Origin of the sequence: Streptomyces thermocarboxydus, from assembly GCF_024760485.1 — a bacterium.
Taxonomy (GTDB): domain Bacteria; phylum Actinomycetota; class Actinomycetes; order Streptomycetales; family Streptomycetaceae; genus Streptomyces; species Streptomyces cellulosae.
In genome coordinates, this window is sequence record NZ_CP058273.1 from 5,985,027 (window position 1) to 6,099,845 (window position 114,819).

General features: G+C 72.8%; 102 protein-coding genes (2 of these 102 running past the window's edge). 61 read left to right on the forward strand and 41 right to left on the reverse strand.

The features are described from left to right. Positions 1-729, reverse strand: the 5' portion of a protein-coding gene (locus tag AY578_RS27425) for an ADP-ribosylglycohydrolase family protein (RefSeq protein WP_028961458.1). 357 nt of this gene lie to the left of the window's left edge; only the first 729 of its 1,086 coding nucleotides appear in the window; the start codon lies at positions 727-729; its stop codon lies beyond the left edge, outside the window. A 198-nt stretch (positions 730-927) separates the two neighbouring features. Here AY578_RS27425 and AY578_RS27430 point away from each other — a divergent pair, with 198 nt between their 5' ends. Then, positions 928-2,028 (forward strand): glycerate kinase, encoded by a 1,101-nt coding sequence (locus AY578_RS27430; RefSeq protein WP_136239127.1) that lies wholly within the window; start codon positions 928-930, stop codon positions 2,026-2,028. A gap of 354 nt (positions 2,029-2,382) precedes the next feature. Further along, positions 2,383-5,850 (forward strand): NACHT domain-containing protein, encoded by a 3,468-nt coding sequence (locus AY578_RS27435; protein WP_258905903.1) that lies wholly within the window; start codon positions 2,383-2,385, stop codon positions 5,848-5,850. A gap of 134 nt (positions 5,851-5,984) precedes the next feature. Here the strand turns inward: AY578_RS27435 and pssA are convergent, their stop codons facing one another. From pssA to AY578_RS27480, 9 genes are all read right to left on the reverse strand, one after another. Beyond that, positions 5,985-6,800, reverse strand: coding sequence for a CDP-diacylglycerol--serine O-phosphatidyltransferase (pssA, locus tag AY578_RS27440; RefSeq protein WP_026243358.1), 816 nt, complete (start codon positions 6,798-6,800; stop codon positions 5,985-5,987). A gap of 22 nt (positions 6,801-6,822) precedes the next feature. After that, positions 6,823-7,479, reverse strand: coding sequence for a phosphatidylserine decarboxylase (locus tag AY578_RS27445; protein WP_026243357.1), 657 nt, complete (start codon positions 7,477-7,479; stop codon positions 6,823-6,825). Between the two features lie 180 nt (positions 7,480-7,659). Then, a complete protein-coding gene (locus AY578_RS27450; protein ID WP_019521797.1) occupies positions 7,660-8,865 on the reverse strand; it encodes an acyl-CoA dehydrogenase family protein in 1,206 nt (401 codons plus the stop codon). Between the two features lie 3 nt (positions 8,866-8,868). Continuing rightward, a complete protein-coding gene (locus tag AY578_RS27455; protein WP_136239088.1) occupies positions 8,869-9,381 on the reverse strand; it encodes a MaoC family dehydratase in 513 nt (170 codons plus the stop codon). Positions 9,382-9,386: 5 nt separating this feature from the next. After that, a complete protein-coding gene (locus AY578_RS27460) occupies positions 9,387-10,349 on the reverse strand; it encodes an HpcH/HpaI aldolase/citrate lyase family protein (RefSeq protein ID WP_019521795.1) in 963 nt (320 codons plus the stop codon). After that, positions 10,346-12,373, reverse strand: a complete 2,028-nt coding sequence (locus tag AY578_RS27465; RefSeq protein ID WP_020699965.1) for an ethylmalonyl-CoA mutase — start codon at positions 12,371-12,373, stop codon at positions 10,346-10,348. The genes AY578_RS27460 and AY578_RS27465 overlap by 4 nt, the downstream gene beginning before the upstream one ends. A gap of 12 nt (positions 12,374-12,385) precedes the next feature. After that, a complete protein-coding gene (gene ccrA / locus AY578_RS27470) occupies positions 12,386-13,729 on the reverse strand; it encodes a crotonyl-CoA carboxylase/reductase (protein ID WP_028961455.1) in 1,344 nt (447 codons plus the stop codon). A gap of 380 nt (positions 13,730-14,109) precedes the next feature. Beyond that, positions 14,110-14,925, reverse strand: coding sequence for a TetR family transcriptional regulator (locus AY578_RS27475; RefSeq protein WP_026243356.1), 816 nt, complete (start codon positions 14,923-14,925; stop codon positions 14,110-14,112). A gap of 163 nt (positions 14,926-15,088) precedes the next feature. After that, on the reverse strand, positions 15,089-16,894 hold the full coding sequence (locus AY578_RS27480) for a 3-hydroxyacyl-CoA dehydrogenase family protein (RefSeq protein WP_258905906.1): 1,806 nt from the start codon (positions 16,892-16,894) through the stop codon (positions 15,089-15,091). A gap of 350 nt (positions 16,895-17,244) precedes the next feature. Between AY578_RS27480 and AY578_RS27485 the strand changes: the two genes are divergently transcribed. After that, positions 17,245-17,850, forward strand: coding sequence for an adenylosuccinate lyase (locus tag AY578_RS27485; RefSeq protein WP_258905907.1), 606 nt, complete (start codon positions 17,245-17,247; stop codon positions 17,848-17,850). Positions 17,851-17,864: 14 nt separating this feature from the next. On the opposite strand, the gene AY578_RS27490 is transcribed toward AY578_RS27485, so the two are convergent. The 3 genes from AY578_RS27490 to AY578_RS27500 form a co-directional block, all read right to left on the reverse strand. Beyond that, complete coding sequence (locus AY578_RS27490) at positions 17,865-18,419, reverse strand: GNAT family N-acetyltransferase (protein WP_051101567.1); 555 nt, start codon at positions 18,417-18,419, stop codon at positions 17,865-17,867. Between the two features lie 53 nt (positions 18,420-18,472). Next, the gene (locus AY578_RS27495) at positions 18,473-20,059 is read right to left on the reverse strand and encodes an alpha/beta hydrolase (protein WP_020699964.1); all 1,587 of its coding nucleotides are present in this window, start codon (positions 20,057-20,059) and stop codon (positions 18,473-18,475) included. 133 nt (positions 20,060-20,192) lie between these two features. Beyond that, positions 20,193-21,230, reverse strand: coding sequence for an Rv2578c family radical SAM protein (locus AY578_RS27500; protein WP_019521787.1), 1,038 nt, complete (start codon positions 21,228-21,230; stop codon positions 20,193-20,195). A gap of 160 nt (positions 21,231-21,390) precedes the next feature. Here AY578_RS27500 and AY578_RS27505 point away from each other — a divergent pair, with 160 nt between their 5' ends. Both AY578_RS27505 and AY578_RS27510 read left to right on the forward strand, forming a co-directional pair. Beyond that, positions 21,391-21,837 carry an SRPBCC family protein gene (locus tag AY578_RS27505; RefSeq protein ID WP_019521786.1) on the forward strand — a complete coding sequence of 149 codons (447 nt, stop codon included), beginning with the start codon at positions 21,391-21,393 and terminating at the stop codon, positions 21,835-21,837. A 174-nt stretch (positions 21,838-22,011) separates the two neighbouring features. Continuing rightward, entirely contained in the window at positions 22,012-24,444 is a 2,433-nt protein-coding gene (locus AY578_RS27510; RefSeq protein ID WP_019521785.1) for an MFS transporter, read from the forward strand. 59 nt (positions 24,445-24,503) lie between these two features. Here AY578_RS27510 and AY578_RS27515 read toward each other — a convergent pair whose 3' ends face one another. The 7 genes from AY578_RS27515 to AY578_RS27545 form a co-directional block, all read right to left on the reverse strand. Continuing rightward, positions 24,504-25,397: an alpha/beta hydrolase gene (locus tag AY578_RS27515; RefSeq protein ID WP_019521784.1), complete on the reverse strand. Its 894-nt coding sequence runs from the start codon at positions 25,395-25,397 to the stop codon at positions 24,504-24,506. Beyond that, positions 25,394-26,461 carry a branched-chain amino acid ABC transporter permease gene (locus AY578_RS27520; protein ID WP_019521783.1) on the reverse strand — a complete coding sequence of 356 codons (1,068 nt, stop codon included), beginning with the start codon at positions 26,459-26,461 and terminating at the stop codon, positions 25,394-25,396. Before AY578_RS27520 ends, AY578_RS27515 begins: the two co-directional genes overlap by 4 nt. Further along, positions 26,458-27,384, reverse strand: coding sequence for a branched-chain amino acid ABC transporter permease (locus AY578_RS27525; protein ID WP_028961452.1), 927 nt, complete (start codon positions 27,382-27,384; stop codon positions 26,458-26,460). The genes AY578_RS27520 and AY578_RS27525 overlap by 4 nt, the downstream gene beginning before the upstream one ends. Beyond that, the gene (locus AY578_RS27530; RefSeq protein ID WP_137209217.1) at positions 27,384-28,124 is read right to left on the reverse strand and encodes an ABC transporter ATP-binding protein; all 741 of its coding nucleotides are present in this window, start codon (positions 28,122-28,124) and stop codon (positions 27,384-27,386) included. The genes AY578_RS27525 and AY578_RS27530 overlap by 1 nt, the downstream gene beginning before the upstream one ends. Continuing rightward, a complete protein-coding gene (locus tag AY578_RS27535) occupies positions 28,121-28,861 on the reverse strand; it encodes an ABC transporter ATP-binding protein (protein WP_258905911.1) in 741 nt (246 codons plus the stop codon). The genes AY578_RS27530 and AY578_RS27535 overlap by 4 nt, the downstream gene beginning before the upstream one ends. Positions 28,862-28,863: 2 nt before the next feature. Beyond that, complete coding sequence (locus tag AY578_RS27540; protein WP_258905912.1) at positions 28,864-30,048, reverse strand: substrate-binding domain-containing protein; 1,185 nt, start codon at positions 30,046-30,048, stop codon at positions 28,864-28,866. Positions 30,049-30,247: 199 nt separating this feature from the next. After that, the gene (locus tag AY578_RS27545; protein WP_019521778.1) at positions 30,248-31,141 is read right to left on the reverse strand and encodes an SDR family oxidoreductase; all 894 of its coding nucleotides are present in this window, start codon (positions 31,139-31,141) and stop codon (positions 30,248-30,250) included. Positions 31,142-31,315: 174 nt separating this feature from the next. Between AY578_RS27545 and AY578_RS27550 the strand changes: the two genes are divergently transcribed. The 6 genes from AY578_RS27550 to AY578_RS27575 all read left to right on the forward strand — a co-directional run bounded on the left by AY578_RS27550 (position 31,316) and on the right by AY578_RS27575 (position 39,015). After that, positions 31,316-32,149, forward strand: coding sequence for a M55 family metallopeptidase (locus AY578_RS27550; RefSeq protein WP_019521777.1), 834 nt, complete (start codon positions 31,316-31,318; stop codon positions 32,147-32,149). Next, positions 32,142-33,446: a M20/M25/M40 family metallo-hydrolase gene (locus AY578_RS27555; protein ID WP_028961451.1), complete on the forward strand. Its 1,305-nt coding sequence runs from the start codon at positions 32,142-32,144 to the stop codon at positions 33,444-33,446. Before AY578_RS27550 ends, AY578_RS27555 begins: the two co-directional genes overlap by 8 nt. Before the next feature lie 17 nt (positions 33,447-33,463). Beyond that, positions 33,464-35,416: an LpqB family beta-propeller domain-containing protein gene (locus AY578_RS27560; RefSeq protein WP_258905915.1), complete on the forward strand. Its 1,953-nt coding sequence runs from the start codon at positions 33,464-33,466 to the stop codon at positions 35,414-35,416. Between the two features lie 14 nt (positions 35,417-35,430). Then, the gene (locus tag AY578_RS27565) at positions 35,431-36,354 is read left to right on the forward strand and encodes a S66 peptidase family protein (RefSeq protein WP_086020082.1); all 924 of its coding nucleotides are present in this window, start codon (positions 35,431-35,433) and stop codon (positions 36,352-36,354) included. An 82-nt stretch (positions 36,355-36,436) separates the two neighbouring features. Next, positions 36,437-36,994, forward strand: coding sequence for a GNAT family N-acetyltransferase (locus AY578_RS27570; RefSeq protein WP_019521773.1), 558 nt, complete (start codon positions 36,437-36,439; stop codon positions 36,992-36,994). A gap of 62 nt (positions 36,995-37,056) precedes the next feature. Next, positions 37,057-39,015, forward strand: a complete 1,959-nt coding sequence (locus AY578_RS27575; RefSeq protein WP_258905917.1) for a DUF5107 domain-containing protein — start codon at positions 37,057-37,059, stop codon at positions 39,013-39,015. Positions 39,016-39,022: 7 nt separating this feature from the next. Here the strand turns inward: AY578_RS27575 and AY578_RS27580 are convergent, their stop codons facing one another. After that, complete coding sequence (locus AY578_RS27580) at positions 39,023-39,373, reverse strand: VOC family protein (RefSeq protein ID WP_019521771.1); 351 nt, start codon at positions 39,371-39,373, stop codon at positions 39,023-39,025. Between the two features lie 121 nt (positions 39,374-39,494). Between AY578_RS27580 and AY578_RS27585 the strand changes: the two genes are divergently transcribed. The 13 genes from AY578_RS27585 to AY578_RS33910 all read left to right on the forward strand — a co-directional run bounded on the left by AY578_RS27585 (position 39,495) and on the right by AY578_RS33910 (position 50,017). After that, positions 39,495-41,456 carry an NAD(P)/FAD-dependent oxidoreductase gene (locus tag AY578_RS27585; RefSeq protein ID WP_475360439.1) on the forward strand — a complete coding sequence of 654 codons (1,962 nt, stop codon included), beginning with the start codon at positions 39,495-39,497 and terminating at the stop codon, positions 41,454-41,456. Beyond that, entirely contained in the window at positions 41,453-43,300 is a 1,848-nt protein-coding gene (locus AY578_RS27590) for a transketolase (protein ID WP_136239100.1), read from the forward strand. Before AY578_RS27585 ends, AY578_RS27590 begins: the two co-directional genes overlap by 4 nt. Continuing rightward, entirely contained in the window at positions 43,297-44,223 is a 927-nt protein-coding gene (ligD, locus tag AY578_RS27595) for a non-homologous end-joining DNA ligase (RefSeq protein WP_136239101.1), read from the forward strand. The genes AY578_RS27590 and ligD overlap by 4 nt, the downstream gene beginning before the upstream one ends. Before the next feature lie 122 nt (positions 44,224-44,345). After that, a complete protein-coding gene (gvpO, locus tag AY578_RS27600; protein WP_258905923.1) occupies positions 44,346-44,780 on the forward strand; it encodes a gas vesicle protein GvpO in 435 nt (144 codons plus the stop codon). A gap of 80 nt (positions 44,781-44,860) precedes the next feature. Further along, on the forward strand, positions 44,861-45,280 hold the full coding sequence (locus tag AY578_RS27605) for a gas vesicle structural protein GvpA (RefSeq protein ID WP_026243353.1): 420 nt from the start codon (positions 44,861-44,863) through the stop codon (positions 45,278-45,280). Continuing rightward, on the forward strand, positions 45,277-46,047 hold the full coding sequence (locus AY578_RS27610; protein WP_136239103.1) for a GvpL/GvpF family gas vesicle protein: 771 nt from the start codon (positions 45,277-45,279) through the stop codon (positions 46,045-46,047). Before AY578_RS27605 ends, AY578_RS27610 begins: the two co-directional genes overlap by 4 nt. Before the next feature lie 4 nt (positions 46,048-46,051). Continuing rightward, a complete protein-coding gene (locus tag AY578_RS27615) occupies positions 46,052-46,318 on the forward strand; it encodes a gas vesicle protein GvpG (protein WP_019521763.1) in 267 nt (88 codons plus the stop codon). Beyond that, a complete protein-coding gene (locus tag AY578_RS27620) occupies positions 46,315-46,956 on the forward strand; it encodes a DNA primase (RefSeq protein WP_136239104.1) in 642 nt (213 codons plus the stop codon). Before AY578_RS27615 ends, AY578_RS27620 begins: the two co-directional genes overlap by 4 nt. After that, positions 46,956-48,248: an SRPBCC family protein gene (locus AY578_RS27625; protein WP_161232254.1), complete on the forward strand. Its 1,293-nt coding sequence runs from the start codon at positions 46,956-46,958 to the stop codon at positions 48,246-48,248. The genes AY578_RS27620 and AY578_RS27625 overlap by 1 nt, the downstream gene beginning before the upstream one ends. Beyond that, complete coding sequence (locus AY578_RS27630) at positions 48,245-48,580, forward strand: gas vesicle protein (protein ID WP_019521760.1); 336 nt, start codon at positions 48,245-48,247, stop codon at positions 48,578-48,580. The genes AY578_RS27625 and AY578_RS27630 overlap by 4 nt, the downstream gene beginning before the upstream one ends. After that, a complete protein-coding gene (locus AY578_RS27635; protein ID WP_028961441.1) occupies positions 48,577-49,401 on the forward strand; it encodes a GvpL/GvpF family gas vesicle protein in 825 nt (274 codons plus the stop codon). The genes AY578_RS27630 and AY578_RS27635 overlap by 4 nt, the downstream gene beginning before the upstream one ends. Next, the gene (locus tag AY578_RS27640) at positions 49,398-49,586 is read left to right on the forward strand and encodes a gas vesicle protein (protein ID WP_006130875.1); all 189 of its coding nucleotides are present in this window, start codon (positions 49,398-49,400) and stop codon (positions 49,584-49,586) included. Before AY578_RS27635 ends, AY578_RS27640 begins: the two co-directional genes overlap by 4 nt. Positions 49,587-49,759: 173 nt before the next feature. Next, positions 49,760-50,017 carry a gas vesicle protein K gene (locus AY578_RS33910; protein ID WP_026243351.1) on the forward strand — a complete coding sequence of 86 codons (258 nt, stop codon included), beginning with the start codon at positions 49,760-49,762 and terminating at the stop codon, positions 50,015-50,017. Between the two features lie 27 nt (positions 50,018-50,044). Here the strand turns inward: AY578_RS33910 and AY578_RS27650 are convergent, their stop codons facing one another. Continuing rightward, a complete protein-coding gene (locus AY578_RS27650; protein WP_028961440.1) occupies positions 50,045-50,884 on the reverse strand; it encodes a methyltransferase domain-containing protein in 840 nt (279 codons plus the stop codon). Positions 50,885-51,043: 159 nt separating this feature from the next. Here AY578_RS27650 and AY578_RS27655 point away from each other — a divergent pair, with 159 nt between their 5' ends. Together AY578_RS27655 and AY578_RS27660 are read left to right on the forward strand one after the other, a co-directional pair. Beyond that, positions 51,044-52,696 carry an ABC-F family ATP-binding cassette domain-containing protein gene (locus tag AY578_RS27655; protein ID WP_028961439.1) on the forward strand — a complete coding sequence of 551 codons (1,653 nt, stop codon included), beginning with the start codon at positions 51,044-51,046 and terminating at the stop codon, positions 52,694-52,696. A gap of 39 nt (positions 52,697-52,735) precedes the next feature. After that, on the forward strand, positions 52,736-53,023 hold the full coding sequence (locus AY578_RS27660) for a DUF6158 family protein (protein WP_019521755.1): 288 nt from the start codon (positions 52,736-52,738) through the stop codon (positions 53,021-53,023). Between the two features lie 66 nt (positions 53,024-53,089). Here the strand turns inward: AY578_RS27660 and AY578_RS27665 are convergent, their stop codons facing one another. The 3 genes from AY578_RS27665 to AY578_RS27675 all read right to left on the reverse strand — a co-directional run bounded on the left by AY578_RS27665 (position 53,090) and on the right by AY578_RS27675 (position 54,543). Next, a complete protein-coding gene (locus AY578_RS27665) occupies positions 53,090-53,635 on the reverse strand; it encodes a type 1 glutamine amidotransferase domain-containing protein (protein ID WP_136239106.1) in 546 nt (181 codons plus the stop codon). 67 nt (positions 53,636-53,702) lie between these two features. Further along, positions 53,703-54,128 carry a CBS domain-containing protein gene (locus AY578_RS27670; RefSeq protein ID WP_258905928.1) on the reverse strand — a complete coding sequence of 142 codons (426 nt, stop codon included), beginning with the start codon at positions 54,126-54,128 and terminating at the stop codon, positions 53,703-53,705. 22 nt (positions 54,129-54,150) lie between these two features. Next, on the reverse strand, positions 54,151-54,543 hold the full coding sequence (locus tag AY578_RS27675) for a DUF2795 domain-containing protein (protein ID WP_019521752.1): 393 nt from the start codon (positions 54,541-54,543) through the stop codon (positions 54,151-54,153). 192 nt (positions 54,544-54,735) lie between these two features. Here AY578_RS27675 and AY578_RS27680 point away from each other — a divergent pair, with 192 nt between their 5' ends. The 5 genes from AY578_RS27680 (at position 54,736) to AY578_RS27700 (ending at position 59,286) form a co-directional block, all read left to right on the forward strand. Beyond that, the gene (locus AY578_RS27680) at positions 54,736-54,870 is read left to right on the forward strand and encodes a hypothetical protein (protein WP_258905929.1); all 135 of its coding nucleotides are present in this window, start codon (positions 54,736-54,738) and stop codon (positions 54,868-54,870) included. Between the two features lie 147 nt (positions 54,871-55,017). Beyond that, entirely contained in the window at positions 55,018-55,818 is an 801-nt protein-coding gene (locus AY578_RS27685; protein ID WP_136239108.1) for an RNA polymerase sigma factor SigF, read from the forward strand. 147 nt (positions 55,819-55,965) lie between these two features. Continuing rightward, positions 55,966-56,886 carry a hypothetical protein gene (locus AY578_RS27690; protein ID WP_258905930.1) on the forward strand — a complete coding sequence of 307 codons (921 nt, stop codon included), beginning with the start codon at positions 55,966-55,968 and terminating at the stop codon, positions 56,884-56,886. Between the two features lie 871 nt (positions 56,887-57,757). Beyond that, the gene (locus AY578_RS33915; RefSeq protein ID WP_337663099.1) at positions 57,758-58,240 is read left to right on the forward strand and encodes a hypothetical protein; all 483 of its coding nucleotides are present in this window, start codon (positions 57,758-57,760) and stop codon (positions 58,238-58,240) included. Then, positions 58,237-59,286 (forward strand): MBL fold metallo-hydrolase, encoded by a 1,050-nt coding sequence (locus AY578_RS27700; RefSeq protein ID WP_161233147.1) that lies wholly within the window; start codon positions 58,237-58,239, stop codon positions 59,284-59,286. The genes AY578_RS33915 and AY578_RS27700 overlap by 4 nt, the downstream gene beginning before the upstream one ends. Before the next feature lie 15 nt (positions 59,287-59,301). Here AY578_RS27700 and AY578_RS27705 read toward each other — a convergent pair whose 3' ends face one another. After that, positions 59,302-59,934 (reverse strand): DedA family protein, encoded by a 633-nt coding sequence (locus AY578_RS27705; protein ID WP_052183387.1) that lies wholly within the window; start codon positions 59,932-59,934, stop codon positions 59,302-59,304. 17 nt (positions 59,935-59,951) lie between these two features. Next, entirely contained in the window at positions 59,952-60,725 is a 774-nt protein-coding gene (locus AY578_RS27710) for an MBL fold metallo-hydrolase (protein WP_028961432.1), read from the reverse strand. Positions 60,726-60,819: 94 nt separating this feature from the next. On the opposite strand from AY578_RS27710, the gene AY578_RS27715 reads away from it, so the two are divergent. The 5 genes from AY578_RS27715 to dnaK all read left to right on the forward strand — a co-directional run bounded on the left by AY578_RS27715 (position 60,820) and on the right by dnaK (position 66,823). Continuing rightward, on the forward strand, positions 60,820-61,221 hold the full coding sequence (locus AY578_RS27715; protein ID WP_028961431.1) for a hypothetical protein: 402 nt from the start codon (positions 60,820-60,822) through the stop codon (positions 61,219-61,221). Between the two features lie 103 nt (positions 61,222-61,324). After that, positions 61,325-63,406 carry a phage holin family protein gene (locus tag AY578_RS27720; RefSeq protein WP_019521743.1) on the forward strand — a complete coding sequence of 694 codons (2,082 nt, stop codon included), beginning with the start codon at positions 61,325-61,327 and terminating at the stop codon, positions 63,404-63,406. A 171-nt stretch (positions 63,407-63,577) separates the two neighbouring features. Beyond that, positions 63,578-64,006, forward strand: coding sequence for an OsmC family protein (locus AY578_RS27725; RefSeq protein ID WP_006130857.1), 429 nt, complete (start codon positions 63,578-63,580; stop codon positions 64,004-64,006). Positions 64,007-64,090: 84 nt separating this feature from the next. Further along, positions 64,091-64,834, forward strand: coding sequence for a glycerophosphodiester phosphodiesterase family protein (locus AY578_RS27730; protein WP_161107306.1), 744 nt, complete (start codon positions 64,091-64,093; stop codon positions 64,832-64,834). 96 nt (positions 64,835-64,930) lie between these two features. Then, positions 64,931-66,823 carry a molecular chaperone DnaK gene (dnaK, locus tag AY578_RS27735; protein ID WP_028961430.1) on the forward strand — a complete coding sequence of 631 codons (1,893 nt, stop codon included), beginning with the start codon at positions 64,931-64,933 and terminating at the stop codon, positions 66,821-66,823. Positions 66,824-66,836: 13 nt separating this feature from the next. Here the strand turns inward: dnaK and AY578_RS27740 are convergent, their stop codons facing one another. Beyond that, entirely contained in the window at positions 66,837-67,700 is an 864-nt protein-coding gene (locus tag AY578_RS27740; protein WP_026243348.1) for a Sco1979 family transcriptional regulator, read from the reverse strand. 205 nt (positions 67,701-67,905) lie between these two features. Here AY578_RS27740 and AY578_RS27745 point away from each other — a divergent pair, with 205 nt between their 5' ends. Beyond that, positions 67,906-68,322, forward strand: a complete 417-nt coding sequence (locus AY578_RS27745; protein ID WP_258905937.1) for a hypothetical protein — start codon at positions 67,906-67,908, stop codon at positions 68,320-68,322. Here AY578_RS27745 and AY578_RS27750 read toward each other — a convergent pair. Next, a complete protein-coding gene (locus tag AY578_RS27750; protein ID WP_258905939.1) occupies positions 68,304-69,122 on the reverse strand; it encodes a helix-turn-helix domain-containing protein in 819 nt (272 codons plus the stop codon). The genes AY578_RS27745 and AY578_RS27750 overlap by 19 nt on opposite strands. A gap of 125 nt (positions 69,123-69,247) precedes the next feature. On the opposite strand from AY578_RS27750, the gene AY578_RS27755 reads away from it, so the two are divergent. Both AY578_RS27755 and AY578_RS27760 read left to right on the forward strand, forming a co-directional pair. Continuing rightward, positions 69,248-69,553, forward strand: coding sequence for a 4a-hydroxytetrahydrobiopterin dehydratase (locus AY578_RS27755; RefSeq protein WP_019521736.1), 306 nt, complete (start codon positions 69,248-69,250; stop codon positions 69,551-69,553). Between the two features lie 5 nt (positions 69,554-69,558). Continuing rightward, entirely contained in the window at positions 69,559-70,302 is a 744-nt protein-coding gene (locus AY578_RS27760) for a class I SAM-dependent methyltransferase (RefSeq protein WP_019521735.1), read from the forward strand. Between the two features lie 2 nt (positions 70,303-70,304). Here the strand turns inward: AY578_RS27760 and AY578_RS27765 are convergent, their stop codons facing one another. The 4 genes from AY578_RS27765 to AY578_RS27780 form a co-directional block, all read right to left on the reverse strand. After that, positions 70,305-71,006 carry a Type 1 glutamine amidotransferase-like domain-containing protein gene (locus AY578_RS27765; protein WP_258905941.1) on the reverse strand — a complete coding sequence of 234 codons (702 nt, stop codon included), beginning with the start codon at positions 71,004-71,006 and terminating at the stop codon, positions 70,305-70,307. After that, positions 71,006-71,560, reverse strand: coding sequence for a chloramphenicol phosphotransferase CPT family protein (locus tag AY578_RS27770; RefSeq protein WP_258905942.1), 555 nt, complete (start codon positions 71,558-71,560; stop codon positions 71,006-71,008). The genes AY578_RS27765 and AY578_RS27770 overlap by 1 nt, the downstream gene beginning before the upstream one ends. A gap of 56 nt (positions 71,561-71,616) precedes the next feature. Then, positions 71,617-74,268, reverse strand: coding sequence for a cellulose binding domain-containing protein (locus tag AY578_RS27775; protein ID WP_258905946.1), 2,652 nt, complete (start codon positions 74,266-74,268; stop codon positions 71,617-71,619). Positions 74,269-74,407: 139 nt separating this feature from the next. Continuing rightward, positions 74,408-77,323 (reverse strand): glycoside hydrolase family 48 protein, encoded by a 2,916-nt coding sequence (locus AY578_RS27780; protein WP_136239116.1) that lies wholly within the window; start codon positions 77,321-77,323, stop codon positions 74,408-74,410. Between the two features lie 495 nt (positions 77,324-77,818). Here AY578_RS27780 and AY578_RS27785 point away from each other — a divergent pair, with 495 nt between their 5' ends. From AY578_RS27785 to AY578_RS27795, 3 genes are all read left to right on the forward strand, one after another. Further along, positions 77,819-79,546 carry a glycoside hydrolase family 6 protein gene (locus tag AY578_RS27785; protein ID WP_136239117.1) on the forward strand — a complete coding sequence of 576 codons (1,728 nt, stop codon included), beginning with the start codon at positions 77,819-77,821 and terminating at the stop codon, positions 79,544-79,546. Between the two features lie 146 nt (positions 79,547-79,692). After that, positions 79,693-80,607, forward strand: coding sequence for a class I SAM-dependent methyltransferase (locus AY578_RS27790; RefSeq protein WP_136239118.1), 915 nt, complete (start codon positions 79,693-79,695; stop codon positions 80,605-80,607). 69 nt (positions 80,608-80,676) lie between these two features. Further along, positions 80,677-81,381, forward strand: a complete 705-nt coding sequence (locus AY578_RS27795; RefSeq protein WP_019521728.1) for an SDR family oxidoreductase — start codon at positions 80,677-80,679, stop codon at positions 81,379-81,381. A gap of 66 nt (positions 81,382-81,447) precedes the next feature. Here AY578_RS27795 and AY578_RS27800 read toward each other — a convergent pair whose 3' ends face one another. The 3 genes from AY578_RS27800 to AY578_RS27810 all read right to left on the reverse strand — a co-directional run bounded on the left by AY578_RS27800 (position 81,448) and on the right by AY578_RS27810 (position 85,385). After that, entirely contained in the window at positions 81,448-82,239 is a 792-nt protein-coding gene (locus AY578_RS27800) for an aldo/keto reductase (protein ID WP_051101566.1), read from the reverse strand. Between the two features lie 124 nt (positions 82,240-82,363). Continuing rightward, positions 82,364-84,190 (reverse strand): AMP-dependent synthetase/ligase, encoded by a 1,827-nt coding sequence (locus AY578_RS27805; RefSeq protein WP_136239119.1) that lies wholly within the window; start codon positions 84,188-84,190, stop codon positions 82,364-82,366. Between the two features lie 313 nt (positions 84,191-84,503). Continuing rightward, entirely contained in the window at positions 84,504-85,385 is an 882-nt protein-coding gene (locus AY578_RS27810; RefSeq protein ID WP_136239120.1) for a LysR family transcriptional regulator, read from the reverse strand. A 203-nt stretch (positions 85,386-85,588) separates the two neighbouring features. On the opposite strand from AY578_RS27810, the gene AY578_RS27815 reads away from it, so the two are divergent. After that, complete coding sequence (locus AY578_RS27815; protein ID WP_026243344.1) at positions 85,589-86,629, forward strand: bile acid:sodium symporter family protein; 1,041 nt, start codon at positions 85,589-85,591, stop codon at positions 86,627-86,629. A 96-nt stretch (positions 86,630-86,725) separates the two neighbouring features. Here the strand turns inward: AY578_RS27815 and fdhD are convergent, their stop codons facing one another. Genes fdhD through AY578_RS27840 form a run of 5 tightly spaced genes read right to left on the reverse strand, consistent with a single transcriptional unit; the run spans position 86,726 to position 93,205 of the window. After that, complete coding sequence (fdhD, locus tag AY578_RS27820; protein ID WP_136239121.1) at positions 86,726-87,574, reverse strand: formate dehydrogenase accessory sulfurtransferase FdhD; 849 nt, start codon at positions 87,572-87,574, stop codon at positions 86,726-86,728. Between the two features lie 17 nt (positions 87,575-87,591). Continuing rightward, entirely contained in the window at positions 87,592-88,452 is an 861-nt protein-coding gene (locus AY578_RS27825) for a 2Fe-2S iron-sulfur cluster-binding protein (protein WP_019521722.1), read from the reverse strand. Continuing rightward, positions 88,449-90,305: an NAD(P)H-dependent oxidoreductase subunit E gene (locus tag AY578_RS27830; RefSeq protein ID WP_019521721.1), complete on the reverse strand. Its 1,857-nt coding sequence runs from the start codon at positions 90,303-90,305 to the stop codon at positions 88,449-88,451. The genes AY578_RS27825 and AY578_RS27830 overlap by 4 nt, the downstream gene beginning before the upstream one ends. A gap of 6 nt (positions 90,306-90,311) precedes the next feature. Further along, positions 90,312-92,237 carry a molybdopterin oxidoreductase family protein gene (locus tag AY578_RS27835; protein ID WP_019521720.1) on the reverse strand — a complete coding sequence of 642 codons (1,926 nt, stop codon included), beginning with the start codon at positions 92,235-92,237 and terminating at the stop codon, positions 90,312-90,314. Continuing rightward, positions 92,234-93,205, reverse strand: coding sequence for a 2-dehydropantoate 2-reductase (locus AY578_RS27840; protein ID WP_019521719.1), 972 nt, complete (start codon positions 93,203-93,205; stop codon positions 92,234-92,236). The genes AY578_RS27835 and AY578_RS27840 overlap by 4 nt, the downstream gene beginning before the upstream one ends. A 179-nt stretch (positions 93,206-93,384) precedes the next feature. Between AY578_RS27840 and AY578_RS27845 the strand changes: the two genes are divergently transcribed. From AY578_RS27845 to eboE, 18 genes are all read left to right on the forward strand, one after another. Continuing rightward, complete coding sequence (locus tag AY578_RS27845; RefSeq protein WP_028961418.1) at positions 93,385-94,737, forward strand: OFA family MFS transporter; 1,353 nt, start codon at positions 93,385-93,387, stop codon at positions 94,735-94,737. Continuing rightward, complete coding sequence (locus AY578_RS27850; RefSeq protein ID WP_019521717.1) at positions 94,706-94,846, forward strand: MFS transporter small subunit; 141 nt, start codon at positions 94,706-94,708, stop codon at positions 94,844-94,846. Before AY578_RS27845 ends, AY578_RS27850 begins: the two co-directional genes overlap by 32 nt. Before the next feature lie 192 nt (positions 94,847-95,038). After that, positions 95,039-95,986, forward strand: a complete 948-nt coding sequence (locus tag AY578_RS27855) for a beta-ketoacyl-ACP synthase III (RefSeq protein ID WP_136239123.1) — start codon at positions 95,039-95,041, stop codon at positions 95,984-95,986. A 151-nt stretch (positions 95,987-96,137) separates the two neighbouring features. Next, on the forward strand, positions 96,138-96,815 hold the full coding sequence (locus AY578_RS27860; RefSeq protein ID WP_028961416.1) for a GntR family transcriptional regulator: 678 nt from the start codon (positions 96,138-96,140) through the stop codon (positions 96,813-96,815). Positions 96,816-97,020: 205 nt separating this feature from the next. Beyond that, positions 97,021-98,202, forward strand: coding sequence for an ROK family protein (locus AY578_RS27865; protein WP_028961415.1), 1,182 nt, complete (start codon positions 97,021-97,023; stop codon positions 98,200-98,202). Between the two features lie 552 nt (positions 98,203-98,754). Continuing rightward, complete coding sequence (locus AY578_RS27870) at positions 98,755-100,278, forward strand: sugar ABC transporter ATP-binding protein (RefSeq protein WP_026243341.1); 1,524 nt, start codon at positions 98,755-98,757, stop codon at positions 100,276-100,278. Then, entirely contained in the window at positions 100,275-101,294 is a 1,020-nt protein-coding gene (locus tag AY578_RS27875) for an ABC transporter permease (RefSeq protein WP_019521712.1), read from the forward strand. Before AY578_RS27870 ends, AY578_RS27875 begins: the two co-directional genes overlap by 4 nt. A 17-nt stretch (positions 101,295-101,311) precedes the next feature. Continuing rightward, the gene (locus AY578_RS27880) at positions 101,312-102,361 is read left to right on the forward strand and encodes a substrate-binding domain-containing protein (protein WP_019521711.1); all 1,050 of its coding nucleotides are present in this window, start codon (positions 101,312-101,314) and stop codon (positions 102,359-102,361) included. A 79-nt stretch (positions 102,362-102,440) separates the two neighbouring features. Next, entirely contained in the window at positions 102,441-103,649 is a 1,209-nt protein-coding gene (locus AY578_RS27885; protein WP_026243340.1) for a Gfo/Idh/MocA family protein, read from the forward strand. Between the two features lie 15 nt (positions 103,650-103,664). Continuing rightward, positions 103,665-104,663 (forward strand): sugar phosphate isomerase/epimerase family protein, encoded by a 999-nt coding sequence (locus AY578_RS27890; protein WP_019521709.1) that lies wholly within the window; start codon positions 103,665-103,667, stop codon positions 104,661-104,663. 575 nt (positions 104,664-105,238) lie between these two features. Then, a complete protein-coding gene (locus AY578_RS27895) occupies positions 105,239-108,955 on the forward strand; it encodes a ThuA domain-containing protein (RefSeq protein ID WP_258905954.1) in 3,717 nt (1,238 codons plus the stop codon). Between the two features lie 249 nt (positions 108,956-109,204). Next, complete coding sequence (locus AY578_RS27900) at positions 109,205-110,386, forward strand: inositol-3-phosphate synthase (RefSeq protein ID WP_258905955.1); 1,182 nt, start codon at positions 109,205-109,207, stop codon at positions 110,384-110,386. After that, the gene (locus tag AY578_RS33920; protein WP_337663100.1) at positions 110,383-111,039 is read left to right on the forward strand and encodes a UbiA family prenyltransferase; all 657 of its coding nucleotides are present in this window, start codon (positions 110,383-110,385) and stop codon (positions 111,037-111,039) included. Before AY578_RS27900 ends, AY578_RS33920 begins: the two co-directional genes overlap by 4 nt. Positions 111,040-111,058: 19 nt before the next feature. Further along, positions 111,059-111,385 (forward strand): UbiA prenyltransferase family protein, encoded by a 327-nt coding sequence (locus AY578_RS33925; RefSeq protein WP_337663101.1) that lies wholly within the window; start codon positions 111,059-111,061, stop codon positions 111,383-111,385. After that, positions 111,382-112,329: a sugar phosphate isomerase/epimerase family protein gene (locus tag AY578_RS27910; protein ID WP_258905956.1), complete on the forward strand. Its 948-nt coding sequence runs from the start codon at positions 111,382-111,384 to the stop codon at positions 112,327-112,329. The genes AY578_RS33925 and AY578_RS27910 overlap by 4 nt, the downstream gene beginning before the upstream one ends. After that, positions 112,326-113,063 (forward strand): EboA domain-containing protein, encoded by a 738-nt coding sequence (locus tag AY578_RS27915; protein ID WP_258905957.1) that lies wholly within the window; start codon positions 112,326-112,328, stop codon positions 113,061-113,063. Before AY578_RS27910 ends, AY578_RS27915 begins: the two co-directional genes overlap by 4 nt. Beyond that, on the forward strand, positions 113,063-113,953 hold the full coding sequence (locus AY578_RS27920) for a TatD family hydrolase (protein ID WP_028961414.1): 891 nt from the start codon (positions 113,063-113,065) through the stop codon (positions 113,951-113,953). Before AY578_RS27915 ends, AY578_RS27920 begins: the two co-directional genes overlap by 1 nt. 3 nt (positions 113,954-113,956) lie before the next feature. Then, positions 113,957-114,819 carry the 5' portion of a metabolite traffic protein EboE gene (gene eboE, locus AY578_RS27925; RefSeq protein WP_019521702.1) on the forward strand. It continues 307 nt past the right edge of the window, so only the first 863 of its 1,170 coding nucleotides appear in the window; its start codon is at positions 113,957-113,959; its stop codon lies off the right edge, out of view.

Below are 114,819 nucleotides of genomic sequence, written 5' to 3' on the forward strand. Positions count from 1 at the left end.
CGACGCCACCCGGCGCACCGTCCGCGCCAGCCTGCTGCTCGCCGGGATCACCGCCAGTGCCTCCTCCACCGCCTCCCGCGCCGTCGTCGCCGTGAACGCGGCGGCGACCAGCGCCGCCGCCCACATCGCGCCGTACACGCCGTTGCCCGTATGGGACAGCACCGCGTCCTTGCGGGCCAGCGCGGCGGCCCGGCGCGGGGCGCCCGGCGACACCCAGCCGTGCACGTCGGCGCGGATCAGCGCGCCGATCCACTCCTGGTACGGGTTCTCGTACGTCGCCGTCAGCGGCGGCCGTAGCCCGTTGGCGAGGTTCCGGTACGCCGCCCGCTCCGCGGTGAACGTCTGGAAGTACGGCAGCCGCAGCAGCCACAGGTCGCCGACCTGCTCGGTGCTGAAGCCGAAGCCGTGCGTCTCCAGCAGGTGCAGGCCGAGGACCGCGTAGTCGACGTCGTCGTCCCGGCAGCTGCCGTGCACCCTGCCCCGGACGCAGTACCGCCACTCCGGGCGCAACGCCCGCTCCTCGTCCTCCGTCGGCGGTCCCGGCAGGTAGTCGGTCAGCGGCAGCGCGTCCGTCGCCCGCAGGTAGCGGTCGATACGGTCCCGTGTCCACACTTCGCCCTGCTCCACCGGCTTGCCCAGCATGTTGCCGGCGATACGGCCCAGCCAGCCGCCGAGGATGCGGTCGGCGAGCCCGGTCACGGTGGCGGTCACTCCGGTCGTGGCGGTCATGGGACCGGTCTACCCGTTACCCGGCGGTTCCGTACCGGTCCACGGGCCGGTCGGGGCATGACGGGCACGCGGCCCGGCGGTTAGGGTCGCAGCGGCGCGACAGGCCCCGGCACGCGCGCGGGGCCCGATGATCGAGGGGAAAGCCAAGTGGCGGACGCTGCAGGAAGCGGTACGCGTAGGACGCCGTCGGCCCAGCGGGTGCTGGTCGCCGCGGACAAGTTCAAGGGGTCGCTGACGGCCGTGGAGGTCGCCGAGCGGGTCACCGCCGGACTCCGCGCGGTCCGGCCGGACCTCCAGGTCGAGGCGCTGCCCGTGGCCGACGGCGGCGACGGCACCGTCGCGGCGGCCGTCGCGGCCGGGTTCGAACGGCACGAGGTGGCGGTCTCCGGGCCGCTCGGCGACGAGGTGACCGCCGCCTACGCGCTGCGGGACGGCACCGCCGTCGTGGAGATGGCGGAGGCCAGCGGGCTGCAGCGGCTGCCGGAGGGCGTCTTCGCACCGCTCACCGCGTCGACGTACGGCTCCGGGGAGCTGCTGCGGGCCGCGCTGGACGCGGGTGCGCGGAGCATCGTCTTCGGCGTCGGCGGCAGCGCGACGACGGACGGCGGGGCGGGGATGCTCGCCGCGCTGGGCGCGCGGTTCCTGACGGCGTCGGGTGAGCCGGCCGGGCCGGGCGGCGCCGCGCTGGCGGAGGTGGCGACCGCCGACCTGTCCGGTCTCGACCCGCGGCTGCGGTTGGTGGAGTTCGTGCTCGCGAGCGACGTCGACAACCCGCTGACCGGCCCGAAGGGCGCGGCGGCGGTGTACGGGCCGCAGAAGGGCGCCTCGCCGGAGGACGTGGAGCGGCTGGACGCGGCGCTGGGGCACTTCGTGAAGGTGCTGGACGCGGCCGAGGTCGCGGCGTCGCCGGGGGCGGGGGCCGCGGGCGGTATCGGGTTCGGGGCGCTGCTCTTGGGGGCGCGGTTCCGTCCCGGCATCGAGGTGATGCTGGACGTGCTGGGGTTCGCCTCCGCGCTGGAGCGGGCGGACCTGGTGATCACGGGGGAGGGGTCGCTGGACGAGCAGACGCTGCACGGGAAGGCCCCGGCGGGGGTCGCCGCGGCCGCGCGCGCCGCCGGGAAGGACGTGGTCGCCGTGTGCGGGCGGCTGGCGCTGGCGCCGGAGGTGCTGGGGCGGGCCGGGATCCGGCGGGCGTACGCCCTGACGGACGTGGAGCCGGACGTGGCGGTGTGCATCGCGGAGGCGGGGCCGATCCTGGAGCGGACGGCGGAGCGCATCGCGCGGGACTACCTCACCTGAGCCGGGCCGTGTCAGGTCCCCCCGACGGGACCTGACACCGTCTCACCACGGGCCGGTGCGGCGGTCTCGGCGCCCCCCGCGCGACCGTGTTGCGATCCCCCTCATCAGTGGTTCCATGGACATGAAGGCACCTTCGCAGGTAGGGGCGTCCCCGACGTCCTTGCCTGCGTAAGCGGCGGCGTCACCCGGCCGCTGTGCCTTCCGGCGCTCCGTGACATGGCGCCGGAGGGCGCAGCACGGAGGGAACGACGTCATGCCCACCAAGGTCATCCGCAGCCCGGAGGGCAAGCAGCGGCCGCGTGACGCCGCCTCACGCTGTACCCGAGACGCTGGACACTCCGGGCCGCGCGAGCGGTGGGGCGGCGCTGGCGGACCTACCGGACCGGCCGGGAGGCCCGCCGGAGCATCGTCCCCAACCGCAGGTGGCACCCCTGGCGGGTCTCGCTCGGCCGGCTGCTGCGTGTGTTCGCCTTCGTCGGAACCGCGCTGCTGCTCGGCTGGATCGCGCTCGCGGCGTACGACTCCTCGCAGCAGGCGCGCTCGTGGTACGACGAACTGAAGAACGACGCCTGGTTCAGCACCGTGCTGTCCTTCATGAGCCCCGTGCTGACCGGCGCCCTCCTCCTCGCGGTCTTCCTCCTGTACTGGTACCACAAGGCCAAGAGGCCGCTGGTGAGGAAGGCGCGCACCCGCCCGCACGAACTGGTCCCCACGGCCGGGACGCTCGTCGACCGGATCGTCGGGCGCCGCCAACTGGCCCAGGTGATGGCCCAGACGCTCCGCAACCGCAAGACGCGCCGTCCCTATCTGCTGGTCGGCGGCGTGGGCGTCGGCAAGACCGCCGTCCTCGTGGAGCTGACCCGCATGCTCGCGCAGCAGTCCGCCGTACCGGTGCCCCTGCGCCTGCGCGACATGGACGGGGAGTTCGACTTCGAGCAGATGGCACGGCGCCGCTTCGCCGAGGAGGCCGACCAGGGCGTCTTCGCCGCCGGGAACATCGACAAGGCATGGCGGCAACTGCGGCTCGACGACAAGGCCGTGGTCATCGCCGACGGTCTGGAGGAGGCCCTCCTCGACGAGCGGTACCGGGAGGACCGCGACAACATCATCCGGCGGGCCATCGACCGGGCGGACCGTCAGCAGCTGCCCCTCGTCATCGCCTCGCGTCCGCACGCGCCGCTGGAAGGCACCAGGGCCGCCATCGCCGACCTGGAACCGCTCAGCGAGGAGGCGGCCCTGGAGTACCTGGTCCGGGAACCCGGCGAGGGGGACGAACGCCGGCTGGACTGGGTGGTGGAGACCGCCGAGGTCTCCGACTCGCCGATCTACCTGCGCATCGCACGCGCCCTGCAACAGCGCGGACTGCTGGAGCACCTGACGCTCCGCGAGAACGACGGGCGGCTGAACACCCGCAGCAACGACTGCTCCACGATCAGGCTGTGGCTGCTCGACAGCTACCGCCGGGCCATGGAGGACGGGCTCATCCGCGACAAGCTGGTGATGGACCGCAGGGAACGCAGGGAGACCCTGTGGGTCGTGTCGGCCCTGGCCTGTTTCGGCCTGCTGCAGGACAGCCTGGAGGTGTCGTTCGACGACTTCGTCGGCGCCTACCTGGACGACCTGCGGGAGCGCCGCCGCTCCGGGGCCCTGCCCGAGGAACCGCCGGCCGGATCGTGGCGGGAGGCGGTCCGTCCCTCCGTCTCGCCGGTCCAGCGCGAGGCGGTCTGGAACGTGCTGGCCCGCACGGTCGGCGAGTCGTCGTCCTGGATCAACCCGCTGGACGCCCCCACCGAGTGCTACGCCGAGCTCGCCCGGTACGCCGCCAACGGACAGCACCTGGGGCTCGTGCGGGGCTCCGAGAACAAGGTCCGCTTCCCCCACAGCATCGTCCAGGCCTACCTGGGGCACCGGCTGCTGACCGAGGTGCCCGCCGACGAGATGGCCGCAGTCGTCGGACCCGCCCTGCGCGGCCCCGGCCCGTCCCGGGAACTCCTCATCGCCCTGGTGCTGCTTTCCCGCCACCGGGCCACCACCGCCGCGCCCCGCCCGTCAGGGCCGCGCGACGGCAGGAGGGCCCCGAGGACGAGCGAACTGCTCCGCGACGCCGCCGCGAACCGGCACGACGCGAAGTACTTCGACCTGTACGCCGCCGCCCTGGAGATCGACAGCATCGACCCGGAGCCGATCCAGGACGAGCTGGCCCGCAGCCTCGACGAACAGTGGGAGGGGCTGGTCATCAGGTCCGACCAGCGCACCGTGGAGGACGCCAAGCTCGGGCTGGTGCGGCGCTTCGGCGCGGCGCTGCGCGAACGGGAGAGGCGCGGGAACGAGGCCGGGCCGCCTCCGGGGGCGGCCGCGGCGCCGCCTCCCCTGCCGTACGAGCGGCTGCTCAGTATCGGCACGCACGAGCCCTCCCACGCCGTCCGGACCGCGATCGCCCACCAGATCGCCGCCGGCGGGGACGCCGCCTTCCGCGCCCTGCGGGAACTGTTCCCCCTCGACACCGATCCGGTGCGGCAGTACCTGCATCAGACGCGGGAGGCCAAACGGAAGCTCAACGAGGACTACACCGCCTGGCTCGAGGACACGGAGTCGGGCCGGCCCGCCGACCCGGGGACGGCGCAGCGCAGGGAGCAGCGGTACGCCCGGTTCGTACGGGAGCACGAGCGGCGCCGTACCGAACAGTGGCGTCACTTCGCCCTGCGGGCCTGGCTGGTCCCCATGTTCCTCGGGTCCGTCTCCGCGAGGTACCGCGACGAGGCCGAGGAACGCCTCGATCTCTGGCTGCGGCACCTCACCGTCCCGGGCGGCCGGAACGGCGCTCCGGCGCCGTCCACGGGACCGCCGGAGCCCGACCTGCCGCTGTCCCTGGAGATCGCCATGACCCAGGGCTTCAAGAACGCCGCGAACCGGCGCAGGCGTCATCCGGACGTGTACGAGGAGAGCCGGTCGTTCCTGACCAGGCACGCCGAGCGGATGCTCGCCTCCAGCCGCTCCTGGTACGCGCAGCTGAGTCTGCTGCACGCCCTGTGCCTGTGGGAACTGCCCGACACGGCCGGGCGGCAGGACGCCCCCGCCGGGAAGGGCGCGTCCGTCGAGCCCGTGCGCGCGGTCGCCCGCTGGCTCGCCATCGCGGGGAGCGCGCGCCGTGGCGGGGGAGACGGAGGCGGGCCGCGCGCGATGCTCCACCCGTTCGTCGCCGAGGCCGCGGACCTGGTGACCCTGGCCCTGGAGACGGGGCATCCCGAGCAGTTCCTCTGGATCGACGAGCACGGCGCCGTCAACAGCGTCGGGTCCATCCCGGCGGACCCGGAGCGCTATCGCAAGCACAATCTGTGGATCGCCCCGTCGTCCGGGTGGACCAGTCTGCATCCCCGGGCGCAGCGGCTCCTCGCCGACGTCCTGATCATGCTGAACCTCACGGAGCGGGACGGCAGCCCGGACGCCATCGAGGAACGCCTGGAGCTCACCGACCGCAGCGACCTCCCGCCCTGCGTCACCCACGACCGCACCCCGCTCCACCCCGAGCGGAGCGTGGGGCGCGACGACCGCGACGAGCCGGGCTCCACCTGCCTGCCGACCTGCACGTTCCGTCTGTGCCCCTATCCGCCCAAGGCCGCGAGGACGCAGAAGGAGATCGAGGAGCCGTTCTGCCGGCAGCAGCAGGCTCTCCTGCACAGCCACCGTCGCTGGCACCTGCCGGCCCTCACCCGGCGCACGGCCTCCTGGGTGAGCATCCCCGTACGGGAGCTGCACGCCTTCTGGGAGGTGATGGCGCACCGGAAGCGCAAGACGCCCGAGGAGGACGAGCAGGTCCTGTGAGGCGCACGCACGAAGGCGCCGCACGCACGAAGGACCCGCACGCACGAAGGACCCGCACGCACGAGGGCCCCGCACGCACGAGGGCCCCGGAACCCTTCCCGGGTCCGGGGCCCACACCACAGCCTGCGGCGGCGCTACGGCAACTGCGCCGCCCGCGCCTCACGCCGGTTGTCGCGGAAGTTGTTCACCCTCCGCGCCGTCGCGAACAGCGGAATCACCGCCCCCATCACCAGCTGCAGCGCACACCCCGTCTGCAGCAGCAGCTGTCCGCTCGGCGCGTCGAAGGCCCATGCCGCCAGCAGCCCCATCGACAGCACGATCCACGACAGCATCGCCACGGCGAGGCGCCCCCGCGGCTTCGGGTACTCGACGCGGCTCACCATCAGCCACGCCGTGCCGATGATCGCCAGCAGCGTCGCCACGAAGGGCAGCTCCAGCAGCACGATCGACACGACCGTCAGGGCCCCGAAGGGCGACGGCATGCCCTGGAAGGTGCCGTCCTTCACCGTGACGCAGGAGAACCGCGCCAGTCTCAGCACCACCGCCAGCAGCACCACGATCGCCCCGACCGCGGCCACCCTCTGGTGCGCGTCGTCCGCGACCATGCCGTAGACCAGGACGAAGTACGCTGGCGCAAGACCGAAGCTGATCAGGTCCGAGAGGTTGTCCAGCTCCGCGCCCATCGGCGAGGAACGCAGCTTGCGCGCCACCAGGCCGTCGAAGAGGTCGAAGACCGCCGCGCACAGCATCAGGATGACCGCGGTGGCCGCGCTGTGGCGGGCCATGCCGGACTCCTGGCTGCCCTGCAGATGCGGGATCAGGATGCCGGTGGTGGTGAAGTACACCGCCATGAAGCCGCACGTGGCGTTGCCCAGCGTGAGGGTGTCCGCTATCGACAGACGCAGCGACAGAGGCATCTCCTCGTCGTCGTCCTCGTCGGCCTCCGGCACCCAGCCGGCCTGTGTGTCGGGATCAACCACGGTCAATGCGAGTCACCCCAGCCACGGTCTTCTGGCCCACTTCGACATCGACCTCCACGCCCTCGGGCAGGTAGATGTCGACGCGCGAGCCGAAGCGGATGAGGCCGATGCGCTCGCCCTGCTCGACCTTGGTGCCCTGCGGCACGTAGGGGACGATGCGGCGGGCCACCGCGCCGGCGATCTGGACCATCTCGATGTCGCCGAGCTCGGTGTCGAAGTGCCACACCACGCGCTCGTTGTTCTCGCTCTCCTTGTTGAAGGCGGGAACGAAGCCACCGGGGATGTGCTCGACCGACGTCACGGTGCCGGCCAGGGGGGCGCGGTTCACGTGGACGTTCAGCGGGCTCATGAAGATCGCGACGCGGGTGCGTCCGTCCTTCCAGGGCATGATGCTCTGCACCACACCGTCGGCGGGCGAGATGACCCGGCCCTGGGCGATCTCGCGCTCGGGGTCGCGGAAGAACCACAGCATCCCCGCCGCGAGAGCGGTGGCGGGGACGGCGACGGCCTTGGCGGCGCCCGAGCGGCGGGCGCGGAGCAGACTCACGGCTGCGGTGGCGACGGTCGGCAGAAGCCACGGCGATGCTCCGCGCGCGAGGCGTACGCCGGCGAGGCTGTCGCGGTGTGCAGAGGTTTGGCTGTGGGGCATGGATGACCTTCGTAGCGGATGATGCCGCGCAACTGCGGGGGACGGCGGCTTTCCGGCGATCGTAGCGGCTCCCGGCCGCAACTGGGTAAGCCAGGCAACCAAGTCGGCGGCCGAAGAACGCATACGGGGTGTGATCCTCATCCTCAAGAAAACACCCCGTATCCGGACATCTGGCCCCGCTCAGCCCTGGAATCGATACTCTTCGAGCAGACGACGGCCGATGATCATTTTCTGGATCTCGGCGGTGCCCTCACCGATCAGCAGCATCGGGGCCTCGCGGTAGAGGCGCTCGATCTCGTACTCCTTCGAGAAGCCGTAGCCGCCGTGGATCCGGAAGGCGTCCTCCACGACCTCCTTGCAGTACTCGGAGGCGAGGTACTTCGCCATCCCTGCCTCGAGGTCGTTTCGCTCCCCGGAGTCCTTTTTGCGCGCTGCGTTGACCATCATGGCATGCGCGGCCTCCACCTTGGTAGCCATCTCGGCCAGCTTGAACTGGATGGCCTGGTGCTGGGCGATCGGCTTGCCGAAAGTGTGACGCTGCTGGGCGTACTGGACGCCCAGTTCGAAGGCACGCTGCGCGACGCCGCAGCCACGCGCCGCGACGTTCACACGGCCGACCTCGACGCCGTCCATCATTTGGTAAAAACCTCGGCCGGTGACCCCGCCGAGCACCCGATCGGCCGGAACGCGCAGGCCGTCCATGATGAGCTCGGTCGTGTCGACGCCCTTGTAGCCCATCTTGTCGATCTTGCCGGGGATGGTGAGTCCCGGGCGGACCTCGCCGAAGCCGGGCTCCTTCTCCACGAGGAACGTCGTCATCGACTTGTGGGGAGCGGTGCCCTCAGGGTGTCCTTCGTCACTTCGGACCAGAACGGCCACCAGAGACGACGTCCCGCCGTTCGTCAGCCACATCTTCTGGCCGTTGAGGACGTACTCGTCGCCGTCCTTGACCGCCTTGGACGTGATGGCCGACACGTCCGAGCCGAGGCCCGGCTCCGACATCGAGAAGGCGCCGCGGACGTCGCCGGCCGCCATCCGCGGAAGGAAGTGCTCCTTCTGCTCCCGCGTGCCGTGCTGCTTGAGCATGTACGCCACGATGAAGTGCGTGTTGATGATGCCGGACACGGACATCCAGCCGCGGGCGATCTCCTCCACGCACAGCGCGTACGTGAGAAGGGACTCGCCCAGGCCGCCGTACTCCTCGGGGATCATCAGGCCGAAGAGGCCCAGTTCCTTCAGCCCGTCGACGATCTGCTGCGGGTACTCGTCGCGGTGCTCCAGCTCGGTCGCGACCGGGATGATCTCCTTGTCCACGAAGTCCCGGACGGTGGAGAGGATCTCCTGCTGGACGTCGGTCAGACCGGCGGTCTGGGCGAGACGGGCCATCGCTTACTTCCCCTGTTCGTTCAGCTCGGGGCGGCCGGGCTGCTCGCCGCCGCGCTCCTTGGTGTACGTCTCGGTCGGGACCATCACCTTGCGGCGGAACACGCAGACCAGCGTGCCGTCCTGCTTGTAGCCCTTGGTCTCGACGTACACGATGCCGCGGTCGCTCTTCGACTTCGACGGCCACTTGTCCAGGACGGTCGTCTGCCCGTAGATCGTGTCGCCGTGGAAGGTCGGCGCCACGTGCTTGAGCGACTCGATCTCCAGGTTGGCGATCGCCTTGCCGGAGATGTCCGGCACGCTCATGCCGAGCAGCAGCGAGTAGATGTAGTTCCCGACGACGACGTTCTTGCCGAAGTCCGTCGTCTTCTCCGCATAGTTGACGTCCATGTGGAGCGGGTGGTGGTTCATGGTGAGGAGACAGAACAGGTGGTCGTCGTACTCCGTGACCGTCTTGCCCGGCCAGTGCTTGTACGTCGCGCCGACCTCGAACTCCTCGTAGGTGCGTCCGAACTGCATGACGGTCAGGCCTCCGGGATCTCGAACTTCGACGTGCGCCGCATACCGGCCGCGCGTCCCTTGCCCGCGATGACCAGGGCCATCTTGCGGCTGGCCTCGTCGATCATCTCGTCGCCGAGCATCGCGGAGCCCTTCTTGCCGCCCGCCTCGGACGTGTAGTAGTCGTACGCGTCCAGGATCAGCTCGGCGTGGTCGTAGTCCTCCTGCGAGGGGGAGAAGACCTCGTTGGCGGCGTCGACCTGGCCGGGGTGCAGCACCCACTTGCCGTCGAAACCGAGCGCGGCGGCGCGGCCGGCCACCTCGCGGAAGCCGTCCACGTTGCGGATCTGCAGGTAGGGACCGTCGATCGCCTGGAGGTTGTTGGCGCGGGCGGCCATCAGGATCTTCATCAGGATGTAGTGGTAGGCGTCCGCCGGGTAGCCGGGCGGCTGCTCGCCCACGACCAGCGACTTCATGTTGATGGACGCCATGAAGTCGGCCGGGCCGAAGATGATGGTCTCGATGCGCGGGGAGGCCTGCGCGATCTCGTTGACGTTGTTGAGGCCCTGCGCGTTCTCGATCTGCGCCTCGATGCCGATCCGGCCGACCTCGAAGCCCATCGTCTTCTCGATCTGCGTGAGCAGCAGGTCCAGGGCGACGATCTGCTGGGCGTCCTGCACCTTCGGCAGCATGATGCAGTCGAGGTTCGGGCCCGCGCCCTCGACGACCGTCACGACGTCCCGGTACGTCCACTCCGTGGTCCAGTCGTTGACGCGCACCACGCGCGTCTTGCCGGTCCAGTCGCCCTCGTTGAGGAACTTCACGATGGTGTGGCGCGCCTCGGGCTTGGCGAGCGGGGCGCAGGCGTCCTCGAGGTCCAGGAAGACCTGGTCGGCGGGGAGGCCCTGCGCCTTCTCCAGGAAGCGCGGGTTGCTTCCCGGGACCGCCAGACAGGAGCGGCGGGGGCGAAGGCGGTTGACGGTCGTCATGCGGGGACCTCCAGGGGGTCGAGCTTGTTCGCGTTGCGGATCTCGTCGACGATGCGGCCGATGATCCCGGTGATGTCGAAGTCCTTCGGCGTGAAGACCGCGGCGACTCCCGCGGCCCGCAGCTCTTCGGCGTCACCGCTGGGGATGATGCCACCGGCGATCACGGGAATGTCCGTGGCGCCGGCCACACGGAGCCGTTCGAGCACGTCCGGCACCAGCTGGGCGTGCGATCCGGAGAGGATCGACAGTCCCACCGCGTGGACGTCCTCCGCCAGCGCGGCGTCCACGATCTGCTCCGGGGTGAGCCGGATGCCCTGGTAGACCACCTCGAACCCGGCGTCGCGGGCCCGCACGGCGATCTGCTCGGCGCCGTTGGAGTGGCCGTCCAGGCCCGGCTTGCCGACCAGGAAGCGCAGCTTGCCGACGCCGAGGTCCTTCGCCGTGAGTTCCACCTTCCGGCGGACCTCCGAGAGGGCGGAGCCCTCCTCGGCGGGGACCGCGACGGGGGCCGAGGACACCCCGGTCGGCGCCCGGAACTCGCCGAACACCTCGCGCAGCGCGCCGGCCCACTCGCCGGTGGTGACGCCGGCCCGGGCGCACTCCAGGGTGGCCTCCATCAGGTTGTCGGTGCCGCGCGCGGCCTCCTTCAGCTTCTCCAGCGCCTTGCACGGGCGCGGATGGTTGAAGGGCGGCTGGTAGCGGGTGTCGCGCCAGTTCTGCAGCGCGGCGATCACCCGGGCCTCCACCGCGGGGTCGACGGTCTGGATGGCGGTGTCCAGGTCGGCGGTGAGCGGGTTGGGCTCGGTCGACTCGAAGGCGTTGACCCCGATGATCTTCTCCTCGCCGGACTCGATCCGGGCGCGGCGCTCGGCGTGCGAGGAGACGAGCTGGGACTTGAGGTAGCCGGACTCCACGGCGGCCATCGCGCCGCCCATCTCCTGGATCCGCTCGATCTCGGCGGTCGCCTCGGCGACCAGCTCCTCGACCTTGGCCTCGATCACCTTCGAGCCCTCGAAGATGTCCTCGTACTCCAGCAGGTCGCTCTCGTAGGCGAGGACCTGCTGGATGCGCAGGGACCACTGCTGGTCCCAGGGACGGGGCAGGCCGAGCGCCTCGTTCCAGGCGGGCAGCTGCACGGCACGCGCGCGGGCGTCCTTGGAGAGGGTGACGGCCAGCATCTCCAGCACGATCCGCTGGACGTTGTTCTCCGGCTGCGCCTCGGTCAGTCCGAGGGAGTTGACCTGGACGCCGTAGCGGAAGCGGCGGTGCTTGGGGTTCTCGATGCCGTACCGCTCGCGGGTGAGGGTGTCCCAGATCCGGCCGAAGGCGCGCATCTTGCACATCTCCTCGACGAAGCGGACGCCCGCGTTCACGAAGAAGGAGATACGGCCGACGACGTCGCCCATGCGCTCCTGCGGCACCTGGCCGCTGTCGCGCACCGCGTCGAGCACGGCGATCGCGGTGGACATCGCGTACGCGATCTCCTGCACCGGCGTGGCTCCGGCCTCCTGCAGGTGGTAGCTGCAGATGTTGATCGGGTTCCACTTCGGGATGTGGGAGACCGTGTACGCGATCATGTCGGTCGTCAGGCGGAGCGACGGCCCGGGCGGGAAGACGTGCGTCCCGCGGGACAGGTACTCCTTGACGATGTCGTTCTGTGTCGTGCCCTGGAGCTTGGTGATGTCCGCGCCCTGCTCCTCGGCGACGACCTGGTAGAGCGCCAGCAGCCACATGGCGGTGGCGTTGATCGTCATCGAGGTGTTCATCTGCTCCAGGGGGATGTCCTGGAACAGCCGGCGCATGTCACCGAGGTGCGAGACGGGCACCCCGACCCGGCCGACCTCGCCGCGGGCGAGGACGTGGTCGGGGTCGTAGCCGGTCTGGGTCGGCAGGTCGAACGCGACCGACAGCCCGGTCTGGCCCTTGGCGAGGTTGCGCCGGTACAGCTCGTTGGACGCCTCCGCCGTCGAGTGGCCGGCGTACGTCCGCATGAGCCACGGACGGTCCTTCTGACGCTCTGTCATGTCCGCCCTGCCTCAGATGTTCCGGAAGCGGTTGATGGCGTCGATGTGCTTGGCCCGCTTCTCGTGGTCGCGCACGCCGAGGCCCTCCTCGGGGGCGAGGCACAGCACGCCGACCTTGCCCTGGTGGAGGTTGCGGTGCACGTCGTAGGCGGCCTGGCCGGTGTCCTCCAGGGCGTAGGTCTTCGAGAGGGTGGGGTGGATCTTGCCCTTGGCGATGAGGCGGTTGGCCTCCCAGGCCTCGCGGTAGTTGGCGAAGTGGGAGCCGATGATGCGCTTCAGGGACATCCACAGATAGCGGTTGTCGTACTGGTGCATGTAGCCCGAGGTCGAGGCGCACGTGGTGATGGTGCCGCCCTTGCGGGTGACGAAGACCGAGGCGCCGAAGGTCTCGCGGCCGGGGTGCTCGAAGACGATGTCGATGTCCTCGCCGCCGGTGAGTTCGCGGATGCGCTTGCCGAAGCGCTTCCACTCCTTGGGGTCCTGGGTGTTCTCGTCCTTCCAGAACTTGTAGCCCTCGGCGTTGCGGTCGATGATCGCCTCGGCGCCCATCTTCCGGCAGATCTCCGCCTTCTGGTCGCTGGAGACGACGCAGATCGGGTTGGCGCCGCCGGCCAGCGCGAACTGGGTGGCGTAGGAGCCGAGACCGCCGCTGGCGCCCCAGATGAGGACGTTGTCGCCCTGCTTCATGCCGGCGCCGTTGCGGGAGACCAGCTGGCGGTAGGCGGTGGAGTTGACCAGGCCGGGGGCCGCGGCCTCCTCCCAGCTGAGGTGGTCCGGCTTCGGCATGAGCTGGTTGGACTTCACGAGCGCGATCTCGGCGAGGCCGCCGAAGTTGGTCTCGAAGCCCCAGATGCGCTGCTCGGGGTCGAGCATCGTGTCGTTGTGGCCGTCGGAGGACTCCAGCTCGACGGACAGACAGTGCGCGACGACCTCGTCGCCGGGCTTCCAGGAGTTGACGCCGGGACCGGTGCGCAGCACGACGCCCGCGAGGTCGGAGCCGATGATGTGGTACGGCAGGTCATGGCGCTTGGCCAGCTCGCTGGTGCGGCCGTAGCGCTCGAGGAACCCGAAGGTGGACAGCGGCTCGAAGATCGAGGTCCACACCGAGTTGTAGTTGACCGAGGAGGCCATCACGGCGACCAGGGCCTCGCCGGGGCCCAGTTCGGGCAGCGGCACGTCGTCCAGGTGGAGCGACTTGCGGGGGTCCTTGTCGCGGGTGGCGAGGCCCGCGAACATCTCCGTCTCGTCCTTGTGCACGGTGATCGCGCGGTACGACTCGGGGAGCGGCAGGGCGGCGAAGTCCTCCGACGTGGAGTCGGGCGACTGGATCGCGGCCAGGATGTCCTTGACGGTCACGGTGTTGCCTCCGGCGATGGGCGCCCTGAGGGAGGGGCGCTGAGGGTTACGTCGGTGTGCTGCTGAGGGTTGAGGGGTGCCGTCGGTTCGGCGGGGTGGTGCTTCGGCAGCGCGTGGTTGCGCGGGAGGGTGCCTGTGACGCAGGCGCCGGACGTGCGGGTGGTGGACCCGCCGGGACTCGCCCGGACTCCTTCAACGTATGGCACGCCGTGTCAGTCGGCAAGGCACTGCGTGCCAGAACTTCGGCTCAGGTGAAATCTTTACGCATCAGATGAGCGATGATCGATCGAAACGCCTCGGAAACGGGGGTGAAAAGGGCCCCTGACATGGCAAAACGGCCACCCCGAAGGGTGGCCGTCATCACAGCGTCGAAAGGCGGTTCAGCGCTCCTTGAGGGCCCGCTCGATGGCCTCCATGACCTCCTCCAGCGGGGCGTCGGTACGGGCGACCGTCACCAGCACCTCGCCGTGCGCGGACGCCGTGGCCGCCTGCGGCCGCTGCGGGGCGGCCGTGCGCCGGCCCGCCATGATCCCCGTGCCGAACGTCTTCCGCACGATCGCGAAGGCGTGGTCCAGCTGCGCCTCCACGTCGCCCTGGCCGCCCGCCCGCAGCCAGCGCCGCAGCACATGGTTGTGCGCCGTGACCACGGCGGACGCGGCGACCTCCGCCAGCAGCGGGTCGTCGTTGGCGTCGTCGTCGTGCGCGTGCTCGTCGAAGTGGCCCAGCAGATAGCGGGTGAACAGCCGCTCGTAGCGGGCCACCGAGGCGATCTCCGCCTCCCGCAGGGTCGGCACCTCACGGGTCAGCTTGTAGCGGGCGACCGAGATGTCCGGCCGCGCCGCGTACATCTTCATGACCTCTTTGATCCCCCGGCACACCGTGTCGAGCGGGTGCTCGTGCGCGGGCGCGGCGTTGAGCACCGCCTCGGCCCGCACCAGGGTGTCGTCGTGGTCGGGGAAGATCGCCTCTTCCTTGGAGCGGAAGTGGCGGAAGAACGTGCGGCGGGCCACCCCGGCGGCGGCCGCGATCTCGTCGACGGTGGTCGCCTCGTACCCCTTGGTCGCGAACAGCTCCATCGCGGCGGCCGCAAGTTCCCGGCGCATTTTGAGCCGCTGGGCGGCGGCACGCGAGCCGGCGGTGGACTCCGGCGGCTCGGTCGTGGCTGGCGTACGTGCGGACTTGGCGGGCTGGGACATGCCCTGAACGTACTGCATGCGCGCGGCACGGTGCGCGTGACCGGGGGTTCCCCCGCCCTCGGGGGGCGGGGGAGGGGCGGTGCGGGCGGGCGGCGGGAACCGGTCGGGGTCCAGCAGCCCGCCCCATTCGGCACCGCCCGGGAGCGGCTCGCCGGGGTGGTGCTCAGCGCTTGGCATATTCGCGGAAGCCGCGGCCGGTCTTACGGCCGAGGCAGCCCGCGGCCACCAGGTGCTCCAGCAGGGGCGCCGGGGCCAGACCCGGGTCGCGGAACTCGCGGTGCAGCACCTTCTCGATGGCCAGCGAGACGTCGAGGCCGACGACGTCCAGCAGCTCGAACGGACCCATCGGGTAGCCGCCGCCCAGCTTCATCGCGGCGTCGATGTCGTCCAGCGTGGCGTAGTGCTCCTGCACCATCTTCACCGCGTTGTTCAGGTACGGGAACAGCAGCGCGTTGACGATGAACCCGGCCCGGTCGCCGCAGTCCACGGCGTGCTTGCGGATCTTCGCGCAGACCTCGCGCACGGTGGCGTGGACGTCGTCGGCGGTCAGGACCGTACGCACCACCTCGACCAGCTTCATCGCCGGCGCCGGGTTGAAGAAGTGCATGCCGATCACGTCCTGCGGGCGCGACGTGGCGCGGGCGCAGGCGACGACGGGGAGGGACGACGTGGTGGTGGCGAGCACCGCGCCCGGCTCGCAGACCTTGTCCAGCGTGGCGAACAGCTGCCGCTTGACCTCCAGGTCCTCGGCGACCGCCTCGACCGCGAGGTCCACGTCGGCGAAGTCGTCGTAGGTGCCCGTCGGACGGATCAGGTCCAGCGTGCCCGCGGCCGCCTCGGCGGTCATCCGGCCCCGGTCGACCGACCGGGACAGCGACTTGCCGATACGGGCCTTCGCGGCCTGCGCCTTCTCCTCGCTGCGGGCGGCCAGCACGACCTCGAAGCCCGCCTTGGCGAACACCTCGGCGATCCCGGACGCCATCGTGCCCGAGCCGGCCACGCCGACCGAGCGCACCGGGCGTCCGGCGACGGAGGCGCCGTCCGCACGCGGGGTGAGGGCGTCCTCCACCACCGTGCCGCTGCCGGGCGTCTCGTACGTGTAGAAGCCGCGGCCCGCCTTGCGGCCGGTCAGGCCCGCCTCGCTGAGCTGCTTGAGGATCGGCGCGGGGGCGTGCAGCCGGTCGCGGGAGGCGGCGTACATGGCGTCCAGGACCGTGCGGGCGGTGTCGATGCCGATCAGGTCGAGCAGCGCCAGCGGGCCCATCGGCAGGCCGCAGCCCAGCCGCATCGCGGCGTCGATGTCCTCACGGGAGGCGTACCGGGCCTCGTACATCGCGGCGGCCTGGTTCAGGTAGCCGAACAGCAGCCCGTCGGCGACGAACCCGGGCCGGTCGCCCACCGCCACCGGCTCCTTGCCCAGGTCCAGGGCGAGGCCGGTGACGGCGCTGACGGCGGCGGGCGCGGTCAGCACGCTGGAGACCACCTCGACCAGCTTCATCGCCGGCGCCGGGTTGAAGAAGTGCATGCCCAGCACGCGCTCCGGGTGCGCGGAGTCGGCGGCGAGCCGGGTCACCGACAGCGCGTTGGTGCCGGTGGCCAACACGGTCTCCGGCCGCACGATGCCGTCCAGCTCCCGGAAGATCTGCTGCTTGATCTCGTACGACTCCGGGGCGACCTCGATCACCAGGTCGGCGCCGGCCGCGGCCGAGAGGTCGGTACCCGTGGTGACGCGGGCGAGGAGCTCCGCGCGCTGCTGCTCGGTCAGCCGGCCGCGCCCGACGGCACGGGCGGTGGAGGCCTCCAGGGCGGCGACGCACTTCGCGGCCTGGGCCTCGCTGACGTCGATGCCGATCACGTCGCGGCCGGCGGCGGCCAGGACCTCGGCGATGCCGGTGCCCATGGTGCCGAGGCCGACCACGGCGACGGTCCGGAGCGGGGACAAGGGGGTGTCGGACTGGGGAGTGGCCATCGCGGGACTCCAGGAATGAGGGTGACGACGGAAGCAGCGCCCGGGTGCGCCGAGGGGCGCACCGGGTGCGTGCGTGAATGCGGGTGTTGGCCGGGCTGCGAGCGCACACGCCCGGACCGCCGGAGATCCGGCGGCGGATCCGACCGGCCCTGTCCCGGGGCCGAGCCGTACTGCGGTACACGCGTACCGAACCGACTGCGACTCACTGCGGCCGCGTCACCAGACCGCCGTGAGGAGGGTGCGAGTGGGTAACTCGCTCGTCTGAGCTTAACTCGCCGGTAACGAGCGCGCCAGCCCCCGGATTTGTGAGGTGGGTCCCGCGCCCGGTGTGATCCGCCTAACCTCGTCGCATGGACGAAGAGTTGCGAACGCTCACGGAGCGCTTACGGGCCGAGTCCGGCGGCACGGCCGCGTTCGAGCGGCTGGCCGCCACGGACGACCACGACGTCCTGGCCGGCGTCCTCACCGCACCCGGACAGCCGCTGTGGGCGCGTGAACTGGCCGCGTACCGGCTCGGGACGGCGGGCGACCGGCGGGCCTTCGAGGCGCTGGTGCTCCTCCTCAACCACCGCGACCCGCCCCGCTGCGCCGCCGCCGCGCAGGCCCTGGCCCGCCTCGGCGACCCGCGCACCGCCCGCGCCGCGGCCGCCCTCGCCACCAACGAACTCCGCGTCGCCTACGCCCTGCACCCGGTCCGCCTGCTCGCCGAGCTGCGCGCGCCCGAGGCGGTTCCGGCCCTGATCACCACCCTCCGCCGCCGGCTGCGCCCGCACGACCCCTACCGCCGGGTCGCGCTCGCCTGCGTGGAAGGTCTGGGCGAACTCGGAGACCCTCGCGCGCAGTCCGTGCTGAACGAGGCGCTCGCCCACCCCGCGCTCGCGGAGGCGGCGGTGCACGCCCTGGCCCGCATCCCGCACCAGGGCAGCGCCCGCGGGCGGATCCCGGGGCAGCGCTGACGTGTGACGGGCCGTCACCTCGGGCCGTGCACGTACCGCACCTCGGGGACCTGGACCCCGGCCACCTCGAACGGCTCCTCCGTGCCGTCCGGCGTGAAGCCCGCCGCCTCGTAGAAGCGGCGGGCGCGCGCGTTGCTCTCGAACACCCACAGGAAGACCCGCGGATACCCGGCCGCCGCGCAGCGCTCCTTCACCTCGGCCATCAGGGCACGACCCACCCCTTGCCCGATCCGCTCGGGTGTCAGGTACAGCGCGTACAGCTCACCGTCGTCGGTGCGCGTCCCGCCGTCCCGGTACGGTCCGTACGCGGCCCATCCGGCGAGCGTGCCGTCCGCCGCCTCGGCGACCAGGTTCACCAGGCTGCCGTCCCCGGCGGCGAGGCGCGCCCGCTGCTTCTCCGCCTCCGCCGCGACGTCCATCGAGTCCAGATACGCCTGCGGGATCGTCCCCCGGTACGCGAACCGCCACCCCCGGACCCGTATCGCGGCGACCGCGTCGCCGTCGTCGGGGGTCATGGGGCGGATGCGGACGGACTCGGGGGCGGACGCGCGGGTCAGGTGGGTGGTCATGAGGGGCATCATGACCCACCGTGCCGCGCGTCCGCCCCCGAGTTTCCGCCGGGTCAGCTACGGGAGCCGAGCAGGCCGTGGAGGACCGAGCCGCGGGCCGTGCCCGGTGCCGCCTTCGACGTCAGCGGCTTGGGGTCGGGCAGCGCCTCGCAGACCGCGTCGGCGTCGCCGTGGCTGCCGCGCGGCACCGTGCCGTCGGCCAGATAGGCCGCCAGATGCCGGTCCAGGCAGGCGTTCCCGCTCAGCGTGATGCCGTGGTTGCCGCCGCCCGACTCGACCACCAGGCCGGACCGCTCCAGCCTGCGGTGCACGGTGACGGCGCCCTGGTACGGGGTGGCCGCGTCGTCCGTGGCCTGGAACAGCAGCGCGGGCGGCACCTGACTCGTGGTGTTGATCCGCTCCGGCCGGGCCGCCTCGACCGGCCAGTACGCGCACGGGGCGTTGTACCAGGCGTTGTTCCAGGACATGAACGGGGCCCGCTCGTACATCTCCCAGTTGTCCTTGCGCCACTGCGCCCAGTCCCGCGGCCAGGCCGCGTCCCGGCACTCGATCGCCGTGTAGACGCTGTAGCCGTTGTCCCCGGCGACGTCGGTCGCGCCGAAGTTCTCGTACGCCTCGACCAGCGGCCCGTCGTCCTTGTCGTTGACGTACGCGGCGAACGCCTCGGCCAGGTAGGGCCAGTAGCCGTTGTAGTAGCCGCCCGGCATGTAGGTGTCCTCCAGCTCGGCCGGGCCGACCTTCCCGCCGGCCGGCTTCTCCTTGAGCGCGGACCGCATCGCGTACCAGGCGGTCTCGGTCTTCTCCGCGTCGGTGCCGAGGTGGTAGGTCGCGTCGTTCTTGGCGACCCAGTCCATGAAGGCCCGGTGGCGGGCGTTGAACGCCTGGTTCTGGTCGAGGTTGGAGTCGTACCAGACGCCCGTGGGGTCGACCACGGAGTCCAGCACCAGACGCCGCACCCGCTGCGGGAACAGCTTGGCGTACACGGTGCCGAGGTAGGTGCCGTAGGAGTAGCCGAAGTAGTTGATCCGCTCCGCGCCCAGCGCCTGGCGGATCACGTCCAGGTCGCGCGCGGCGGCCGTGGTGGTCATGTGCGGCAGCAGGTCCCCGTACTTGCGGCCGCACGCCTCGGCGAAGGACTTCGCGCGGTCCAGGTTGGCCTGCTCCACCTCGGGCGAGGTGGGGACCGAGTCGGGGCGGACGGCGTCGAAGTGGCCCGGCGCGCAGTCGAGCGCGGGGCGGCTGTCGCCCACGCCGCGCGGGTCGAAGCCGATGACGTCGTACTCGGCGGCGACCTCCTTCGGCAGTGACGCGGCGACGAACCCGGCGAGCGTCAGTCCGCTGCCGCCCGGCCCGCCCGGGTTCACCAGCAGGGGGCCCTGGTACTTCTTCGCGGTGTGCGGGATGCGCGACAGCGCCAGCGTGATCGTGCGCCCGGAGGGGTCGGCGTGGTCCAGCGGCACCTCGACGGACGCGCACTGCAGCGTCGGGTAGCCGTCGGTGCCGCACTTCTTCCAGGCGGGCGCGGTGGCGCGGAACGTCGCTGGGGCGTGCGGGGCGCCTGCCTCGGCGGGCACGGCCGTGAGGCCCGAGGCGACGACGACGGCGGCGGCGCCGCACAGCACGGCTGCGCGTTTTTTCATGGTTCTCCCAGGACGAGATGTCGCGGACCGTGCACAACACGGTTCACGCGGCATCGTCCCGGAGCGGCGCCCCGCCTGAACGCGCTGCGCCGGTACGTGACCCGATCGGGCCGCCGGATGCGCCCGGATGCCCTCAGAGCAGCGTCAGCTGGGTCGGCAGCTCCGTCTCCGGCTCCTGCGGCGCCGCGGCCGGGATGCGGCGCGGGGTGCCCGCACGCGCGGGGCCGATGCCGTACTCCCGGGCCAGGTCGTGCACCTGACGTGTGATCCGGCGCTGGTACCAGCGGGGCGCGTAGGCGCCCTCCGCGTACAGCCGCTCGTAGCGGGCGACCAGGTGCGGGTGGTGCCGGGCCAGCCAGGACATGAACCACTCGCGGGCGCCGGGCCGCAGATGCAGCACCAGCGGTGTGACCGAGGTGGCCCCCGAGGCGGCGATGGCCCGCACGGTCGCCCTCAGCTGGTCGGGCCGGTCGCCCAGGAACGGGATCACCGGCGCCATCAGCACCCCGCAGCCGATGCCGGCGTCGGTGAACGCGCGCACCACGTCCAGCCGCCGCTCGGGCGCCGGGGTGCCCGGCTCGACCGTGCGCCACAGCTGCTCGTCGGTGAAGCCCACCGACACCGAGACGCCGACGTCGGTCACGTCAGCGGCCTGCCGCAGCAGGGGCAGGTCGCGCAGGATCAGCGTGCCCTTGGTGAGGATCGAGAAGGGGTTCGCGTGGTCGCGCAGCGCCTCGATGATCCCGGGCATCAGCCGGTAGCGGCCCTCCGCCCGCTGGTAGCAGTCGACGTTGGTGCCCATGGCTATGTGCTCGCCGTGCCAGGAGCGGGAGGCGAGCCGGTGGCGCAGCAGCTCGGGCGCGTTCACCTTGACCACGATCTGGCTGTCGAAGCCGAGCCCCGTGTCGAGGTCGAGGTAGCTGTGGGTCTTGCGGGCGAAGCAGTAGACGCAGGCGTGGGAGCAGCCCCGGTAGGGGTTCACCGTCCATTCGAACGGCATGCGGGAGGCGCCCGGCACCCGGTTGACGATGGAGCGGGCCCGGATCTCGTGGAACGTGATGCCGCGGAATTCGGGTGTGTCGAAGGTACGGGTCGTGACCGCGTCCGCGCCGAACAGCGCGGTGTCGGCACGGCCGTGTTCGGAGTCCGGTGAGAGGTTCTCCCAGCGCATGACGCCTCCTCGGTGTCGCTGTCGCACAGAATAGAACACATGTTCCCTTGATCGTGCGAGCGACATCTTCGGTCAGTTCCGGAACCCCGATTTGGGCGGCGGACGCGGGGGGTGGTTGGCTGTGCCCCGACCCTGGAGAACCCAGCCCTGGAGGATTGCGATGGCGCAGGTCGAGGCCACTACGGAGCGGATCGTCGCGGCGGACGCGGACACGGTGTTCGACGCCCTCGCCGACTACAGCGGCACCCGCGCCAAGCTGCTGCCCGAGCAGTTCAGCGAGTACGAGGTCCGCGAGGGCGGCGACGGTGAGGGCACCCTCGTGCACTGGAAGCTCCAGGCCACCAGCAAGCGCGTGCGCGACTGCCTCCTGGAGGTCACCGAGCCCACCGACGGCGAACTGGTCGAGAAGGACCGCAACTCCTCCATGGTCACCACCTGGCGGGTCACCCCCGCCGGCGAGGGCCGCGCCCGGGTCGTCGTGACCAGCGTGTGGAACGGCGCGGGCGGCATCGGCGGCTTCTTCGAGCGCACCTTCGCCCCCAAGGGCCTCGCCCGCATCTACGACGCGGTGCTGGCCCGGCTGGACGCCGAGGTCGGGAAGCAGTAGTCCCGGTCACACCGCCTTCGTCCAACTCCGTTCATCTGAAGAGGAGTTGGCGCTTCCGTCACCGGTTCGGGTGATCTCTCGACGGACCGACTCTGTGCCGTAACTCGTCGTGCTTGCTCGTAGTTGTCGCTTTTACGCGGGAATTGTTCAGCAGTGCGACGAGGGGAGCGGCACGTGGGCGGGATCACTCTGACGCAGGACGAGCCGGTCACGGCTCCATCGGCCGGGGGGCCGCGGCCCCCCGCGCCACCGGCCGGGGACCCTCCGTCCCCGGCCGCGGAGAGCGGGCCGGCCCTGAGCCCCGCCCGGGTCCGGCTCGTCTTCCTCGCGCTGATGCTGGCGCTACTGCTCGCCGCGCTCGAGCAGATGATCGTCGCCACGGCCCTGCCCAGGATCGTCGGCGAGCTGCACGGCCTGGACAAGATGTCCTGGGCGATCACCGCCTATCTGCTCACCGCCACCGTCGGACTGCCGGTCTACGGCAAACTCGGCGACCAGCTCGGCCGCAAGGGCGTCTTCCAGTTCGCCATCCTGGTCTTCGTCGTCGGCTCCGCGCTGGCCGGCCGCGCCACGACGATGGACCAGCTCATCGCCTACCGCGCGGTGCAGGGCGTCGGCGCGGGCGGCCTGATGATCGGCGTCCAGGCGATCATCGCGGACATCGTGCCCGCCCGGCAGCGCGGCCGCTTCATGGGCCTCATCGGCGCCGCCTTCGGACTCGCGTCCGTCGCAGGACCGCTGCTCGGCGGCTACTTCACCGACCATCTGACCTGGCGCTGGTGCTTCTACGTCAACGTGCCCTTCGGCCTGCTCACCATGGTCGTCGTCGCCCTGGTGCTGAAGCTGCCCAAGCCGACGGGCAGGCGCCGCTTCGACGTGCTCGGCACACTGCTGCTGACCGCCGCCTCCACCTGCCTGGTCCTGCTCACCAGCTGGGGCGGCACCGAGTACGCCTGGGACTCCCGCGTCGTGCTGGGCCTCGGCGCGGGCGCCGTCGCGGCCACCGCCGCCTTCCTGGTCGTCGAGCGGTTCGCCGTCGAACCGCTCATCCCGCTGCGGCTGTTCCGTGACTCCGTCTTCAACGTCACCGGTCTGGTGGGCCTCGTCGTCGGCGTCGCCCTGTTCGGCGCCGCCAGCTACCTGCCCACCTACCTCCAAATGGTCGACGGCGCCTCGGCGACAGAGTCCGGGCTGCTGATGCTGCCCATGATGGGCGGCATCGTCGGCACGTCCGTCGTCTCCGGGCAGATGATCAGCCGCTCCGGCCACTACCGCCGCCACCCCATCGTCGGCTCCGCCCTGTCCGTGCTCGGCATGTGGCTGCTGTCCCGCCTGGAGACCGACACGCCCCGGCTGCACTACAGCGTCTGGATGTTCGTCCTCGGCGCCGGCATCGGCATGGTGATGCCGGTCCTCGTCCTCGCCGTGCAGAACTCGGTGCGCCCCGCCGACCTCGGCACCGCCACCAGCGCCAACAACTACTTCCGGCAGATCGGCGGCAGCGTCGGCGCCGCCGTCTTCGGCACGCTGTTCGCCGGCCGGCTCACCGACGCGCTCGCCGAGCGGCTCCCCGCCGGCGCGGCAGGGGCGCCGGCCGACGCCGAGTCGATCACCCCCCAGCTCGTGCACGCCCTGCCGCCCGAGCTGCGCGACGCCTACGTCCAGGCCTATGCGGACGCCATGCCGCGCATCTTCCTGTACCTCGTGCCGGTGCTCGTCCTCGGCCTGCTCATCGCCTTCTTCCTCAAGGAGAAACCACTGGTGTCCCACCACACCCCCACCGCCGACCCGGCCCGGGAAGCACCGCACTTCGAGGCGCGCGTACCGTCCGCGCGCAGCGCGCAGAGCGGCGGCATCCCCGTCTGCGGCACCGTCCAGCACCCCGACGGCACCCCCGTGCCCCGCGCGGCGCTCACCCTCATCGACGTCCAGGGGCAGCAGACCGGACGCGGCGCGAGCGGCGCCGACGGGCGGTACGCGCTGGCCACCCCGGGACCCGGCTCGTACGTCCTGATCGCCGCCGCGGGCGGGCACCAGCCGCAGGCGGTCTCCGTGACCGTCGGCGAGCGACCCGTCGAGCTCGACGTCGTCCTCGGCGGCGCGGGCCGGCTCGCGGGCAGCGTCGTCACCGCCGACGGCACGCCCGTACGGGACGCCGCCGTCACCCTCACCAACGTGCACGGCGAGGTCGTCGCCAGCACCCGCAGCGGTCGCGAGGGCGGCTACGTCATCACCGAACTCGTCGCCGGGGAGTACACCCTCGCGGCCAGCGCGCCCGCGTTCCGCCCGGCGGCCCTCCCGGTCACCGTGCAGGCCGCGCGGGAGACCCGTCAGGACGTCGAGCTGGCGGGCGGCGCGGTGCTCCGCGGCACCGTGCGGGCCGGCGGCGGACGGCCGGTGGAGGACGCGCGGGTCACGCTGCTCGACGCGGCGGGCAACGTCGTCGACACCCTCACCACCGGACCCGACGGCACCTTCCGGTTCGTCGACCTGTCCTCCGGCGAGTACACGGTCATCGCCGCCGGCTATCCGCCGGTCGCCACCGTGCTCCAGGTGGCCGGCGGGGGACGCACCGAACGCGACCTCCAGCTCGGGCACGAGGACTGAACGCACCCCGTGCCGGTGGACCGGAGCCGCCCCCCCTCCGCGGCTCCGGTCCACGCCTGTCACCCCAGGGCCGTCAGCGCGTCCCGTACGGCCGAGGCGATCTCCTCCACGGCCGGCGGGAAGAGGATCGAGTAGTGGTTCGTGCCGTCGATCCGGCGGGCCGGCAGCCGCGCCGGGTCCAGGGCCGCCGCGGCGACCCGCCCGGCGTCGTACAGCGCCTGCGGCTCGTCGAGCAACCCCCGCTCCGCCCACAGCAGTTCGCCCCGCACCTGGGGCTGGTGCACCGCCGCCAGCGTCTCCGTGTCGCGGAGCACGTCCGCGCCGTCCGCGCGCACCGCGTCCAGCACGCAGCTGCTGCGCAGCTCGGGCGCCGTGCCCGTCAGGTCCCGCGTCACATAACCCGTCACGTGCGGGCCCCAGTGCGGGCCGAGCGCCGGGTGGGCGCGGAAGAACGCCAGATAGTCCTCCGCGCTCGCGAACGTCATCGACAGCCGGTCCATCGCCGGGCCGATCACCGCCTTCAGCAGCGCGTCGATGTCGGCGCCCTCGGGCGGCGGGAAGCCGAGACCGCCGTCGACCAGCACCACGCGCGGGAAGCGGTCGGGGTGCCGGGCGGCGGCCAGCGCGGCCACGAACGCGCCCATCGAGTGGCCCACCAGCACCACCCGTTCGAGCCCCAGGCGGTCGAGCAGCGCCACCGTGTCGTCCACGTGCGCGCCCAGCCCGTACGGCCCCGGCAGTCCCGCGCTCCCGGCCCGGCCCCGCAGGTCCGGGGCGTAGAGGTCGGCGCCGGGCAGGGCGTCGGCGAGGGCGGCGAAGGCGAGCGAGTTGGCGGTGATGCCGTGCAGGGCGACGACGGGCGGTCCTTCGCCCGGCCAGTGGGTGACGGCGAGCCGGCCGCCCCGGACGGGGGCGGTGAGGTCCCGCGCGAGGGCGGACCCGGAGGTGGTCATGCGTTTCTCCTTCGGCCGAGGGCGGTGATGCCGCCGGGGGCCAGATAGACGGCCAGGACGAAGAGGCTGCCCAGGATCAGCATCGGTTCCACCCCCAGGTCCCAGCCGCCGAGCCGCTGGTCGAGATACGTGAACAGCACCCCGCCGACGACCGGCCCCCAGCGGGTGCCGCTGCCGCCCAGCACCACCATCACCAGCAGGGTCAGGGTGAACTCGGGCGTCGAGGTGTGCGGGGTGGCGCCCGCGGTCACCAGCAGGTGCAGCACACCGCCGAGCACCGCCAGGGACGACGCCAGCACGAACGCGCCCAGCTTGTGCGCGAACGGGCTGCGGCCGAGCACCGCGACGCGCTGCTCGTTGTCCCGGATCGCCTGCCACACCCGGCCGGCCGGACGCGCGGTCACCGTCCACACCACGCCCGCCACCAGGACCAGATAGGCGAGCGCCAGCCAGTACACGTTCACGGTGTTCTGCACCCCGACCAGGGCGTCCGGCACCCCGTCGACGTACAGCGGCAGGCCCTCCTCGCCGCCGGTGAGCCCGCCCGGGTTGCGCTCCACGTAGATGGAGCCCGCCTGCGCGAAGGCAAGCGTGACCATCGCGAAGCCGACGCTGCCGAGGGCGAGGGTGCGCAGCGACACCGCGCCCAGGACGAACGCGGCCAGCGCCCCGAGCAGCAGGGTGAGCAGCGCGGCGGGCAGCAGGCCCAGGCCCAGCTCGGTCATCGCGAGCTGGGTGCCGTAGCTGCCGCCGGCGATGTAGAGGGCGTGCCCGAAGGACAGCAGCCCGGTGCGGCCGAACATCAGGTCGTAGCCGAGGGCGAGCGCGCCGAAGACCAGGCACAGGGCGAACAGCTGAAGCGAGCCGGGGGAGTTGACCGGCCCGTCGAGCAGCACCGGGATGTCCAGCGCCGAGTACGGCAGCAGCGCGAGGACCAGCAGCACCGCCACCGGGACGGTCGCCGGACGCAGCCGGCGCAGCAGCCCGTCCTCGGCGCCCGGCGCGTCCTTCACGGCCGGCGCCGGGGCGGCGGGGGTGGCCCGCGGGGTGCGGGTGGCGGTCATGCCGTGCCTCCTGCGGATCGGGTGCGGGGTGTGGTGAGCGCGCGGCGCAGCCGCGTCAGCGGCGACCCGGTCCCGGCGGCCGGCCGGGACAGCACCACCGCGGCCAGCAGGACCACGACGGCCAGGTCGCCGTAGCCGCCCGCGTAGTAGTTGGCGTACTGCTGCACCAGGCCCACGGTGAGCGCGGACAGCGCGACGCTGGTGATCGGGACGAGACCGCCGATGATCACCACGACGAACGCGAACACCAGCAGCGAGGTGCCCTGGTGCGGGGAGAGCGAGCCGAAGTAGAGGCCGCCGAGCACGCCGGCCAGGCCCGCGAGGGCGCCGCCGAGCGCGAACACCAGGGTGAACGCGCGGGTGACGTCGATGCCGAGCGCCGTGACCATCGCGCGGTCCTCCACCCCGGCGCGGACGATCAGCCCGTAACGGGTGCGGGACAGGAACAGGTGGATGCCGGCGAGCACCAGCAGCGCCACCGCGATCAGCAGGAACCGGTTCACCGGCACGCGCGCGCCGAGGACGCCCACGGTGCCGGAGAGCGCGTCGGGCACCGGGAAGGGCCGGGCGTCGGCGCCCCAGACCGTCTGCACGAGGGCGGGGACGGCGAGCGAGAGTCCGACGGTGACCAGGATCTGCTCCTTGACCCGGCCGTACAGCCGCCGGATGAGGACCAGTTCGACCACGGCCGCCAGCAGCAGCCCGGTGAGGGTGCCGACGACCGCCGCGAGCAGCAGCCCCGGCATCCCGCCGACCGTCTCGGCGGTGCGCCAGGCGGCGTAGACGGAGACGGTGAGGAACGCGCCGTGCGCGAAGTTCAGCACGTCCATCAGCCCGAAGATCAGGGCGAGTCCGGAGGCGATGAGGAAGTACAGGGCTCCCAGGCCGAGGCCGGTCAGGGTGAGCAGGACGAGGGTGTCCATCAGGCGGCTCCGTGGTCCGGGCGGCTGCCGACGCCCAGCAGCGCGGTCGTACGGGCGGTGTCGGCGAGCAGGTCGCGGGCGTCGCCGGTGTGCACCACCCGGCCGGCGTCCAGCACCACCGCGCTGCGCGCCAGCCGCCGTACCACGGCGAGGTTCTGCTCGACCAGCAGCAACGGCACGCGCTCGGCGGCCCGTTCGAGCACCTCGGCGGCCTCGGTGACCACGCGGGGCGCGAGGCCCTTGGTGGGTTCGTCGACGACGACGAGGGTGTTGTCGTTGAGCAGGGTCCGGGCGAGGGCGACCATCTGCTGCTGGCCGCCGGACAGGGTGCCGGCGCGCTGGTCGCGTCGGGCGGCGAGCTCAGGGAACAGGTCGTGCACCAGGTCGTAGCGGTGCTCGTGGCCGGGGCGTTCTGCCAGCGCGAGGTTCTCGGCGACGGTGAGCCCGGCGAACACCCCGCGGTCCTCGGGGGCGTAGCCGATGCCGCGCCGCACGGTGCGGTGGGTGGACTCGTGGGTGATGTCGTCGCCCGCGAAGGTGACACGGCCCGCGGTGACCCGGCCGCCGTCGGGCAGCAGGCCCAGCACCGCGCGGATCGTCGTCGTCTTGCCGACGCCGTTGCGGCCCAGCAGCGCGGTCACGCCGGAGGCGGGCACGTCGAAGGTGACGCCGGTGAGGATGCGGGACCCGGCGATGTCCACGTCGAGTCCCTCGACGCGCAGGATCGGTGGCGCGGTCACAGCTCGTCTCCCAGATAGGCCTGCTGGACGGTGGCGTCCGCCATGACCTCGGCGGGGCTCGCGGCGGCGAGCAGCCGCCCGTGGTGCATCACGGCCACCCGGTCGGCGAGGCCGAGGACCACGTCCATGTGATGCTCCACCAGCAGCACCGTGCGGCCCTCGTCGCGGTGCAACGACCGGATCAAATCGGTGAGTTCGGCGGTCTCCTCGGAGGCCACCCCGGCCATCGGCTCGTCCAGCAGCATCAGCCGCGCCCCGGCCGAGCCCGCGCCGAGGGTGGGCGCGAGCAGCATCGCCAGCTCCAGTTTGCGCTTGTCGCCGTGCGACAAGCCGGCCGCGAGATCCCCGGCGCGGTGCGCCAGCCGGACCCGCTCCAGCACGCCGGTGACGTCGGCCGCGCCGACCCGGCGCACCCCGGCGGACCGGGCGGCCAGGTCGACGTGCTCGGCGACCGTCATCGTGGGGAACACCGAGGACGACTGGAAGGTCCGCCCGATGCCCCGGCGCACCCGGCGGTGCGGGGGCAGGGCGGTGATGTCGTGGCCGTCGAGCAGGACGGCGCCGCCGGTCGGCCGGGTCAGCCCGGTGATCAGGTTGAACAGGGAGGTCTTGCCCGCCCCGTTCGGGCCGATCACGGCGAGGAGTTCACCCTCGCGCACGGCGAGCGACACCCCGTCGATGATGTCGGCGCCCCCCACCGACCAGCACAGCCGGTCCAGTTGCAGTACGGGTGTCATGCTCAGCCGATCCTCGTCTCGGCGGGCGCGACCTGCCCGGCCGTGAACGTCCGCGCCACCTCGGGCATGCCCGCGGTGGTGAACCGCGCCTGGAACGTGGGCTGAAGCAGCGCGTGGTCGGCGGCCCGCACGGTGTTCGGCCCCTTCACCCCGGAGAACGAGAAGCCCTCCAGCGCCTTCACCATGGCGTCCGTGTCGCCCTTCGCGCCGCCCGCGCGGACCGCCTCGACGACCATCTGCGCCGCGTTGAACCCGTCCGGGGTGAACAGGTCCTCCTCCCACTTCTTCGCCTTGAAGTACGACCGCATCGCCTTCGCCTCCGGCGTCTCGGCGGCGCCGGGCACATAGTGCGCGAGCAGCGTGACCTTCTCGCGCGCCTTGCCGAAGACCGGATAACTCGCCCTGCTGTCCAGGCCGGTGACGACGGTGGCGGCGTCGAGCACGCCCTGCTGGTCGAGGGTGGACCACATCGACCGGGCGGTGTCCCCGGCCCACGCGACGAACACCATGTCCGGCCGGGCCGCCTTCACCTTGCTCGCCACCGGGGTCAGGTCGGTGGCGGCGGGCGGCGCCAGCACCTCGCTGACGGTGGTGCCGCCGGTGCCGAGCACGGACTTCACCGCGGCGGCGTTGGCCTGCCCGAAGGCGTTGTCCTGGGCCAGCACCACGACCTTCTTGCCCTTGGAGGCGCCCAGGATGTTCTTCGCGGTCAGCACGTCCTGGTAGGTCTGCCGGCCGGAGCGGAAGGTGTAGCGGTTGGCGCCGGTCAGCGCGTCCGTGGCGGCGGGCCCGCTGATGTACAGCGTCTTGTTCTGCGCCGCGACGGGCGCGATCTGGGTGGCCACGCCGGAGACCGCGGAGCCCGCGATGATCGGCACCCCCTGCCCGATGTGCTTCTTGGCCAGGGAGACGCCCTTGGCCGGGTCGCCGCCGTCGTCGTCCTCGAGCAGGGTGATCTTCACGCCGTCGACGGCGCCGGTGCCGTCGGTCGCGTGGTCGAGTCCGGCCTCGAAACCGTGCAGGTACTGCTCGCCGTACGAGGCCAGCGGTCCGCTGGTGGAGGTGATGAGGGCGACCTTCACCTCCTCGGCGCCGGAGGCGGTACTGCTGCCGGGGCTGGAGCAGCCGGCGGCGAAGGCGGTGGCGAACAGGGCCACGGCGGCGGACAGGACAAGGGGTCTACGCATGACCGTACGGCTCCTCGGTGCGACGGCGGACGACGCCAGCGGCACGATCCGTCACGGGTGATCACTGTGCGCTGAGCGGTATCCGGCAGTGTGATCCGCGTCAGATCCGGCCACAATGTGGCCCGCACACATGCGACAGCGTTCAACCGTGGTGTCTACACATGTCGTTGAGGCGCGACTGATGAGGAGGTGGCGCTGTTCAGGAGGGCCGGCGGCTCCGGGCGGCGGCCTGGTCCGCGAGACCGCCCGCGCCCAGCAGCCCCGTCGCCTCGAACGGCTCGGCGGCGGCCAGCCGCGGCAGTTCACGCCGGGACAGCGCCGTCACCACCGGCGGCATGGCGCCCCGCACCAGCTGCGTCGCGCGCAGCCACCCGGGCACGTACACCGACGGACGGCGCCGCTCCACCGCGTCCACCAGCCGCCCCGCCACATGCTCCACCGGGTACACCTTCCGCGCGGGCGGCGGCATGTGGCCGCGCAGCTCGCGCAGCACCGCGTGCTCGTCCACCCCGCGGATCATGTCGGTGTCCGTCCAGTTGATGTAGGCGATACCCACGGCCACATGACGGTGCGCCATCTCCGCCCGCAGGGAGTGCGCGAACGCCTCGACGCCCGCCTTGGAGGCGCAGTACGCGCTCATCATCGGCGCCGAGCCGATCGACGCCAGCGACGCCACCTGGAGGAAGTAGCCGCCGGTGGCCATCAGGTCGCCGAGGAACGTGCGGGCGGTGGCCGCGCTGCCGACCAGGTTCACCTCGATCACCCGCCGCCACACCGCCGGATCCGACTCGGCGAACGGGCCACCCTCGGCGACCCCCGCGTTGGCGACCACGACCGACGGCGGCCCGAGACGCGCCCGGATGTCCGCGCCGGTCTCCGCGAGGCCCTCGTCGTCCGTGACGTCGGCCTCCCAGCAGCCGCCCTCACCGGGCAGCTCGTCCCGCACCTGCCGCAGCGTCCGCTCCTCCCGCCCGAGCAGCGCCACCTTCATGCCGCGCGCGGACAGCTCGCGGGCCAGCGCCGCGCCGAGGCCGCGGGCCGCGCCGGTGACGACGGCGGTCCTTCCGTCCAGCGGGTTCCGGGTCCGCGGCATACGACGCTCCTGTGCTCCGTGGCGGGCGTTCGTCCCGTTCACCGTAGGTCCGCCCGGGCATCCGCGCAGGTCGGGCGGTGCGGGCCGAGGCGACCGAGGGCGTCAGTGGTCTGGACCGGTGAGAGTTATCCACAGGGTGGCCGGAGCGATACGTGACGACGTAGCGTGTGCGCCATGAAGATCCTCATCAGCGCCGACATGGAGGGCGCCACCGGTGTCACCTGGCCCGCCGACGTCCTGCCGGGGACGCCCCAGTGGGAGCGGTGCCGGTCGATGTTCACCTCCGACGTGGACGCCGCCGTGCGCGGCTTCTTCGACGGCGGCGCCGACGAGGTGCTGATCAACGAGGCCCACTGGACCATGCGCAATCTGCTGCTCGAGCGGCTCGACGAGCGCGCCGAGATGCTCACCGGCCGGCACAAGGCGCTGTCCATGGTGGAGGGCGTGCAGCGCGGCGACGTCGACGGCATCGCCTTCGTCGGCTACCACGCGGGCGCCGGCATGGAGGGCGTCCTCGCGCACACCTTCCTCGCCAACTCCATCACGGGCGTCTGGCTCAACGACGTGCGCGCCAGCGAGGGCCTGCTCAACGCCCATGTGGCCGCCGAGTACGGAGTCCCGGTGATCCTCGTCACCGGCGACGACGTGGCCTGCGAGGACGCCCTGGGGTACGCGCCCGAGGCGCTGAAGGTCGCCGTGAAGGACCACGTGTCGCGGTACGCCGCCGTGTGCCGCACCCCGTCCCGGACGGCCGCCGACATCCACGCGGCGGCCAAGGAGGCCGCCGCGCTCGCGGTGCGCCGGGAGCCGGTCAGCGGCGGTCCCTTCACCGTGGCGGTGGAGTTCGACGCCGAGCACCTGGCCGGCGCCGTCACCGTCGTGCCGGGCGTCACCCGGGGCGGCGAACGCAAGGTGATCTACACCAGCGAGACCATGTACGACGCAATCCGCACCTTCAAGGCGGTCACCACGATCGCCTCGGCCGCGGTGGAGGAGCAGTATGGCTGACCAGCTCGCCCTGGACGAGGTCGTGACCTTCACGTCCGACCTCATCAGGATCGACACGACGAACCGGGGCGGGGGCGACTGCCAGGAGCGTCCCGCCGCCGAGTACGCGGCGGCGCGGCTCGCCGAGGCCGGCCTGGAGCCGGTCATGCTGGAGCGCACCCGGGGCCGGACCAACGTCGTGGCGCGGCTGGAGGGCACCGACCCGTCGGCCGACGCGCTGCTGCTCCACGGCCACCTGGACGTCGTCCCGGCCGAGCCCGCCGACTGGAGCGTGCACCCCTTCTCCGGGGAGATCCGCGACGGTGTGGTCTGGGGACGCGGCGCCGTCGACATGAAGAACATGGACGCGATGATCCTGTCCGTGGTGCGCTCCTGGGCCCGCGAGGGCGTCCGGCCGCGCCGGGACGTCGTCATCGCGTTCACCGCCGACGAGGAGGCCAGCGCCGCGGACGGCGCCGGGTTCCTCGCGGACCGGCACGCGCACCTCTTCGAGGGATGCACCGAGGGCGTCAGCGAGTCCGGCGCGTACACCTTCCACGACGGGCAGGGCCGGGAGTTCTACCCGATCGGGGCCGGCGAGCGCGGCACCGGCTGGATGAGGCTCACCGCCCGCGGCCGCGCCGGACACGGCTCCAAGGTCAACCGGGAGAACGCGGTCACCCGCCTCGCCGCCGCCGTCACCCGCATCGGCGAGCACGAGTGGCCGCTGCGCCTCACCCCGACGGTGCGCGCCGCGCTGACCGAGATCGCCGCCGTGTACGGCATCGAGACCGACCTGTCCGACGTGGACGCCCTGCTGGACAAGCTCGGCGGGGCGGCCAAGCTGGTCGAGGCCACCGTCCGCAACAGCAGCAACCCGACGATGCTCGACGCCGGCTACAAGGTCAACGTGATCCCCGGCGAGGCCGTCGCGCACGTCGACGGGCGGTTCCTGCCGGACACCGAGGACGAGTTCCGGGCCACCATGGACCGGCTCACCGGCCCCGACGTCGACTGGGAGTTCGCCCACCGGGAGATCGCCCTCCAGGCGCCGGTGGACTCGCCGACGTTCGCCGCGATGCGGGAGGCCGTGCAGGCCTTCGCGCCCGAGGCGCACACCGTGCCGTACTGCATGTCCGGCGGCACCGACGCCAAGCAGTTCGCCCGGCTCGGCATCACCGGGTACGGCTTCGCGCCGCTGAAGCTGCCCGAGGGCTTCGACTACCAGGCCCTCTTCCACGGCGTGGACGAGCGCGTGCCGGTCGAGGCGCTCCAGTTCGGTGTCCAGGTGCTCGACCGGTTCCTGCGGTCGGCGTGAAGCGAGTGGGGGAGACAGTGCAGACCCTGGCGTACGGCGAGTGGCCCTCGCCCGTCGACGCGGCCACGGCCGCGGCCCACGACGGCAGCCCCGAGTACGTGGGCTTCGTCGGCGACGAGGTGTGGTGGACCGAGCCCCGCCCCGCCGAGGCGGGCCGCCGCACCCTGGTGCGGCGGCACGCGGACGGCACCGAGGAGTCGGTCCTGCCCGCGCCGTGGAACGTCCGCAGCCGCGTCATCGAGTACGGCGGCCACCCCTGGGCGGGCGCGGTGCGCGACGGCGTGCCGCTGGTGGTGTTCGCGCACTTCCCCGACCAGCGCCTCTACCGCTGGGAGCCGGGCGCCGAACCGGTGCCGCTCACCCCGGTGTCGCCGGTCGGCCTGGGGCTGCGCTGGGCCGAGCCCGTCGTGCTGCCGGAGCGCGGCGAGGTGTGGTGCGTCCTGGAGGAGTTCACCGGCGACGGCCCGAGCGACGTGCGCCGCGTGCCGGCCGCCGTGCCCCTCGACGGGTCCGCGGCCGAGGACCGGGGCGCGGTCCGCGAGCTGACCGCGGAGAAGCACCGGTTCGTCACCGGACCGCGGCTCTCGCCCGACGGGACGCGCGCCGCCTGGATCGGCTGGGACCACCCCCGCATGCCGTGGGACGGCACCGAGCTGATCGTCGCCGACGTCGCCGCGGACGGCACCCTGACCGGCGCCCGCACCGTGGCCGGCGGACCCGAGGAGTCCGTCCCGCAGGCCGACTGGACCCACGACAACCGCCTGCTGTACGCCAGCGACCGCACCGGCTGGTGGAACCTCTACCGGGACGGCGAGCCTGTCTGCGCGCGCCCCGAGGAGTTCGCCGGGCCGCTGTGGAAGCTGGGCCAGCGCTGGTTCGCCCCGCTGGACGGCGGGCTGATCGCCGTCCTGCACGGCAAGGGCGCCCTGCGGCTCGGCGTGCTCGACCCGGAGACCTGCGAGCTCGTCGACGCCGCGGGACCGTGGAGCGAGTTCGGACCCACCGTCGCCGCGCTCGGTGAGCGGGTCGTCGCCGTCGGCGCCGGCCCGCACAGCTCCTACGAGGTCGTGGAGCTGGACACCCGCACCGGCAGGGCCCGTGTGATCGGCGCCGCCCACAGCGACGCCGTCGACCCCGCGTACTACCCCGAGCCCGAGGTCCGCACCTTCACGGGGCCCGACGGCCGGGAGATCCACGCCCAGGTGTACCCGCCGCGCAACCCCGGCAGCACCGGACCCGCCGGCGAGCTGCCCCCGTACGTGATCTGGGCGCACGGCGGCCCCACCGGCCGCTTCCCGCTGGTCCTCGACCTGGAGATCGCCTACTTCACCTCGCGCGGCATCGGCGTCGCCGAGGTCAACTACGGCGGCTCCACCGGGTACGGCCGGGAGTACCGCAACCGGCTGCGCGGACAGTGGGGCGTGGTCGACGTCGAGGACTGCGCCGCCGTCGCGCGGGCCCTCGCCGAGGAAGGCGTCGCCGACCCCCGGCGGCTCGCGGTCCGCGGCGGCAGCGCCGGCGGCTGGACCACCGCAGCCTCCCTCACCACCACCGACGTCTACGCCTGCGGCACGATCATCTACCCGGTGCTCGACCTCACCGGCTGGGGCACGGGGGAGACGCACGACTTCGAGTCGCAGTACCTGGAGACCCTGATCGGCCCGCGCGCCGAGGTGCCCGAGCGGTACGAGGAGCGCTCGCCGCTCACCCACGCCGACCGGCTGAGCGCGCCGTTCCTGCTGCTCCAGGGGCTGGACGACGTGATCTGCCCGCCCGTGCAGTGTGAGCGGTTCCTCGCCCGGCTGGCCGGCCGGGGCGTCCCGCACGCCTACCTCACCTTCGAGGGCGAAGGCCACGGCTTCCGCCGCGCGGAGACCATGGTGCGCGCCCTGGAGGCCGAGCTGTCCCTGTACGCGCAGGTGTTCGGGCTGAAGACGCCCGGCATCCCGGCCCTGGAGCTGACGCCGTGACCACGCCGACCCCGCTGAATCCGCTGCGGCGGCCGCACCGCCTCGCCCCCGGCGCCCGGGTGGCCGTGGTCGCACCCAGCGGGCCCATCCCCGAGGAACGGCTCGCCGCCGGGCTCGACGTGCTGCGCGGCTGGGGCCTCGACCCCGTCGCCGCCCCGCACGTCCTCGGCCGGCACACGGAGTTGAGCTACCTCGCGGCCGCCGACGCCGACCGGGCCGCCGATCTGCAGAACGCCTGGTGCGACCCGGCCGTCGACGCGGTGATCTGCGCCCGCGGCGGCTACGGCGCCCAGCGCATGGTCGACGCCCTCGACTGGGAGGTGATGCGGGCGGCGGGGCCGAAGGTGTTCGTCGGGTTCAGCGACATCACCACGCTGCACGAGGCGTTCGCGGTCCGGCTCGGCCTGGTCACCCTGCACGGGCCGATGGCCGCGGGCGCCGACTTCATCAAGAGCGCCCGCGCCCAGGAACACCTGCGGGCCACCCTGTTCGACCCCGAGTCGGTGCGCACGATCCGCTCCGACGGCACCGCGCTGGTCCCGGGACGCGCCCGCGGCGTGACCCTCGGCGGCTGCCTCTCCCTGATCGCCGGCGGCATCGGCACGCCGCACACCCGCGACTCCGCGCGCGGCGGACTGCTGTGCCTGGAGGACGTGGGGGAGGAGACCTACCGCCTCGACCGCTACCTCACCCAGCTGCTGCGCGCCGGGATGCTCGACGGCGTCGCCGGGCTGCTGCTGGGCTCCTGGGCGGAGTGCGACCCGTACGACACGGTGCGCGCCCTGCTCGTGGACCGGCTGGGCGGGCTCGGGGTGCCGGTGGCCGAGCAGTTCGGCTTCGGGCACTGCGACGACGCGCTGACGCTGCCGTTCGGCGTCGCGGCCGAACTGGACGCGGACGCGGGGACGCTGACACTGGAGGAACCGGCGCTGAGCTGAACACGGCGGGACCGGGCCGAGGACCGGGCCGAGCGCGCGCTGCCCGGTGTGCGTCCCCGGGCCGGCGTCGTAGGGTGACAGGGTGCCGCACACCGCTTCCCGTTACCTCACCGAAGGCCGCCGCGTGGGCCTGCGCCACTTCACCTACGACGACGCCGCCGAGTTCACCGCGCGGGCGAGGGAGAGCAAGGACCTGCACCACCCCTGGCTGTTCCCGCCGGACACCCCGGCCGCCTACACCGCCTACGCGCAGCGGCTGATCGAGGACCCCGCCAAGGCGGGGTTCCTGGTCTGCGAGAGGGAGGCGGACGGCGCCCTCGCCGGCTTCGTCAACATCAACAACATCGTCGAGGGCGGTTTCCTCTGCGGCGCCCTCGGCTACGGCGCCTTCGCCCACGCGGCCGGACGCGGGCTGATGCGCGAGGCGCTGGACCTCGTCGTGCGGTACGCGTTCGGGCCGATGCGGCTGCACCGGCTGGAGATCAACGTGCAGCCCGGCAACACCGCCTCCATCGCCCTCGCCCGCGCCTGCGGCTTCCGCAAGGAGGGCTTCTCCCCAAAGATGCTCTACATCGACGGCGCCTGGCGCGACCACGAACGCTGGGCGCTCACCACCGAGATGCTGACCGGGGACGACTGACCGGGCCCCGCGCGAAAGCCGCTCGTCACGGCCTCTGTTCAGGCGGGCGTCCGGCGGCTTCCATGGAGATCGTGACGACGATCCGACATGAGGTACTCACGCTGCCGGCCGCGCACCTCGGCCCCGACAACCCGCTGCCCGCCCTGCGCCCCCTCGACGAGATGCACCGCATCGAGGACCGCGACAAGAAGGACCTGCCGCGCGACATGGCCCGGCAGATCGGCTACGCCCCGCTGCACAGCCTGCTGCCGGTCCCCGTCCGCGACGGCTACGACCGGGACCGCGCGCCCCGCCCCCTCGACGCCCTCGTCATCGAGAACGACCGGCTGCGCGCCACCGTCCTGCCCGGCCTCGGCGGCCGGATCGCCTCCCTCGTCCACAAACCCACCGGCCGTGAACTGCTGTACGCGAACCCGGTGTTCCAGCCAGCCAACTTCGCGCTGAACGGCGCCTGGTTCTCCGGCGGCATCGAGTGGAACATCGGCGCGACCGGCCACACCACCCTGTCCTGCTCGCCCGTGCACGCGGCCCGCGTCCCCGCCCCCGACGGCGGGGAGATGCTGCGCCTGTGGGAGTGGGAGCGGCTGCGCGACCTGCCCTTCCAGGTCGACCTGTGGCTGCCGGACGGCTCCGACTTCCTCTACGTCGGCGCCCGGATCCGCAACCCGCACGAGAAGCAGGTGCCGACGTACTGGTGGTCCAACATCGCCGTCCCCGAGGACTGCCGCGTCCTCGCCCCGGCCGAGGAGGCCTACCACTTCGGCTACGAGCAGCGCCTGAGCCGTGTCCCCGTCCCCGCGTACGACGGCGTCGACCGCACCTACCCGCCCAACAGCACCTACGCCGCCGACTACTTCTACGAGGTCCCCGAGGAGCGCCGCCGCTGGATCGCCGCGCTCGACGGCGACGGGCACGGGCTCGTGCAGACCTCCACGGACACCCTGCGCGGCCGGAAGCTGTTCGTGTGGGGCCGCGGGCCCGGCGGACGGAGCTGGCAGCAGTGGCTCACCGAGCCCGGCACCGACGGCTACTGCGAGATCCAGGCGGGCCTCGCCCGCACCCAGCTGGAACACGTCCGCCTGGAGCCGGAGAGCGAGGTGTCCTGGCTGGAGGCGTACGGGCCCTTCGAGGCGCGGCGCGACGGAGACTGGGGCGCCGTCCTCGACGAGGCGGAGGCCGGACTGGAGGGAGTACTGCCGCGCGCGGACGTCGACGCGGCGTACGCGGCCTGGCTGCCGTACGCCGACACCGACCCCGGCGAGCGGCTGGCCGCCGGGTCCGGGTGGGGCGCGCTCGAGGTGCTGCGCGCCGGGTGGAAGCTGCCCGGCACGCCCTTCGACGAGAGCACCCTCGGCGAGGAGCAGGAACCCTGGCTGCACCTGCTGCGCGCCGGGTCCTTCCCCGAGCCGCCCGGCAGCCGGCCGCCCGGCGGGACGCTGGTCGCCCGGCACTGGCGGGACATGCTGGAGACGGCGCCCGCGACCGGGCTGACCGAGTACCACCTGGGCGTCGCCCAGTGGCACGGCGGCGACCGGGCGCAGGCGGTGCGCAGCTGGGAGCGGGGGCTGGCGCAGGACGGCCCGTCCTGGCCCGTCCTGCGCTGTCTCGCCGTCGCCGACCGGGAGGAGCGCCACCCGGAGCGCGCCGCCGACCGCTACACGCTGGCCTTCGACGACCTGTGCCGCGAGGCCGACAAGGCGGAGGGGGAGTGGACCGCCGCCGAGGCCGCCCTCGGGCGGGAGGCGATCGAGGCACTGCTCGCGGTGGGGCGCACGGCGGACGCCCGGTCGGTGTGGGAGCGTCTGGACCCCGGCACCCGGGCCCGCGGACGCTTCCGGCTGATCGAGGCGGGCCTGCTGCTCGCCGAGGGACGGAGCGAGGAGGCCCGCGCCGTGTTCGACGCGGGCTTCGAGGTCGCCGACCTGCGTGAGGGCGACGAGGTCATCGGGCGCCTGTGGGCGCGGCTCACGGACGAACCGCTGCCGGAGCGGTACGACTTCCGGATGCGGCCCACACCGTGACCTGACGTCAGGCGCCGCGGCGGTCCGCGTACTCGTAGACCGCCCCGTCCGGGTGGCGTGCGATCAGGTTGCGGCCGACGGGGGTGGGCAGCGGTCCGGCGAGGACGGCCGCGCCCATCTCCTCCAGCACCTGACGGGTCTCGTCGACGTCCTTGACCGCGATGGTCGCGGCGACCTTGCGCAGCACGTCCAGCTCGGCCTCGGGACCGCTCATCAGCAGGAAGCAGCCCACCGCGGCGACCTGGACGCCCTCCCGTTCGAAGCGGAGGGCGGTTCCGCCCGCCAGCCGCTCGTAGAAGGGGATGGCGGTCTCGATGTCGTCGACGCAGACGCGCAGTGTGGCACCCAGAATCTCCATGCGTCCGAGCGTAGTTGGACGCCCAGGCCGGCGGGCGGGGGCTTCCTGATCTCCACACCACTCCCTCCTGCGGTACGCCCGGGGCGAGTTACCGGGTCCCGGGCACGGGTACCCGGGCGCCATGCAGCGCTTGGAGCACATGCAGCACCTCGACAAGCACCTGGTGGACGAACTGGCCCAGGTGGCCCGGGAGTCCGTACGCGCCGAACTGCGGGAACAGACGCGGGGGCAGCGCCGCAAGGCGGCGTTGTACGCCGGCTCGGGCGCCGCCGCGCTGTACGCCGGCGCGGCGCTCGCCCTGGCGGTGGGCCTCGCCCTGGACCTGGTCCTCCCGGGCTGGGCGGCGGCGCTCGTCACGGCGGTGATCCTGGCGGCAGCGGCGGTCGCCCTGCGAGCGGCGGCCCGCCCGACACCGTCCGCCCCGGTACCCGCAACGGCTCCGCCCCCGTGCCCCCGGTGCCGTCCGCCCCGCCCACGGTCGGCACCGACCGCGCCCCGGGCGACGGCTGAGGCCGGGGCGGCACGGTGCGCGGCGGCAGCGGAAGGGCGCGGTTGTGCCCGCGTGAACCCCGCCCCGGTGTTTGACGGCCCCGCACAGGGGGACGCGGAAGTCTCCCGACGTACGCGACCGCGCCGGAGGCGAACCGTGAGTCGACCCCGCATTGTGATCGTCGGTGCCGGCTTCGCCGGGTACCGCACGGCCCAGATCCTGTCCCGTAAGGCCAAGGGCCGGGCCGAGATCGTCCTGCTCAACCCGACCGACTACTTCCTGTACCTGCCCCTGTTGCCCCAGGTCGCGGCCGGGATCCTCGAGCCGCGCCGGGTCACCGTGTCCCTCGCCGAGACGCTTCCGCAGGTCAGGCTGGTGCTGGGCGAGGCCGGCCGGATCGACCTCGACGCCCGCCAGGTGCACTACACCGGCCCCGAGGGCGAGAACGGCACCCTGCCCTACGACCGGCTGGTGCTCGCCGCCGGCAGCGTCAACAAGCTGCTGCCCATCCCGGGCGTCGCCGAGCACGCGCACGGCTTCCGCGGCCTGCCCGAGGCGCTGTACCTGCGCGATCACGTCACCCGCCAGGTGGAGCTGGCCGCCGCCACGGACGACCCGGAGCGCTGCTCCTCCCGGTGCACCTTCGTCGTCGTGGGCGCCGGCTACACCGGCACCGAGGTCGCCGCGCACGGCCAGCTCTTCACCGACGCGCACGTGGCGAAGCAGCCGCTGCGCACCGGCATGCGGCCGCGCTGGATCCTCCTCGACATCGCCGACCGGGTCCTGCCCGAACTGGACGAACGGCTCTCCCGCACCGCCGACAGCGTGCTGCGGGAGCGGGGCGTGGACGTGCGGATGGGCACCTCGGTGAAGGAGGCCACCTCCGACGGGGTGCTGCTCACGGACGGCGAGTTCGTGGGGACGCGCACCCTCGTCTGGTGCGTGGGCGTACGCCCCGACCCGCTCGTCCAGTCCCTGGAACTGCCCATGGAACGCGGCCGGCTGCTGGTCGACCCGCACCTCCAGGTTCCGGGCCGCCCGGAGGTCTTCGCCTGCGGTGACGCGGCCGCCGTGCCCGACCTGGAGAACCCCGGCTCGTACACCCCGATGACCGCTCAGCACGCCTGGCGGCAGGGCAAGGTCTGCGCGCACAACATCGCCGCGTCCTTCGGCGACGGCGAGCGGCGGGCGTACCGGCACAAGGACATGGGGTTCGTGGTGGACCTCGGCGGCGCCAAGGCCGCCGCCAACCCGCTCGGCGTCCACCTCTCCGGAGTGGCGGCCGGCGCGGTGACCCGGGGCTACCACCTCGCCGCGATGCCCGGCAACCGGGTGCGGGTGGCCGCCGACTGGCTGCTGGACGCCGTACTTCCGCGCCAGGCCGTCCAGTTGGGCCTCGTGACGTCCTGGTCGGTGCCGCTGGACACCGCGTCCCCCGAGGTCGCGCGCGTGCCGGGAGGACCGAAGGACGAGCAGCCGTCCGACCGGGCGGGAACCGACGTCACCCCGCCGCCCGACCAGCCGGAGCCCGGCCCCGACGTGGCCCCCGGCCCCGTCCGGCGTACCGACCGACCCGACGAAGGAGACGCATGAACACCGGTGAACTCGCCGAACTTGGACAGCAGTTGCGGGTGGACAGTGTCCGGGCGGCGGCCGCCGCAGGCTCCGGGCACCCCACGTCGTCGATGTCCGCGGCCGACCTCGTGGCCGTTCTCTTCGCCCGCCATCTGCGCTACGACTTCGACCGCCCCGACCACCCCGCCAACGACCGCTTCGTCCTCTCCAAGGGCCACGCCTCCCCGCTGCTGTACGCCACCTACAAGGCGGCCGGAGTCATCGGCGACGAGGAGCTGCTCACCTTCCGCGAGAACGGCAGCCGTCTCGAGGGCCACCCGACGCCCCGCAAGCTCCCCTGGGTGGAGACCGCGACCGGCTCCCTCGGGCAGGGCCTGCCCGTCGGCGTCGGCATCGCGCTCGCCGGGAAGCGGCTGGACCACACCGACTACCGGGTGTGGGTGCTGTGCGGCGACAGCGAAATGGCCGAGGGCTCGGTGTGGGAGGCGGCCGAGCAGGCCGCGTACGAGAACCTCGACAATCTCATCGCGATCGTGGACGTCAACCGGCTCGGCCAGCGCGGTCCCACCCGGCACGGCCACGACCTGGACGCCTACGCCCGCCGCTTCCAGGCGTTCGGCTGGCACACCGTCGAGGTGGACGGGCACGACGTGGACGCGGTGGACCGCGCCTACGGCGAGGCCCTGTCCACCCGGGGCCAGCCGACCGCGATCCTCGCCCGCACCCTCAAGGGCAAGGGTGTGGCGTCCGTGCAGGACCGGGAGGGGCTGCACGGCAAGCCGCTGCCGGAGGCGGAGGACGCGATCGCCGAACTGGGCGGCCCCCGCGACCTGCGCATCAGCGTCCATGCGCCGACCGCCGGCGGTGAGGCCCCCGCCCGGCGGATCACCACGCCCGAGCTGCCCCGCTGGGAGCGCGGCGAGGACGTCGCCACCCGCAATGCCTTCGGCGAGGCGCTGGCCGCCCTCGGCGCCGCGCGCGACGACGTCGTCGCCCTGGACGGCGAGGTCGGCGACTCCACGCGCCTGGAGTACTTCGCCAAGGAACACCCCGAGCGCTACATCGAGTGCTACATCGCCGAGCAGCAGATGGTCGCCGGCGCCGTCGGGGTCGCCGCGCGTGGCTGGCTGCCGTTCGCGTCCACCTTCGCGGCCTTCCTCACCCGCGCCCACGACTTCGTCCGCATGGCCGCGGTCAGCGGCTCCGGGCTCAATCTCGTCGGGTCGCACGCCGGCGTCGCCATCGGGCAGGACGGACCCAGCCAGATGGGTCTGGAGGATTTGGCGATGATGCGCGCGGTGCACGGCTCCACCGTGCTGTACCCGTGCGACGCCAACCAGACCGCCCGCCTGGTCGCCGCCATGGCCGGCCTGGAGGGCATCCGCTATCTGCGCACCTCGCGCGGCGAGAGCCCGGTGATCTACGGCCCCGACGAGGAGTTCCCCGTCGGCGGCAGCAAGGTGCTGCGCTCCTCGGGACAGGACCGGCTCACCCTGGTCGCCGCGGGTGTCACCGTGCCGGAGGCGCTGGCCGCCGCCGACACCCTCGCGGACGAGGGCGTCGCCGTACGGGTCGTCGACCTGTACTCCGTGAAGCCCGTCGACGTGGAGACGCTGCGCACCGCCGCCGAGGAGACCGGCTGTCTGATGACGGTCGAGGACCACCACCCCGAGGGCGGGCTCGGTGACGCGGTCGCCGAGGCGTTCGGCGACGGGCGTCCCGTGCCGCGGCTGGTGCGGCTCGCCGTGCGGAACATGCCGGGCTCGGCCGCCCCCGAGGAGCAGCTGCACGCCGCCGGGATCGACGCCGCGTCGATCGCCGCGGCCGGCAGGCTGCTGGTGGGGGAGGCGATCGTGTCGTGAGCGACGGCGGCTCGCGCACCGTACGGGCCGGCCGCCGGCGGGTGGAGATCCACCGTCCGGACAAGGTGCTCTTCCCGGGCGGAGACGGGGCCCGGGAGTACACCAAGGGCGACCTCGTCGACTACCACCGGGCGATCGCCCGGCACATGCTGCCGCACCTGAGGGGCCGGCCGCTGATGCTGGACCGGCGGCCCGACGGCATCGACGGCCCGGCGTTCATGCAGAAGAACACGCCCGACAGCTATCCGGACTGGATCACGCGGGTGGAGGTCGGCAAGGAGGGCGGCACCGTCACGCACACCGTGTGCGACGACACCGCCACCCTGCTGTACCTGGTCGACCAGGCGAGCATCACGCTGCACCGCTGGCTCTCCCGCGCCGACGATGTGGACCGCCCGGACCGGCTGGTCTTCGACCTCGACCCGTCCGGCGACGACTTCGGGGAGGTGCGGAAGGCCGCCCGGCTGCTGGGCGAGCTGCTGGACGAACTCGCCCTGCCCTCCGCCCTGATGACCACCGGGTCCCGGGGCCTGCACGTGGTCGTGCCGCTCGACGGCGGCCAGGACTTCGACACGGTCCGCCAGTTCGCCCGCCAGGTCGCCGACACGCTGGCCGACGCCCACCCGGACCGGCTCACCACCGCGGCCCGCAAGAAGGACCGCGGCGACCGGCTCTACCTCGACGTGCAGCGCAACGCCTACGCCCAGACCGCGGTCGCCCCCTGGACGGTGCGCGCCCTGCCGGGAGCGCCCGTCGCCGCCCCGGTCACCTGGGAGCAGCTCGACGACCCGGAGCTGCACGGCCGCCGCTGGACGGTCGGGAACGCCCTGGAGCAGGCCGAGGCGAAACCGTGGGCCGGGCTGTCCGGAAAGGGCCGCTCCCTCGCGCCGGCCCGCCGCAGGCTCGCCGCGCTGCGCGGCTGACCCGGCGGAACCGGTCGCCTCATATCCCCTTGCGACCAGGGGTGACAGCCGGACGTGGCGAACGGGTGAGTCCCCGGAGGTTTGGCGAACACGCTTGCGGCCACACGGAGGGGGAGGTGGCCATGTCGAACACGAAAAACACCGAAGAGTCACAAGATTCACAGGAATCTCCCGACTCCCGTGAGGGCCAGGACTCCCAGGAGACCCGGACCACACGCACACCCCGTAAACGCACCGCACCCCGCAGGCGGCCGGAGGACGACGGCGGGACGGCCGAGAGCACCACGGCACGGAAGAAGCCGAAGCCCATGGAGGTGCTGCGCCAGGCGCGCGAGCAGCTGGCGGAGCTCACCGGCATGGAGGCCGAGTCCGTGTCGTCCTTCGAGCAGACCTCACAGGGCTGGGTGCTGGAGGTCGAGGTCCTCGAGCTGGAGCGGGTGCCCGACACGATGAGCCTGATGGGGAGTTACCAGGTGGAGCTGGACCCCGACGGGGACCTCACCGGGTACCGGAGGGTCCGCCGCTACGAACGCGGACGCGCCGACGGGCGCAAGTAAGGCGGCCGGCAGGCCGCGCGACAGCACGGCAAGCACATCCCTACATCCCACATCCCCGACATCGAGGAGGAACGGCCGGCATGACAGTGGTACCGGCACAGCAGTCCGGCGGCGGAGGCGGCAGCAGCGGCCTCTACGACGTGCTTGAGCTTGTCCTGGACAGGGGGCTCGTCATCGACGCATTCGTGCGCGTGTCCCTGGTCGGCATCGAGATTCTCAAGATCGACGTCCGTGTCGTCGTCGCGAGCGTCGACACCTACCTCCGCTTCGCGGAGGCCTGCAACCGGCTGGACCTCGAGTCCGGCCCCAAGAAGAGCCCGGGCCTGCCCGAGATCGTCGGCGAGGTGACCGAGTCCGGCGCCCGCGGCAAGTCCAAGGGAGCCCTCTCCGGCGCCGCCGAGACCATCTCGGACGCCTTCAAGCAGGGCCGCGAGGGCGAGACCGAGTCGCGCCCCCGGGCCCGTAAGACCACCTCGCGGCGCAAGGAGGAGCAGGAGTGAGCACGTACGTCTACGGCATCACCGCCGCCTCGCACCCCTCCCTGCCCGAGGGCATGGGCGGCGTCGGCGACCCGGCGCGCCCGCTGCGGGTGCTGACCCAGGGGGAGCTGGCGGCCGTCGTCAGCGACGCCCCCGAGGGCCTGCGCCCCAAGCGGCGTGAGCTGCTCGCCCACCAGAACGTGCTCAGCGAGATCGGCGCGGGCGGCTGCGTCCTGCCCATGCGGTTCGGCAGCGTCGCCCCCGACGACGACACCGTCACCTCCGTCCTCGCCGAGCGCGCCGACCACTACCTGGAGCGGCTGCGCGCCCTCGACGGCCGGGTCGAGTACAACGTCAAGGCCAACCACGTGGAGGACGCCGTCCTCCATCACGTGATGGCCCTCAACCCGGAGATCCGCGCCCTCGCCGAATCCAACCGGCAGTCCGGCGGCGGCAGTTACGACGACAAGATCCGCCTCGGCGAGATGGTCGCCGAAGCCGTCAAGGCGCGGGAGGCCGAGGACGGCGCCACGCTGGAGAACGCGCTGCGCGGCATCGCCGACGCCGAGAGCGTGGGCCCCGAGTCCACCGGCTGGCTCGCCAACGTCTCGTACCTGGTGAAGCGCTCGACGGCGGAGGACTTCCTGGCCGCCGTGGAGAAGGCCCGCGCGGACATGCCCCACCTGGAGATACGACTGAACGGCCCGCTGCCGCCGTACAGCTTCGTCGAGCCCGGCCCTGCCGAGCCGGCGGGCACCACGGTCGCGGCGGACACCGGAGCGGAGTGACGACATGGGCCTGATCTCGGAAGTGCTCCTGCTGCCGCTCGCCCCGGCGCGTGGTGGCGCCTGGGCGATCCGGCAGGTCCTGCAGGAAGCGGAACGCATCTACTACGACCCCGCGACCATCCGTGCCGAACTGGCCCGGCTGGAGGAACAGCTGGAGGCCGGGGAGATCACCGAGGAGGAGTTCGACGAACAGGAGGACGCCCTCCTGGACCGGTTGGAGATCGCGACGCGCACAGGCGCGGGTCAAGGGGACGGGACGGCACAACGATGAATCGAACGGGACTGGGCCTCGCCATAGGGGCCGGATATCTCCTCGGACGGACCAAGAAGCTGAAGATGGCCCTGGCCGTCGGCGGACTGGTCGCGGGCAAGAAGCTCAACCTGAGCCCGCGGGCCGTCGCCGACCTGGTGGGGCAGCAGCTCCGCGACAACCCGCAGTTCAAGGAGCTGGGCGACCAGCTCCGCGGTGATCTGCGGGGCGCCGGCAAGGCCGCCTCGGGTGCTCTGGTCGAGCGGCAGCTCGGCTCGCTCGCCGACCGGCTGCACGGCCGCACCGCCGAGGTGCGCGGCCGGCTGGCCGGCGGCGGCGAGGACCGGGACGCGGAGGCGGAGGACACCGGCGAGGAGCCGTACGACGAGGAGACGGACGGCCACGAGCCGGACGACGCCGAGGACCGGGACGACGGCGGGCGTGAGCGCGGGCCGGACGCCGGGCGGGCGGCGCAGAAGGCCGCCAAGAAGGCCCCGGCGAAGAAGGGCCCCGCGGCGAAGAAGGCCGCACCGGCCAAGCGCGCCGCCGGCGGCCCGGCCCCCGCGAAGAAGGCGGCCGCCGCCAGGAAGACGGCCGCGAAGAAGACGGCCGCCTCGCGCGGCGCCCGCTCCCGGCCCGAGAAGGGAGGCGGTGAGTGATGACCGAGACCGTCGGGCGGGCCACGTCCGCCGCACGTGACGGCGCGGACGGCGCCACGAACCCGCTGTCCGAACTCGCCCACAGCGAGGCCGCGGACCGGCTCAAGGCCGAACTGCAGGACTACCTCACCGCCCAGGCCACCCGGCTGCTCTCCGGCGTCGGCCAGAAGCTGGGCGAGACCACCGGCAAGCTCAACGACATCGCCGAGGGCAACAGCCCCGGCTTCGCCAAGCTCGCCACCGACGGCGGCAAGAAGCTCGCCGAGGGCAAGGGCCCGCTGCGCACCGCCGTGGAACTCGGCGCCGGCCACGCCAAGGACAGCGTCAAGGGCGCCCTGAAGAACCTCGGCGGCGGCAAGGGCAAGCGCAAGAAGTCCTCCGGCAACAAGCCGACCGTCATCATCGAGCACATCGACGTGGGAGTGCCGCTGCGCACCGCGTACGACCAGTGGACGCAGTACCAGGACTTCAGCACCTTCGCCAAGGGCGTGAAGAGCGCCAACAAGGCCGACGACACCACGTCGGACTGGCAGGCGAAGATCTGGTGGTCGAACCGCAGCTGGAAGGCGACGACCAACGAGCAGGTGCCCGACGACCGCATCGCATGGTCGACGGAGGGCGCCAAAGGCACGATGAAGGGAGTCGTCTCCTTCCACAAGATCGCCGAGAACCTGACCAGGGTCCTGATGGTGATCGAGTACTACCCGTCCGGCTTCTTCGAGAAGACCGGCAACATCTGGCGCGCCCAGGGCCGCCGGGCACGGCTCGACCTGAAGAACTTCGCCCGCTTCATCACGATCAAGGGCGAGGCCGAGGACAGCTGGCGCGGTGAGATCCGCGACGGCGAGGTCGTCCGCAGCCACGAGGACGCCGTGGCCGAGGAGGAGGAGCAGCAGGAGGGCTCCGAGGGCTCCGAGGAAGCCGAGGGCGCCGAGGGCGCCGAGGACGAGGAGTACGGCGAGGAGGCCGAGGAGAACGGCGGCCCCGAGGACGCGTACGACGAGTCCGACGAGTCCGACGAGTCCGACGAGGACGGTGAGTACGAGGACGAGGAGGGCGCCGGGCCCGAGGACGCGTACCGGGACGAGGCCGGCGGCGCCGAGCCCGACGACCCGTACGAGGACGAGGACGAGGAAGCCGCGGGCGACGACGAGGACGACGACGAGGAGTACGAGGAGGACGTCCCCGAGGAGGAGTACGAGGACGAGGACGACGAGGACGACGAATACGAGGACGACGAGCCGGCCGACGAGGCCGCTCCTGAGGAACCCGAGGGCCGGAGCCGCCGATGACCACTCCCAGCCGACTCCCCGACCCGTACGGCCAGGGCGGCGGCGCCAATCTCGCCGACATCCTGGAAAGGGTGCTGGACAAGGGCGTGGTGATCGCGGGCGACATCAAGATCAACCTGCTCGACATCGAGCTGCTCACCATCAAGCTGCGCCTCGTCGTCGCCTCCGTGGACAAGGCCAAGGAGATGGGGATCGACTGGTGGGAGTCCGACCCGGCGCTGTCCTCACGCGCCCGGCGTGACGAACTGGCCCGTGAGAACGCCGAGTTGCGCGAGCGCCTGGCCCGGCTCGAGGAGCTGGAGCCGCGCCGCGCCGAGGAGGAGGCCCCGTGACGGGACTGCGCTACGTCTACGCGGTCTGCCGCCCCTTCGGCACACCGCTCCAGGCCCAGCTGACGGGGGTGGGCGGCGACCCGCCCCGGCTGGTGCCGCACCACGACCTGGTGGCCGTGGTCAGCCATGTGCCCGAGGCGGACTTCGCGGAGGAGCCGCTGCGGGCACATCTGGAGGACCTGGACTGGCTGACCACGGTCGCGCGGGCCCATCAGGGGGTGATCGACGCACTCACCACCGTCACCACCCCGCTGCCGCTGCGGCTCGGCACCGTCTTCCGCGACGACAGCGGCGTACGGACGATGATCGAGGCGCGCGAGGAGAACTTCCTGCGCCGGCTGGACCGGCTGGAGGGCCGCGTCGAGTGGGGCGTCAAGGTGTTCCTGGAAGCTGGGCCGGAGCAAGCCGCCGAGCAGGCCGCCGAGCGGCCCGCTCCGCAGCCAGCGGCGATGTCCGGCCGGGACTATCTGCGCCGGCGCCGGGAGCAGACGCGGTCGCGGGAGGAGCAGTGGCAGCGGGCCGAGACCTTCGCCACCGGGCTGCACCGCACCCTGACCGGTTTCGCCGAGGACTCCCGCCTGCACGCGCCGCAGAACCCGACCCTGTCCGGCCACAGCGGCCGCAACGTGCTCAACGCCGCCTACCTCGTGCCGCGCGGCGAGTCGGAGGCGTTCGTGGAGCAGGTGGAGCGCACGAAGGACGACTCCCCGGGGCTGCGGGTGGAACTCACCGGACCGTGGGCGGCCTACTCCTTCGCGGGGGAGGAAGCCGCGGGCGAGGAGGCCTCCGGTGAGAAGGCCGGCAGGGAGGGGACCGCGTGACCGTCGTCGAACGGCGTGAGATCGCCCTGGTGGACCTGCTCGACCGGCTGCTGGCCGGCGGTGTGGTGATCACGGGCGACATCACGCTGCGCATCGCCGACGTCGACCTGGTCCGCATCGACCTCAACGCGCTGATCAGCTCCGTCAACCAGAACGTCCCCTCGCCCTTCGAGGAGTCCCCGTGACCGACGACCCGCGGCACCGCACACCCGAGGCGGCGCCGGACCCCGTCACGGTGACCGACGCCGACCTCTTCGAGGGCCGCTCGCCCCTGGACCCCGAGGCGTCCTTCGACGCCAGGCCGGCGCCCGCCGCCCGCCCCGCCGAACCGCGCCCCAAGCCCCGCCGGCGCCTCGACCTGGAGCCCGACACGGTCGAGCGCGACCTGGTGAAGCTGGTCCTGACCGTGGTGGAACTGCTCCGTCAGCTCATGGAGCGGCAGGCGGTGCGCCGCTTCGACGAGGGCGACCTCACCGAGGAGCAGGAGGAGCGCGTCGGGCTGACCCTCATGCTGCTCGAGGACCGCATGGCCGAGCTGCGCAACCGCTACGGTCTGCGCCCCGAGGACCTCAACCTCGACCTCGGCCCGCTGGGGCCGCTGCTGCCCCGGGACTGAGATCCCTGGGGCACCGCGTGGACGTCGTCAGGCGTCCTGGGCATCCTTGGCGTCCACGCGGCAGAGGATCTCGCCGTGCAGCACGGCGAACCAGCCGTCCTCCCGGGCGCCCCACTCCCGCCACGCGGCGGCCACGGCCTGCAGCTCGGCGGGGGTGGTGTGCCCGCCTTCCACGGCCCGCTCCGCGTACGCCGACGCCACCGTGCGGTCCGCCCACAGCCCGCTCCACCAGGCGCGCTCCTCCGCCGTCGAGTACGTCCAGGTGCCCGACGTCGCGGTGATGTCCCCGAACCCCGCCTCCAGGGCCCACGCCTTCAGCCGCCGCCCCGCGTCCGGCTCGCCCCCGTTGGCCCGCGCCACGCGCCGGTACAGGTCCAGCCAGTCGTCGAGGCCCGCCGCCTCCGGATACCAGGTCATCGCCGCGTAGTCCGCGTCCCGGACGGCGACGTACCCGCCCGGCCGCGTCACCCGCCGCATCTCGCGCAGCGCGGCCACCGGGTCGCCCACGTGCTGGAGCACCTGATGGGCGTGGACCACGTCGAAGGTGTCGTCGGGGAAGGCCAGCGCGTGCACGTCCCCCGTCACGAAGTCCGCGTTCGCCAGACCTCGTTCCTCGGCCACCGCGCGCGCCCGCTCCAGGATGCCCGGCTCCCGGTCGAGACCGGTGACGTGCCCGTCGGGCACCAGGGCGGTCAGTCCCGCGGTGATGGTGCCGGGACCGCAGCCGATGTCCAGGATCCGCATGGAGGGCCTCAGCACCCGGAGGAGATACGCGGCCGAGTTCTCCGCGGTGCGCCAGGTGTGCGACCGCAGCACCGACTCGTGGTGCCCGTGCGTGTAGACGGCGGTTTCCCGTGCGTGCGGCATGGCGGGGCCACCCCTTCCAACTCGTCGTGAGGGGGGCCACGTTACGCGCGACGGCCGCATGATGAGATAGCTGTTTCAGATAGTGGGAAGCTGTCCGCGGGAGCGGGCGCCGTGAAACCCGTTTGCCAGACGTTCCGCGCGACCCGCAGAATCGCGCCCATGGGACACCTGGAAGCAGCGCACCTCGAGTACCACCTCCCCGACGGGAGGACACTCCTGGGCGACGTGTCGTTCCGGGTGGGGGAGGGGGCCGTCATGGCCCTCGTGGGACCCAACGGCGCCGGCAAGACGACCCTCCTGCGCATCCTCTCCGGCGAGCTCGCCCCGCACGGCGGCGGCGTCGCCGTCACCGGCGGCCTCGGCGTGATGCGCCAGTTCGTCGGCTCCGTACGGGACGACACCACCGTGCGCGACCTGCTGGTGTCCGTGGCGCAGCCGCGCATCCGCGAGGCCGCCCGCGCGGTGGACGCCGCCGAGCACGCCCTCATGACCTCCCCCAGTGCCTCAAGGGCCTGGGAGGTACCCCCATCCGACGAGGCCGCCCAGATGCGCTACGCGCAGGCCCTCTCCGACTGGGCCGAGGCGCAGGGCTACGAGGCCGAGACGCTGTGGGACATCTGCACCACGGCCGCGATGGGCGTCCCCTACGAGAAGGCCCAGTGGCGGCAGGTGAGCACGCTCTCCGGCGGCGAGCAGAAACGGCTGGTGCTGGAGGCGCTGCTGCGCGGCCCCGACGAGGTGCTGCTGCTCGACGAGCCCGACAACTACCTGGACGTGCCCGGCAAGCGCTGGCTGGAGGAGCGCCTCGCTCAGACCCGCAAGACGGTCCTGTTCGTCTCCCACGACCGGGAACTCCTCGCCCGCGCCGCCGAGAAGATCGTCTCCCTCGAACCCGGCCCGGCGGGCGCCGACGCCTGGGTGCACGGCGGCGGCTTCGCCACCTTCCACGAGGCGCGGCGCGAGCGCTTCGCCCGCTTCGAGGAGCTGCGCCGCCGCTGGGACGAGAAGCACGCCCAGCTGAAGAAGCTGGTGCTCAACCTGCGGCAGGCCGCCGAGAACAGCCCGGACATGGCCTCCCGCTACCGCGCCGCCCAGACCCGGCTGCGCAAGTTCGAGGAGGCGGGACCCCCGCCGGAGCCGCCGCGCGAGCAGGACATCCGGATGCGCCTCAAGGGCGGCCGCACCGGCGTCCGCGCCGTCACCTGCGAGCGGCTCGAGCTGACCGGCCTGATGAAACCCTTCGACCTGGAGGTGTTCTACGGCGAGCGGGTCGCGGTCCTCGGCTCCAACGGCTCCGGCAAGTCGCACTTCCTGCGCCTGCTCGCCGGCGACGACGTCGCGCACACCGGCGCCTGGCGGCTCGGCGCGCGGGTCGTGCCGGGACACTTCGCGCAGACCCACGCCCACCCCGAGCTGATCGGCCGCACCCTGCTCGACATCCTGTGGACCGAGCACGCCCAGGACCGGGGCGCCGCCATGTCCCGGCTGCGCCGCTACGAGCTGACCGAGCAGGCGGAGCGCACCTTCGGCCGGCTCTCCGGCGGGCAGCAGGCCCGCTTCCAGATCCTGCTGCTCGAACTCCAGGGTGTCACCGCGCTGCTGCTCGACGAGCCCACCGACAACCTCGACCTGGAGTCGGCGGAAGCCCTCCAGGAGGGTCTGGAGAGTTTCGAGGGCACCGTCCTCGCCGTCACGCACGACCGCTGGTTCGCCCGCTCCTTCGACCGGTTCCTGGTCTTCGGCAGCGACGGCCGGGTGCGTGAGACCCCGGAGCCGGTCTGGGACGAGCGCAGGGTGGAACGCGCGCGCTGACGCGGGGTGGCCGGGGCGCGGCGCGGGTACCCGGGACCCATGAACGCACACGACGAGCGGGGCACCACGATGACCGGAGTCGAGCCGAACCGCCTGGACGACCAGCAGCTCATGAAGGAGCTGGAGACCATCCACCGCACGCGCCACGACACGCTGCTGTACGGGTCCAACGACGCGCTGCGGGCCCACAACGAGCGTATGGCGCAGCTGGAGGGCGAGTACCTGCGGCGCAACCCGCGCCGCCCCGTCGCGCCCGGCCGCACCCGCGAGGGCGCGCGGGAGCGGACCGCCTCGGACTCCGCGACGCCGACCGCGTCGGGCACGTGAACACGAACGGGAGCCCCGCACACAGGCGGGACTCCCGTTCGCTCACTTCTGGGCGGCTGCGGGCGGCTACGAGGCGCGCTCCGCCGCGAACACCTCCAGGAAGGTCTCGCAGAACGCCTTGAGGTCGTCCGGCTTACGGCTGGTGACCAGCTTGTTCGGCCCGTGGTCGCAGACCTTCACCTGCTCGTCCACCCACTCGGCGCCCGCGTTGCGCAGGTCCGTGCGCAGGCTCGGCCAGCTGGTCATGACCCGGCCGCGCACGACGTCCGCCTCGACGAGCGTCCACGGCGCGTGACAGATCGCGGCCACCGGACGGCCCTGCTCGAAGAAGTCCCGGACGAACGCGACGGCCTTGTTGTCCATCCGCAGGAAGTCCGGGTTGGCGACTCCGCCGGGCAGCACCAGCCCGTCGAAGGAGTCCGCCGAGGTGTCGCCGACGACCTCCTGCACGGGGAAGGTGTCCGCCTTGTCGAGGTGGTTGAACGCCTGGACCTCCCCGGACTTCGTGGAGACCAGCACGGGCTCGTGGCCCGCCTGCTCGGCCGCCTTCCAGGGTTCGGTCAGCTCCACCTGCTCGACGCCCTCGGGTGCGGTCAGAAATGCGATGCGCATGATGGCGCCACGTCCCTTCGTCGGTTTGTCGTACCGCTGTCTTCGTTCGTCAGCTGTTCCTGGTCCGTCAGCCCGCCGCGTCGGGGTCCGCCCGGCTGATGCCGGCGAGCGCCGACCCGGGGTCCCGGGCCTCGACGAGGTCGCCGAGGGTCACCAGGCCGACGGGCAGCCCGCCCTCCACCACGGGGATCCGCCGGACGGCGTGCTCCCGCATCAGGGCGACCGCCGACGCCACCGGGTCGTCCGGGGCCAGCGTCAGCGGGTCCGGCGTGCACACCGAGCCGACGCTCACCGCGTACGGGTCCCGGCCCTCGGCCACCGCCCGCACGGTGATGTCCCGGTCGGTGACCACCCCCACGACCCGCTGTCCGTCCGCCACCACCACGTCGCCGATGTTCTGGCCGCGCATCATGCGCGCGGCCTCGACGACCGAGGCGTCCGGACGGACCGCCACCACGCCGGGGGTCATGACGTCCTTCACGTACTCGGCCATGGCCGGCGGGCCTCCCTTCCGGTCAAGCCGTCTCGGTCTCCCGGACACCGGTCAGCGCCCGGGCCAGTTCCTGGACGTTGTGGTAGCGCTCCTTGCGGGGCAGCCGGTCCAGCGCCTCGACGAGCGCGTCGGGGGCGTGCCGCCGTTCGAGGGCGCGCATGAGTTCACGGGGGCCGGCGGGGAAGTCCCCGCGTCCCAGGGCCCGGGCCAGTTCCAGTCGCACCGTGTCCAGCGACGACGGGTCCCGGCCGGGCGTCACGGGGCCGTTCGCCACCTCGGGGTCGTCGTCGGCGGACGGCTCCGGGTCGTGCCACTCCTCGGTGCGGGTGGGATGTCCGGACCGCAGCAGGCCCTGCAGTTCGTGCTTCATCTCGTCGTCACGGTGGACGCTGAGCCGGTCGCTGCCTCGCTGCATGTCTCCCTCCAGATCCTTCGGGGTGCGCACCGCGTACCCGAGGAGCGCGGGCCGACACCGGGTCACGGGCGGCGATCCGGGCATTTCCGAAAGGCGTGCCGGAGGAGCGTGTCCGTGCCGCCGTGGTTTGACGCCGGGCCCGGGGGAGACCCGGTCCGCACGCCCCCCACGCGGCTTCCGGAAGGACCGGCCATGGTGGTGCTCGCGCTGCTCGTCCCGTTCCTCATGCTCGGCGTGCTCCTGATGCTGGGCCGCTACGAGGACTACGTCCTGCCGCCCCGCGAGCCGGAACCGGCCGACCGGCCGGTGGGAGGTTTGCGCGGCTGACACGGGGGCACCCGGACGGACAGTGCTTCGGACAGGAGGCACGTCCGTGGTGACGGCAAGACCGCCCCGGACGTCCCTGTCCCGGTGGGTGCGTCCGCCACGGTGACCGTCCGTCCCCGAGCACCCCCTAGGGAGCTGCGACGCACCATGCCGAGCCGAACAGGCGCCAAGACGCACCCTCATCACGACGCACCCGACACCGCGGACGCCTTCCGCAGGCTCGCCGCCCTGCCCGAAGGACCCGAGCGCGACGCGCTCCGCGACGAGCTCGTACGGGCCTGGCTCCCCATGGCCCACCGCCTCGCCGGACGGTTCCGCAGCCGCGGCGAGAGCTACGACGACCTGTGCCAGGTCGCCGCCCTGGGGCTGGTCAAGGCCGTCGACCGGTACGACCCGGACCTCGGCAACGCCTTCGAGAGTTACGCCGTGCCGACCGTCACCGGCGAGATCAAGCGGCATTTCCGCGACCACATGTGGACCCTGCACGTCCCGCGCCGCGTCCAGGAGCTGCGCAACCGCGTCCGGCACGCCTCCCAGGACCTCTCCCAGACCGTCCAGGGCCGCACCCCCACCGTCGCCGAGATCGCCGAGTGCGCCGGGCTGAGCGAGGACGAGGTGCGCACCGGCCAGTCGGCGGCGGAGAGCTTCAGCGCGCTGTCCCTGGACGCCGAGATGTCCGGCAGCGACGACGGCTGGTCCCTGGGCGACGCCCTGGGCGGCCCCGACCCGGCGCTGGACACCGTGGTCGACCGCCAGGCCGTCAAGGACCGGCTGGCCGAGCTGCCCGAACGCGAGCGGGCGATCCTGTACATGCGCTTCTTCGACGACATGACGCAGAACAGCATCGCGCAGGAGCTGGGCCTGTCCCAGATGCACGTCTCCCGGCTGATCAGCCGCAGCTGCGGCCGGGTCCGCGACCAGGTGATGGGCGACACCGGCGAGGAGTGAGCGGCGGGCGCTCACCCGCGCCTGTCACCCGCGCGGGTGCGCCCGGTCCCGCGAATGGTGCCCGGCCGCGCGCGAGGCCGGGACGGGCGGGCTGTGATGGACCGGGGCGACCGCCGCGCCCCAGCCGTCGCCGAAGGAGCCCGCACCATGCGCCGCACCGTCCGTGCCCTGTCCGCCGCCGCCGTCGCCGGCACCGTCCTCGGCGCGCTCGCACCGGCCGCGACCGCCCTGACGGTCCCCGGCAGTGTGGGCGCCCGGACGTCCCCCTCCCCGTGCGCGTCGCCGACCGCCGGACACGGGTGGCCGGGGCAGGCCTCCCGCAGCGCGATGCCGACCCCGCCGCCGGGCGCGCACGAGGCCGAGGAGTACACGTCGGAGACCCTGACGGAGGAGCTCACCGAGGCCGACCTCTACGGCGCCACCACTCTCGGCACCGCCGAGGGCCTCGCCCCCGAGGAACCGGCCGAGACCGATCCGCTCGCGCCCGGGCCGGCTGAGGAGCCGCCCGCGGGCCTGGAGGAGCTGATCCCCGACGCCGGCGCCGAGGAGCGCGCCGGAGTCCCGGGCCCGGAGGGCACACCCGGCACGGCGCCGGACCCGGGAGTCGCGGACCCCGGTGCGACCGACCCGTACGGCACGGACACCGGCGCGACGGACCCGTACGCCGACCCGTACGCCGCCGATCCGTACGGCGCGGACCCCGGCGCCATGGACCACAAGGCCCCGCGCCGCACCGCGGCCGACCCGGCAACCGACCCCGTGGCCGATCCCGGCGCCGCCGGCCCGGAAGCGGCCCCGCTCTGGACCGACCCGCCCACGGCCTCGCCGTCCCCCTCCCACAAGCCGACCCACAAGCCCACCCACAAGCCCACCCCCAGCCCCACCCACAAGCCGACGTCGACCCCCTGCCCCTCGCCGACCGCCCACCAGGGCGTCCAGGCGGGAGGCGGCGGCGCCTTCACCGACTCCGTGCCCGCCCAGGTCGCGGGCGGGCTGCTGATCGCGGGCGCGTTCGGCGCCGGCGCGCACCGGCTGCTGCGCCGCCGCTCCGGCCGGGCGCGCTACTGACGCACCCGCCGGGCGGCCTGTGCCCCTACGGCGGCGTACCCGATCCGGCACCGCGCTCATGACCGGCCGGTTGCGGGGTACTGACTTCGCCGAGGGCGGCACGGCCGGACGCCGGGACACGGCGCCGGGCACTGGCAACTGCGCGGAGGTGGCGATGCGGACGCATCCGGAAGGCCACGGCCCGGTCCGCTTCGGGCCGCCGCTCCCCGAGGACGGGCTGCCGGTGCTGCCCGAGCTGGCCGGGGTGCTGGCGGCGGCCGCCTCCCGCGTCGGCCCCGAACCGGTCGGCGGCGGCCCGGCCCGGACTGCCCGCGCCCCGGCCGCACGGCCCTCGCCCCCGGCGCGCCCGCCCTGCTCACCGCCTGACCGCCGCCGTCGACGCGACGTCCTGGTGCCGAGACCGTGCGCGTCCTGGTGGGCGCCGTACGCGCGGCTGCTCGGCAGGCCCGTCTTCCACGTCCGACACCTCCCGAGAGCGCGGCGTGGCCGACCCGTACGCGCTCCTGGAGACCGTGCGCCGGATGCGCGCCGAGGGCCGCGAGCCGCGGCTGCTGGTGCTGTCCGTGGCCGACGACCCCACCGCGACGTCGCCCCGCCCAGCTGCTGCACGAAGACGCTGGAGGCCGCCGCCGGGGGAGGGCTGCCACCTGGTCAGCGACGAGACCTGGCGCGACACGCTACCACGACCCGCACGGCACGGTGCTGCTCAGCCCCGCCGAGATGCTTGCCGACCGGGTCACCGTGGTCACCGACCTCGCCGGCTCCCTGCTCCCGTCCGGCTGGCCCGCGCCGTCGCCGCTTCCCGGCGGGCGAGGAGGGGCGGCGCGCTGCACGCGCGCGTCCTCGACGTGCTCACGGCCTCGACGCGCGCGTGGCGGCCCCGTCGCCGCGGCCGCCGGATACGCGCTGTCCGAGCCCGAGCCGTCACCGCGCGCGCCACCGCGTCCGTGCGCACGCAGCCCGGGTCGCCGCCGCCGCGCACCGGGCCGTCGTCGCGGCGGGCGCCCTGGCCCGGCCCCCGCAGTGCGGCCGGCATCTGTACGTCGACCTGTCCCCGCTCGCGCCCGGGCTGGCCGCGCGCGGCGTCGGCGACGCCCAGGAGCTGGAGGACTTCCTCACCGGCCGGCTGGGCATGCCCGCGGCCGGCGGCCACCGGTTCGGCGACGACCTCGAGACACCGCGCGTCCGGCTGTGCACCGCGCCCCTGCTGGGGGACACGCCCGAGGAGCGCGCCGCCTGCCTGGAAGCGGACGAACCGGCGGAACTGCCACGGGTGGGACGCGCGTTGAACCATGTGACAACGGTCCTCGACGATCTCCGTGACGACGCTCGGCGATGGGAGTCCTCTCGATGACGCAGCGGCACGAGTCGACCAGAACGACGCCCACGGCACCGGACGCCGGCCCCCCGGCCCACGACGACCGTCCCCACCCCCCGCTCGCCGAACCGCGTCCGCTCGCCGAGCGCCGGGTGTGGCCCCGCACCTTCCACGACCGCCTGACCGCCCCGCTGCCCGGCCTCAAGGCCTTCGCCCGCTTCGCCCGCGAGGGCGCGCTGCGGCCGGGACCCGAGGGCCTCGCCGGCATCCCCGACCTGCCGTACGCGCCCGGCCCGGTGCCCGACGTGGACGCGCGCACACTCGCCGTGACCTGGGCGGGGCACGCCAGCTGGGTGGTGCGGATCGGCGGGCTCACCGTGCTCACCGACCCGGTGTGGTCCCGGCGCATCCTCGGCACGCCCGCGCGCGTCACGCCCGTCGGCGTGGCCTGGGAGGCGCTGCCCCGCGTGGACGCGGTCGTCATCAGCCACAACCACTACGACCACCTGGACGCGCCCACCCTGCGGCGGCTGCCGCGCGACACCCCGATGTTCGTGCCGGCGGGTCTTGCCCGCTGGTTCCACCGCCGCCGGTTCACCCGGGTCACCGAGCTGGACTGGTGGGAGGCGGCCGAACTCGACGGCGTCCGCTTCGACTTCGTGCCGTCCCACCACTGGTCCAAGCGCACCCTCACCGACACCTGCCGCTCGCTGTGGGGCGGCTGGGTGCTCACCGCGCCCGACGGCCACCGCGTGCACTTCGCCGGTGACACCGGCTACGGCCACTGGTTCTCCCGCATCGGCCGCCGCTACCCGGGCATCGACCTGACGCTGATGCCGATCGGCGCGTACGACCCGCGCTGGTGGCTGGCCGACGTGCACTGCGACCCGGAGGATGCGGTGCGCGCCGCCCAGGACCTGGGGGCGCGGCACATGGCGCCCATGCACTGGGGCACGTTCGTGCTGTCCGCGGAGCCGGTCCTGGAGCCGCTCACCCGGGTGCGCGCCGCCTGGGAGGCGGCCGGGCTGCCCCGGGACCGGCTGTGGGACCTGCCGGTCGGCGGGTCGCGGGTGCTCGGCTGACCCGGGCGGCCCGCGTCAGCCCGTCGGCGTGCGGCGCACCCGCCGCCACAGGCTCGGCGCCACGCTGATCAGCACGGTCAGCACGATCGCCGCCAGCACGCCCTCCCACGGCTCGGGAAACAGCGAGCCGCCGAGGACGCCGACGAGCTGGTAGGTGGCCGCCCAGGCCAGGCAGGCCGGCAGGTTGCCGCGCACGAACCGCCGCAGCGGCCACTTCGCGACCAGGCAGGCCAGCATCACCGGGAGCCGCCCGGCCGGCACCAGCCGGGACAGCACCAGCACCGCCACCCCGTGATCGGCGAGCTTGTCCTGGGCCTGTGCCAGCCGCTCCTCCGGGGCGCGCTCCCGGATCTTCTCCAGCCAGCGCGACCCGTTCTTCGACGTCATCCCGCGCCGCCCCAGCCAGTACAGCGCCACGTCGCCGAGGAAGGCGGCCAGCGACGCCGTCGCGAACACCAGCGCCATCGAGTACGGCGCCGTCTGGTGGAAGGCCACCACGGCCGCCGAGCTGACCAGCGCGCCCGTCGGCACCACCGGTACCAGCGCCCCGATGAGCACCAGCAGGAACAGCGACGGATACCCGATGGCCTGCTGGGTGGACTCGGGCGCCACGGCCGCCGGCGGCACCAGACCGTCGGCCGCCAGCACGAGGGCGGCGGGGGATATCACCGCGCGCCCCCCAGGCGCACGCTGCCGCCGTGGTCGAGCCGGTGCACCACCGCCTCCGGCGCGTGCCGCGCGGCCAGGCGCTCGAACTCGTGCCCCGGCGCGTGGAACTCGTGGGGGCGCACGGCGTCCATCCCGATCGGCCAGTACGTGCCGTAGTGCACCGGCACCGCGCTCGCCGCGCCCAGCAGCGCCAGCGCCCGCGCCGCGCGCCCCGCGTCCAGGTGCCCGTCGCCCAGGTACGGCCCCCAGCCGCCCACCGGCAGCAGCGCGGTGTCGACCGGGCCGACCTCCTTGGGCATGTCCTCGAACAGGCCGGTGTCCCCGGCGAAGTAGGTGCGCGCCTCACCCTCCACCACAAAGCCGAGGGCGGGCGCGTGGCGCCGGCCCACGGGCAGCCGCCGCCCGTCGTGCAGCGCGGGCACCGCCCGCACCGCGAGGGCGCCGACGGACGTCACGTCACCGGGCGCCATCTCCGTGACGGCGAGTCCGGTGAGCTTCCGCAGCCCCGGCACGGCGCGGAGCGCCCCGCGGGGCACGAGGAGTCGGGTGCCCGGGGCGAGCCGGGCCAGCGACGGCAGATGGAGGTGGTCGGCGTGCAGATGGGAGACCACCGCGACGTCCGCGCGCAGCGCCTCCGGCGGGGGCACCGCGCCGCGCCTGCGCCGCAGATGCGCCAGCCGGCGTGCGAACAGGGGGTCGGTGAGGACGCGCGTGTGCGAGTCCTCCAGCGTGCAGGTGGCGTGCCCCCACCACGTGACCTCCACCGGCACCTCTTCGCCTCCTTCGCGCGACTCCCCGAAGCCTACGCGCAGGAGTAGGGTCGTCGGCGAAAACCCGAGGTGGGCCCGAGGTGAGGGGGACGCCATGGCGCCGGTGCGGGTGACGACCATCGCGAGCCTGACGCCGCTGGAGGAGCTGGACGCCGATCCGTTCCTGGTGGACTCCCGCGGCCAGCACACGATGTGCGCGCGCTGGGCCGCCGAGCACGGGTACGTGGTCGCCCGCGAGCTGCTGGTGCGCGGACTGCGCCCCGACCACGCGCTGCTCTGGGACGGGGTGCGCCCCGGCGCCGACGTGTTCGTGGCGCCCAGCCGGAGGGTGCTGGAGCGGGCGCTGTCCTCCGTGGCCGAGTTCGCCGCGGAGTGCGCGCGGCGCGGGGTGCGGGTGGAGACGGTGGGCCGCGCGGAGCCGTCGTACGACGCGGCGATGAAGGCACGGGTGCACCGCAGGCTGTCCATGCCGACCGCCGGTTACGACGGCCGCTGAGCGGACGAGGGAGCGGGACAGAAGGGGCCGACCAGGGGGGACGAAACGCCTCATCAGGACGTTGTGACAGGGTGGAGGCAGGTCAGGGACCGGAGTGTGAGGTGTGCGCGGCGTGGGTGACCGGCGATGGCGGAAGGTCGCCAGTCAGATCGGGCGGAGTGTCACCGTGTGGGCGGTCTCCACGCTCACCATGCTGGTCCTCGCGGGCATCCTGCCGGACTTCCGGCTGCGGTCGGCCGACGGCAGCAGCGCCACCGACATCGCGGTCACCGCCGCGCTCGGCGCGGGCGCCTTCGGCCTGCTGTCCGCGCTGGTCTGGCCGCTCCTGGTGCGGCTGCTGCTGCTCGTGCCCGCCCTCGTCCTCGGCCTGCTGGTGTTCTTCCTCAACGGCGCCCTGCTGTGGGTGGCGCTGCGCGTCAACCCGGTCGAGCGCGGCTCGGCGGCCCCCGAGACCGCCGTGGTGGTCGCCGCCGTGATGTCCGCCGTAGCCTCCGCCACCGGAGGCGCCCTCGCCGTCCGTGACGACGACGCCTACCGCCGGCGCCTGTACCGGCTGGCGGACCGCAGACGGCGCTCCGACCCGCCCTGCCCGGCCACCCCCGGCACGGTGTTCGTCCAGCTCGACGGCGTCGGCCACGACGTCCTGCTCGCCGCCCTCGACAAGGGCCTGATGCCCACCGTCGCCCGCTGGCTGGGCACCGGCGGTGACCGGCCCACCCACCGCCTCACCCCCTGGCGCACCGACTGGTCCAGCCAGACCGGCGCCAGCCAGCTCGGCATCCTGCACGGCAGCAACTTCGACGTCCCCGCCTTCCGCTGGTACGAGAAGGCACGCCACGAGGTGATGGTCTGCAACCGGCCCACCAGCGCCGCCGAGCTCCAGGCCCGCGCCATCGAGCGCACCGGCCACGCGGGACTGCTCGCCAAGGACGGCGCCAGCCGGGGCAACCTCTTCGGCGGCGGCGCCCGGGAACAGGCGCTGGTGCTGTCCATCGCCGCCCGCCGCAGAGGCCCGGCCGCCCGCTCCCGCGCCGGCTACTTCGCCTACTTCTCCGACCCGGCCAACGCCGTGCGCACCGCCCTGTCCTTCGTCGCCGAGGTGGGCCGGGAGATCGGCCAGTCCGTGCGCGCCCGGATCCGCGCGCAGCGTCCGCGCGTCTCCCGCGGCGGGCTGTACCCGCTGGTGCGCGCCTTCGCCACCGTCGTCGAACGGGACGTCGTCACGGCCGCCGTGATGGGCGACCTGCTGGCCGGACGCAGCGCCGTCTACGCCGACCTGGTCGCCTACGACGAGGTCGCCCACCACTCCGGGCCGACCAGCCGCGACACCGAGCAGGTGCTGCGCCGGCTCGACCGCGCGCTCGCCCTGATCGAGAACGTCGCCGAGCACGCGCCCCGCCCGTACCGGATCGTCGTGCTGTCCGACCACGGGCAGAGCCCCGGCGAGACCTTCCGCTCCCGCTACGGCCTCACCCTCGGCGACCTGGTGCGGGCCGGCTGCGGGCTGCCCGTGCCGCGCCGCGCCCGGCGCACCCACAGCGGCGCCGAGGCCCGCGCGTCGGTCCGCGCCGCGCTGCGCCGGCCCGTCGAGGAGGGCGCGCAGCACTTCCGGCCCTCCCGCGGCTCCGAGCCGGTCGTGCTCGCCTCCGGCAACCTCGGCCTGGTGTCGTTCCCGGACGTGCCGCACCGCATGACCAAGGAGGAGATCGACGCCCGGCATCCCGCGCTGCTGCCGACCCTCGCCAACCACCCCGGCATCGGCTTCCTGCTGGTCCGCAGCGAACGCCACGGCGGGGTCGTGCTCGGCGCGTACGGCGCGGAGATCCCGCTGGACGACCTCGACGACAACCCGGGCCCCCTGGCCCCGTTCGGCCCCGGCGCCGCCGACGTCGTGCGCCGCACCCACACCTTCCCGCACACCGCGGACATCATGGTCAACTCCTTCTACGACCCGGCCGACGGCGAGGTGCTCGCGTTCGAGGAGCAGATCGGCTCCCACGGCGGCCTCGGCGGCGCCCAGTCCCGTCCGTTCCTGCTCTCGCCGCTGGCCCTGTCCGCGCCGGTCCCCGAGAGCGGGGAACTGGCCGGCGCCGAACAGGTCCACCACGTCCTGCGCCGCTGGCTCACCGAGTCCGACGAGTCCGACACCCGCCCCCTCCCGGACCCCCGCGAACGCGCGGCCTGAGCTCGGGCGGCCCGCCGATGGCCCGGGTGCGCCCGCCCACCCCGAGAGGGCCCGTCTTCCGGGTGAGCTGAGCCGTGATGTGATCGGATGGGGCAGGGCACCCGGTGATCCGGGCGTCCGGACCGAGCACCGCCGGTCACCCGGCCGGACTTTTTTTCGAAAGGATGCGTCATGGCAACCACGCGCTCCGCACACACCGTTTGGGAAGGCAGCCTCTTCAAGGGCAGCGGGGTCGTCGCCTTCGACTCCTCGGGCGCCATCCCCGAGCAGCCGGTCACCTGGGCCTCCCGCGCGGAGGACGCGAACGGGAAGACCAGCCCCGAGGAGCTGATCGCCGCCGCGCACTCCAGCTGCTTCTCGATGGCCCTGTCCAACGGCCTCGACAAGGCGGGCACCCCGCCCACCCGGCTGACCACCAACGCCGAGGTCACCTTCGTGCCGGGCCAGGGCATCACCGGCATCCACCTCACCGTCGAGGGCACGGTCCCCGGCCTGGACGAGGCCGGCTTCGTCGCCGCGGCCGAGGACGCCAAGGTGAACTGCCCGGTCAGCCAGGCGCTCAAGGGCACCGAGATCACCCTGACGGCGAAGCTCGCCTGACCCGTCCGACCCGCAGGACCACCGCAGGCCGCCCCGCCGCCGGGGCGGCCTGCGCCGCGTCCGCCACCGGAAGCCGCCGCCATGATGTCGCCACGCCCCGCCGTCTCCGCCCACCGCGGAGGCACCGAGCACGCCGCCCCCGCCACCTGGGAGGCGTACCAGGACGCCCTCGCCTCCGGCGCCGAGTACGTCGAGTTCGACGTACGGCGCACCGCGGACGGCGTCCTCGTCGTCCACCACGACGCCCGCGTGGGCGGCACCGGACCGCTGCTGTCCACCCTGACCCGCGCCGAGCTGGACGCCCGCGCCGGACATCCGGTGCCGGTCGTCGAGGACGTGATGGAGCTGATCGCGGGGAAGCTCGTCGCCCATCTGGACCTGAAGGAGACCGGCTACGAGCGGGAGCTGCTCGACCGGGCGGTCGCCCTGCTGGGGGAGGACGGGGTCGTCGCCACCACCCTGGAGGACCGCTCCGTCGCCGCCCTCACCGCCGCCCGCCCGCGCGTACGCACCCTGCTCTCCCTCGGCCGCGACGGCCGGGGCCTGGGCAAACGCCGGCTGGTGCGCACCCGGATCGGCGAACTGCTGCCGCTGCGCCGCGTCCGCGCCTGCGGCGCCCACGGGGTCGCCGTGCATCAGCGGCTGGCGCGCGCCACCGTGCTGCGCGAGGCCGCCCGCGGCGGACTGTTCACGATGGTGTGGACGGTCAACGACGACGCGGCGATGCGCGCGTTCCTCGCCGACCGGCGCGTGGACGTGCTGGTCACCGACCGTCCCCGCCGCGCGGTGACGCTGCGCGACCACCCGGACGGCGCACGCGTCCGCTGACTTCCGCCGCCCGCACACTTGACAAGAGGTCGCTCAAGTTTTGTGCTGGAAGTGTTGGAAGACCGGAGAGGAGCCCTTGCGGAAGGGGTTACAGCGATGGGACGTGCCGTCGGAATCGATCTGGGAACCACGAACTCGGTGGTCGCCGTGCTCGAGGGCGGTGAGCCCACCGTCATCGCCAACGCGGAAGGCGCCCGCACCACCCCCTCGGTCGTGGCCTTCGCCAAGAACGGCGAGGTGCTCGTGGGAGAGGTCGCCAAGCGGCAGGCCGTCACCAACGTCGACCGCACCGCCCGCTCGGTCAAACGGCACATGGGCGACGCCCAGTGGCGGTTCCCCGAGGAGGGCTCCGTCGACGGCACCCGCTACCGGGCGCAGGAACTGTCCTCCCGTGTGCTGCAGAAGCTGCGCCGGGACGCCGAAGCGTACCTCGGCGAGGACGTGACCGACGCCGTCATCACCGTGCCGGCGTACTTCGACGACACCCAGCGGCAGGCCACCAAGGAGGCCGGCGAGATCGCCGGGCTCAACGTGCTGCGCATCATCAACGAGCCCACGGCCGCGGCGCTCGCCTACGGCCTGGACAAGGAGAACGACCAGACGGTCCTGGTCTTCGACCTCGGCGGCGGCACCTTCGACGTGTCGCTGCTCGAGATGGGCGAGGGCGTCATCGAGGTGAAGGCCACCAACGGCGACACCCACCTCGGCGGCGACGACTGGGACCAGAGGATCGTGGACTGGCTCGCCAAGCGCTTCAAGGACCAGTACGGCATCGACCTGGCGCAGGACAGGATGGCCGTGCAGCGGCTGCGGGAGGCCGCCGAGAAGGCGAAGATCGAGCTGTCGTCGTCCAGCGAGACCACGATCAACCTGCCCTACATCACCGCCTCCGCGGAGGGCCCGCTGCACCTGGACGAGAAGCTCACCCGGGCCCAGTTCCAGGAGCTCACCCAGGATCTGCTCGAACGCTGCAAGAAGCCCTTCCACCAGGCGGTCGAGGACGCCGGGGTGCGGCTGTCCGACATCGACCACGTCATCCTCGTCGGCGGTTCCACCCGGATGCCCGCCGTGACCGACCTGGTCCGCGAACTCACCGGCAAGGAACCGCACAAGGGCGTCAACCCCGACGAGGTGGTGGCCCTCGGCGCCGCCCTCCAGGCCGGTGTCATCCGCGGCGACGTGAAGGACGTGCTGCTGCTCGACGTCACCCCGCTGTCCCTCGGCATCGAGACCAAGGGCGGCATCATGACGAAACTGATCGAGCGCAACACCACGATCCCGACCAAGCGTTCCGAGATCTTCACCACCGCCGTCGACAACCAGCCGTCGGTGCAGATCCAGGTCTACCAGGGCGAACGGGAGATCGCCGCGTACAACAAGAAGCTCGGCACGTTCGACCTGACCGGGCTGCCCCCGGCGCCGCGCGGGGTGCCGCAGATCGAGGTGACGTTCGACATCGACGCCAACGGCATCATGCACGTCTGGGCGAAGGACCTGGGCACCGGCAAGGAACAGAAGATGACCGTCACCGGCGGCTCGGCCCTCCCGAAGGACGAGATCGACCGCATGATGCGGGAGGCCGAGCAGTACGCGGAGGAGGACCGCAAGCGCAGGGAGGCGGCCGAGACCCGCAACCAGGCCGAGCAACTCGTCTACCAGACGGAGAAGTTCCTCACCGAGAACGGCGACAAGGTGCCCGCCGAGGCCAAGTCCGAGGTGGAGTCGGCGGTCGCCGACGTCAAGCGGCTGCTGGAGCAGGAGTCGCCCGACACGGCCGAGCTGCGCGCCGCCGTGGAGAAGGTCGCCACGGTCAGCCAGCGCATGGGCCAGGCAATGTACGCCCAGACCGGCACGCAAGCCGCTGCGGGCGGAACGTCCGCCCCCGGCGCCGCGGACGGAGGGACGTCCCAGGGCGACGACGACGTCGTGGACGCGGAGATCGTCGACGACGACAAGGACACCGGAACCCGCCAGGACGGAGCGGCCTGAGCCCGCGGGCGCCTCACAGGCGCTCGCGGCACTCCAGCAGCAGCTTCTCGGTGCGCCGGGCGGAGGCCGCGCCGGCCGTCATGTGGTCCAGCACCTCCAGGTGCACCGAGACCTCCTTGCGGGAGTCCAGGTACAGCGCGCCCGTCAGGTACTCGGTGAACACCATGTCCGGCAGCTCCGGCTCGGCGAACCGGAACAGCGAGAACGGCGCGTACGTCCCCGGGTGCGGCCCGTCGGCGAACTCGGCGATCTGCAGCGTGACCCGGTCCCGCGCCGCGAACTCCAGCAGCTTGTCGAGCTGGTCGCGCATCACCCGGCTGTCCCCGCTCACCGGGCGGCGCAGCACCGTCTCCTCCATCAGCACCCACAGGTGCGGCGGGTCCGGGCGCTCCAGCAGCTTCTGCCGCTCCATGCGCAGCGCCACGTGCCGCTCGACCGTCTCCGGGCCCGCCGTGCCGATCGTCCCCGCCTCCAGCACGGCGCGCGCGTAGTCCTCCGTCTGGAGCAGCCCGGGCACGAAGTGCGGCTCGTAGGAGCGGATGATGCGGGCGGCGCCCTCCAGGCTGACGTACAGGCTGAACCACTCGGGCAGCACGTCGTGGTACCGCTGCCACCAGCCAGGGCGGTTGGCGTCCTCGGCGAGCGCGACGAACGTGTCCGCCTCGTGCTCGGGCACCCCGTAGGCGGTCAGCAGCATCTGGACGTACGGGATCTTCAGCGAGACCTCGGCGGTCTCCATCCGGCGGACGGTGGCCGGCGCGACCCGCAGTATGCGGGCCGCCTCCTCCCGTGAGAGGCCCGCGGCCTCCCGCAACTCGTGCAGCCGTCGTCCCAGGACCACCTGGCCCACCGTGGGTGCGGCCCGCCGCTCACTCAACGCCACGCCTCCCCAACGTGCTCGGGCATGCGCTCATCCTGTCATGTCCCTACGAGACTCTCACGAGCCGCACGTGACCGCCCTGTCTCCCCTCCGCCCGCCGCATTACCCCGGACGTAATCGACCCGTCCGGCGCCGCACGGGATCGTGGACGCACCCCCCACGCACCGACTCCCGCACCGCTCCCGACGGAGGATGACGCCTCATGTCCACGACCCCGCTCACCGCTCCCGCCCGGACCGGAGCCCCGCTGCGCCGTCTGCTGGCCCTCGACGCCGTGGTGACCGGCGCCAACGCCCTCGCCTACCTCGCCCTTTCCGGACCGCTCGGCCGGTTCCTCGGCATCGGCTCCGGGCTGCTGCTCGGACTGGGCGCGTTCCTCGCCGTGTACGCGGCCGGCGTGGGCCTGCTGGCCGCCCGGCCGCACCCGCCGACGGCCGGCGTGACGGGTGTCGTCGAGGCCAATCTGGCCTGGACGGCGGCGAGTTTCCTCACGCTCGCGCTGTGGCTCTCGCCGACCGCCGCGGGTGCCGTGTGGGTCGTGCTCCAGGCGCTCACCGTGGGCGGCCTCGCCGTGCTGCAGCACCGGGCGCTGAAGGCGCGTCAGGCCAGCCAGGTCTGAAGGTACGCGGCCGTCGCCGGGTCGGCCGGGAGCAGCGTCTCCACGGCCAGCTCGGCGACGGTCACGTCCATCGGGGTGTTGAACGTGGCGATGGACGACACGAACGACAGCGTCCGCCCCCGGTGCTCGACCACCATCGGCAGCGCGAAGTACGCCACCGGCTCCGCCGGTTCCTCCGCCTGCCCGGCGGTGTCCGGCACGGGATACGCCGCCACCTCGTCGTACAGCGCCCGCAGCCGGTCCGAGCGGCTCAGGGCGATGTTCCGCCGCATCTGCTCCAGCAGGTGCCCCCGCCACTCCCGCAGGTTGCGGATACGCGGCGCCAGTCCCCGCGGGTGCAGGGTGAGCCGCACCGCGTTCAGCGGCGGCGTCAGCAGCGTCTCCGGGACGCCGTCGAACAGCGCGAGCACCCCCCGGTTGGCCGCCACCACGTCGTACGCCGCGTCCACCACCAGCGCCGGGTACGGCTCGAACCCGCCGAGCAGCCGCTCGATGCCGGTGCGCACGACCTCCAGCGCCGGGTCGTCCAGCGGGGTCTCCGGATAGCGGGGCGCGTAACCGGCCGCGAGCAGCAGCGCGTTGCGCTCCCGCATCGGCACGTCCAGGTGCTCGGCCAGCCGCAGCACCATCTCCTCGCTGGGCCGGGACCGGCCGGTCTCGACGAAGCTGATGTGCCGGGCGGAGGAGCCGGTGCGCAGGGCCAGCTCGAGCTGGCTGACCCGCCGCCGCTGCCTCCAGGCGCGCAGCAGCGGGCCCACGCCCTCGGTGCGGGAGACGGTCTCGGAGGGGGCAGCGGTCATGGCAGGACCGTAGCCGAGGGACCGCCGGCCGGGGGAGCGGCCTGCCCTCCGGGCAGGGCACGGGCGGGGCTTCTGTGGCAGCCTGGACGCGGCACGAGAGCCGACCCGGCGAAGGAGCACCGCGCATGCCCGTCGAACCGCTGTCCCGGACGGAGATCGAGTCCCGGCTCGCCGAGCTGCCGGGCTGGACGCTCGACGGCGACCGCCTCACCCGCGCCTACCGGCTGGACTCGCACATCGCGGCGGCGGCCATGGTCGTCCACGTCGCCCAGGTGCAGGACGAGCTGGACCACCACTCCGACCTCACCCTCGGCTACAACACGGTGTCGCTGTCCGTGCACACGCACAGCGCGGGCGGCGCCGTCACCGGGAAGGACCTCGAGCTCGCCCGCAGGGTGGAGGACCTGGCGCCCGCCCACGGGGCACACTGAGGCGCGTGCTGGACTACGACGAGGAAGCGGAGCGCTACGACGCCCTGCGCGGCGGTGAACCCCGCGCGGCGGCCGCCGCCGAGGCCGTCCTGAGTCTCGTCCCGCGCCAGGCGCGGCGCCTGCTGGACGCGGCCTGCGGCACCGGCATCGTGACCCGGAGGTTCCCCGCGTCCCGCCCCGGACTGCGGGTCACCGGCGTGGACCTGTCCACGTCGATGGCGCTGCGGGCCGCCGTCCGGCTCCCGGGCGCCGTGCTGCGCGCCGACAGCCGTCGGCTGCCGTTCCGCGACGGCTGCTTCGACGCGGTGGTCAGCGTGTGGCTGCTGCATCTGCTGACCGACCCCGCCGACGTGCGGGCCGTCGTCGCCGAGTGCGCGCGGGTGCTGCGGCCCGGCGGGGTGTATGTCACCACCGTGCACAAGGGCCTGTCGCACAACGTGGGCAGCGACATCGACGCCGTGCTCGCCGAGCGCCCGCCGAGCCCCGTGCCGGACGACCCCGCGACGGTCGCGGCCCTGGCGGCCGGGCACGGGCTGGTCCCGGCGGGTGAGGCCCGCTTCCGGGGCCACGGCCAGGGCCGCAGTCCTCGCCGCACGGTGGACGACCTGCGGCGCGGCTGGTTCGTCACCCTGCCGCCCGGCGGGCCGCTCACGGAGGAGTTCGCCGCCCGCCTCGCGGCCCTCCCCGACCAGGACCGCCCCCGCCCGGACCCGGTCTTCACGCTGAGGGCGTTCCGCAGACCGGGGTGACGTCACCCGCCGAGCAGCCGGAAGTCCACCGCCTCCTCGAGGGTCCCCGCCTCCCCGTCCGCCCGCACCCGGTACAGGCGGGCGTCCGGCAATCGCGTCACCGCCTCGGTGAGCCGTCCGTCCGTGAAGAGCGCCGCCGCGCCGTCCTCCACCGCCCATCCGGCGGGCAGGTCGCCGCGCGCCACGGACGCCCGGTAGGAGGACCGGCGGCCGGGCTCGCTGTCGTAGTGCGGGCACACCGAGCCGGGCAGCAGCCCCAGTCCGTCCGGGAGGTGGGTCAGCGGGCCGAAGGAGTCGGTGTGCGACCCCTCGGCCCAGCAGTTCGCCCCGGCGCTGATCCCGCACAGCAGCGTCCCGCCGGCGTACGCCTCCCGCATCAGCCGGTCCACACCGTGTACGCGCCAGACGGCCAGCAGGTTGGCGGTGTTGCCGCCGTCGACGTACACGACGTCCTGCGCGAGCAGGAACTCACGCAGGGCGGTGTCGTCCGACTCCCGCTGGAACAAGGGAAGTACGGACGGCTCACAGTCTTTCGCGCGAAAGGCGTCGAAGAACTTCTCGACGTATCCGGGCGCATCCCCGCCGGCCGTGGGCACGAAGCACACCGTGGGCCGCGGGGCGCGCGCCTGCCCCAGCACCCAGTCGTCCAGCACCCCGTCCTCGTCGGTGGAGAACCCGCCCCCGATCAGTGCGATCCGGCCCATCACGCGCTCACCTCCACGGCGGCGCGCAGCTGCTCGAAGGCGGTGGGGGAGGGGCGGTGGGGCAGGAAGGCGGCGATGGCGCGGGCGCAGTCCGCCGGGCTCGTCGTGGTGGTGTCGCACTCGAGGTCGTACACGCCGTGCGCGTGCACCCGCTCGTACTGCCGAGCGGCGAGTCCCGCCGGCCGGTCCCCGCGCTCCCGCTCACGCCGCTCGGTCTCCTCCAGCGAGCACCGCACGCCCACCAGGACGACCTCCCGCGGCTCGAACAGGGCAAGACAGTCGGCCAGCCGCCACTCCTCGCTCAGCACATGGTCGACGACCACGTTGTTCCCCGCAGCGGCCATCCCCGCGACCGCCCGGTGGTACCCGCGCCAGGTCCGGTGCAGCACGTCGGGCAGCCGGTCGGCCCCGATCTCGCGGCTCGACCGCATCCGGTGGAAGGCGTCCACGGGCATGTGGAAGCAGGGCTCCTCCAGTACGTCCAGCAACTCCCGGGCGATGCTGGACTTCCCCGAGCTGGACGTGCCGTTGAGGAAGATGATCCGTCCGTGCATCGGGGCTCCTTCGGGGTCGCCGGCGGGGCGGAGCCATCATCCCCCACCGGCGATCTTCACCGCGTCGCGCACTCCTCCCCGCCCACCGCGAACGCCCTCGGACCGGCATCCGCCGGAGGCCCGCTCGCCGTGAAGCCGACGGCGGCCGACGCGCCCGGTGCCACCGTGCGGTTCCAGTCGGCGTTGCGGACCGTCACGGTGGAACCCGACTGGGTGTGGGCGCCGTTCCACAGCTGAGCGATCCGTTCGCCCGCCGGGAAGGCCCAGGTCAGGGACCACCCGTCCCACGGCGTCGTGCCCGTGTTGGTCAGGCGGACGTCCGCCTGGAAGCCGTCGCCCCACGTGTTCGTGACGCGGTACGTCACCTCACATGAGCTCGACGGGCCCGGGTCCGTGCCGCTCCCGTCCGCCGGGTCGCCGTAGATCACGCCCCGCCCGTTCGTCGCCACGTACACGCGGCCGAAAACCCGCGGGTCACCGGTGATGGCCGCACCCGTCCAACCCCACTGATGCGCGTCGTCGTTGACGCGCACCCAGCTCGCGCCCGCGTCCGTGGAGCGGTAGATGCCGCGTACCCCGTCGATCCGCGCGCTGGTGAACAGCGTCTGGTACGAGGCACCGGGCGCCGCCTTGCCGAAGCCGACCGTGTCCGCCTCCTCGACGCCCGGCAGCTTGGTGAACGTCTGCCCGAAGTCGGTGGAGTGCCACAGCCCGTACGGCCCGTCGGGCTCCCCGCCCGCCAGCCAGATCTCGCCCGCCGTGCCCGGCAGCGCCTTGAACCGCACGCTGTCCCCGGTCGGCAGCCCGGCCGCCGGTGACGCCTCGAAGGTCACCCCGCCGTCCCTGCTGACGTAGAAGCGCCCGGACTTGACGCCGTAGAAGGTGGCCGGGTCCTCCCGGTCCGACTCCACGACCGCCCCCGCGGGGATGCCCTGCGACGCCGACCAGGAGGCGCCGAAGCCGGTGGTGTGGTGCACGCCCGCGCCCTCCGGGCTCCACACGAAGCGGCCGCCGTCCGCCGCCGCGGCGACCGTCCCGCCGCCGCTCACCCCCGAAGGGTCGGCCCCCGCGGACCAGTTGACGCCGTTGTCCGTGGAGAACGCCACGTGCGGACCGGAGTCGACCTGCCCCACGCGCACCACCGTGTCCGGGTCCGACTCCGCGAAGTCCAGGCTGGTCGTGGAGGTGAAGTTCGGCTGGGTGAACATCATCGACGGCACCTTCGTCAGGTCCGTGTGCCGGAACCCGCCGATGTCGCCGAGCGCGCTGAGCAACGGGGCGCCCGACGGGGGAGAGGCCAGGTCGAGGACCGCCGTCTCCTCCAGCCCGCGCACCATCGGCTTGATGGTGAACGGGGTGTCGTCGTCCCAGTTCGTCAGCTCCTCCGTGCCGTAGACCGTCGCGCCCGTGCCGTACATCATGCGGTCGGAATCGAACGGGTCGATCTCCAGCGCCTCCGTCATCCACCCCAGCTTCGGCGTCTGTTCGGGCGGCGACGGGTTGGCGCCCCAGGTCAGCCACGGCGACGAGGAGACGTCCATGACGTACCGGTTCTCGCGCTCCGGGTAGGAGGCGTAGCGCCACGCCTGGGTCCAGGTGGCGCCGCTGTCCGTGGAGCGGAAGATCTGTGTGTCCGGCCACCAGGAGCTGTACGCGGTCGCCATCACCGTGCCCGGGTTCTGCCGGTCCACCGTGAGGCCGCTGAAGCCGAAGTAGGCGTCCGCCTCCGTGACCGGGCTGATGTCGGTCCAGACGCCGGTCGCCGTGGCGTACCGGTACAGCCGCCCCTTGCCCCCGTCGTAGGGACCGCCGGTGTCGCTGTAAGTCAGATAGAGTTGGCCGTTCTCCGCGTCGAGGACGCCCTTGTGCGCGAGGTGGCCCGTGGGCTGCCCGGCCAGCCGCTCCCAGGTCGCGCCCGCGTCCGTCGAGCGGTACACGGCGTTCTCCTTGTCGGCGACGCCGACGTACACGGTCCGCGTCGGCGACCCCGCGGTGGCCGTGGACTCGTCGAACGTCACCCAGACGACGCCCTGGTTGTCCGAGGCGTACCCGCTCTCGTCGTCCGGATCCTGCGCGTAGTTCCCCGGGTTGGGGAAGGACGTCACCTTCGACCAGGTGACGCCCGCGTCCGTCGACCGCCACAGCCCGTGGCCGCTGGGCGCGCCCAGGTACAGCACGTCGTTGTCGTGCGGGTCGATTGCCAGCCGTTCGCCCATGCCCCGTCCCGGCATGTTGCCGCCCAGCTTGAACGGCAGCGTGGTCTTCCGCCAGCTCGCGCCCCGGTCGTCGGAGCGCATCACGGCGCCGTTCCCGGGGTCCCAGTCGTTGGTGTACGTGCCGACCGCCGCGTACACCCGGTCGGGGTCGGCGGAGTCGGAGGCGATGCTGACCACGCCGGTGTGGCCCCAGTCGTCCCAGCCGACCGAGTCCAGAAGCGGGATCCAGCTCCTGGTCGACTCCTGCCAGCGGTAGGCGCCGCCGATGTCGGTGCGGGCGTACGCCAGGTCCGGCTCGCTGCGGCTGAAGACGATGCCGGGGACGAAGCCGCCCCCGTCGATGCGGGCGTTGCGCCAGGTGTAGGCGTCGGCGGCCTGCGAGACGGAGGCGGGGGCCGGCAAGGGCGCGTCGGTGGCCAGGGCGGGCGGACCGCCGGTGAGCAGTCCTGCCGCCAGGCCGAGCACGGCCGTGAGGACGCGGGTTCTTCGCACGGTGGGGGTGTCCTTCCTCGTGGGGGAGAAGAAACGGGAGCGCGCGAGGACCGGGCGGCCCCCCGTGCGCGAGGGGACCGCCCGGCCCGCCGGCCCCGGCGTCAGGTGCCGGGACCGGTACACGGAGCGTCGGCGGGGACTATTCGAGAAGCTCCGCGTACGCGCCCATGGCCGTGGCGATGTCCGCCTGGGCCCAGAACCGGTGGTACGTGAAGACCGGCGCGGCGCCGCCCTTCAGATAGCTCTCGACCTTTGACCAGGCCGGGTCGTCCTTGTAGAAGGAGCGGATCGAGAGGAACGTCGACGAGGAGTCGATCCGGTCGCCGTTCGGCATGGTGCCGGTCCAGCCGGACGGGACGTACACCGGGTCGTCGAAGCGCTCGTAGTCGGTGCGGGTCTCCGGGACGGCGATGCCGAGGTCGTCCTGGTAGTTCTCCCACATGCCGTCCAGCAGCGCCTTCGCCGTGTCCGCCGCCTCGGTGTCACCCGAGCGGGCGGCGTAGTACGTCAGGATCTTGGCGTAGGAGCCGGCCACACCGACGTCGTTGGTGTAGTCGGCGACCTCGACGTGCAGCCCGCTGTTGGCGCCCGGCGACGACGGGTTCCAGGTGTCGGGCTTGCCGGACCACTTCAGCGTCGACGGGAAGAGGAACGAACCGTCCGGGTTGACCGTGGTCTCGGACAGCGCCCAGTCGACCCACTTGTCGAGGACCGCCTTGGCCTGCGCGTTGCCCGTCTGCCGGTACACCTCGGCCACCCGCTCCAGCGACCACGCCTGGAAGCCGAACCACTGGTTCGACGGCGGGTCGTGGTACACCGGCTTCTCGTCGTAGTACATGCCGTAGAAGGTCGGCGTTCCGGACGGCGGAGTGGTGTAGCGGCCCGCCCAGCTGTTGGTCGCGCCGCCCGCGATGGCGCCCTCGTCGGACTGCAGCCAGCGGTAGAACTCCAGCTGCCGCTGGTAGGACTCGGCCCAGTCCTGCGCGCCCGTCGCCGACTTCGGCTTCAGCGGAGCGTAGTTGGCGAGCGCGTATGCGGCGAGCGGGTTCTGGTACCCGCCGTGCGCGTGGCTGGAGCCGATGCGCCAGGACCAGCCCGCCGAGGTGTCGGTGGCGCCGCCCCAGGCGTAGTACCAGGAGAGCAGGTAGTGCGAGGCGTCCTTGCCGGTGCCGGCCGGGCAGGACGTGCTGGTGCAGTTGCCGATCTTCTTGAAGTACTTGTCGTACATCGCGTAGCGCAGGTAATCGCCCATCTTGGCCGCCTTGGCGACGGTCCCGGCGACCTGACCGCCCTTGCCCTGCTCCTTCGCCCACAGGTCGGCCCAGTACGCCGCCTGCACCGCGCGCGCGTCGGCGTCGGGGGCGTTGGTGAACTTCCACTGCTTGGCGTAGGAGGCGTCCTTGGTGAACAGGTCCAGGTAGCCGTTGGCGCCGCCGTACTTGAAGGCGTCACAGGTGGGCTGGGTGACCGTCTCCCACACCGACTCCTGCGGACCGCGCTGGAAGGTGTTGATGTAGGACGGGCCGGTGTCGGACGGTCCGGCCTCGCACGTGCCGGGCGAGTTGCCGTAGCCGTAAACGTTGTCCACGTCCTGGATCCAGTGCATGCCGTACACGTTGTCCGTGCCGTACGCCGACTTCAGTTCCGCCGCGATCGGGTCACGGCCGACGGAGACGCCGGAGTCGAGCTGCGACGGGTACTCGTTCGGGGTGTCGTGCTCGGGGGCGTACGTCGCCGGCTTCGAGGGGTCGTAGAAGGAGGTGGTGGGCTGGTCCGCCGCGGTCGGGATGGCGTACTGCTCCATCGTCTCCCACGCGTCGTTGAACCGCGTCCAGTCCCCGCTGATCCTGCCGTACATGGCTTGCAGCCACAGCAGGTAGCTGTACGCCTCCGAAGTGGTCTCGTGGCCGTGGTCGGGTGCCTCGACGATCAGCGTCTCGACCGAGTGGTACGGAATGCCCTCGGGGGAGAAGTAGCCGTTCGCCGGGTCGGTGATCTTGTCGTACAGCTCGAGGAAGCGGGCCTCGTACGACTTGGTCGCGCCCAGCTGGGTCACGGTCACCGCGGCCTTGGCGTGGCCGGGCGCCGTGGACTCGAAGACCGCGGAGCCGGTGCCGGAGGCGTCGGCGGTCACGGTCACGCGCTGCGCCGTGCTCCAGTTGGACGGCGTGAAGGTGAGGGTCGCGCCGGAGGACACCGACAGACCCGAGTTGCCGCTCGCCCGTGCCGTCGTGACGGTGACGTTCTCGCTCGGCTGCTTGGACAGCTTCACCTCGAACGTGCCCGACTCACCCTGCTTCACGCCCAGTTGGGACGGGCTCGCGACCACGGCGGGACCCGAGGCGACCGTGATGCCGACCGGGGTGGAGGAGGCGGAGGCGCCCAGGCTGTCGTACGCCTTGGCGACCAGCGAGTGGGCGCCGACGGCCAGACCGCCGACCGACAGCGTGAACGGCGCGGAGGTGTCGGTGCCGAGCAGTTCGGTGTCGTCGTAGAACTCCACCTTGGTGATGGTGGCCTGGTCGGCCGCGGCGGCCGTGGCCTCGAGCGGCACGGTCTCGCCCTGTGAATAGACCGAGCCGGCCTGCGGGCTGGTCAGCACGGCGATGGGCGGCTGGTGGGCGCCCACGCAGGCGGTGCCGTTGACCGAGAAGGAGGCGGGCGCGGTGTTGGTGCCGCTGTAGGAGAACTGGGCGCCGGTGGTGACGGCGGCGCCGGCGGCGATCCGGCCGTTGTGCGCGGCGTTCCTCACGGTGACCGTGGAGCCGGACTGCGACCAGCTGCCGTTCCAGCCGTTCACCAGGCGCTGGTTGCCCGCGTAGTCGTACGTCAGGGTCCAGCCGTCGATGACGTCCGAACCGCGGTTGGTGACCGTCAGGTCGGCGGTGAAGCCCGACCCCCAGTCGTTCGTCCTGTAGTCCACGCTGCACTGGACGGCCGCCGCCCGGGCGGGGGTGGTACCCGTCGACAGCATCGTCAGCGGCAGTGCGAGAGCGGTCACGGCGACCGCTAAGAGACGGCGCACGCCACCGCGTCTGCGGGGTGGGGGATGCATGGTGCTGGTCCTTCCTGCGACTCGTACATGTCAAGGCTTGAACCAGTGGGAGCGCTCCCATAGTGGGGATGGGGCAGTGACCGGTCAACCCTTGGTGCGAATCGAAAAGATTCGACGCACCGAGAAACGCCAAACTCCGCACACCCTCTGTTCTTCATCGTCACTTGGCGCTAGCTTCATGTGCACCAGTGGGAGCGGTTCCATCAGTCGACGCGTCGGTCACGACGCGTCCGAGCTGCAAGGAGTCGCTCGATGAGCCACCCCCCGCGTTCAGTACTTTTAGCCATCCCCGTACATGTGCGGAGCACCTGACGCGGGGGCGCTCGTCACCGTGGGATCCCTGTGCCGTCGTGCTGCCCGGACTCCTCCGGCCGGCATCACGGACCCGCCCGTGCGGTTCCGGGACGGCATCCCCCACCCCGTAAGGCACCAGGCCGCGCGAACGCCTGCGCGCGCCCACAAGGAACGCCCCCTACGGATAAGGAAACCCGCACCATGAGTCGCACCAGAACCGCGCTCCTCGCCGCCATGGCGCTGGTCGCCGGCGCCACCGGGTCGGCGATCGCCGCCGTCCCGGGCGACGCCGGCGCGGCCGCCGTCCCCTGCACCGTGGACTACACCGTGCAGAACCAGTGGGACACCGGCTTCACCGCGTCCGTGACGGTCACCAACCACGGCGCCGCGAAGTCGTCGTGGGCGGTGAACTGGACCTACGCCGGCAACCAGAGGGTGACCAGCGGCTGGAACGCCCGGATCACCCAGTCCGGCGCGAACGTCACGGCGGCCAACGAGTCGTACAACGCCACGCTCGCCAGCGGAGGCTCCGCAACCTTCGGCTTCCAGGGCAGCTACAGCGGGACCAACGCCGTGCCCAGCACCTTCACCCTCGACGGCGTGACCTGCAACGTCGACGACGGCGGCACCGACCCGACGGACCCGACCGACCCGACCGACCCGCCCGCCCAGGGCGACCGGGTGGACAACCCGTACGACGGCGCCAAGGTGTACGTGAACCCGGAGTGGTCCTCGAACGCCGCCGCCGAGCCGGGCGGCGACGCCGTCGCCGACCAGCCGACCGGTGTGTGGCTGGACCGCATCGCCGCCATCGACGGCGCCAACGGCAAGATGGGCCTGCGCGACCACCTCGACGAGGCGCTGCGCCAGAAGGGCTCCGACGAGCTCGTCTTCCAGGTGGTCATCTACGACCTCCCGGGCCGCGACTGCGCCGCCCTCGCCTCCAACGGCGAGCTGGGCCCGACGGAGATCGACCGCTACAAGACCGAGTTCATCGACCCGATCGCGGAGATCCTCTCCGACTCGAAGTACGCCTCGCTGCGGATCGTCACCACGGTCGAGATCGACTCGCTGCCCAACCTGGTCACCAACGTGTCGCCGCGGGCCACCGCCACGGCGAACTGCGACACGATGAAGGCCAACGGCAACTACATCAAGGGTGTCGGGTACGCCCTGAACAAGCTGGGCGACGTGCCCAACGTCTACAACTACATCGACGCGGGCCACCACGGCTGGCTGGGCTGGGACGACAACTTCGGCCCCTCCGCCGAGCTGTTCAAGCAGGCCGCGACCGCCGAGGGCGCGACCGTGGCCGACGTGCACGGCTTCATCGCCAACACGGCCAACTACAGCGCGCTGGAGGAGGACCACTTCTCCGTCAACGACAGCGTGGGCGGCAAGTCCGTGCGCGAGTCGAAGTGGGTCAGCTGGAACCGCTACGTCGACGAGCTGTCGTACGCCCAGGCCCTGCGCCAGAAGCTGGTCTCGCTCGGCTTCGACTCGAAGATCGGCATGCTGATCGACACGTCCCGCAACGGCTGGGGCGGTGCGAACCGGCCCACCGGTCCCGGCGCCACCACCGACGTGGACACCTACGTCGACGGCGGCCGCTACGACCGCCGGTACAACACGGGCAACTGGTGCAACCAGGCCGGAGCCGGTCTGGGTGAGCGGCCCCAGGCGTCCCCGGCGGCCGGTATCGACGCCTATGTGTGGATGAAGCCCCCGGGCGAGTCCGACGGCGCGAGCGAGGAGATCGACAACGACGAGGGCAAGGGCTTCGACCGGATGTGCGACCCCACCTACGGGGGCAACCCGCGCAACGACAACAACATGTCGGGCGCCCTTCCGGACGCCCCGGTCTCCGGGCACTGGTTCTCCGCCCAGTTCCAGGAGCTGCTGAAGAACGCCTACCCGCCGGTGTCGTGACCCGCTGACCCGCGTCCGCCGGACCCGGACCCCGCACGGTCCCGGTCCGGCGGACCACCGGTGTTTTGCCGTACCCGCAACATGGTTTGCCCGTCCCCGGTGCGTCGTCGCACGCTGACCGCATCCGAGCGGAGAGGCTGACCACCATGGCGCACCACCACCACGCACCCGGCCACGACGAGCACCGTCAGGGCCACGAGGGACCTGGGCACGACCACGAGCACCTCGACTGGGCCGAGCTGGCGCCCCTGCTGGAGAGCCAGGCGGAACTGTTTACCCCGCTGTACGAGCACGCCCTGTCCTGGCTGGCCAAGGAGGTCACCGAACCGGGGCTGATCGTGGACGCCGGCAGCGGACCCGGTGTGATCTCCGGACTGTTCGCCGAGACCTTCCCGGGCGCCCGCATCGTGGCCGTCGACGGCTCCGAACCGCTGCTGGAGCGGGCCCGCGCCCGCGCCGAACGCATCGGCGCCGCCGACCGTTTCGCCACCCTGACCGGTGACATGCCCGGTGTGCTGGCCGAGCTGGACTACCCGGCCGACCTGCTGTGGGCCAGCCGCAGCATCCACCACCTCGGCGACCAGGGCGCCGCGCTCGCGGCCTGCGTCGAACGGCTCGCGCCCGGCGGCACGCTCGCCGTCATGGAAGGCGGACTGTCCTCCCGCTTCCTGCCCCGCGACATCGGCATCGGCCGCCCCGGGCTCCAGGCGCGCATCGACGCCGTGGAGGCGGACCGCTTCACCCGCATGCGCGAGGAACTGCCCGGCTCGGTGGCGGTGGTGGAAGACTGGCCCGCGCTGCTCACCGCGGCCGGCCTGCACCACACCCGCTCGCGCACCTTCCTCCTCGACATCCCCGCCCCCGTTCCCGACCGTGCCCGCGCCTACGTCGCCGACTCCCTCACCCGCACCCGCGAGGTGCTCGGCGAGTATCTGGACCCCGACGACCGCGCCACCCTGGACCGCCTCGTCGACCCGGACGACCCGGCGAGCGTCCACCACCGCCCGGACGTCTTCGTCCTGGCGGCCCACACGGTCCATTCGGGGGTACGGCCGGTGTGACCCCTTGACCTGAAGAGCGCTCCAAGTGATGGACTCCCCGGCACGCGACGAGACAACAGGGGAGTTCCCATGACCGACGACCTGCGGGTCACGCTCATCACCGGAGGCGGGACCGGGATCGGCGCCGCCGTGGCGCGGCGGCTGCTGGAGGCGGGGGAGGCCGTCGCCGTCACCGGCCGGCGGGAGGAGCGGCTGCACGCGTTCGCCAAGGAACTCGGGGAGCCCGAACGGCTGTTGACGCTTCCCGGGAACGCGGCCGACTACGCCGACGTGAGCGGCGCCGTCGACGCCGTGCTGGCGCGGTTCGGCCGGCTGGACGCGGTCGTCGCCAACGCCGGGTTCGCCACGCACGACACGGTCGCCGACGGCGACCCCGCCGGGTGGACCGACATGGTGCTCACCAACGTGCTGGGCCCCGCCCTGCTGATCCGGGCCTCGGCCGGCGCGCTCCGGCGCAGCCGCGGACGGATCGTGCTGGTGGGCAGCGTCGCCGGGTTCGTGCCCACGCCCGGCAATCTGTACGGGGCCACCAAGTACGCGGTCACCGGGCTCGCCGAGAACACCCGGCGGCAGGTCACCGAGTGGGGCGTAGGGGTGACGCTGATCGCGCCGGGCCGGGTGGAGACGCCGTTCTGGGACGGCGGCGACGGACTGCCGTCGGGGCATCTGCTGACCGCCGACCAGATCGCCGGGTCGGTGGTGTGGGCGCTCGGCCAGCCGGAGGGGGTGGACGTCAACACCGTGGTCGTCCGGCCGCTGGGGCAGCCCAACTGACCGGTGCGGGAATGCCGGTGGCCGGCCACCCGTCTCCACGGGGGCCGGCCACCGGTGTGCGTGCCGTCAGGCCTGGTTGAACTCCGCGGGGTGCGGACCGGTCCGCCGGTCCTCGTTGAGCGCGCTGATCGCCGCCAGGTCCTCGTCGTCCAGGGCGAACCCGAAGACGTCGATGTTCTCCTGGATGCGCGACGGCGTCACCGACTTGGGGATGACGATGTTGCCCAGCTGGAGGTGCCAGCGCAGCACCACCTGGGCGGGCGTGCGGCCGTGCTTCTGCGCGATGGCCACGATGGCAGGGATCTCGAGGATGCCCTTGCCGGAGCCGAGCGGGGACCAGGCCTCGGTGGCGATGCCCTGCTTCGCGTGGTACTCCCGGGCGGCGGTCTGCTGGAGGTGCGGGTGCAGTTCGATCTGGTTCACCGCCGGGACGACCGAGGTCTCCCCGATCAGCCGCTCCAGGTGCTCCGGCAGGAAGTTGGACACGCCGATCGCACGCACCCGCCCGTCCGACAGCAGCTTCTCGAACGCCTTGTACGTGTCGACGTACAGGTCGCGGGCCGGGGTGGGCCAGTGGATGAGGTACAGGTCGACGTAGTCGAGGCCGAGCTTGGCCAGCGAGGTGTCGAAGGCCTTCAGGGTGGAGTCGTAACCCTGGTCGCTGTTCCACAGCTTGGTGGTGACGAAGACGTCCTCACGGGGGATGCCCGACCGTGCGATGGCCTTGCCGGTGCCCTCCTCGTTGCCGTAGATCGCGGCCGTGTCGATGCTGCGGTAGCCGGCCTCCAGCGCCGCCGCCACGGCCGTCTCGGCCTCCGCGTCCGGTACCTGCCAGACGCCGAACCCGAGCTGGGGCATCTCGACGCCGTTGTTCAGGGTGATCGGGGGGACCTTGCTCACGAGCTCTCGATCCTTAGGTTGTGGTCAGGTGTACCCCCATCGTCAACGATCACAGCCCGCGCCGCATTCCTGACCGCGGAATTCACGCCCGGTACAGCGCCTCGACCTCTTGCGTGTACGCCTTCTCGATGGCCTTGCGCTTCAGCTTCAGCGACGGCGTGAGCAGCCCGTGCTCCTCGGTGAACGGCTGCGCCAGGATGCGGAAGGTGCGGATCGACTCGGCCTGCGAGACCAGCGTGTTGGCCGCGACCACCGCGCGCCGCACCTCCGTCTCCAGATCCGCGTCGCGCACCAGTTCGGCCGGGGAGAGCCGCGGCTTCCCCCGCATCGCCAGCCAGTGCTCGACCGCCTCCTGGTCCAGGGTGACCAGCGCGGCCACGTACGGCCGGTCGTTGCCGACCACGATGCACTGGTTGACCAGCGGATGGTCGCGCACCCGCTCCTCCAGCACGCCCGGCGAGACGCTCTTGCCGCCGGACGTCACCAGGATCTCCTTCTTGCGCCCGGTGATGGTCAGGTAGCCGTCCTCGTCCAGGGAGCCCAGGTCGCCGGTGGCGAGCCAGCCGTCGTGCAGCGTCTCGTCGGTGGCCTTGGGGTTGTTGAGGTAGCCCTGGAAGACGTTCTCGCCGTGCAGCCAGATCTCGCCGTCGTCCGCGATGTGCACGCTCACCCCGGGGATCGGCTGCCCGACCGTGCCGTAGCGGGTGCGCTCCGGCGGGTTCGCGGTGGCGGCGGCGGTCGACTCCGTCAGCCCGTACCCCTCGTAGATGTGCACGCCCGCGCCCGCGAAGAACAGGCCGAGGCGCCGGTCCATCGCCGACCCGCCCGACATGGCGTGCCGGATCCTGCCGCCCATCGCGGCCCGGATCTTGGAGTACACCAGCTTCTCGAAGAGCTGGTGCTGCATCCGCAGCCCCGCGGACGGGCCGGGACCCGTGCCCCAGGCTCTCTCCTCCATCGCGTCGGCGTACCGCACGGCCACGTCGACCGCCTTCTCGAACGGCCCCGCGCGCCCCTCCCGCTCGGCCTTGCGCCGCGCCGCGTTGAACACCTTCTCGAAGATGTACGGCACGGCCAGGATGAACGTCGGCCGGAAAGCGGCCAGATCGGGCATCAGCGCGGCCGCGTTGAGCTGCGGCTGGTGGCCGAACTTCACCTTGCCGCGGATCGCCGCGACCTCCACCATCCGCCCGAAGACGTGCGCCAGCGGCAGGAACAGCAGCGTCGACGCCTCGTCGCCCCGCTTGGAGTGGAACACCGGCTCCCAGCGCTCGATGACGGTTTCCGCCTCGTACATGAAGTTGCCGTGCGACAGGACGCAGCCCTTGGGGCGGCCGGTGGTGCCCGAGGTGTAGATGACCGTCGCCGTCGAGTCGGGGGTGACCGCCCGCCGGTGCCGGTGCACCACGTCGTCCTCGAGGTGCGCGCCCGCGTCGTACAGCTCCTGCACCGCGCCCGCGTCGAGCTGCCACAGCCGGCGCATCCGCGGCAGCCGGTCGATGACCGTCGCGATGGTCATCGCGTGGTCCTCGTGCTCCACGACCGCCGCCGTCACCTCCGCGTCGTGCAGCATCCACGAGCACTGCTCGGCCGACGACGTCGGGTAGACGGGGACGACCTGCGCGCCGACGGACCACAGCGCGAAGTCGAACAGGGTCCACTCGTAGCGGGTACGGGACATGATCGCGACGCGGTCGCCGAACCGGATGCCGCTCGCCAGCAGGCCCTTCGCCAGGGCGAGCACCTCGTCACGGAACTCGGCGCAGGTCACGTCGCGCCAGTGGCCGTCGTCGTCCTTGCGGCCGAGCGCCACGCGCAGCGGCTCCTCCTCGGCGTACTGGAACACCACGTCGGCCAGACCGCCCACCGCGGGCACCTGTGACAACGGAGGGTTGGTGAACTCGCGCAATCCCGCTCCCCGCTTCCTGGCGCTCGGACCGGTGCGGCAACACCGTCGTCCCGCACAGCGCGGTGAAAGCTACCCCACGGAATCGGGGGGCGGGAGGGGGTGGAAAACCGCGCAAAGGGCGCGACACCGCCGACGGGTGAAGGAGAAACCTCGCAAGTGGGTAGGGTCCGGGCACAATCCTGACGGTGGAGTAAGTTTCGGTGCCGCAATCTCCACGGAATCTGTACGACCGCATGACTCGCCCATGGGCGAGTCAACGGCCCCCACCCAGCTCAGCGCACGGGCGGCCCGGACCGTCACTCTCCCCGGGCCGTCACCCCTGACCGCCGCGGTGCAGCCGGTCGCCGCCCGCCAGGATCGCCGCCGCGAGCGCGTCCGCCGCGCCCTGCGCCGAGGGCCGCCGCCGGCCGTGCACCACCACGAAGTCCACCGACCCCGGCTCCGGCAGCCCCGCCCGCTCCGGCATCCGCACCAGCCCCGGCGGGATCAGCCCCCGCGCGTGCACCATCACCCCGAGCCCCGCCCGCGCCGCCGCGAGCAGCCCGTTGAGGCTGCCGCTGCTGCACACGATCCGCCACTGCCGGCCCTCCCGCTCCAGCGCCCGCAGCGCCAGGTCCCGGGTGATGCCCGGCGGCGGGTAGACGATCAGCGGCACCGGGCGGTGCGGGTCGAGCCGCAGCCCCGGCGCGCCGATCCACACCAGCTCGTCCTGCCACACCAGCCGGTGCGGGTCAGGACGCGGGTCCTCGGGCCGCCGCTTGGCCAGCACCAGGTCGAGGTGGCCCGCGGCGAGCTGCTCGTGCAGGGTGCCCGACAGCTCGACCGTCAGCTCCAGATCGACCTCCGGGTGCTCGTGCCGGAACCGTTCGAGGATCTCCGGCAGCCGGGTCAGCACGAAGTCCTCGGACGCCCCGAACCGCAGCCGTCCGCGCAGCCGGGTGCCGGTGAAGAACTGCGCCGCCTGCTCGTGCACGTCGAGGATGCGGCGCGCGAAACCGAGCATCGCCTCGCCGTCCTCGGTCAGCTCCACGGAGTGGGTGTCCCGTGTGAACAGCTGCCGCCCGGTGGCCTCCTCCAGCCGCCGCACGTGCTGGCTCACCGTCGACTGGCGCAGCCCCAGCCGCCGCGCCGCCTGCGTGAAGCTCAGCGTCTGCGCGACGGACAGGAAGGTCCGCAGGTGGGTGGGCTCGTACATGCCCGGCAGCCTACTCCGGTCATCACGGAGCACGATCACAGTGAGAGCGGTGTACGGGATTCCCGATCACGGAACGGAGGAGCAGGATGGAGCGGGGACCCCTTGTCCCCATGAAGCGGGGATTCCTTTGTCCCCGCCGCCCCGGGGCACCCGCACCGGGGGACCGCACCGCCGAGCACACACACCCGAGCACGTGGAGCACCGTGAATCGCCTGCACTGGCCGCGCTGGATGCCGATCGACCCGTACATCACGCTCCTGCTCGGCACGGTGGGCGTGGCCGCGCTGCTGCCCGCCCGGGGCGCCGGCGCCGAGGTCGCGTCCGGCGCCTCCACCGCCGCGATCGCGTTCCTGTTCTTCCTCTACGGCGCCCGTCTCTCCACCCGTGAGGCGCTGGACGGACTCAAGCACTGGCGGCTCCACGTCACCGTCCTGGCCTGCACGTTCGTCGTCTTCCCGCTGCTGGGCCTGGCCTCCCGCGGACTCGTCCCGGTGTTCCTCACCGACCCGCTGTACCAGGGCCTGCTGTTCTGCACCCTGGTCCCGTCCACCATCCAGTCGTCGATCGCGTTCACCTCGATCGCCCGCGGCAACGTGCCCGCCGCGATCTGCGCCGGGTCGTTCTCCTCGCTGGCCGGCATCGTCCTCACCCCGCTGCTCGCGGCGGCGCTGCTCGGCGGCAGCGGGGGCGGCTTCTCCGGCGACTCGGTGGTGAAGATCGTGCTCCAGCTGCTGGTGCCGTTCCTCGCCGGGCAGGTCACCCGCCGCTGGATCGGCGGCTTCGTCGCCCGCCACCGCAAGGTGCTGGGTCTGGTGGACCGCGGCTCCATCCTGCTCGTCGTCTACACCGCGTTCAGCGAGGGGATGGTGCAGGGCGTCTGGAGCCAGGTGAGCCCCGGCCGGCTCGGCGGGCTGCTCGTCGTCGAGGCCGTGCTGCTCGCCGTGATGCTGGCCCTCACCTGGTACGGCGCCAAGGGCCTCGGCTTCGGCCGGGAGGACCGCATCGCCATCCAGTTCGCGGGGTCGAAGAAGTCGCTGGCCGCGGGACTGCCCATGGCGAGTGTGCTGTTCGGGGCGCACGCCTCGCTGGCCGTGCTGCCGCTGATGCTCTTCCACCAGATGCAGCTCATGGTGTGCGCGGTCATCGCCAAGCGCCGCTCCAAGGACCCCGTCCCGGAGGCCGCCCCGGAGGACCGGCTCGCACCGTCACCTGCCGGGGCCGGTACGGGGACACGCTCCGGCTGAGCCCGAGGCGCCGGAGCCGGCCGAGGCGGGGCCCCGCGGCGCAGGGGGCGCTCCCCGCCGGGTGGGGCCCCGCCGCCGTGCAGCGAGGGGGTGCGGTCAGGCCCTGACGGCCGCGGCCCGCAGGGCGATCCGCTCCTCACCCGCGTACACGTTCATGGAACTGCCCCGCAGGAAGCCCACCAGCGTCATGCCGGTCTCCGCCGCCAGGTCCACGGCGAGCGAGGACGGCGCGGAGACCGCCGCCAGCACCGGGATGCCGGCCATGACCGCCTTCTGCGCCAGCTCGAACGAGGCCCGCCCCGACACCATGAGGACCGTGCGGGACAGCGGCAGGCTCCCGCTCTGCAGGGCGCGGCCGACCAGCTTGTCGACCGCGTTGTGCCGGCCCACGTCCTCCCGTACGTCGAGGAGTTCGCCGTGCTCGTCGAACAGGGCCGCCGCGTGCAGCCCGCCGGTGCGGTCGAAGACCCGCTGGGCCGCCCGCAGCCGGTCCGGCAGCTCCGCCAGCAGCTCGGGCGTCACCCGCAGCGGCGGGGTGTCCGCGATCGGGTGACGGGTCGTGGTGCGCACCGCGTCCAGGCTGGCCTTGCCGCACAGCCCGCAGGACGAGGTGGTGTAGACGTTGCGCTCCAGGGTGATGTCGGGGAGGGCCACCCCGGGCGCCGTCGACACGTCGACCACGTTGTACGTGTTCGACCCGTCGGCGGTGGCCCCGGCGCAGTACACGATGTTGCGCAGGTCCGAGGCGGTCGCCAGGACGCCCTCGCTGACCAGGAAGCCGGCCGCCAGCGCGAAGTCGTCGCCCGGGGTGCGCATGGTGATCGCCAGGGGTTTGCCGTTGAGCCGGATCTCCAGGGGTTCCTCGGCGACGAGCGTGTCCGGTCGGGTGGAGACCGCCCCGTCCCGGATGCGGATCACCTTGCGTCGTTCCGTGACTCGTCCCATGTTCCTGTCCGTTCCGTTCAGTCCCGGCTCTGCACGTGCTGGTAGCCGAACCGGCCCTTGATGCACAGGTTGCCGTGGGTCACCGGGTTGTCGTGCGGCGACGTGACCTTCACGATCTCATTGTCCTGCACATGGAGCGTCAGGTTGCAGCCCACCCCGCAGTAGGCGCACACGGTGGTCGTGCGCGTCTGCCGCGACTCGTCCCACGTACCCGCGGCACGCATGTCGAACTCCGATTTGAACGAGAGCGCACCCGTGGGGCACACCTCGATGCAGTTGCCGCAGTACACGCACGCCGAGTCGGTGAGCGGCGCGTCGTGCTCCACGGCGATCCGGGCGTCGAAGCCGCGCCCGGCGACGGAGATCGCGAAGGAGTTCTGCCACTGGTCGCCGCAGGCGTCCACGCACTTGTAGCAGAGGATGCATTTGCCGTAGTCGCGCACGTAGAGGTCGTTGTCGACGCGGGGCTCCTCGTTCACCCTGGCCGCGTCCGGGCCGAAGCGGTCCGGCTTCGCCTCGTACTCCTTCAGCCACTCGGCGACCCGGGGCGTCGTCGACAGGTCGACCGAGGAGGCGAGCAGTTCCAGGACGACCTTGCGGCTGTGCCGGGCCCGCTCGCTGCCGGTGCGCACCTCCATGCCCGCCTCGGCCTTGCGCGAGCAGGCCGGCACCAGGGTGCGCGAGCCCTCGACCTCGACCACGCAGACCCGGCAGGCGTTCTTCGGGGTGAGGGTGTCGCCCTCGCACAGCGTCGGGATGTCCTTCCCGGCGGCCCGGCAGGCGTCCAGGATCGTCGACCCCTCGGGCGCCCGCACCGGCTCCCCGTCGAGGGTGAACTCCAGCAGACGGCGGGGGATCCCCAGCGGTGTCACGGTCATTCGTACGCCCCCAGACGGTCGATGGCGGATTCCACGGCGTTCCACGCGGTCTGGCCCAGACCGCAGATCGAGGCGTCCCGCATCGCGCGCCCCACCTCGCGCAGCAGGGTGATGTCGGCGGCGGCGTCCGCGCCGGTGCGCTCGGCGATCCGGTGCAGCGCCTCCTCCTGCCGCACGGTGCCGACCCGGCACGGCACGCACTGCCCGCAGGACTCGTCGCGGAAGAACTCCGCGATGCGCAGCAGCAGACGGGGGAGCGGGACGGTGTCGTCGAGCGCCATGACCACACCGGAGCCGAGGGTGGCGCCGGCCGCGCGGGTGCCCTCGAAGGTGAGCGGGATGTCCAGCTCGTCGGGGCGGACGAACCCGCCGGCGGCCCCGCCCAGCAGCACCGCCCTCAGCCCGTCCCGCACCCCGGCCAGCTCCAGCAGCTCGCCGAGCGTCGCGCCGAACGGCAGCTCGTAGATGCCCGGGCGGTCCACGCTGCCCGAGACGCAGAACAGCTTGGGGCCGGTGGACGCGCCGGTGCCGATCGCCGCGTACGCCTGTGCGCCCAGCGTGAGCACCGGCAGCACGTTGACCAGGGTCTCCACGTTGTTCGCGACCGTCGGCCTGCCGAACAGGCCCTTCTCCACCGGGAACGGCGGCTTGGAGCGCGGCTCGCCCCGGTAGCCCTCGATGGAGTTGAACAGGGCCGTCTCCTCGCCGCAGATGTAGGCGCCCGCGCCGCGCCGGATCTCGATGTCGAAGGAGAACCCCTGGCCCAGGATGTCGTCGCCGAGCAGACCCCGGGCGCGGGCCTGCGCGATCGCGTGCCCCATGCGCTCCAGGGCGCGCGGGTACTCGCCGCGCAGATACAGGTAGCCGTGCCGGGCGCCGGTCGCGTACGCCGCGATCGTCATGGCCTCGACCAGCGCGTACGGGTCGCCCTCCATCAGCACGCGGTCCTTGAAGGTGCCCGGCTCGGACTCGTCGGCGTTGCACACCAGGTAGTGCGGATGGTCCGGCTGGGAGGCGGTGGCCTGCCACTTGCGGCCGGTGGGGAAGGCCGCGCCGCCCCGGCCCAGCAGCCCGGAGTCGGTCACCTCCCGGATCACCCCGGCGGGCCCGAGCGCGAAGGCGCGGCGCAGCGCGGTGTACCCGCCGTGCGCCCGGTAGTCGTCCAGGCCGGCGGGGTCCACGGTGCCGACGCGGCCCAGCAGGAGCAGGTCCGGGTCGGGCGCCTGCGGGACCGCCACGGCGGCGGCGGGCTCCTCGGGCGCGTTCTCCGGCGCGAGCGCCGCGCGGACCACGGCGTCGGGGGTGGCGGGGGCGGACACCGCGGTCGCCCGTGGCGTCCCGCCGCCGGCCGTCGCACGGGCCGCGTCCTCCCCGGCCCGTACCACCAGCGCCGCCGGGGCCCGCTCGCACAGGCCCAGACACGGACTGCGCTCCACCTTCACCCCCGACTCCGGGCCCAGGCGCGTCTCCACCGCCTCGCACAGCTTCGGCGCGCCGGCCGCCGCGCAGGCCAGGTCCGTGCACACGTGCAGCACGGTGGCCGGGCGAGGGCGGACGGAGAACATGGCGTAGAACGTCGCCACGCCGTACGCCTCGGACGGCGGGACCGTCAGCCGGCGGCACAGGTAGTCGAGACCGCCCTCGCTGATCCAGCCGACCCGGTCGTTCAGCGCGTGCAGCCCCGGCAGCAGCAGGTCGCGGCGGTCACGCGCGGCCCGTCCGCCGCGCGCCCACCTCAGGTCCGCGTCGGAGCGGTCGGCGCCCTCCCAGGACGACTCGGGCGGCCCGAGCAGGGCGTCGACGGCGGCGCGCTCCTCGTCGGTCGGTTTGCTGTCGCCGAAACGCAGGTCCACGCTTGCTCACCTCACGTGTGTCGGGGCCGGGAGCTTCTCGATCCGGATCGCCGACGCCTTGAACTCCGCCGTCCCCGCGATCGGGCAGTTCGCCTCGATCGTCAGCTGGTTGGTGTCCACCTCGTCGGGAAAGTGGAACGTCATGAACGCGAGCCCCGGCCGCAGCGCGGGGTCCACCCACACCGGCGCCCGCACGGACCCGCGCCGCGAGGTCACGAGCACCTCCTCGCCCACCACGACGCCGTACCGCTCGGCGTCCTCGGGGCTCAGCTCGACGTACTCGCCGCGCCGCAGCGGGGAGGCGAAACTGCCGCTCTGCACCCCGGTGTTGTAGGAGTCCAGGCGCCGTCCCGTGGTGAGCCGGACCGGGTACCGCTCGTCGGTGAGGTCCACCGGCGGGTCGTGCTGCACGATCCCGAACGGCGCCGGACGGCCCCGGCGTTCCGGGTCCCTCTCCCACAACCGGCCGTGCAGATACGGTGGTTCGAGGCGGTCCGTGCTCGGGCACGGCCACTGGATGCCCTGGTGCTCCTCGAGCCGCTCGTACGTCATGCCGTGGTGGTCGGGGGAGACCGCGCGCAGCTCGTCCCACACGGCCTCGGCGTCCTCGTACTTCCAGTCGTGGCCGAGGCGTCCGGCGAGGTCGCAGAGGATGTCGATGTCCTCGCGGGCCTCCCCGGGCGGGGTCACGGCCCGGCGGACGCGCTGCACCCGGCGTTCGCTGTTGGTGGTGGTGCCCTCGGTCTCGGCCCAGCCGGCGGTCGCGGGCAGCACCACGTCGGCCAGTTCGGCGGTCTTCGTCAGGAAGATGTCCTGCACCACCAGGAAGTCCAGCTCCTTGAGCCGGCGCACGGCCTGGTCGGTGTCCGCCTCCGACTGGGCCGGGTTCTCGCCGATGCAGTAGACGGCGCGCAGCGACCCGTCGTCCATCGCCTCGAACATCTCCGTCAGCGTCATCCCGTACCGGGGCTGGATGACGGTGTCCCAGGCGGCCTCGAACTTGGCGCGCACGCCCGCGTCGAGGGGGTCCTGGAAGCCGGGCAGCCGGTTGGGGATCGCGCCCATGTCGCCGCCGCCCTGCACGTTGTTCTGCCCGCGCAGCGGCTGGAGCCCCGAGCCGTAGCGGCCGACGTGGCCGGTGAGCAGCGCGAGGTTGACCAGGGCGCGCACGTTGTCGGTGCCGTTGTGGTGCTCGGTGATGCCCAGGGTCCAGCACAGCTGGGCGCGTTCGGCTCGGGCGTAGGCGTGCGCCAGCTCCCGTATCGCCGCGGCCGGGACGCCGGTCACCTTCGAGGCGAGGGACAGCGTCCACGGCTCGACGAGTTCCTTGTACTCCTCGAAGCCGGTGGTGGCGCGCCGTACGAACGCCTCGTTGACCAGGCCCGCGTGGATGATCTCGCGGCCGATCGCGTGGGCCATCGCGATGTCCGTGCCGACGTTCAGCCCGAGCCAGCTCTCCGCCCACTCCGCGGTGGACGTCCGGCGCGGGTCGACCGCGTACATCCGGGCTCCGTTGTGGATGCCCTTCAGCACATGCTGGAAGAAGATCGGGTGCGCGAAGCGGGCGTTGGAGCCCCACATCACGATGAGGTCGGTGTGCTCCACCTCCTCGTACGACGAGGTGCCGCCGCCCGAGCCGAACGCGGCCGACAGCCCGGCGACCGAGGGCGCGTGACAGGTGCGGTTGCAGGAGTCGACGTTGTTGGTGCCCATGACGACCCGGGCGAACTTCTGCGCCACGTAGTTCATCTCGTTGGTGGCGCGGGAGCAGGAGAACATGCCGAACGCGCCGCGCGCCGCCTCCAGTGCGCGCGCGGTGCGGTCCAGCGCCTCGTCCCAGGTGGCCCGGCGGAACGGTTCGTCCCGTGAGTCGCGGACGAGGGGGTGGGTGAGACGGGTGTAGGTCTTCGGGATCCGGTCGCGTTTCCTCATGCGGCGCTCCTCAGCGCGAGCAGGTCGGACAGGGCGTGCACGGTGCGCAGGGTCGGCACGGGAACGCCGGTGATTTCCGCCAGCTCGACCACGGCCGTGAGCAGCACGTCGAGCTCCAGCGGCTTGCCGCGTTCCAGGTCCTGCAGCGTGGAGGTGCGGTGGTCGCCGACCCGCTCGGCGCCGGCCAGCCGCCGTTCGATGGAGACGCCGACCTCGCAGCCGAGCGCACGGGCGACGGCCAGGGTCTCGGACATCATCGTCTCGATGACCTGGCGGGTGCCGCCGTGCAGGCACATCTGCCGCATGGTGGCCCGCACCAGGGCGCTGATCGGGTTGAAGGAGATGTTGCCCAGCAGCTTGAGCCAGATGTCGCCCCGCAGGTCCGGCTCGACCGGGCACTTCAGACCGCCCGCCCGCATGGCGTCGCTCAGGGCGAGACAGCGCGCGGAGACGCTGCGGTCGGGTTCGCCGATCGAGAAGCGGGTGCCTTCCACATGCCGTACGACACCGGGCTGTTCGAGTTCGGTGGCCGCGTACACCACGCAGCCGACGGCGCGTTCGGGCGCGAGCACCGCGCTGACCGTGCCGCCGGGGTCCACGCTCTCCAGCCGGCGTCCGTCGTACGGGCCGCCGTGCCGGTGGAAGTACCACCAGGGGATGCCGTTCTGGGCGGCCACCACGGCCGTCGTGTCGTGCAGCAGCGGCTCGATCAGCGGCCCGCACGCCGCGTACGAGTTGGCCTTGAGACCCAGGAACACGTAGTCGGCGGGGCCGACCTCGGCGGGATCGTCGGTGGCGTGGGGTCGCGCGGTGAAGTCGCCGCGCGGGCTGCGTACCCGTACTCCGTCCTGCCTCATGGCCGCGAGATGCGGTCCACGGGCGATGAGATGCACGTCGGCGCCCGCGCGGTGGAGCGCGGCGCCCACGTAGGCGCCGATCGCACCGGCGCCGAGGACTGCGACTTTCATGGCGAAGGGAGCTCCGTCCGGTCGAGGGATACCGAAGAACCGGGAGAATCGCCGAATCTCTGTCGACGAAATATTGTCTACAGTATGGAGACAAGGCCGACAAGGCTTTGTGCAGCAGTAGTGGTTGTCCGCTCAACAGTCTTTTCAAGGAACTGATCACTCCCTACGGTTGGGGACTCATGAGTCCCCCCGTCGCACCGCCGGGCTGGAGCCGCTGGCTCGTGCCGCCCGCCGCGCTCGCCGTACACCTCTCCATCGGCCAGGCCTACGCCTGGAGCGTGTTCAAACCGCCGCTGGAGTCCGCGCTCGACCTCAGCGGCACCCAGAGCGCGCTGCCCTTCCAGCTCGGCATCGTCATGCTCGGCCTGTCCGCGGCCTTCGGCGGCACCCTCGTCGAACGCCGGGGCCCGCGCTGGGCGATGACGGTCGCCCTGATCTGCTTCTCCTCCGGCTTCCTGCTCTCCGCGCTGGGCGCGGCCACGGAGCAGTACTGGCTGATCGTGTTCGGCTACGGCTTCGTCGGCGGCATCGGTCTGGGCATCGGCTACATCTCGCCCGTCTCCACGCTCATCAAGTGGTTCCCGGATCGCCCAGGCATGGCCACCGGCATCGCCATCATGGGCTTCGGCGGCGGCGCGCTGATCGCCTCCCCCTGGTCGGCGCAGATGCTCGAGTCCTTCGGCGCCGACAACGTTGGCATCGCGTACGCCTTCCTCGTGCACGGGCTGACGTACGCGCTGTTCATGTCGCTCGGCGTGCTGCTCGTGCGGGTGCCGCCCTCCGTGCGGCCGGCAGCCGACGCGCCCGCCGTCACGGCCGGTCCGCAGGTCTCCGCCCGGTCCGCCGTGCGCACCCCGCAGTTCTGGCTGCTGTGGATCGTGCTCTGCATGAACGTGACCGCCGGCATCGGCATCCTGGAGAAGGCCGCGCCGATGATCACGGACTTCTTCGCGGACAGCTCCGCGCCGGTGTCCGCCACGGCCGCCGCCGGCTTCGTCGCCCTGCTGTCCGCCGCCAACATGGCGGGCCGCATCGGCTGGTCCACCACCTCCGACCTCATCGGCCGGAAGAACATCTACCGCGTCTACCTCGGCGTCGGCGCGCTGATGTACGCCCTCATCTGGTCGCTCGGCGACTCCTCCAAGCCGCTGTTCGTGCTGGCCGCGCTCGTCATCCTCTCCTTCTACGGAGGAGGCTTCGCGACCGTCCCGGCGTATCTGAAGGACCTGTTCGGCACCTACCAGGTGGGCGCCATCCACGGCCGGCTGCTCACCGCCTGGTCCACCGCCGGCGTGCTCGGACCGCTCATCGTCAACTGGGTCGCCGACCGGCAGGAGGAGGCCGGCAAGCACGGCCCGTCCCTGTACGGCGTCTCCCTGGTCGTCATGATCGGACTGCTGGCCGTCGGCTTCGTCGCCAACGAACTGGTCCGCCCCGTCCACCCGCGTCACCACGAACCGGCAGCCGAGACGCCGGCCGCCACGTCGAAGGAGGCCGCCGATGACCGGCGAGAGCAGCCCGAGTCCGCCTGAGCCGTCGCGCCGCGCGCTGATCGCCTTCTCCTGGGTGTGGGTGGGCCTCCCGCTCGCCTACGGCCTGTACGAGCTGGTGCGGAAGGCGACGCAGCTGTTCACCGGGTGATCCGGGGGTTCGCACGCGTGTCTTGAGCGTGCTCCTGGACAGGACGGGCGCGGGGACGCCTGACGCGGCCCTTCGGGGGCTGACGGAAGGCGACAAGCCTCGCGCCCGTTTCCTGTCGCTTCACCTGCACTCGTACCCGTGAGTCACTGATCAGACTGGTGCATCCCGCAACCGGATCACGAGGGGATCACCATGAGCGGCTCACGCATCACCGCCGTCGGCCACTACCAGCCCGCCCGGGTCCTGACCAACGAGGACCTGGCGGGCATGGTCGACACCAGCGACGCGTGGATCACCAGCCGCGTGGGCATCCGCACCCGGCACATCGCCGGGCCCGACGAGCCCGTGGACGAACTGGCCGCGCACGCCGCCGCCAAGGCGCTCGCCGCGGCCGGACGCACGCCCGACGAGATCGACCTGGTCCTGGTCGCCACCTCCACCGCGATCGACCGCTCGCCCAACATGGCGGCCCGCGTCGCCGCCCGCCTCGGCATGCCGGGCCCCGCCGTCATGGACGTCAACGTGGTGTGCGCCGGCTTCACCCACGCCCTCGCCACCGCCGACCACGCCGTGCGGGCCGGCGGGGCGGAGCGGGTGCTGGTGATCGGCGCCGACAAGATGTCCGACGTCACCGACTGGACCGACCGCACCACGTGCGTCCTGGTCGGCGACGGGGCGGGCGCGGCCGTCGTGGAGGCGGGCGCGCCGGGCGCGGACAACGGCATCGGTCCGGTGCTGTGGGGCTCGGTGCCGGAGATGGGGAACGCGGTGCGGATCGAGGGGACCCCGCCGCGCTTCGCGCAGGAGGGGCAGAGCGTCTACCGCTGGGCGACCACCCGGCTGCCGGAGTTCGCCCGCCGCGCCTGCGAGAAGGCGGGGCTCGGGCCCGAGGACCTCGCCGCGGTCGTGCTGCACCAGGCCAACCTGCGGATCGTGGAGCCCCTCGCACGCCGGATCGGGGCCGTCAACGCCGTCGTCGCGCGGGACGTCGTCGACTCCGGCAACACCTCGGCCGCGAGCATCCCGCTCGCCTTCTCCAAGCTCGTCGAGCAGGGCACGGTGACGAGCGGGGACCCGGTGCTGCTGTTCGGCTTCGGCGGCAACCTGTCGTACGCGGGACAGGTCGTGCGCTGTCCGTGAGGGCGCGTCCCGTGGCGCGGGTGTGACGAGGGCAACCCGAACGCGGTGCCCGCGTGCGCCGTAGACTGTAGACGAAAGACAATCACCCAAGGCGTCTACGGCGTCACCGGCGTTCACGGCGGACGCGCGGGGCCGCCGAAGAGGGGGACCGATGTTGTCGACAGGACTGCCCCACGGGGCGGTGCCCCGGCTCGAGCGGCCGGGCCCGCTGCGCGACCGCGTCTACGAGGCACTGCTCGAACTCATCACCACCCGCGCCCTCCAGCCGGGCCAGCACCTCGTCGAGAGCGAACTCGCAGGCCACCTCGGCGTCTCCCGTCAGCCGGTGCGCGAGGCGCTGCAGCGTCTCAACACCGAGGGGTGGGTCGATCTGCGGCCGGCGCAGGGTGCGTTCGTGCACGAGCCGACGGAGGAGGAGGCCGACCAGCTCCTCACCGTCCGCACGCTGCTGGAGGCGGAGGCGGCCCGGCTCGCCGCGAGCAACGCGGACAGCAAGGGCGTCCAGGCGCTGGAGGAGATCCTCGCCGAGGGGCTCAAGGCCGTCGAGGCGGACGACGTGGACGCCGCGGTGGCGCTCAACGCCCGCTTCCACGCCAAGGTGATGGAGCTCGCGGGCAACGCGGTCCTCGCCGAGCTGGCCGCGCAGGTGGACCGGCGGGTGCGCTGGTACTACACGCCGGTCGCCCGGCAGCGCGGCGAGCAGTCCTGGATCGAGCACCGCGAGCTGATCGCCGCGATCGCCGCGCGGGACGAGCAGTCGGCCACGCGGCTGATGCGCGAACACACCGAGCACACGCGGCGGTCGTACCACGCGCGGGAAGACTCCTGAGCCGTTTCGTCCCGACCTGGGCGGGGTCCTCCGGGCCCCGCACCCCCTCCTTTGTCCTGAGAGTGGAAAAAGTAGGGGCCAATTCCTGCGCGACTTCTTCCCACCTCCGGCAGGCGCTGCTACTTTCCCATCCGAAAGCACGCCACGCACGTGGCCGGAATCCGGCGCGCACAGCCGATGAGGCGGGGAGGGGCTCGTGAGACGCATGACAGCGCGACCCGCGAACGCCCATCAGGCACGACTGCTACGGCTGTTGCGCGACGGAGGGCCCAACTCCCGCGCACAGCTGGGCGACCAGGTCGACCTGTCACGGTCGAAACTGGCCGTGGAGGTGGACCGGCTGCTGGAGACGGAACTCGTCGTGGCCGACGGACTCGCCGCCTCCCGCGGCGGGCGCCGCTCCCACAACATCCGGCTCAACCCGCATCTGCGCTTCCTCGGCGTCGACATCGGCGCGACCTCGGTCGACGTCGCCGTCACCAACGCCGAACTCGAGATCCTCGGGCACATCAACCAGCCGATGGACGTGCGCGAGGGACCGGTCGCGGTCTTCGAGCAGGTGCTGTCCATGGCCGCCAAGCTGAAGGCCACCGGGCTCGCGGAGGGGTTCGACGGCGCCGGCATCGGCGTCCCCGGGCCGGTCCGCTTCCCCGAGGGCATCCCGGTCGCGCCGCCGATCATGCCCGGCTGGGACGGCTTCCCCGTGCGGGAGGCGCTCAGCCAGGAGCTCGGCTGCCCGGTCATGGTCGACAACGACGTGAACCTCATGGCGCTGGGGGAGCAGCACGCGGGTGTCGCCCGCACCGTCGCCGACTTCCTCTGCGTCAAGATCGGCACCGGCATCGGCTGCGGCATCGTCGTCGGCGGTGAGGTGTACCGCGGTACGACGGGCAGCGCGGGCGACATCGGGCACATCCAGGCCGTGCCCGAGGGACGCCCCTGCGCCTGCGGCAACCGCGGCTGCCTCGAGGCGCACTTCTCCGGCGCGGCCCTCGCGCGGGACGCCACGGAGGCCGCCGAGCAGCAGCAGTCGCCCGAACTCGCCGCACGGCTGGAGGCGAACGGCACGCTCAGCGCCGTCGACGTCGCCGCCGCGGCCGCCGCCGGTGACGCCACCGCCCTCGACCTGATCCGCGAGGGCGGCAACCGCACCGGGCAGGTCATCGCCGGCCTGGTCAGCTTCTTCAACCCGGGCCTGGTGGTGATCGGCGGCGGGGTGACCGGCCTCGGCCACACCCTGCTCGCCGCGATCCGTACCCAGGTCTACCGAGGCTCGCTGCCCCTGGCGACGGGCAACCTCCCCATCGTCCTGGGCGAGCTGGGCCCCACCGCCGGAGTCATCGGCGCGGCCCGCCTCATCAGCGACCACCTGTTCTCACCCGCCTGACCCGACGCCGGTACGGCACCCGCCGCACCGGCGCCCAGCACCACCCGCCGGCCCGTCCGGCACGCGAGTTCACCCTGCCGGTGCGACCGCCAGCCGCACCGGCACGGAGCACGACCCGCCGGTGCGGAAGCCACCCGTGCCGGCCACGTCGCCGGCACGACGGCCGGCCGCACCGGCGCGCACGGCACCACCGTGCCGCCGCGACGGCCACCAGCGCCGGCGCGCAGCGCACGGCACGCCGGGGCGGAAGCCGCCCGCCCCGGCAGGCAAGGCACCACCCGCCGGAGCGGACGCCACCCCGCATCCGGCGGTCGAGGCACCACCGTGCCGATGCGGTTTCGCCGCCCGCGCCGGCACGCGGACCGCACGACCCGCCGGGCCGGAAGCCGCCCGCCCCGGCAGGAAGCCGCACCGTCGTGAACACGGGGCCCCGCCCCCGAGCCGCACACCCGTCCCGAACACCGCCCACACCGCCACCGCTCTGCTTCGCCCTGCCCGAAAACTCTTGCCCCGCGAGGGGCCGTCGGCCCACGCACGCCGAGGGGAATCCGCATGGCACCAGAACCACCGCTGCTCAGCATGTCCGGCATCACCAAGTCGTTCCCGGGAGTCCGGGCCCTGGACGGCGTCGACCTCGACGTCCAGGCCGGCGAGGTGCACTGTCTGCTCGGCCAGAACGGCGCCGGGAAGTCCACGCTCATCAAGGTGCTGGCCGGCGCCCACCAGCCCGACACGGGCACGATCCGCTGGCGCGGCGACGACGTCACCCTGCGCTCGCCGATCGCCGCCATGCGCCTCGGCATCGCCACCATCTACCAGGAACTCGACCTGGTGGAGCACCTGTCGGTCGCCGAGAACGTCCACCTCGGCCATGAGCCCACCGCCGCGGGGTTCGTCGTCCGCGGCCGGGCGGCCCGCGCGTCAACGGCTGCGCTGCTCAAGCGTCTTGGGCACCCCGAGATCGACCCCGGACGCCTGGTCGGCGACCTCTCCGCCGCGCACCAGCAGATCGTCTCCATGGCCCGCGCCCTCTCCCACGACGTACGGCTCATCGTGATGGACGAGCCGTCCGCCGCCCTGGATCCGGACGAGGTCGACAACCTCTTCCGCATCGTCGGCGACCTGACCGCCGCCGGCGTCGCCGTCGTCTACATCTCCCACCGCCTGGAGGAGATCCGCCGCATCGGCGACCGCGTGACCGTGCTGAAGGACGGCAGGGCGGTGGCCCGCGGGCTGCCCGCCAAGTCGACGCCCACCAGCGAGGTGGTGTCGCTGATGACGGGCCGCAACGTCGAGTACGTCTTCCCGCCCCGCCCCGACACCCCGCAGGTCAAGGCCGCCGAACCGGTACTCACCGTGGAAAACCTGTCCCGGCGCGGGGAGTTCGCCCCGCTCGACCTCCAGGTGCGCCCCGGCGAGATCGTCGGTCTCGCCGGCCTCGTCGGGTCCGGGCGCTCCGAGATCCTCGAGACCGTCTACGGCGCCCGCAAGCCCGACACCGGCCGCGTCCTCGTCGACGGAAAACCCCTGCGCCCCGGCAGCGTCCGCGCCGCCGTCCGCGCGGGCCTCGGCCTCGCCCCCGAGGAACGCAAGGCGCAGGCCCTGCTGATGCTGGAGTCGGTCACCCGCAACGTGTCCGTCTCCTCCATGTCCCGCTTCGCGCGGGCCGGATGGATCGACCGCGGCGCCGAACTGGGGGCGGCGCGCGCGGCGGTCCGGGAGCTGTCCCTGCGGCCCGACAACCCCGACGTGCCCGTGCGCACCCTCTCCGGCGGCAACCAGCAGAAGGCCGTCCTCGCCCGCTGGCTGCTCCGCGGCTGCCGGGTACTGCTGCTGGACGAACCCACCCGCGGCGTCGACGTCGGCGCGCGGGCCGAACTGTACGCCGTCGTACGGCGCCTGGCGGACGAAGGGCTCGCCGTGCTGCTGGTCTCCAGCGAGGTGCCCGAGGTCCTCGGCCTCGCCGACCGCGTCCTGGTGCTGCGCGAGGGCTCCGTCGTCCACACGGCGCCCGCCCGCGAACTCGACGAACACCGTGTACTCGACCTGGTCATGGAAGGAAGCCCGGCGTCATGACGCAGAACGTCTCCCCGCCGCGGGACAGCACCCCCAAGGTGCCACCGGCCGGCGAACAGCCCGCCTGGCGGGCCGTGTTGTTCCGCGCCGACGTGCGCACCCTGTCCCTGCTCGGCGTGCTCGCCGTACTGATCCTGATCGGCGGCCTCACCAAGCCGGACCAGTTCCTGGACACCCGCAACCTCCAGCTGGTCCTCACCCAGGCGTCCGTCATCGGCGTCGTCACCGTCGGCATGACCTTCGTCATCATCTCCGGCGGCATCGACCTGTCGGTCGGCGCGATCGTCGCCCTCGCCTCGGTGTGGGCCACCACCGTCGCCACCCAGGAGTACGGCTTCGCCGGCATCCTCTTCACCGCCGTCCTGGTCGGCCTCGGCTGCGGCCTCGTCAACGGGGTGCTCATCGCGTACGGCGGGATGGTGCCGTTCATCGCCACCCTCGCCATGCTCGCCTCCGCCCGCGGTCTGGCCCTGCAGATCACCGACGGACGCACGCAGATCGTCACGGTCGACAGCGTCCTCGACCTCGGCGAGCGCGACGCCTACGTGCTGGGCGTCCCCCCGCTGGTGCTGGTGTTCGCCGCGGTCACCGTCGTCGGCTGGCTGGTGCTCAACCGCACCACCTTCGGCCGCCGTTCCGTCGCCGTCGGCGGCAACGCGGAGGCCGCCCGCCTGGCCGGGATCGACGTACGCCGCCAGCGCCTCTACCTGTACCTGCTGTCCGGGCTGTGCTGCGGCATCGCCGCCTTCCTGCTGATCGTTCTGTCCGGCTCCGGACAGAACACCAACGGCAACCTCTACGAACTCGACGCCATCGCCGCCGCGATCATCGGCGGCACCCTGCTCACCGGCGGCCGCGGCACCATCGTCGGCTCCGTCCTCGGCGTCCTGATCTTCACCACCATCACCAACATCTTCGCCCTGAACAACCTGCAGACCGACGTCCAGCAGATCGCCAAGGGCGCGATCATCGTCGCCGCCGTGCTGGTCCAGCGGCGTACCGCGAGCACGACCTGACGGAAGGGTTCACCGCCATGCCAGAGCCGACGTTCACCAGCCGCAGAGGGCTCCTCTTCGGAGCCGCCGCCGTCTCCGCCGGCGCCCTCGTCACCGGCTGCACCAGCAACGAGCCCAGCGGCGGCGACGAGCCGGCCGCGAACAACCAGCCGGCCGCCGACGACAAGCCGGGCAAGCAGGTCACCATCGGCTTCGCCGGACCGCAGGCCGACCACGGCTGGCTCAACGCCATCAACGACAACGCCAAGAAGCGCGCCGAGAAGTACTCCGACGTCACCCTGGAGATCACCGAGGGCTCCAACGACACCGCCCAGCAGATCGGCCAGATCGAGACCCTCATCAACAAGAAGGTCGACGTCCTGGTGATCCTGCCGGCCGACGGCAAGGCCCTCACCCAGGTCGGCCTGAAGGCGATGCGCGCCGGAATCCCCGTGGTGAACCTCGACCGCGTCTTCAACACCCCGCAGGCGTACCGCTGCTGGGTCGGCGGCGACAACTACGGCATGGGCCTCAACGCCGGCCACTACATCGGCGAGAAGCTCAAGGACAAGCCCGACGCCAAGGTGATCGAGCTGGCCGGCCTGGACAACCTGGAGCTGACCAAGCAGCGCACCCAGGGCTTCGACGACGCCCTCAAGAACTACCCGAACATCCGCAAGGTGGCCCGCCAGGCGGCCGAGTTCACCGTCGAGTCCGGCCAGGCCAAGATGGCGCAGCTGCTCCAGGCCCAGTCGCAGTTCGACGCGCTGTGGAACCACGACGACGACCAGGGCGTGGGCGCGCTGCGCGCCATCGAGCAGGCCGGCCGCGACGACTTCCTGATGGTCGGCGGCGCCGGCGCGCTCTCCGCGTTCGAGGCCATCAAGGCCGACAACGGTGTCCTGAAGGCCACGGTGCTGTACCCGCCGACGATGGCCGCCTCCGCGATCGACCTCGCCCGCGCCCTCGGCCAGGGCAAGGGCATCGGCGGCCTGGCCGAGTTCGAGATCCCCTCCTCGGTGACCTGCTACTCGGCCGTCGTCGACAAGGACAACGTCGACCAGTACATGCCCACCGGCTTCAGGTGAGGAGCCCCGCCCCACGGGCCTGACCAGCCCACCGGGCGGGGACCGCCCCGCCCGACACGACGACGAGGAGGACATCCGAATGGCACAGCCGCAAGCGTCCGAAGGGGCGGAAACGGGGAAGCCACCACTGCGCATCGGCATGGTCGGTTACGCCTTCATGGGCGCCGCCCACTCCCAGGGCTGGCGCACCGTGGGACGCGTCTTCGAGCTGCCGCTCCGTCCCGAGATGGCCGTCATCTGCGGCCGGGACGCCGACGCCGTGCGCACGGCGGCCGGCCGGCACGGCTGGGCGGAGGCCGAGACCGACTGGCGGGCCCTGGTGGAGCGCGACGACATCGACCTCGTCGACATCTGCACCCCCGGGGACAGCCACGCCGAGATCGCGCTGGCCGCGCTGGCCGCGGGCAAGCACGTGCTGTGCGAGAAGCCCCTCGCCAACACCGTCGCCGAGGCCGAGGCGATGGCCCGCGCCGCCCAGGAGGCGCGGGACCGCGGCCAGGCCGCCATGGTCGGCTTCAACTACCGCCGGGTGCCCGCCACCGCGCTGGCCCGGCGGATGGTGGAGGAGGGCCGCATCGGCACCCTGCGGCACGTGCGGGTCGCGTACCTCCAGGACTGGCTGGTGGACCCGCAGTTCCCGCTCACCTGGCGGCTGCGCCGGGAGCAGGCGGGCTCCGGCTCGCTCGGCGACCTCGGCGCGCACATCGTCGACCTCGCCCAGTACCTGGCGGGGGAGCCGCTCGCGGGCGTCTCCGCGCTCACCGAGACGTTCGTCCGCGAGCGGCCGCTGCCGACCGCGCCGAGCAGCGGCCTGGCCGCCGTCTCCGCCGCCGGCACCGGACCGGTCACCGTCGACGACGCCGCCGTGTTCACCGGCCGGTTCACCTCCGGCGCACTGGCGTCCTTCGAGGCCACCCGGTACGCCACCGGACGCAAGAATGCCCTGAGGATCGAACTCAACGGCGAGCGCGGCTCGCTCGCCTTCGACCTGGAGCGGCTCAACGAACTCGAGTACCACGACGGCACCGGGAACGCCACGCACGGCGGCTTCCGCCGCATCCTCGTCACCGAGCCCGACCACCCGTACCTGGACGCCTGGTGGCCGCCGGGCCACGGGCTCGGCTACGAGCACACCTTCGCGCACCAGGCCCGCGACCTGGTCCACGCCATCGCCGAGGGCCGCAGCCCCGAACCGTCCTTCGCGGACGGTCTCCAGGTGCAGCGCGTCCTCGCGGCGGTGGAGGAGAGCGCCGAGAAGAACGCCGTCTACACCCCGATCGCCGCCTGAGGAGGACCGATACGGATGCCGCGCAACTTCACCCTGTTCACCGGTCAGTGGGCCGACCTTCCGCTGGAGGAGGTCTGCCGGCTCGCCCGTGACTTCGGCTACGACGGCCTCGAACTGGCCTGCTGGGGCGACCACTTCGAGGTGGACAAGGCCCTCGCCGACCCCTCCTACGTGGCCGGCCGCCACCAGCTCCTCGACAAGTACGGCCTGAAGTGCTGGGCGATCTCCAACCACCTGGTCGGCCAGGCCGTCTGCGACGCCATCATCGACGAACGCCACCAGAACATCCTGCCCGCCCGCATCTGGGGCGACGGCGAGCCCGAGGGGGTACGGCAGCGGGCCGCCGCAGAGATCAAGGACACGGCGCGCGCCGCGGCCCTGCTCGGCGTCGACACGGTGATCGGGTTCACCGGCTCCGCCATCTGGCACCTGGTGGCCATGTTCCCGCCCGCGCCCGAGTCGATGATCGAGCGCGGCTACGAGGACTTCGCCGAGCGCTGGAACCCGATCCTCGACGTCTTCGACGCGGAGGGCGTGCGCTTCGCCCACGAGGTCCACCCCAGCGAGATCGCGTACGACTACTGGACCACGGTGCGCGCCCTCGACGCGGTGGACCGGCGCCCGGCGTTCGGGCTGAACTTCGACCCGTCGCACTTCGTCTGGCAGGACCTCGACCCGGTCGGGTTCCTGTGGGACTTCCGGGACCGGATCTACCACGTGGACTGCAAGGAGGCCCGCAAACGCCTCGACGGCCGCAACGGCCGCCTCGGCTCCCACCTTCCCTGGGGCGACCCCCGGCGCGGCTGGGACTTCGTCTCCGCCGGCCACGGTGACGTGCCCTGGGAGGACGTCTTCCGCATGCTGCGCTCCATCGACTACCGGGGCCCGGTCTCGGTGGAATGGGAGGACGCGGGCATGGACCGCCTCCAGGGCGCCCCGGAGGCCTTGAAGCGCCTCAAGTCCTTCGACTACGAACCCCCGAGCGCGTCCTTCGACGCGGCGTTCAACAGCTGAACCCCGGCGCGGGCGGGGTTCCGGGGAAGCCCGGCACCCAGGGCGGGGCGCACCCGAACGGGATTCCGCCGCCACGCCTGAGGCGGCCCCGGCCGAGGGCTGGGTGCTCGGCACGGGGCGCACCCGGGGGAGCCCGGCACCTTGTGCGGGCGCACCCGGCGAGCGGCCGTCCCGGAGGCCGGCGCCCGCCGTCTTCGGAACGCCGAGCGCCGGGCCGGAGGTCCGGTGCGGTTGTGGCGGGTGCGGGGCCGGAAGGCCACCGGGCCCCGCACGGTCCGCGCGTGCCGCCCCGGAGGGGCGGAGCGCCCGGACAGGCCCCGGCCGCAGGTCGGGAAGGGGACCGGCGTCTTCGCCGGTCCCCTGAGCCGGCATGCCCGGAACCCCCTTTGTCCTCTGTTGGGAAAAAGTTCAACCAGACGCGGTCCAAGGGGTGTTCCCCCCGGAAGAACGCGGTTACCGTCCCTGAGTGTTCAGGGCACCCACGCCTCCGGGGTGACGGCGCACCCCGGCGCCCGCACGCACCGCACGACCAGCACCTGTTCCGTACGGCCCCATCCCGTTCCCGGAGGGACTTCGTGCACAGAAGCAGACTCAAACCGACTCGCACCGCCAAGCGTCCCGCCTTCCGCACCACGCTCGCCCTCGTCACCGGCCTGCTGCTGGCCGTGGGCACCCCGGCCACCGTCGCCGGCGCCCAGCCCGGCCGTCAGGTGCAGGACGCACCGGCCGCGGCCGAGGGGCAGTTCCAGCAGGTGCCGCTCGCCAAGGGCGAACCCGAGATGGGCGAGCCCATGTCGCTCGCCGTGCTCCCGGACCGCAGCGTCCTGCACACCTCCCGTGACGGCACCCTGCGCCTCACCGACGCGGGCGGCACCACCAAGGTGGCCGGCCGTCTCGACGTCTACAGCCACGACGAGGAGGGCCTCCAGGGCGTCGGGGTGGACCCCGACTTCAAGAACAACCGGGCCATCTACCTCTACTACGCCCCGCCCCTCGACACGCCCGCAGGGGACGCCCCGGAGACCGGCACCGCCGAGGACTTCGCCAAGTTCGACGGAGTCAACCGCCTCTCCCGGTTCACCCTGAACCCCAACGGCACCCTCGACCTGTCCAGCGAGAAGAAGATCCTGGACGTCGCGGCCTCCCGCGGCATCTGCTGCCACGTCGGCGGCGACATCGACTTCGACGCCGAGGGCAACCTCTACCTGTCCACCGGCGACGACTCCAACCCGTTCGCCTCCGACGGCTACACGCCGATCGACGAGCGCGACAACCGCAACCCCGCCTTCGACGCCCGCCGCAGCGCCGGCAACACCAACGACCTGCGCGGCAAGATCCTGCGCATCAAGGTCAACGAGGACGGGTCGTACGACATCCCGGAGGGCAACCTCTTCCCGCCGGGCACGGAGAAGACCCGTCCCGAGATCTACGCGATGGGCTTCCGCAACCCGTTCCGGATCAGCGTCGACGAGAAGACCGGCGTGGTCTACGTCGGCGACTACGGCCCCGACGCCGGCACCGCCAGCCCGACCCGCGGCCCGGCCGGGCAGGTCGAGTTCGCCAAGGTGACGAAGGCCGCCAACTTCGGCTGGCCGTTCTGCACCGGCGACAACGACGCCTACGTCGACTACGACTTCGCCACCGGCCAGTCCGGCGAGAAGTTCGACTGCTCCGCGCCGAAGAACACCTCCCGGCACAACACCGGCCTGGTCGACCTGCCGCCCGCCCAGCCCGCCTGGATCCCCTACGACGGCGGCTCCGTGCCCGAGTTCGGCAGCGGCTCCGAGTCCCCGATGGCGGGCCCGGTCTACCACTACGACCCGCAGCTGGAGTCGTCCGTCAAGTTCCCCGAGGAGTTCGACGGCGACTTCTTCGCCGGCGAGTTCGGGCGCCGCTGGATCAAGCGCATCGAGCAGAACGAGGACGGCTCGGTCGCGAAGATCAACGACTTCCCGTGGACCGGCACGCAGATCATGGACATGGACTTCGGCCCCGACGGCGCGCTCTACGTCCTCGACTACGGCCTCTCCTGGTTCCAGGGCGACGAGAACTCCGCGCTGTACCGCATCGAGAACGCCGAGGACGGCTTCTCGCCGATCGTCGGAGTCACCGCGGACCGCACGTCCGGCGCGGCCGGCCTGAAGGTCACGTTCACCGCCACCGCGGAGGACGCCGACTCCCCGGAGCTCACCTACGCCTGGGACTTCGGCGACGGCACGACGGGCGAGGGGCTCAACCCCACGCACAAGTACAAGAAGGTCGGCACCTACACGGCGACCTTCACCGCGAAGGACCCCGAGGGCAACACCGGTAACGCCAGCGTCCGGATCGTCGTCGGCAACACCGAGCCCAAGGTGAGGATCGACGTCCCCGGCAACGGCAGCATGGCCGCCTTCGGCGAGCCCGTGCCGTTCAAGGTGACCGTCACCGACCCCGAGGAGACGATCGACTGCTCCAAGGTCAAGGTCGCCTACAGCCTCGGCCACGACTCCCACGCCCACGAGCTCACCAGCGAGACGGGCTGTGAGGGCACCCTCACGCCGCCCCCGGGCGACGGCGGCCACGACCCCAACGCCAACATCTACGGTGTCGTCGGCGCCAGTTACACCGACGGCGGTGCAGGCGGACAGGAGGCGCTGACCGGCACGGCCCGCGCTGTCCTCCAGCCGCTGCACCGCCAGGGCGAGCACTTCACCTCGCAGTCCGGCGTCAGCGTCATCGACAAGTCCCAGGCCAACGGCGGCAAGACCGTCGGCGACATCAACGACGGCGACTGGATCTCCTTCAGCCCCTACCGCTTCGACGGGCAGAAGAAGATGACCGTACGGGCCTCCTCCGGCGGCTCCGGCGGCTACATCGAGCTGCGCACCGGCTCCCCCGAGGGCCCGCTGCACGGCTCGGCGTACATCCCGCCGACCGGCGGCTGGGAGACGTTCCAGGACGTCGACGTCCCGCTGCGGGCACTGCCGAAGAAGACCACCGAGATCTACCTGGTCTTCCGCGGCGGCGAGGGCGCCCTGTACGACGTGGACGACTTCGAGTTCTCCAAGGAGCCGTTCAAGCAGGGCAAGAAGGTGCTGGTCTTCTCCAAGACCGCCGGCTTCCGGCACGACTCCATCGAGACCGGCGTCGCCGCCCTGAAGGAACTCGGCGCCCCGGCCGGCATCTCGGTCACCGCGACCGAGGAGGCCGGACAGTTCACCACCGCCAACCTCGCCAAGTACGACGCGGTCGCCTTCCTGTCCACCACCGGTGACGTCCTCAACGCCGACCAGCAGAAGGCGTTCGAGAACTACGTCAAGAACGGCGGCGGCTACATGGGCATCCACGCCGCCGCCGACACCGAGTACGACTGGGAGTTCTACGGCGGACTCGTCGGCGCCTACTTCGCCTCGCACCCGGCCATCCAGAAGGCCACCGTGCGCGTCGAGGACCACGACCACCCGGCCACCGCGCACCTGGACGACACCTGGGAGCGCACCGACGAGTGGTACAACTACCGCACCAACCCGCGGGACAAGGCCAAGGTCCTCGCCACCCTGGACGAGACCACCTACCAGGGCGGCACCATGAAGGGCGACCACCCGATCGCCTGGTGCCAGACCTACGGCGGCGGCCGCTCCTTCTACACCGGCGGCGGCCACACCAAGGAGTCGTACGCCGACGAGGCCTTCCGCGCCCACCTGCTCGGCGGCCTCCAGTACGCCACCGGCCAGGTGAAGGCCGACTGCAAGCCGGACACGGGCTACCGGAAGATCTTCAACGGCCAGACCCTGGACGGCTGGAAGCAGGCCGGCCCCGGCAGGTTCGTCGTCAAGGACGGCGGGGTCATGGAGTCCGAGGGCGGCATGGGTCTCCTCTGGTACCAGGCCAAGGAGCTGAAGTCGTACTCGCTGAAGCTCGACTGGAAGATGCGCGGCGACGACAACTCCGGTGTCTTCGTGGGCTTCCCGGCCTCCGACGACCCGTGGTCGGCGGTCGACCGGGGCTACGAGGTCCAGATCGACGCGACGGACGCGGTGGACCGCACCACCGGTGCGATCTACACGTTCAAGGCGGCGAACATCAAGGCCCGTGACCAGGTGCTGCGCCCGCCCGGGCAGTGGAACTCCTACGAGATCAAGGTCAAGGGCGAGCGGCTCCAGGTGTTCCTGAACGGGGTGAAGATCAACGACTTCACCAACAAGGACCCGCAGCGGAGCCTGACCGACGGCTACATCGGCCTGCAGAACCACGGTCCCGACGACAAGGTGTCCTTCCGCAACATCCAGCTGAAGGAACTGCCCTCCTAGGGCCCCGAGAACGGCGGCGGGCGGGTGGACGCCGGACCCCCGCCCGCCGCCTCCCCCCTGGGCCATCAGGCCCGGAACCTTCTCCGATCTCCGGCATCCGGTCCGGCCCGGGAGGCCCTGGCGCTCACGCGCCCGGGTCTCCCCGGACGGCACATCACCCCGTCCGGGGTTCGGCGCACCGCCGGCCGAAGGGCCGGCGGTGGCCGGCGCACCGCCCTATTCGGTTCGCGTTCGACAAGGAGGCTGCCCATGTCCGCCGAACCGTCCTCCGTCCCCACCACTTCCTCTTCCGCCCCGCGTTACGGCGTCTGGCTCGTCGGAGCCCGGGGGTCCGTCGCGACCACCGCCGTCGTGGGATGCGCGGCCGTCGCCGCCGGGCTCCATCCGCCCACCGGCATGGTCACCGAGACCCCCGACTTCGCCGCGGGCGGCCTGCCCCCGCTGTCGTCGCTCGTCTTCGGCGGGCACGACACCGTCGACTGCCCGCTGCCCAAACGCGCCGAGCACCTCGCCGAGGGCGGCGTCCTCCCGCACGGCCTCCCGACCGCCGTGCACGCCGAACTCGTCGCCGCCGAACGGGAGATCAGGCCCGGAGGCCCCACCCACGGTGACGCCGACACGGGCCCGGCCCGCACCGACGACGACTGGATCGACGTCTTCGCCGCCGACATCCGTGACTTCACCGAGCGGAACCAGCTCGCCGGCACCGTCGTGGTGAACGTCGCCTCCACCGAGCCCGCGCCCGCGGACGGCGCCCTGCCGCCCAGCTCCCTCTACGCGGCCGCCGCCCTCCGCGCCGGCTGCGGCTACGTCAACTTCACCCCGTCCACCGGCCTGCACCACCCCGCGCTGGCCGAACTCGCCTCGGAGGCGGACGTGCCGTACGCGGGCCGGGACGGCAAGACCGGGCAGACCCTGCTGCGGTCCGTGCTGGGCCCGATGTTCCAGCAGCGCGCCCTAGCCGTGCGCGCCTGGTCCGGCACCAACCTCCTCGGCGGCGGCGACGGCGCCGCCCTCGCCGACCCCGCCGCGGCCGCCGCGAAGAACGCCGGCAAGGAACGCGTCCTCGCCGACACCCTCGGCGCGGCGCCGGAGGGCGAGGTGCACATCGACGACGTGCCCGCGCTGGGCGACTGGAAGACCGCCTGGGACCACATCGCCTTCGACGGCTTCCTCGGCTCCCGCATGGTCCTCCAGACCATCTGGCAGGGCTGCGACTCCGCCCTCGCCGCGCCCCTCGTCCTCGACCTGGCGCGGCTGCTGCTCCGCGCCGGACAGAAGGGCCTCACCGGGCCGCTGGGCGAACTCGGCTTCTACTTCAAGGACCCGGTCGGCGACGGCCCGGCCTCCCTGGGGGAGCAGTACACGGAGCTGAAACGCTTCGCCGCACGCCTGAGCGACATTGCGGGGGACAGCGGGGCGCGCCGATGACCCGTGCCACGGTCCCGCTCCTCACCCTCGTGGGCCAGGACACCACACCCGCGCCCCCGACCACCTCCGAGAAACCCTCCACCCCGAACCGCGCCGCCGCCTGGGCGGAACTCCTGCGTCTGCCCGCCCTGTTCACCGTCCCCGGCGACACCCTCGCCGGCGTCGCCGCGGCCGGCGGCCGGCCAGGACTCCGCGCCCTCCTCCCCATCGGCTCCTCCCTCTGCCTGTACGCGGCCGGCATGGTCCTCAACGACTGGGCCGACCGCGCCGAGGACGCCGTGGAACGGCCTGACCGCCCCCTCCCGTCCGGACGCATCCGCCCCGCCGCCGCCCTCACCGCCGCCTGCGGCCTCACCGGCGCCGGACTGCTGCTCGCCGCCCGCGCCGGCCGGCCTCGCGGGTGGCCGCCCGCTGGCGGCGACGGTCTGGGGTACGACCTGGCGCTGAAGCACACGCCGCGGGCCGGCCGCCATGGCCGCCGCCCGCGGACTGACCTGCTGATGGCGCGCGGCCGCCGGTTCCGCCCGGCGGCGGGCGCCTCCGCGGCGCTCCTCGCTGTCACACCCTCGCCGTCACCGCCGTCTCCCGGCGCGAGACCACCGGGGGCTCGGTGGCGGCCCCGCTCGCCGCCCTCGCGGCGACGGGCGCACTGACCGCTGGTCACGCACCGCCGTGTCCGACTCCCGGGCAGGGCCGGCGGGCAGCAGCGCCCCGGCCTGCCGGGCCACCGGCGGGCGGCGCCGGACCACGCCCGCCGGCGCCGTCACCGCCGCGCTGCGCGCTACGGCCGCGCGGCCGTACTTCCACGCCGCGCTCAACCCCTCACCCGCGCTCACCCAGCGCGCGGTCGGCGGCGGCATCCGCGCCACCGTCCCCCTCCAGGCGGCGCTCGCCGCCCGGTCCGGGGCGACCGCCACGTCCCTGCTGATCGCGGCGCTGGCCCCGGCGGGACGGCTGTTCGCCCGCCGGCGCGCCATGAGGAAGGTGAGCATCACATGACCGCGCACCAGCCCCCCGCGCTGCAGCTGCGCTTCGGCTACGGCACCAACGGCCTCACCGACCTCCGCCTCGACGACGCCCTCGCCCTGCTCGCCGACCTCGGCTACGAGGGCGTCGGACTGACCCTCGACCACATGCACCTCGACCCGCTCGCCCCCGACCTCGCGGCCCGCACCCGGCACGTCGCGCGCCGCCTGGACGAGCTGGGGCTCGGCGTCACCGTGGAGACCGGAGCCCGCTACGTCCTGGACCCCCGGCGCAAGCACGGCCCGTCCCTGCTCGACCCCGACCCCGACGACCGGGCACGCCGCGTGGACCTGCTGGTACGGGCGGTCCAGGTCGCGGCCGACCTCGGGGCGCACGCCGTCCACTGCTTCAGCGGCACCGTCCCCGACCACACCGACGAGGACACCGCCTGGAAACGCCTCACCGAAGCGTTCGGACCGGTGCTGGACGCCGCGTCCGCCGCCGGGGTCCCGCTCGCCGTCGAACCCGAACCCGGTCACCTCCTCGCCACCCTCGCCGACTTCCACCACCTGCGCCGCGCCCTCGGCGACCCCGGGCCGCTCGGCCTCACCCTGGACATCGGCCACTGCCAGTGCCTGGAACCCCTCGCGCCCGCCGACTGCGTCCGCGAGGCCGCGCCCTGGCTGCGCCACGTGCAGATCGAGGACATGCGCCGCGGCGTCCACGAGCATCTGCCGTTCGGCGACGGGGAGATCGACTTCCCGCCCGTCCTCGCGGCGCTCGCCGCCACCGGATACCGGGGCCTGACCGTCGTCGAACTGCCCCGGCACTCCCACGCGGGACCCCGCTTCGCCGCCCACTCGCTGCCGTACCTGCGCCGCGCCGCCCACCTCGCGGCCGAGCGCACCGCCGGCACGTCCACCGTCCCCTCCCACGGCGATCCCTCCGCCACCCCCGAAGGGAGCAGCACCCCATGACCCGCCCGCACGCAGCACCGGCCGGTCCGGACGCCGACACCACCGGCAGACCGGCCGCCCCCGGCGACGGCACCACCCCCGCCGTCACCCCGCCCGCCGACCTGCGCCGCCACCTCGCGGCCCGGCTCGACGGCGCCGCCCGCGCCTGGTTCGACCAGGCCCTGGACGAGGCCACCGCCCACCCCGGCGCCCACGGGCCCATCTCGGTGTGGGAACTGCGCCTCGCCGAGGCGGGCCGCCGCTGCGGACCCGAACACGCCGACGCCGCCCGCGTCCTCATCCTCCACGCGGCCCGCGCCGACACCGAGGCCCTGACCCGCGTCTACCACCAGGGCACCGCCGACGAACGCCGCGCCGTCCTGCACGCCCTGCCCCATCTGGTGCCCGGGCCCGAGGCGCTCCCGCTCGTCGAGGACGCCCTGCGCACCAACGACACCCGGCTGGTCGCCGCCGCCCTCGGCCCCTACGGCGCCCGCCACCTCGACGCCCACGCCTGGCGGCACGCCGTACTGAAGTGCCTGTTCACCGGCGTCGCCCTCGACCTGCTCGCGGACCTCGCCCGGCGAGCCCGCGGCGACGCCCAACTCGCCCGCATGCTCGGCGACTACGCCGCCGAACGCACCGCCGCCGGCCGCACCGTCCCGGAGGACCTGCACCGCGTCCTGGCCCTGACCGAAGCCGCCCCGGCGCACCGCGCGGACGGCCCGGACGCCCCCCACGGCAAGGAGTCCTGATGCGCATCTTCGACCCCCACATCCACATGACGTCGCGCACCACCGACGACTACGAGGCCATGTACGCCGCGGGCGTCCGCGCCGTCGTCGAACCCTCCTTCTGGCTCGGCCAGCCCCGCACCTCCCCGGCCTCCTTCTTCGACTACTTCGACTCCCTCCTCGGCTGGGAACCCTTCCGGGCCGCCCAGTACGGCATCGCCCACCACTGCACCCTCGCCCTCAACCCCAAGGAGGCGGGCGACCCGCGCTGCACGCCCGTCCTCGACGCGCTGCCCCGCTATCTGGTCAAGGACAACGTCGTCGCCGTCGGCGAGATCGGCTACGACTCCATGACCCCCGCCGAGGACACCGCGCTCGCCGCCCAGCTCCAGATGGCCGCCGACCACGGGCTGCCCGCGCTGGTGCACACCCCGCACCGCGACAAGCTCGCCGGACTGCGCCGCACCCTCGACGTGGTCCGCGAGTCCGCGCTGCCGGTGGAGCGGGTGCTGATCGACCACCTCAACGAGACCACCGTCAAGGAGGCCAAGGACAGCGGCGCCTGGCTCGGCTTCTCCGTCTATCCCGACACCAAGATGGACGAGGAGCGGATGGTCGCCATCCTGCGCGCCTACGGCCCCGAGCAGGTGCTGGTGAACTCCGCCGCCGACTGGGGGAGGAGCGACCCGCTGAAGACCCGCAAGGTCGCCGACCTGATGCTCGCCGAAGGGTTCACCGAGGACGACGTCGACCGCGTGCTGTGGCGCAACCCGGTCGCCTTCTACGGCCTCGGCGGCCGCCTCACCCTCGACGTGGCCGCCCCCGAGGCCACCCACGAGGGCAACTCCATCCTGCGCGGCCAGCCCAGAGACGAACCGGCACCGGACACCGCCGACGCCACGGGGGCGTGAGCCATGCGCTTCCGCCACCCCGACGGGTCCACCGTCCACCTCGCCTACTGCACCAACGTCCACCCCGCCGAGACCCTCGACGGCGTCCTCGCCCAGCTCCGCGACCACTGCGAGCCCGTCCGCCGGCGTCTCGGCCGGGACCGGCTCGGCATAGGCCTGTGGCTGGCCAAGGACGCCGCCCGCGCCCTCGTCACCGACCCCGCCGCCCTCCGTAACCTCCGCTGCGAACTGGAGCGGCGCGGCCTCGAGGTCGTCACCCTCAACGGCTTCCCCTACGAGGGCTTCGGCGCCGAGGAGGTCAAGTACCGCGTCTACAAACCCGACTGGGCCGACCCCGAACGCCTGGAGCACACCGCCGCCCTCGCCCGCGTGCTCGCCGGACTGCTCCCCGACGACGTCACCGAGGGCAGCATCTCCACCCTGCCGCTCGCCTGGCGCACCGCCTACGACGACGAGCGCGCCGAGTCCGCCCGCACCGCGCTGCGCACCCTGGCCGAACGCCTCGACGCGCTCGAGGAGCTCACCGGACGCTCCGTCCGCGTCGCCCTCGAACCCGAACCGGGCTGCGTCGTCGAGACCACCCGCGACGCCATCGCCCCGCTCACCGCGGTCGGCCACGACCGCATCGGCATCTGCGTCGACACCTGCCACCTCGCCACCTCCTTCGAAGAACCCGGCACCGCCCTGGACGACCTCGCCCGGGCCGGCGTCCCCGTCGTCAAGTCCCAGCTGTCCGCCGCCCTGCACGCCGAACAGCCGCACCTCCCCGAGGTCCGCGAGGCCCTCGCCGCCTTCGCCGAACCCCGCTTCCTGCACCAGACCCGCACCCGCACGGCCGCCGGACTGCGCGGCACCGACGACCTCGA

Excerpts from the sequence above, each read along its gene's own strand:
- AY578_RS27620 (WP_136239104.1), top strand. The coding sequence starts at position 46,315 with ATGAATCGAACGGGACTGGGCCTCGCCATAGGGGCCGGATATCTCCTC.
- AY578_RS27540 (WP_258905912.1), bottom strand. The coding sequence starts at position 30,048 with ATGCGTAGACCCCTTGTCCTGTCCGCCGCCGTGGCCCTGTTCGCCACC.
- AY578_RS27485 (WP_258905907.1), top strand. The coding sequence starts at position 17,245 with ATGGACGAAGAGTTGCGAACGCTCACGGAGCGCTTACGGGCCGAGTCC.
- AY578_RS33920 (WP_337663100.1), top strand. The coding sequence starts at position 110,383 with ATGACCCGTGCCACGGTCCCGCTCCTCACCCTCGTGGGCCAGGACACC.
- AY578_RS27525 (WP_028961452.1), bottom strand. The coding sequence starts at position 27,384 with ATGGACACCCTCGTCCTGCTCACCCTGACCGGCCTCGGCCTGGGAGCC.
- AY578_RS27865 (WP_028961415.1), top strand. The coding sequence starts at position 97,021 with ATGACAGCGCGACCCGCGAACGCCCATCAGGCACGACTGCTACGGCTG.
- AY578_RS27655 (WP_028961439.1), top strand. The coding sequence starts at position 51,044 with ATGGGACACCTGGAAGCAGCGCACCTCGAGTACCACCTCCCCGACGGG.
- AY578_RS27910 (WP_258905956.1), top strand. The coding sequence starts at position 111,382 with ATGACCGCGCACCAGCCCCCCGCGCTGCAGCTGCGCTTCGGCTACGGC.
- AY578_RS27855 (WP_136239123.1), top strand. The coding sequence starts at position 95,039 with ATGAGCGGCTCACGCATCACCGCCGTCGGCCACTACCAGCCCGCCCGG.
- AY578_RS27495 (WP_020699964.1), bottom strand. The coding sequence starts at position 20,059 with ATGAAAAAACGCGCAGCCGTGCTGTGCGGCGCCGCCGCCGTCGTCGTC.
- AY578_RS27880 (WP_019521711.1), top strand. The coding sequence starts at position 101,312 with ATGCCAGAGCCGACGTTCACCAGCCGCAGAGGGCTCCTCTTCGGAGCC.
- AY578_RS27680 (WP_258905929.1), top strand. The coding sequence starts at position 54,736 with ATGGTGGTGCTCGCGCTGCTCGTCCCGTTCCTCATGCTCGGCGTGCTC.
- AY578_RS27745 (WP_258905937.1), top strand. The coding sequence starts at position 67,906 with ATGTCCACGACCCCGCTCACCGCTCCCGCCCGGACCGGAGCCCCGCTG.
- gvpO (WP_258905923.1), top strand. The coding sequence starts at position 44,346 with ATGTCGAACACGAAAAACACCGAAGAGTCACAAGATTCACAGGAATCT.
- AY578_RS27840 (WP_019521719.1), bottom strand. The coding sequence starts at position 93,205 with ATGAAAGTCGCAGTCCTCGGCGCCGGTGCGATCGGCGCCTACGTGGGC.
- AY578_RS27580 (WP_019521771.1), bottom strand. The coding sequence starts at position 39,373 with ATGGAGATTCTGGGTGCCACACTGCGCGTCTGCGTCGACGACATCGAG.
- AY578_RS27660 (WP_019521755.1), top strand. The coding sequence starts at position 52,736 with ATGAACGCACACGACGAGCGGGGCACCACGATGACCGGAGTCGAGCCG.
- AY578_RS27725 (WP_006130857.1), top strand. The coding sequence starts at position 63,578 with ATGGCAACCACGCGCTCCGCACACACCGTTTGGGAAGGCAGCCTCTTC.
- AY578_RS27445 (WP_026243357.1), bottom strand. The coding sequence starts at position 7,479 with ATGCCCCACAGCCAAACCTCTGCACACCGCGACAGCCTCGCCGGCGTA.
- AY578_RS27750 (WP_258905939.1), bottom strand. The coding sequence starts at position 69,122 with ATGACCGCTGCCCCCTCCGAGACCGTCTCCCGCACCGAGGGCGTGGGC.
- AY578_RS27455 (WP_136239088.1), bottom strand. The coding sequence starts at position 9,381 with ATGCAGTTCGGACGCACCTACGAGGAGTTCGAGGTCGGCGCGACGTAC.
- AY578_RS27555 (WP_028961451.1), top strand. The coding sequence starts at position 32,142 with ATGGCTGACCAGCTCGCCCTGGACGAGGTCGTGACCTTCACGTCCGAC.
- AY578_RS27575 (WP_258905917.1), top strand. The coding sequence starts at position 37,057 with ATGGAGATCGTGACGACGATCCGACATGAGGTACTCACGCTGCCGGCC.
- AY578_RS27450 (WP_019521797.1), bottom strand. The coding sequence starts at position 8,865 with ATGGCCCGTCTCGCCCAGACCGCCGGTCTGACCGACGTCCAGCAGGAG.
- AY578_RS27500 (WP_019521787.1), bottom strand. The coding sequence starts at position 21,230 with ATGCGCTGGGAGAACCTCTCACCGGACTCCGAACACGGCCGTGCCGAC.
- AY578_RS27795 (WP_019521728.1), top strand. The coding sequence starts at position 80,677 with ATGACCGACGACCTGCGGGTCACGCTCATCACCGGAGGCGGGACCGGG.
- AY578_RS27755 (WP_019521736.1), top strand. The coding sequence starts at position 69,248 with ATGCCCGTCGAACCGCTGTCCCGGACGGAGATCGAGTCCCGGCTCGCC.
- AY578_RS27770 (WP_258905942.1), bottom strand. The coding sequence starts at position 71,560 with ATGCACGGACGGATCATCTTCCTCAACGGCACGTCCAGCTCGGGGAAG.
- AY578_RS27790 (WP_136239118.1), top strand. The coding sequence starts at position 79,693 with ATGGCGCACCACCACCACGCACCCGGCCACGACGAGCACCGTCAGGGC.
- dnaK (WP_028961430.1), top strand. The coding sequence starts at position 64,931 with ATGGGACGTGCCGTCGGAATCGATCTGGGAACCACGAACTCGGTGGTC.
- AY578_RS27670 (WP_258905928.1), bottom strand. The coding sequence starts at position 54,128 with ATGGCCGAGTACGTGAAGGACGTCATGACCCCCGGCGTGGTGGCGGTC.
- AY578_RS27915 (WP_258905957.1), top strand. The coding sequence starts at position 112,326 with ATGACCCGCCCGCACGCAGCACCGGCCGGTCCGGACGCCGACACCACC.
- AY578_RS27685 (WP_136239108.1), top strand. The coding sequence starts at position 55,018 with ATGCCGAGCCGAACAGGCGCCAAGACGCACCCTCATCACGACGCACCC.
- AY578_RS27535 (WP_258905911.1), bottom strand. The coding sequence starts at position 28,861 with ATGACACCCGTACTGCAACTGGACCGGCTGTGCTGGTCGGTGGGGGGC.
- AY578_RS27860 (WP_028961416.1), top strand. The coding sequence starts at position 96,138 with ATGTTGTCGACAGGACTGCCCCACGGGGCGGTGCCCCGGCTCGAGCGG.
- AY578_RS27650 (WP_028961440.1), bottom strand. The coding sequence starts at position 50,884 with ATGCCGCACGCACGGGAAACCGCCGTCTACACGCACGGGCACCACGAG.
- AY578_RS27715 (WP_028961431.1), top strand. The coding sequence starts at position 60,820 with ATGGCGCCGGTGCGGGTGACGACCATCGCGAGCCTGACGCCGCTGGAG.
- AY578_RS27800 (WP_051101566.1), bottom strand. The coding sequence starts at position 82,239 with ATGCCCCAGCTCGGGTTCGGCGTCTGGCAGGTACCGGACGCGGAGGCC.
- AY578_RS27520 (WP_019521783.1), bottom strand. The coding sequence starts at position 26,461 with ATGACCGCCACCCGCACCCCGCGGGCCACCCCCGCCGCCCCGGCGCCG.
- AY578_RS27585 (WP_475360439.1), top strand. The coding sequence starts at position 39,495 with ATGCAGCGCTTGGAGCACATGCAGCACCTCGACAAGCACCTGGTGGAC.
- AY578_RS27900 (WP_258905955.1), top strand. The coding sequence starts at position 109,205 with ATGTCCGCCGAACCGTCCTCCGTCCCCACCACTTCCTCTTCCGCCCCG.
- AY578_RS27730 (WP_161107306.1), top strand. The coding sequence starts at position 64,091 with ATGTCGCCACGCCCCGCCGTCTCCGCCCACCGCGGAGGCACCGAGCAC.
- AY578_RS27490 (WP_051101567.1), bottom strand. The coding sequence starts at position 18,419 with ATGACCACCCACCTGACCCGCGCGTCCGCCCCCGAGTCCGTCCGCATC.
- AY578_RS27700 (WP_161233147.1), top strand. The coding sequence starts at position 58,237 with ATGACGCAGCGGCACGAGTCGACCAGAACGACGCCCACGGCACCGGAC.
- AY578_RS27870 (WP_026243341.1), top strand. The coding sequence starts at position 98,755 with ATGGCACCAGAACCACCGCTGCTCAGCATGTCCGGCATCACCAAGTCG.
- AY578_RS27690 (WP_258905930.1), top strand. The coding sequence starts at position 55,966 with ATGCGCCGCACCGTCCGTGCCCTGTCCGCCGCCGCCGTCGCCGGCACC.
- AY578_RS27875 (WP_019521712.1), top strand. The coding sequence starts at position 100,275 with ATGACGCAGAACGTCTCCCCGCCGCGGGACAGCACCCCCAAGGTGCCA.
- AY578_RS27780 (WP_136239116.1), bottom strand. The coding sequence starts at position 77,323 with ATGCATCCCCCACCCCGCAGACGCGGTGGCGTGCGCCGTCTCTTAGCG.
- AY578_RS27625 (WP_161232254.1), top strand. The coding sequence starts at position 46,956 with ATGACCGAGACCGTCGGGCGGGCCACGTCCGCCGCACGTGACGGCGCG.
- AY578_RS27890 (WP_019521709.1), top strand. The coding sequence starts at position 103,665 with ATGCCGCGCAACTTCACCCTGTTCACCGGTCAGTGGGCCGACCTTCCG.
- AY578_RS27465 (WP_020699965.1), bottom strand. The coding sequence starts at position 12,373 with ATGACAGAGCGTCAGAAGGACCGTCCGTGGCTCATGCGGACGTACGCC.
- AY578_RS27785 (WP_136239117.1), top strand. The coding sequence starts at position 77,819 with ATGAGTCGCACCAGAACCGCGCTCCTCGCCGCCATGGCGCTGGTCGCC.
- AY578_RS27765 (WP_258905941.1), bottom strand. The coding sequence starts at position 71,006 with ATGGGCCGGATCGCACTGATCGGGGGCGGGTTCTCCACCGACGAGGAC.
- AY578_RS27850 (WP_019521717.1), top strand. The coding sequence starts at position 94,706 with ATGACCGGCGAGAGCAGCCCGAGTCCGCCTGAGCCGTCGCGCCGCGCG.
- fdhD (WP_136239121.1), bottom strand. The coding sequence starts at position 87,574 with ATGGGACGAGTCACGGAACGACGCAAGGTGATCCGCATCCGGGACGGG.
- AY578_RS27605 (WP_026243353.1), top strand. The coding sequence starts at position 44,861 with ATGACAGTGGTACCGGCACAGCAGTCCGGCGGCGGAGGCGGCAGCAGC.
- AY578_RS27665 (WP_136239106.1), bottom strand. The coding sequence starts at position 53,635 with ATGCGCATCGCATTTCTGACCGCACCCGAGGGCGTCGAGCAGGTGGAG.
- AY578_RS27480 (WP_258905906.1), bottom strand. The coding sequence starts at position 16,894 with ATGGCCACTCCCCAGTCCGACACCCCCTTGTCCCCGCTCCGGACCGTC.
- AY578_RS27810 (WP_136239120.1), bottom strand. The coding sequence starts at position 85,385 with ATGTACGAGCCCACCCACCTGCGGACCTTCCTGTCCGTCGCGCAGACG.
- AY578_RS27515 (WP_019521784.1), bottom strand. The coding sequence starts at position 25,397 with ATGACCACCTCCGGGTCCGCCCTCGCGCGGGACCTCACCGCCCCCGTC.
- AY578_RS27845 (WP_028961418.1), top strand. The coding sequence starts at position 93,385 with ATGAGTCCCCCCGTCGCACCGCCGGGCTGGAGCCGCTGGCTCGTGCCG.
- AY578_RS27590 (WP_136239100.1), top strand. The coding sequence starts at position 41,453 with ATGAACACCGGTGAACTCGCCGAACTTGGACAGCAGTTGCGGGTGGAC.
- AY578_RS27615 (WP_019521763.1), top strand. The coding sequence starts at position 46,052 with ATGGGCCTGATCTCGGAAGTGCTCCTGCTGCCGCTCGCCCCGGCGCGT.
- AY578_RS27545 (WP_019521778.1), bottom strand. The coding sequence starts at position 31,141 with ATGCCGCGGACCCGGAACCCGCTGGACGGAAGGACCGCCGTCGTCACC.
- AY578_RS27885 (WP_026243340.1), top strand. The coding sequence starts at position 102,441 with ATGGCACAGCCGCAAGCGTCCGAAGGGGCGGAAACGGGGAAGCCACCA.
- AY578_RS27835 (WP_019521720.1), bottom strand. The coding sequence starts at position 92,237 with ATGAGGAAACGCGACCGGATCCCGAAGACCTACACCCGTCTCACCCAC.
- AY578_RS27675 (WP_019521752.1), bottom strand. The coding sequence starts at position 54,543 with ATGCAGCGAGGCAGCGACCGGCTCAGCGTCCACCGTGACGACGAGATG.
- AY578_RS27630 (WP_019521760.1), top strand. The coding sequence starts at position 48,245 with ATGACCACTCCCAGCCGACTCCCCGACCCGTACGGCCAGGGCGGCGGC.
- AY578_RS27460 (WP_019521795.1), bottom strand. The coding sequence starts at position 10,349 with ATGACGACCGTCAACCGCCTTCGCCCCCGCCGCTCCTGTCTGGCGGTC.
- AY578_RS27825 (WP_019521722.1), bottom strand. The coding sequence starts at position 88,452 with ATGACCGTGACACCGCTGGGGATCCCCCGCCGTCTGCTGGAGTTCACC.
- AY578_RS27920 (WP_028961414.1), top strand. The coding sequence starts at position 113,063 with ATGCGCATCTTCGACCCCCACATCCACATGACGTCGCGCACCACCGAC.
- AY578_RS27550 (WP_019521777.1), top strand. The coding sequence starts at position 31,316 with ATGAAGATCCTCATCAGCGCCGACATGGAGGGCGCCACCGGTGTCACC.
- AY578_RS27475 (WP_026243356.1), bottom strand. The coding sequence starts at position 14,925 with ATGTCCCAGCCCGCCAAGTCCGCACGTACGCCAGCCACGACCGAGCCG.
- AY578_RS27505 (WP_019521786.1), top strand. The coding sequence starts at position 21,391 with ATGGCGCAGGTCGAGGCCACTACGGAGCGGATCGTCGCGGCGGACGCG.